Genomic DNA, 114,417 nt, shown 5'->3' on the forward strand with positions numbered 1-114,417 from the left:
CGCCGCGTACGCCACAGCCGGCGAACGCATGTTGACGGCAATCGGTGAACCAGAACAGATCGACACTCGTAACGATCCGCGCCTGTCGCGTATCTTCGCGAACAAGGTCATCAAGGTATACCCCGCATTCCGTGAGTTCTACGGAATGGAAGAGGTGATCGAGCAGGTGGTCGCCTACTTCCGGCACTCGGCCCAGGGGCTCGAAGAAAAGAAACAGATTCTGTATCTGCTGGGACCGGTCGGCGGCGGTAAATCGTCGATCGCGGAACGTCTGAAGCAACTCATGGAACGCGTGCCGTTCTACTCGATCAAGGGCTCGCCCGTGAACGAGTCGCCTCTCGGTCTGTTCGATTACGACGAGGACGGTCCGATCCTCGAAGAGCAATACGGTATTCCACGCCGCTACCTGAAAAACATTCTGAGCCCGTGGGCGGTGAAGCGCCTGCACGAATACAACGGCGACATTCGCAAATTCCGCGTGGTGCGCCGCTATCCGTCGATCCTTCGTCAGATCGGTATCGCCAAGACCGAGCCGGGTGACGAAAACAATCAGGACATTTCGTCGCTGGTCGGCAAGGTCGACATCCGCAAGCTCGAACAGTACGCACAAGACGACGCAGATGCATATAGCTACTCCGGTGGCCTGTGCCTGGCGAACCAGGGCCTGCTCGAGTTCGTCGAAATGTTCAAGGCGCCGATCAAGGTCCTGCACCCGCTGCTGACCGCCACTCAGGAAGGCAACTTCAAGGGCACGGAAGGCTTCGGCGCGATCCCGTTCGACGGCGTGATCCTCGCTCACTCGAACGAGTCGGAGTGGAAGGCGTTCCGCAACAACCGCAACAACGAAGCACTGCTCGACCGGATCTTCGTCGTGAAGGTGCCGTATTGCCTGCGCTATGGCGAAGAGGTCAAGATCTACGAGAAGCTGCTGCGCAATTCGTCGCTGGCCAATGCGATATGCGCGCCGGGTACGTTGAAGATGATGGCGCAGATGTCCGTGCTCACGCGCTTGCAGGAGCCGGAAAACTCCAGCCTCTTTTCGAAGATGCAGGTGTACGACGGCGAGAATCTCAAGGATACCGATCCGAAGGCCAAGTCGTATCAGGAGTACCGCGATTTCGCGGGCGTGGATGAAGGGATGACCGGCGTGTCGACCCGCTTCGCGTTCAAGATACTGTCGCGCGTATTCAACTTCGACTCGACCGAAGTCGCGGCGAATCCGGTGCACCTGATGTACGTGCTCGAACAGCAGATCGAGCGCGAGCAGTTCCCACCGGAAACCGAGCAGAAGTATCTGTCGTTCATCAAGGACGTGCTGGCGTCGCGCTATGCCGAGTTCATCGGCAAGGAGATTCAGACCGCGTACCTGGAGTCGTATTCCGAGTATGGTCAGAATATTTTCGATCGCTACGTGACGTATGCGGACTTCTGGATTCAGGACCAGGAGTTCCGCGACCACGACACCGGCGAGAGTTTCGACCGCGCGGCGCTGAACGCCGAACTGGAGAAGATCGAGAAACCGGCGGGTATCAGCAACCCGAAGGACTTCCGCAACGAAATCGTGAACTTCGTGCTGCGTGCGCGTGCTGCCAATGCAGGGAAAAATCCTGCCTGGATCAGCTACGAGAAGCTGCGCGTCGTGATCGAAAAGAAGATGTTCTCGAACACGGAAGAACTGTTGCCGGTGATCTCGTTCAACGCCAAGGGCTCGGCGGAAGAGCAACGCAAGCACGAAGACTTCGTCAATCGTATGGTGACGAAGGGCTATACGCCGAAGCAGGTGCGCTTGCTGTGTGACTGGTATCTGCGCGTGCGCAAGTCGTCATGATACGCACTGCGTGCCGCCCGCGCGGTCCGACCGCGCGGGCACCTTGCGAGGCGCGAGCTGCATGGACATAGCGTTGCGTCTCGCGCACCCGAAATTAGCGTGCTAGTGCATGGGACCAGAGTAAGAGCTTTGCATGGGATCGGAGTAAGCGCTAAAGCGCCAACTCCGATCGACAGCTAAAGCGCTAACTCTGGTCGACACGGGAGACCGGGCGTGCTTCATCAAATCATCGACCGCAGGTTAGCAGGCAAGAACAAGAGCATTGCAAACCGTGAGCGCTTTTTGCGCCGCGTTAAGAACTATATCCGGCGGGCCGTTTCGGAGGCGGTTCGCGATCGCAGCATCAAGGATATTCAGAATACCCAGAGCATCACCATCCCGCGCAAGGACATCGCGGAACCGTCGTTCCGGCATGGTCCCGGCGGCAAGCGGGAAATGGTGCATCCGGGCAACTCGGACTACATCCGCGGCGACAAGATCCCGCGCCCGCAAGGGGGCGGCGGTGGAGGCGGAGGCAATCAGGCCAGCAATGAGGGCGAGGGTCAGGACGACTTCGTGTTCGAGCTGAGCCGCGAAGAGTTCATGCAGTATTTCTTCGACGACCTCGAACTCCCACGTCTCGTCAAAACCCATCTGATGGCCGTGCCTACGTGGAAAAGCATCCGCGCCGGCTGGGCGGCCGAGGGCACGCCGAACAATATCGACGTGGTCCGTTCGCTGAGGAGCGCGCTCGGCCGCCGTATTGCGCTCGGTGCGCCGCTCGTCAATCAGTTGCACGAGATGGAACGGCAGCTCGAAGCAATGAAAGCCGATCCGGACGATCGTCGCGACGAGATCAAACTGCTCGAAGAGGAAATCCACCATTTGCGCGGGCGCATCTGGCGTATTCCGTTTATCGATCCGTTCGATCTGCGCTACGTGAACCGCGTGAAGCAACCCACACCGTCCAGCCAGGCGGTGATGTTCTGTCTGATGGATGTGTCCGGTTCCATGGACGAACAGCGCAAGGATCTCGCCAAGCGCTTTTTCATCCTGCTGTATCTGTTCCTCAAGCGTAACTACGAAAAGATCGAAGTGGTCTTCATTCGTCACCACACCCGCGCCGAGGAGGTCGACGAAGACACCTTCTTTCATTCGACGGAAAGCGGCGGCACGGTGGTGTCGAGCGCGCTGGAACTGATGCAGAAGGTGATGGACGAGCGCTATTCGCCGACTGAATGGAATATTTACGGCGCTCAGGCTTCGGACGGCGACAATTGGACCGACGATTCGCCCAAGTGCCGCAAGATACTTTCGGATGACATCCTGGAGAAGGTGCGCTATTTTGCATATATCCAGGTCACGCCGGAAGAGCAGAACCTGTGGCTCGAATATGCGCAGTTGGCGCTGAGCCAGCCGCACATGGCGATGAAGAAGGTCGAAACCGCGGCAGACATTTATCCGGTGTTTCGTGAGTTGTTTGAAAAGCAGGTGGCGTCTTCATGACAAAACACCTGCACAACGAAGCGCGCGGCTATCAGCCGGAGCGCGGGAAAGGCGTGCCGCAGAGTCAGTCGGGGCATGCCGAGGCGAAGGCGGACGATACGGGAGCCGCCGCAGCCGGAGCAGTCGACGCCGCTGCAGCACGGGGACACACCGGAACGCCCACCGAGGGGCAAAGGGAAGTCCGTATGAACGTAGCCGATAGACGGCCTCTGCCGTGCCCGTCCGACTGGACCTTCGAATTGATCGAAGAGTACGACTCGCATATTGCCCGTGTTGCAGAGCAATATGAACTCGACGTGTATCCGATCCAGCTCGAACTCATCAGCGCCGAACAGATGATGGACGCTTACGCGTCCGTCGGCATGCCGGTGAACTACCGTCACTGGTCGTTCGGCAAACACTTTCTCTCTACCGAAAAAAGCTACCGTCGTGGGCAGATGGGGCTGGCGTACGAAATCGTCATCAATTCGAACCCTTGCATCGCTTACCTGATGGAAGAGAACACGATGACGATGCAGGCACTCGTCATCGCGCATGCGGCCTATGGCCACAACTCGTTCTTCAAGGGCAACTATCTGTTCAAGTTGTGGACGGATGCGCACGCGATCATCGACTACCTCGTCTACGCGAAGAATTACATCGCGGAGTGCGAAGAGCGCTTCGGGCTCGACCGGGTGGAGGAACTGCTCGATTCGTGCCACGCGTTGATGAACTACGGTGTGGACCGTTACAAGCGTCCGCAGAAACTTTCGCTGGAAAAGGAGTTCGCGGCGCGCCGCGAACGTGAGGCTTATCTGCAATCGCAGGTCAATGAACTGTGGCGCACCTTGCCGACCCGGCACACGCCGTTGCCGGAGGAAACCGAGGAGCGTTATCCACCGGAGCCGCAGGAAAACCTGCTGTATTTCGCGGAGAAAAACGCACCGTTACTCGAGCCGTGGGAGCGGGAAGTGATCCGCATCGTGCGCAAGGTCGGGCAGTATTTCTATCCGCAACGGCAAACCCAGGTCATGAACGAAGGCTGGGCCACGTTCTGGCACTACACCTTGCTCAACACGATGTATGCGCAGGGCAAGCTGGAAGACGGCTTCATGATGGAGTTTCTCCATTCGCACAGCAATGTGGTCTACCAGCCGCCGGTTACGAAACCGTACTACAGCGGGATCAATCCCTATGCGCTCGGGTTTTCGATGATGAGCGATATCCGCCGGATCTGCGAAGCGCCGACGGAGGAGGACCGCAAGTGGTTCCCGGAACTGGCCGGCAGCCCATGGTTACCCGCTATGCACTACGCCATGCGCAACTTCAAGGACGAGAGTTTCGTCGCGCAGTATCTGTCGCCGCATCTGATCCGCGAGATGCGTCTGTTCTCGGTGCTCGACGACGACATGCGCGACGCGCTCGAAGTCTCGGCAATTCACGACGACAGCGGGTATCAGTACGTGCGTCAGGCGTTGTCGCGGCAGTACGACATGCATCATCGGGAGCCGAATATTCAGGTGTGGGCGGTCAACACTCGCGGCGACCGGAGTCTGACGCTGCGGCATTTCATGAGCGACAACCGGCATCTGTCCGGCGATAGCGATGAGGTGCTCAAGCACATGGCGCGCTTGTGGCAATTCGACGTCTACCTCGAAAGCGTCGATGAGAATGGCACGGTGAGGAAGCGGTATGAGTGTAAGTATGTGCCGCCGGCGATAAGGGTTTGAGTAAGAGTTTGAGTTCGCTCGGCTCTGTCGCATGGAGGCGGGTTTTTTGATCTGTCCGAAGCCCCTGTTTGTCTGTTACGAACAGGGGTTTTTGTCATTCGGAGTCTGACGGGTCGACTGGCCTCCATTTTTCAGTAATTTATGAATAAGTACTGAAAAAACCGCAAACCTAGATTTTTCAGTAAAATATAAAAAATTACTGAAAGACCCTATGTCGCCTTTTCCTCTCTACGAGCAGCAAGAACAAGCCTACTGCTCCCAGTTCGCCAACATCGAACAGGCCGCCGCCACTCAGGACAAGGTTCTGATGGGCGCGCCCGGAACGGTTATCGAACATAAACGGGGCGAGGCTGTCTACTACGCCCGTCAGTACATGGGTCCGGAAGGCAAGAAGCAGGAGGAGAGCCTCGGCGGTCCAAAGGGCGATCCAGAGGTGGATAGCCGGGTAGAGGAGGTGCGCCGGCGCATCGATCTGAGCAAGGATCTCATCTCGCGAATCCGCGACCTCGGCAAGCTGGGTTTTCAACTGGCGGACAACAAAACCTATGCTACCGTCGGCGTTCTTTACAATTACGGCCTTTTCGAGGCAGGGGCTGTGCTGATCGGCTCGCACGCTTATGCCGTGATTCTCAACTCGCTCGGTATCAAGGCTATCTCATACGAGACCGAGGATATCGATATCGCGCGCCGGCATCAGCTCGCGCTCGTCAACCTTCCCGAAGGCGGACTGCTCGCCATGCTCAAGGAGACCGGCATTAACTTCGTGCCGGTCCCCGCCATGAAACGCGGCGAGGCGTCCACCTCGTTTACAGAAGCAGGGAAGTCGCGCTTCCATGTCGACTTGCTGGTCCCCTCGCATGACGACTCTTTTCCTACGGTGCCTGTGGCCGAGCTCAATGCGCATGCCACGGGCTTGCCGTATCTGGCCTACCTGCTAGGCCGGTCCCATGCCGGAACGCTCGTGTCACGGCATGGCGCCGTGCCCGTACGCGTGCCTGACGCGGCCCGCTTTGCCATCCATAAACTACTCGTGTCGCGCCTGCGAACGAACACGCTCGTCAAATCGCAAAAGGACGTGCGCCAGGCGTCGGTATTGCTGGCCATGCTCGGCGAACATCGCACCGGCGACATCGAAGACGCCTGCGCCGAACTTCCGCGATCGGCGCGCGCACTTGTGCGCCGCACCTTGCCTGAAGTCGAATCGCTAATGCGTGACGCTCACGAGGCAGCACTCGAAGAGCTTGCAACGAGCCTCTCGGGATAGTCCCTAACAAACTCCCATCTTTCCCTTGCAATTCTGTAAAATTCGCGCACGCGCGCTATAGGTGCCACTGCGGTACCTCGATGCGCGTGTTGTGAAGGCGGCGCCACGACCGCTACCTCCGTTTAAAGACAAGGAAAGACAACAGCATGACCGACCTATCCGATCAAACCGTGGCCACGGCTCATGACGCCCACGACACCCGGCGCCGCATCTTCGCGATCGTTGGCGCTTCATCGGGCAATCTAGTCGAGTGGTTCGACTTCTACGTGTACTCGTTCTGCGCGCTGTACTTCGCGCCGGCCTTCTTCCCGAGCGGCAACACCACCACGCAGTTGCTCAATACCGCCGGCGTCTTTGCTGCGGGCTTCCTGATGCGTCCGATCGGCGGCTGGTTCTTCGGCCGGCTCGCCGACAAGCACGGCCGCAAGACCGCGATGATGGTGTCGGTGTTCATGATGTGCGGCGGCTCGCTTGTGATCGCCGTGTTGCCCACGTATGCGCAGATCGGCGCATTGGCGCCGGCGCTGCTGCTGGTCGCGCGTCTGTTCCAGGGCTTGTCGGTGGGTGGCGAATACGGCACCAGCGCAACCTATATGAGTGAAGTCGCGCTCAAGGGCCGTCGCGGGTTCTTTGCCTCGTTCCAGTACGTCACGCTGATCGGCGGCCAGTTGTGCGCGCTGCTCGTGCTGGTGATCCTGCAACAAACGCTCTCCACCGAAGAACTGAAAGCATGGGGCTGGCGCGTGCCGTTCGTGATCGGTGCGCTGGCGGCGCTGGTTGCGCTGTATCTGCGTAAATCGCTCGAAGAAACCACCACGGCTGAAACACGCCAACGCAAGGAAGCCGGCACGCTACGCGGCTTGTGGTTGCACAAGGGTGCATTTGTGACGGTGCTGGGCTTCACGGCCGGCGGCTCGCTGATTTTCTATACGTTCACCACGTACATGCAGAAGTACCTGGTCAACACAGCCGGTATGCACGCCAAGACAGCCAGCAACGTGATGACCGCGGCGCTGTTCGTCTACATGGTGATGCAGCCGGCGTTCGGCGCGTTGTCGGATCGCATCGGCCGGCGTCGTTCGATGCTGTTCTTCGGCTTCTTCGCGACCATCGGCACCGTGCCGCTGCTGCACGCGTTGAAAGACGTGACGAGTCCGTATGCGGCCTTTGGCCTTGTCGTCGTGGCGCTGGCGATCGTCAGCTTCTATACGTCGATCAGCGGCCTGATCAAGGCCGAAATGTTCCCGCCGGAAGTGCGCGCGCTCGGCGTGGGTTTGTCGTATGCCGTGGCCAATGCGATCTTCGGCGGCTCGGCGGAATACGTTGCGCTGTGGCTGAAGTCGGTAGGTAACGAGTCGATGTTCTACTGGTATGTGACCGTGCTGTGCGCGATCGCAGGTCTCGTGTCGCTGCGCATGCGCGATCCTTCGAAAGAAGGGTATCTGCGCCACGAGCCTTGAGCGTGAATAACGCGCTCGAACAGCGTGCATAAGCAGCACGTTGCTTGAGAACGGCGGCCAGGGGCAACCCGGCCGCCGTTTTTTTATCGCATTGGCAAGCACGGCAAGCACGGCAAGCACGGCAAGCACGGCAAGCACGGCAAGCACGGCAAGCACGGCAAGCACGGCAAGCACGGCAAGCACGGCAAGCACGGCAAGCCAGGTGCAGGGCGCATGCTCAAGCCACCACAATCTCCGTCCCTAACGCATGCAGTAGATCGCGCAGCGTCTCGGCTTGCGCCATCTTCGCGCCGCTGCGCAGATGAATCTGCAGCGCGCGCCCCGCGATCCCATCGACGGGATGCGCGAGCCACAACTCCACGGCGAGCCCCAATCCTTCCGGTTGATTGACGGCGACCGGTTCGATCACACGCGGCTTGAAACAGGCACTGTCGGACATGGCGAATCACCTCGGATGATGACGGTACGAGATTCATCGTAATCAGCCGCAGGCTCGGGACCAAGCGACAAATACGCGTTTGCTAATGAGTGGATGCTTAGCAGAAAACGCGCTTATTACAGGAGCATTTCTTGGTTCTGACCGCGCAGCGTCGCTGCTAATGTGACGCCCATGCGTGCATCGGCTGCACCTCGCGCTTGCGACAGATTGACGACGGATGCCGCCGACACGCATCCGTTTCCGAAACATCGCACGCATATTGAACAAGCATCGCGCACACACAAAGAGATCCACAAAAATGAAATCGAAAATACTCGCTGCCTGGTTAATGACACTGACGGGACTCTCGCTGACGGTGCCGGGGCTCGCTTATGCCGACCGTCTCGACGACATCAAAAAGGCCGGCGTACTGCGCGTCGCGACCTTCGACAGCAATCCGCCGTTCGGTTATGTCGACGCAACCAGCAACCACATCGTCGGCCTCGACGTCGACTACGCGCAGGCGCTCGCCGACAAGCTCGGCGTGAAACTCGAACTGCAGCCGACCAACCCGGCCAACCGCATTCCGTTCCTCACGTCGAAGAAAGTGGACCTGGTGCTCGCCAACTTCACGATCACCGACGAGCGCGCCAAACAGGTCGATTTCAGCATTCCGTATTTCTCGTCGGGCCAGCAGTTTCTGGCGAAGAAGGGCGTGCTGAAGTCGGCGGATCAGATCAACAGTTTGCGGGTAGGCGCGGACAAGGGCACCACCAACGAGATCACGCTGCGCGAGAAATTCCCGCAAGCCACGATCGTTGCCTACGACGACACGCCGTTCGCGTTCGCTGCTTTGCGCGCGGGCAACGTGCAGGCGATTACGCAGGACGGTCCGAAGCTGGTCGGTCTGCTTGCCAACGTGCCGGACAAGCAGAACTACGAGATTCCGGCGTTCACGATTTCGAACGACTATATGGGCGTCGGCATCCCGAAGGGCGAGACGCGTCTTGTCGGCTTTGTGAACGACACGCTGAAGGGGCTGGAAGCCGACGGCTCGGCCGCGAAGATCTACAACCGCTGGTTCGGTCCGCAAACGAAGACGCCGCTCGCGCGCATCTTCAGGATCGGCGACAAGACCTGATCTGTTTCCCTGTCGCGGTAGCGCGCTGGAATGAACGGGCACGTCGACAACGTGCCCGTCGGCGTTTTCGAAAGAAGCGCTTTGAAGAAGCAGGTTTAAGGAAGCAGGTTTAACGATGCAAGCATGGCTCGCTCCGAAGTATCTGATGTGGTTGTGGCAAGGCTTCGGCGTAACCGTCGGACTCACGGTGACGGTAGCGCTCGCCGCCACCTTGTCCGGCTTCGTGCTGGCGATCGCGCGTCATGCCCGATATGGCTGGTTGCGACGCGCAACGGCCACGTATGTGCTCGTGTTTCGCAACACGCCGTTGCTGGTGCAACTGTTCTTCTGGTATTTCGGCGCGGCCACGCTGATGCCTGACGCGTGGATGCAATGGCTGAACACGCCGCATGGCGTGCACATCGGTACGTACGCGCTGCGCTGGCCGTCGTTCGAATTTGTCGCGGGGTGGGTGGGGCTCACATGTTATACGGCAGCTTTCATCGCCGAGGAGTTTCAGGCGGGTTTGCGCGGCGTGCCGGTCGGTCAGCATGCTGCGGCCGCGGCGCTTGGTCTCACGCCATTGCAGGCCTTCCTTCATGTCGTTTTGCCGCAAGCGGTGCGTATTTCGCTGCCGCCGCTCTTCGGCCAATACATGAATCTCGTGAAAAATTCATCGCTGACGATGGCGATCGGTCTGGCCGAACTGTCGTATGCATCGCGTCAGGTCGAGACTGAAACCTTTAAGACCTTCGAGGCGTTCGGTGTGGCAACCGTGTTGTATATCGCCGCTGTGGCGTTGATCGAAGCCGTTGCGCATGCGGTGGCCCATGCGCGCGACCGCGCATTCGTGAGGCGCTGAACATGACATGGACGCTGTTCGCTCATAACCTGCCGTATCTGCTGGTCGGCGCATTTCCGCAGGGACCACTCGGCGGCGCGGCGCTCACGCTGGTGCTTGCAGTGTGTTCCGCGTTCGCATCGGCGGTGCTCGGTGTCGCGGGCGGCATTGCGTTGACGATGGCGGGGCGCATCACCCGTGTACCCTTGCTGCTCGTAATCGGCTTCTTCCGCGCGATTCCTGTGCTGATGCTGATTTTCTGGACGTATTTCCTGCTGCCGGTGGTGTTCCAGATCGATGTGCCCGGACTCGCGACGGTCGTCTGCGCGCTCTCGCTGATCGGCGGTGCGTACCTCGCGCATTCGGTTCATGCGGGCATTCGCGCAGTCGGCGACGGTCAGTGGCAAGCCGGGCTGTCGCTCGGCCTCACGCGGATGCAAGCACTGCGCTATGTGTTGCTGCCTCAAGCGATGCGCATCATGGCGCCTTCGTTTGTGAATCAGTGGGTGTCGCTCGTGAAGGATACCTCGCTCGCGTATATCGTCGGTGTCGGCGAGTTGTCGTTTGTCGCGACACAGGTCAGCAATCGGCTGATGGTGTATCCCGCGCAGATCTTTTTGTTCGTCGGTTTTATCTATCTCGTGTTGTGCACGGCGCTCGACCGCGTCGCCACTTATGCGTTGACGCGGCGCAAGCGCATCGTACCGCCCCTTGCACAGGCCGCGACCCAGGCACTGTCTGGTGACTAACCGACTAACCGGCTAACCCGAAGCCGCAGCGATGTTTGTCCGCCGATCGGGCTCGCGATGAAGCAAGTGGCGCAGGAATCGGCGGTCGCGTCCAGCTACGCCGCCGCCAGTTCAGATCAGTTCAGACCGATCGCTCACGAGGTCCGTGACGAGTTCCGACACAGCGGCGACCGGCTCAGAGACGACAGCGGGCGCTGCTGCGACCACGGCGGCCACCGCCGCATGCTGCCGCACGCCCACAGCCGCACGCGAGAGCATGAGCAGGTGGTAATAGAGCCGCATGCTGAAGCCATAGTTGTAGGCGAAGAGATGCGTGAGCGCGATCTTCAACCCAGGCATCGCCTGGTGATTCTTCGCATGAACCGACACGACGATCGGCGCGAGCCGGCGCAATGCGAGCTTGCGTGACGGTTCAAGTTGCGGCGGCAGGCTCAGCGCCTTGACGAACGCATACGCACTGACGGTCGCGGCAACCGCCGTGCCGCGCGTGCTATGCGAGATCGAGGTCGCTGTCTTCCGGTACACCGAGACGTATTCGTGCAGATAGAACACCTTGCGCGCCGCAAGACAGAGTTCGGTGCCGAACACGAAATCGCAGCACATGCCGTACTGATCCTTGTAGCCGATCCGCTTGACGAGATCCGCGTTGGCCATCCAGCCGTTGTTCGGGAACATCTGGATCAGCCCGGTTCTGCCTGGCAAAGGCTGCAAACCTTCGACGTCCTTCGTGCGGCGAAACGCGGTGTTCAAACGCGTGCTCGCGTCGAAGTCGATTGCGCCGCTGTGATCGGCCTCGTACTGATCGGCGAAGGCCACCTCCAGCTGCGGATGAAGCGCCCATAGCGACACGAGCTTTTCGACGCCGTCGGTGGTGAGCAGGTCGTCGTCGTGAATCAGCAGGATCTTGTCGCCACGCGCGCGCTCGAACAGGCTCGCAACATTGCGCGCCTGCCCGAGCGGCGGCTGGTTTTTCTCATAGCGGATGCGCGGCTCGTTCGCATAGCGCGTTGCCATCAACTCCTGCGTGCGTGCGTCCTTCGAATCGTCGCCGATCACGATTTCCAGATTGCCGTAGCTTTGCGCCAGGCAGGAGTCGATACACGCGACGAGGAGATCAGGGCGATTGCACGTGGGCAGGCAAATGGAGACCCGCGGGGTGGGGGAAATCGGGGCGGTAGAGGTGATGGACATGGGCTTCGCCTTTCTTATCTGTTGAGGGGCGGCAGCCGGTTCGCTTGGCGCACACGTCGCTGCAAGCAGGAAAATAGTCCATTACACGAAAAAAATAATTGGTAATAAGTCGGAAAAAATGTCTTTTTTCTGAAAGGGCTCCGAAGGGGAAAAATTGTGCGACTTTGGTGCAAAAACGCAGCAAAGCCGCCTGTGGGTTGACGCTCAATATGTTTCAACTGACTGACGGTTCGCCCTCTCCGGGTTTTTTGCCGGAACGGTCGGCCGGCGACTGTTTGCGCCCTTCATCGCGGCGCTCGGGCAGCTTGCTTTTCTCATTGTCGCTGTGGACGACCGGCTGCGGATGTTCGATATCGGCCGGCCTGGCCGAGGGGTTTTCCTTGGTTGCGCTCATTTGCATGCTCCCGGGTTGAGGACATCGTGTGAGCAGCAACGCACAGGCCTGACGCTTCGCGCACTTACAAACAACACCTTGACCGCGCCCTACATTCGGCGCACCGTAAAGAAGGAAAAACCACGGGAGCCTGACATGTCGCTCAACTTCCCGAACCCAAGCCGCAGTTACGACGCCTTCCACCACTGCGTCAATTTCTGGGGCTATGACAACGCGCGTGAAATCGCTTTCACGGTCAACGATTCGGTCATTTCGAATCTAAGTCCGAACGCAGGCTCCGACGAACCGGCCGTGCTGGCGGCTTTCGATCTTCATCGCGAGCAAATTCTCACGCTCGCTCGCGGTCTGTATGCCGGCGGTCCGCAAAACCGCTATACGATTTCCTGACGCAGCGCGGCGACCGCTTTACCCGAACCCGTGTCTCCCGCGTGGCTCAAGCAACCGTTTCGCGCATCGAACCGCCAGTCAACGAAACGATGAAATCGAAGAACGCCCGCACTTTCGCCGGCGGATGATGCCGCGACGGATAGAGCGCATACAGCGGATAAACTTCATCGCTCCAGTCAGGAAACAGTTCGACCAGTTTGCCATTGGCGAGCAGGGATTCGGCGCCGAGCGCGAGAATCTGTGCGACGCCCTGGCCCGCGGCACACACGCTATGCAAGGTGCCGACGTCGTTCACGGTCAAGCGGCCTTGCGGCGTAATCACGGTCTTCTTGCGTCCGTGGTGAAACTCCCAGTTGAACGGGTAACCCGTTAGCGGATCACGGAACTTGATGCATACGTGCTTGCCGCCTTCGAGTTCGGACGGGCTCGCCGGATGTCCGTGTTTCTTCAGATACGACGGCGCAGCCACGGTCAGAATCCGTGTGTCGAGCAGCTTGCGTGCAATCAGCGTCGAAACGGGCGGATCACCGAAACGGATTGCCAGATCGAAACCGTCGGCGACCATATCGCCTAACTGGTCGCGCGTGACCAGTTCGAGTTGCAGATCGGCATGCTTATCTATGAAGCCGCCCAGTCTCGGCCCCAGCACGAGACGCGAAAAGAACGGATCCATGTTCACGCGTAACCGTCCGCGAACCGCCGTGGCACCCAGCGCCGCCGAAGCCGCCGCTTCTTCGAGTCCACCGAGCAGCGGCACGATCTGTTCGTAAAAGCGCCGGCCTTCGTCAGTTAGCGTGACGGACCGGGTCGTGCGATCGAATAGCCGGATGCCGAGACGTGTTTCGAGCCGGGCAACAGAACGGCTGACCCCGGATTGGGACATGTCGAGCGCTTCGCCGGCTGCCGCAAAACTGCCGCAATCGACGATCGCCGTCAGCACGCCCATGCCGTTCAGCATGCGCTCGTCAAATGGCATGTGATAGTCCCTTGTTACGCATTAATGCGTGACATGCTAACGCGAAACGTTGCATGCGATGCGTGTTATGCAAGAGGCATATCAGCGCCCGGCGCCTTGGGTCGCCTGGCCAGATACAGCGCGCGTAACAGGCGCTTCGTCGAGATGACGGAACACCCAGGCGGACACCAGCGTGATGACGCCCACGCATACGAAGCTCAGGCGGAATCCGAGCGCCGCCGATCCCCATTGCGCCGTGAACAGATTCACCAGCCCGCCGCCAATGGAAACACCCAGCCCGATTGCGAGCATCTGCACCATCGAAAAGAGGCTGTTACCGCTGCCGGCGTCTTCATGCGAGAGGCCTTTGAGCGTGACGCTGTTCATCGCCGCGAACTGCATGGAGTTGGCGCCGCCGAACACCGCCAGAATCACGATCTCGACGATGAGCGGCGTACTGCGCGTAATCAATGCGAACGCAACGATCGCCGACCCCACGATTATCGTGTTGACGAGCAGGAACGTGTCATAGCCGTAGCGGCGCACGAGCGGCGCAATCCAGCGTTTGGTGAGCGTGCCGGCAAGTGCGGCAGGCAGCATCATCAGGCCGGAATGCAGCGGTGTGTAGCCGAGTTGCAATTGCAACAGCAACGGCACGAGAAACGGTACGGCGCTCGAGCCGATGCGGCACACCAGGTTGCCGATCAGACCGACGCTGAAATTCGGTTCGCTAAAGAGCGAGAGTTTGAAGAGCGGATTGTCGCGGCGCTTTGCGTGCGGAATATAGGCGAGCGCGCTGACCACGGCGAGCGCGAACAGACCCGCCGACCATGCCGCGCGGTGCGACGGCACCGGCGCGTCGACGGCTAGCGAAAACGCGATCATGCACAGCGACAACAGCCCACAGCCGACGAAGTCGAACGGCGGCGCCTTGGCTTCGCCATGGGCAGGCAAATACCGCTGTACCGCGTAGAGACCCAATGCACCGATCGGCACGTTGATCAGAAAGATCCAGTGCCACGTAATGGCCTCGACGAACCAGCCGCCGAGCGTCGGCCCCGCGATGGGCCCCAATTGGCCGGCAATCGAAATGAACGCAAGCGCCGACACGTATTGCTCGCTGGAGACGCTGCGCAGAACGGCAAGCCGTCCGATCGGCAACAACATCGAACCGCCTAGCCCTTGCAGAACCCGCGCCATCACCAGTTGGCCGAGCGTATGCGCGCTCGCGCAGCAGATCGACCCGAGCACGAAGACGAGGATTGCCACGAAATAGACGCGCCGCGTGCCGAAGCGATCCGCGAGCCAGCCCGAGGCGGGCGTGAGCATCGCCATGGTCAGCGTGTAGGCGACCACGATCGGCTGCATGGCGAGAGGCGCGACGTGCAGGCTGTTCGCAATCGATGGCAACGCGGTGTTGACGATCGTCGTATCGAGCGACTGCATGAAAAAACCGGCGGCGACGATCCAGAGCAGCGCGGTTTGGGCGGAATCCTTGTTCATTGTTCAATAGAGCGACGGGGCGGTGGGGGCGGACAGTCCGGCGGGCCGTGCTCGAAGCAGTCGTTGGGGATTGCGTCATGATATTGACATTACCGTCAATCGGGAACCCCACTAGGAGCATTGACTGTTATCGACTTTGCCGATAACCAGGGCGACAATAACGCATGCTCAATCCCATCTGGCTCAAGACCTTCGCAACCGTCGCGGCCTGCCATAGCTTTACCGAGGCGGGGCGGCGGCTCGATCTCACGCAGTCGAGCGTCAGCGAACATATCCGCCGGCTCGAACAGAGCGTCGGGCGGCGCCTGTTCGTGCGCGACACCCATTCGCTCGCGATGACGCCGGACGGCGAGGCCATGCTCGCGCACGCCAGCGTGATCCTGCAGGCGCTCGCGCGGGCCGAGTCGCAGTTTCGTGCGCCGCGTCTGAAAGGGCGCGTGCGGCTCGGCTCATCGGACGATGTCGCGCTCGGGCCGTTGCCTACGGTGCTGGCGGCGTTTCGCGACGCGCATCCCGATGTCGAACTGGAAATCACCATTGGTATGACCGGGAAGCTGTATGAATTGCTCGACGCCGGTTCGATCGATTTGCTGGTCGGCAAGCGGCGTTTGGGCGACCGCCGCGGCGTGCCGCTGTTCACGGGGCGGCTGGAGTGGCTGGCGCGCGCCGGCACGCTGGTCGATCTCAGTCAGCCGTTGCCGCTGATTCTGGTCGCCGAGCCGAGCGTGACCCGGGCGGTGGTGCTCGACGCGCTCGCCGAAGCCGGTTTCAGCTGGCAGGTGGTGTGTACGAGCAGCAGTCACTCGGGCTGCATTGCTGCTGCGCGTGGCGGGCTCGGTATCACGGTTCGTCCGCAGTATCTGGCCGCGCGAGGCCTGACGCCTCCGCTCAACGCGGCCAGTCTGCCGACGCTGCCCTCGGTGGAATTCATCGCGCTGGCCGCCAAACGGCTGAGCCGTCCGGCGGGCACGTTGCTGCAACTGCTGCACGACAGCGATTTGCGCGGGTCGTGGATTGGTGAGTAATGCCTGCTTCGCCGGGATCGGCCGTACGCCGATCCCAAAGTCGCGCGCCGCGTCGCGAATCGCGGTGACGATGCCCGCTTGCGTGTCCGCATAGGGAATTTTCGAGGCGCGCACGGTGCCGATAGGATTCCAGAAGAATTTGCTGTGGCATACCGGATTAAAGAGAACGTGGGCAACCACCGGCGAAGCATGAAGACGGCTGCAACTCAAGCGTCCTTACCGCCTGTAATGGCATCGTTGCCGGGCTTCGGTCGATTCTGTATGGTGGGTCATTGACCCGGCCGATGAGATTCCGAATGACGCTCCCCGCAGACCAACTTCCGCAACCCGTTCGCTCCGATGTCCTGATCATCGGCGCGGGCCCCGTGGGTCTTTTCGCCGCTTTCGAAGCGGGCGTGATCGGCCTGTCGTGCCAGATTGTCGATGCGCTCGGCAAGGTCGGCGGCCAGTGCACGGAGCTCTATCCAGACAAACCGATCTACGACATTCCCGCGATTCCCTCATGTACCGCGCGCGAACTGGTCGAGCGTTTGATGGCGCAATGCAAGCCGTTCGATGTGCCGATCCATCTCGAACAGAGAGTCGAGTCGGTCGAGCAGCGCGACGATGGACGCTGGACGGTGCGTACCGATCGCGGTCTCGTCTTCGACGTGGCAGCGATTCTGCTCGCCGCCGGCAATGGTGCGTTCGTCCCGCAAAAACTGCCGCTGGCCGAAGCCGTGCCGCTGGAGTCGCGCCACGTGCACTACAGCGTGCCACGTCTCGCCGATTTCGCCGGCAAGACCGTGGTGGTGGCCGGCGGCGGCGATTCCGCGCTCGACTGGGCGCTGGCATTGCGCAAGGTCGCGCGGCGCGTGACGCTGGTGCATCGTCGCAACGGTTTCAGCGCGGCGGATTCGAGCGTGGCGTCAATGCGGCGCGCAGTCGAGGCTGGGGAGATGGACTTCGTCGTCGGCGCGATTTCGGGGCTCAACGTCGAAGGCGATACGCTCAAGTCGATTGGGTTGCGGCATATCGAAGGCGAAACGCAGCTCGAAACGGAGCAACTCGTCGTGCTGTACGGCCTGGTTGCCGATCTCGGGCCGATCGCGCAATGGAATCTGTCGACCCACGGCGGTCGCGTCGATGTGGATACGTCGAACTACGAAAGCTCGCGGCCCGGCATCTTCGCGGTCGGCGACATCGCCAACTATCCGAACAAGCAGAAACTCATTCTGTCCGGCTTTCATGAGGCGTCGCTCGCGCTGCGCAAGGCGTACACGTACGCCTATCCGGAGAAGAAGCGGGTGCACGTCCATTCCAGCTACGACGCGAAGCTGGCGGAAAAGGTCGGGGCAGCCGCCTGAGCGCGGGCAATACCGTCCAGCTGGCGCGGGAGGCCGTGTTCCGCGGTCCGCCCCGCGAACATCGGCCACGCACGGCGAATTTGTCTGCCCGTGCTTGCCATCCCGTCTTGCAATCAAAAATCTGACCCGCGCAAATTTCATCTTGACAGTATCTGACTGTGCAGATATATTGGTTTTAACCAATCAGGAGTTGCGCATGGATCACTACACGCCGGAGAGTTTTGGTCTGACAAACAGCGTAGGGTTCTACATCAACAAGGCGCGCAATCTGTTGATCACTGAAATGGACGCCGCGCTGAAAGATCTGGATATCACCAGCCAGCAAATGGGCATCCTGTTGTCGTTGCATCAGGACATTGCGGCCACGCCGTTCGAGTTGTCCAAACATCTGGGTATCGACACGGGTTTGATGACGCGCATGCTCGACAAGCTTGAAACCAAAGGCTTGCTGGAACGCTCGCGCAGTATCGAGGACCGGCGCGTCGTCAATCTGAAGTTGACGAAGGCGGGCAAGGAAGTCGCCGAGCATCTTCCGCAGATTGTTCCGGTGGTGCTGAACGGGCGTTTGAGGAAGTTCACCAAAGCCGAATTCGAGGAATTGCGCCGCCTGCTGAACAAGTTTCTCGAAGACTAGCAAGCGACGAGGCAAACATCGCTGCGAACGATCGCAGCCATTTTTTTACCTTAATATCTGACAGGTCAGCAAATGATATTGCAGCTAAAAAGACAGGCAGCCAGGTCACGTATCGCGAAGGCGGGCGTGACGGCAATCTTCGCGGCCGTGCTGTCGGCTTGCGCGAACTACGCTGGCATCTCGAGCGACAAGCAGATGGCACAGCCGCAGACTTACGTGACTCAACAAAGCCTCCCCGCGGATCACGGTCATTGGCCCGCCGCCGATTGGGCGGATCAGTTCGGCGACGCGCAACTGAAGGCCTTGCTTGTGGAAGCGCTGAAGGGCAATCCGTCGATCGAACAGGCGCGGGCACGGGTTGCCGCGGCCGCTGCGTATAGCGACACCGCGAAGGCCGGCACGATGCCGCAAGTCGGCGCCACGTATTCGTTCACGCGCCAGCAGTATTCGGGCACGGCGCTGGTGCCGCCGCCGTATGGCGGTTCATGGCAATCGGAGAACGAAGGCCTGCTATCCGCTTCCTACGATCTGGACTTGTGGGGCAAGAATCGCGAAGCGCTCAAAGCCTCACTGTCTCAACTGCAGGCGAGCGAGGCGGATGCCGAAGTCGTCAGGCTGTCGCTGACGTCCGCAACGGCACGGGCTTATAACCAGTTGGCTCGTCTGTACGCGTTGCGCGACATCGCGCAGCAGGAGATCACGCAACGCGAGCAGATCGACCGCATTACCGCCGGGCGCATCGCAACGGGCCTCGATACCCAGGTCGAGCGCAAGACGGCGCAAGCGAACCTCGCCACGAGTCGCGCGACGTTGGCGTCGCTCGACGGCAGCATCCTCACCACCCGCTATCAACTGGCCGCCTTGCTTGGCGCGGGCCCGGACCGAGGCCTCACGATTGCGCGCCCATCGCTTGGAATCGGCGACGAGGTACGTCTGCCGGACAACCTGCCCGCCGACCTGGTGAGCCGCCGCCCGGACCTGGCCGCCGCCAGATGGCGCGTCGACGCGCTCACGCATGACGTGAAGGAAGCCAAGGCCGAGTTCTATCCCGACATCAACCTGAGCGCCGCCATCGGTCTCGACGCATTCGGCTTCGGCCGCTTTCTGACTGCTGCGAGCCGCACGACATCGGTCGGTCCGGCGATCCATCTGCCGATCTTCGACGGCGGTCAGTTGCGTGCGCAACTGAAGGGGCGGTATGCCGACTTCGACTACGCCGTCGCGACGTATAACCAGACGCTCGTCACCGCGCTCTCCGAAGTCGCGACGCAACTCGCGCAAATCCGTTCGACCGACGAGCAACTCGGCGACGCGCAAGCCGCCCAGGAAGCCGCCCGCGGTGCCGATCAGTTGGCGCTCACGCAGTACAAGGCCGGTCTTGCGAATCAACTGACGGTACTGAATGCCGACACCACGGCGCTTGCCGCCGACCAGCAGGTCGCGAATCTGAAGATGAACCGCCGCGATCAGCAGATTGCGCTGGCTGCCGCACTGGGCGGTGGCTATACCGACAGCGCCGATTCGAGTGCGAAGGGCAGCGTGGCCGCGTCGGTCACTTCTTCGACCACTTCGGCCACCGCAGCAGTACAAACCAACCCCGTCGTCGCCACTCGCTAAGACGCCATCGCGACGCTTTCACTTTCTGTCCAGGACCCACAAAATGAGCGATACGATCACCACCAACCGCGAGACGGCGGACGCGGACCAACCCCAGCAGGTGCGCACGCCCGCGAAGCGCAAGCTGCTGCTCAGCTTGCTGGCCGCCACCGTCGTGTTGGCCGGCGCGGGCTACGGCGCCTACTACATCACGAACGGTCAATATCACCAGTCGACCGACGATGCCTATGTCAACGGCAATCTTGTCCAATTGACGCCGCAAGTAAGCGGCACCGTGGTCGCGGTGAACGCTGACGACACGCAGATCGTCAAGCAGGGCGCACCGGTCGTGACGCTCGACAACGCCGACGCGAAAGTCGCGCTGTCGAACGCCGAAGCGACGCTCGGCCAGACCGTGAGACAGGTCAGCGGCCTGTACGTGAACAACGATTTCTACGCCGCGACCGTCGCGCAACGTCAGTCCGATCTCGCGCGTGCCGAAGACGACCTCAAGCGCCGCCTGGCCGTGGCCGAAACGGGCGCGGTATCCGGCGAGGACATCGCCCATGCGCGCGACGCCGTCAGCGCCGCACAGGCCGCGCTCGACGCCGCTCGCCAGCAGGCCGCAGCCAACCACGCGCTGACCGACCGCACGTCGGTCGAACAGCATCCGAACGTGCAGGCCACCGCCTCGAAAGTGCGCGACGCATACCTGAATTACGCGCGCAACACGTTGCCCGCACCGGTGACGGGCTATGTGGCGCGCCGCTCGGTGCAGGTCGGTCAACGCGTGGCGCCGGGCACGCCGCTGATGGCGATCGTGCCGCTCGACGGCGTGTGGGTCGATGCGAACTTCAAGGAAGGCCAGTTGAGGCACATGCGCATCGGCCAACCGGTCACGTTGACGGCTGATGTGTATGGCTCGAGCGTCAAGTATCACGGCCACGTGGTGGGTTTCTCCGCAGGTACGGGGGCCGCATTCGCCGTGTTGCCCGCGCAGAACGCAACCGGCAACTGGATCAAGGTCGTGCAGCGTCTCCCTGCGCGAATCCAGCTCGACCAGAACGAACTGAACGCGCATCCGCTGCTAATCGGCCTGTCAATGCAAGTCGATGTCGAAACGCGCGACGAGTCGGGCACTCAACTGGGCGCGGCAATCAACACGACGTATCGCACGGACGTGTTCGCCGAGTACGGCGCCGACGCCGATGCCGAAATCGCCAGGATCATCGCGCAGAACATGCCGTTGACGCGTGCGGTAGCGGCAAGCGCGACGCCAAAGAACGCCGCACGGATAGCAGGTTGAACGGGCGATTTTCCGACGCCCGTTTTTTTAACCAATTAGCTGACAAGTCAGAAATTAGCCTTCTTCGATAGGTGACGAAATGAATGGATCGCCCAACGCCGCAGCGCTCCCGCCTCTGACCGGCGGCAAGCTCGTGCTGGCGACGCTTGCCGTGGCATTGGCCACGTTTATGAACGTACTTGATTCGTCGATCGCGAACGTCGCGATTCCGACCATTGCGGGCAATCTTGGTGTGTCGGTGGATGAGGGGACGTGGGTGATTACGCTGTTCGCCGCGGCCAACGCGATTGCGATTCCGCTGACGGGCTGGCTCACGCAGCGCGTCGGGCAAATCAAACTGTTCGTGTGGGCCATTCTGTTGTTCGTACTCTCGTCATGGGCATGCGGCATTGCGCCGACGCTGCCGGTACTGCTCGCGGCGCGGATCGTGCAGGGCGCGGTGGCGGGTCCGCTGATTCCACTGTCGCAGGCGATTCTGCTCGGCTCGTATCCGCGGGAAAAGAGCTCGCACGCTTTGGCGTTGTGGGCCATGACGGCGACGGTCGGCCCTATCGCGGGCCCGGCGCTCGGCGGCTGGATTACCGATAGCTACTCGTGGTCATGGATCTTCTACATCAATATTCCAGTCGGCATCTTTGCGGCAGGCGTGACGTGGGCGATCTACCGCACCCGCGAAACTCCAACCAAACGCTTGCCGATCGACAAGGTAGGGCTGCTCTCGCTGATCGCGTGGGTGGGTTCGCTGCAGATCATGCTCGACAAGGGCAAGGACCTCGACTGGTTCAACTCGCCGGTGATTGTCGCGCTGACCGTATTCGCGGCGATCAGCTTTGCGTTTTTCCTGATCTGGGAGTTGACCGAGAAGAATCCGATCGTCGACCTGCGATTGTTCGGAGGACGTAATTTTCTGGGCGGCACGATTGCCATTTCGGTGGCGTACGCAGTGTTCTTCTCCAACCTCGTCCTGTTGCCGCAGTGGATGCAGGAGTACTTGAGCTACCGGTCGGTGGACGCCGGTCTGGCTACCGCGCCGCTTGGCATCTTTGCCGTGATTCTGGCGCCGGTGATGGCGAAGATCATGCCGAAGTCGGATGCGCGAGTGCTGGCGACGCTGGCGTTTCTCGGCTTTGCCTGCGTGTTTTTCATGCGCTCGCATTACACGACTGGCGTGGATACGTGGACCCTGGTTTTACCGACTCTGCTGCAAGGAATTCCGACTGCGCTGTTCTTTGTGCCGCTGACGGCGATCATTCTTTCCGGCCTCACGCCCGACAAGATTCCGGCCGCTGCGGGATTGTCGAACTTTGCGCGAGTGTTTGCGGGAGCGGTGGGAACATCGCTTGCTACTACGGGCTGGAATGACCGCACGATCCTGCATCATGCGAGGCTGGCCGAGCAAACGAGTGTGAATAATCCGACGTTCACTTCTGCTCTGGACGCCGTGCAAGCGTCGCTGGGAGGAAGTGCTTCTCAGGCGATGGCGTTCTTCGAACAGTCGATGAACGCGCAGGCAGCGATGCTCGGCCTGAACGATATTTTCTGGCTTTCCGCCGTGATTTTCGTGGCGATCATTCCGTTGATCTGGGTGACGAAGCCGGACAAGGCGAGTGCGGCCGCGGCGGCTGGCGCCGGGGGGCATTGAGCGTGTGGCATCAATGAACGAAACACGAAAGTGAGCCGGTACAGGCTGCCAAAAATGGCCGGTTATGCAATGCCGGCTGCGTTGCACGACATGCCGCGCCGGCTAACGGTCAATGTAGCAGGTCAATGCAGCAGGTCAATGCAGCGAGTCAATGCGGCGGCTCCGGCGACGCGCTCGCCAGTCTTTACCCGCGACCGCCGCGTGCGATCTCTTCGCCGGCGCGATGCGGCATGCGCAGCGTCACGGGGATCGACGCGAACGAGCACAAGCCCACCACCAGAAATGCGGGCCAGAAATCCGACCACGTGATGCTCGGATGTCCGTGCAGCACACGCGAAATCTGCAGCACGATACCGCCTATGGTCACGCCCAGACCGAGCGACATCTGCTGCACGACGCTGCCGAGACTCGTGGCGCGCCCCACATCGCGGCTGGCTATCTCCGCGTAAGTCAGCGAGTTGAGGCTCGTAAATTGCAACGCGGGGAAGAAGCCGCCGAGCAACACGACGAACCAGATGATCCAGATCGGCGTGCCAGGGAAAAACAGTCCGCACGCCGCAATTGAAATCCCTGACAGCGCCGCGTTCACCACCAGCACCGAACGGAAACCGAAGCGATGCAGCACGCGCGAGGCCACCGCGCGCATGAACATGCCGCCGAACGCGGACGCGCAGGTGATCAGGCCCGACTCGAACGCGCTCATGCCGTGTCCTTCCTGCAGCATCAGCGGCAGCAGAAACGGCAACGCACCGAGGCCGATGCGAAACAGTGACCCGCCGAGCACGCTGGCCTGAAATGTCGGTACCTTGAAAAAGCGCAGATCGAGCAACGGGAGTTTGACGCGCTGGGCATACAGGACGTAGCCGGCAAGCAGAACGGCGCCGCTCGCGCACATGCCGAACGCGTCCCGATTCGAAATGAGTTCGCCGCCGACTAGCGACAGTCCGAGCAGAAGCAGCACTGCGCCCGCCGCCGACAGAAAAAAACCGATCCAGTCGAGCGGCCCCGGGTCCGGTTCGCGCGTATTGGCAATGTGCCGGTTGGTCAGATAGATGCCGAGAATGCCGATCGGCACGTTGATGAAGAAGATCAGGCGCCAGTGCAGATAGGTGGTGATGAAACCGCCGAGCAGCGGTCCGGCAGCCGGTCCGAGCATCGCGGGGACGCTCAGATAGTTCATCGCGCGAATGAAATCGGATTTGTGGACCACGCGAAAAATGATGATCCGTCCAACCGGGACCATCATCGCACCGCCGACGCCTTGCACGAAGCGGGCGAGGGTGAACGTAGCCAGCGAGTTCGACGCGGCGCACAAAAGTGAGCCGGTCACGAAGATGCCGATCGCGGTGCGGAAAATCGTGCGCGCGCCGAAGCGGTCCGCGAGCCAGCCGCATACCGGGATGAACACGCCGAGACCCAGTACGTAGCTCGTGACCGCGATTTTCAGCGTGACCGGATCGCGCCCGAAGTCGCGCGCCATGGCGGGCAGCGCCGTGACGATCACATTCGCATCGACGCTTTCCATGAACATCGCGCAGGCGACGATTAGGGGCGCAATCAGGGCTTTCTGGACGACGGTCATGGGGGCGGACGAGGCGATCGGTCTGCGGCGGATGGCCGCAGACAAAGGGGGCATTATTGCACCTGTACGGTGCGGATGGTTAATAGCGCAGCATCCGATGCTTCCCTTTTTCGAGATTGCTCGTGTTCCGGATGTGACCGTCGCACAACACCCCGACGGGATTATTGATATTTGTTGCGGTGCGGCACGAGAGGGCTATAATCGGGTTGTTACCTAGGTATAAACCCTATACAGGAATCCGCCATGAACACCGCTTCCAACGTCGCTACCGCCCGCACTGCTAACGCTGCTAACACCACGTGGCTCGGCAAGATCCGCGCACTGGCTCTGCATGCGCTCAACCTGCATCTGCAAAACTGCGCTGTGATCGCTGAAGCGCATCGCCGCCCGCAGTAAGCGCGCAAGTCGATAGCTGGTTTGTCACCGGCTGGGAATCTCGAACACCAGACAGGTCGTCGTGGCATGCGCGTAGAGCGTGCCGTCGGGGCCGACCAGGCGAGCTTCTGCTGTCGCCAGTTGCCGTCCGCAATGAATCACCTTGCCTTCGGCACGCACGCGTTGCACGCGCGGTGTCACCGCTTTTACGTAATTCACACTGAGTTCGGCGGTGGTGTAGCCACGGCCCGGCGGCATCATCGTATGCACCGAGCAACCTAGCGCGGAATCGAGCAAGGTGGCGATCCAGCCGCCGTGCACCGTGCCCAGCGGGTTCAGATGCTGCGCGAGTGGGGTGCCTTGAAACACCGTCTGCCCCGCGCTGACTTCGACGATCGTAAAGTCGAGTGTGCGCGCGATTGCGGCGTAGGGCAGTTCCGCGTTCATCATCGCCTGCATGACTTCCAGGCCGGTCTTGCCCGCCACCTGGTCGGGGCGCGCGACGCCGGGGCCCGGGCCGGCGTTCAGTGTCGCCAATACTTCCTGCTCGCGTGCGAGCCAGCGTTCGAGCTGTTGTTCGTTCGTCAATCCGTGTCTCCTGTCCTGAGGGAAGCATGCTTCGGAATCGATGCATCGTCATCGATTAGAGCATCAAACCGCCTCAGGGCGCTGGAGGGCCACCTCTGGATCGCGGCGCGCGCAGCGCCCGTGCCGCTCACTGCCCGCGCCTGCCGTGCGTTATTCGCGGATACGCGACGCCACTGCGCGCTGTACTTTGGCCGCTCGCGCGGATAGCGCGCTCATCAGAAGCGCTATCGACACCAACCCCACCAGATAAATACCGGCCATCACCCAATCCTGATCTGCCATCATCGTTCCCCTTCAAGTACTGGTCCTCGCGCGGCGGGAATGCAGCATTTCGCCGTGCCATTGCTCTCGATTACGGCACATGGCGCAGAAACCTTGATGGAGCCAGTCGTCCTTTAAAACGGTGCGCGATCGGGCACGACTCGCGCGATGCCGAATCTTTATCTCGCGATCTTCAATAAGCGTTTAAAATTCGACCCCTTGTCGCGCGGCGGTCCTCATCAGCACGGCAAGTCAATCGGCAATATCGACCGTTTTATCGACGCATATTGCTTTGTCACGCCGCAGAAGCGCGTTTCACTTTTCCAGGCCCAGGTTAAAACCCGACAAACTGGCTGACCTTGGCTAACACTGTCAACCTTTTCAACGCTTTGCCGTTATCCATTTGTAATCGCCAAAGTAAGGCGACGCCGTGGCAGACGACCCGTCGCCGCGACAGCTCTACGCAAGGCCCGCATTGACCATGTTTCACCGCTATAACTACAAATTCGGCCTGCCAGGCGCGATGTTCGACCGTGCATCGAAGGCACTTGGCAAGCGAAGCGTCCTCTCGCCCGTCCTCGCGCTCGTCATTTGCGGGTTGCTGCTGGTCGTCTTGCAACATCTCTCGCAAGCCGTCGATTACCGTTCGGTCATGCGCCAGTTGCGTCACCTGACGGCGGGCGAATGGGCCGCTGCGCTCGGCGCGACCGCGCTCAGCTATATCGCGCTGGTCGGCCGCGACGCGGTCGGTTTGCGCTATCTGGGCGCGGTAGTGCCGCGCGCGGCCCTGTGGATCGGTGCGACCGCGGGCTCGGCGCTCGGCAATGCGACCGGCTTCGGCGCGTTGACGGGCGGCGCCGTGCGCGCGCGCGTGTACGGGGTGTCGAACGTCACGCCCGCCCAGATCGGCCGCATGACCGTGTTCACGAGCGTGTCGCTGGCGCTCGCGCTGGTGCTGATGACGGCGCTCGGCATGGTGTGCCTCGCCGAGCGTCTCGCGACGATGCTGCACCTCGCGCCGCCGGTGCTGCGTTGGAGCGGCGCCGCGCTGCTCGTCGCATTGGGACTCGCGGCGGCCGCCTGCCGTCGCGAGACGCGCCCGATCCGCACGCGCTGGCAGTGGCTGTCGTTCGATATTCCGGCGCGTCGCGACCTGGTCGCGCAAGTGGCGCTCGCCGTACTCGACGTGGTGGCCGCGGGCCTCGCGTTGTGGGCGCTGCTGCCGCATGCGGACGTCGGCTTCGTGACCTTCATCACCGTATATGCCGCCGCGATGCTGCTCGGCATGATCGGCCACACGCCCGGCGGCGTCGGCGTGTTCGAAGCCGCGATGGTGTTCACGCTGAACGGCAGCGTGCAAACGCATCAGATGGTCGCGGCGCTGCTCGCCTATCGCGCGATTTACTTCGGCGTTCCGCTGATCGTTTCAGCGGCGCTGCTCGCCGGTTTCGAAGGCCGCGCGCTGAAAAGCCGTTTGCCGCTGCGTCATGCGGCGGGCGCGTATAAACTCGCGCCGCTGTTTCTGAGCCTCGTCACGTTCGTGGTCGGCGGCATGCTGGTGATTTCCAGCGCGACGCCCGCGTTCTGGCAACGCATTCTGATTCTGCGCGACGTGCTGCCGCTGTGGGTGCTCGAAAGCTCGCAGATGCTGTGCAGCGTGCTCGGCGTGCTGCTGTTGTTCGTCGCGCGCGGTTTGCTGCGGCGTCTGGATGCCGCGTGGTGGGTAACCTTGCTGCTGGCGGTGTTGAGCCTCGCGCTGTCGCTGACCAAGGGTCTTGCATTCGTGGAGGCGAGCGTGCTCGGCATGCTGATCGTGCTGCTGCTGTCCACGCGTCGCCGTTTCAACCGTCATTCGTCGCTGTTTGCCGAACGCTTTACGGCGGGCTGGCTGGTGTCGGTGGCGATGGTGCTGATGCTCGCCGTGTGGGTCATGCTGTTTGCGTTCCGCGACGTGCCGTATACGCAAGACCTGTGGTGGCAATTCGCTTTCGACGAACGCGCGCCGCGTGCGCTGCGCGCAACGCTGGCCGCCAGCCTGTTCGCCGCCACGTTCTCTTTCTGGCAGTTGTTGCGTCCGGCGGCGGGCCGCTTCGTCATGCCCGCTCCGCAGGATCTGCAGGACGCCGCGCGCATTGTGCGCTCGCAGGAGCGTAGCGACGCCGGTCTCGCGCTGATGGGCGACAAGAGCTTTCTCTTTTCCGAGTCGCGTCAGGCCTTCCTGATGTACGCGAAAAATGGCCGCACGTGGGCCGCGCTTCACGATCCGGTCGGACCGCGCGAGGAGTGGGCCGGTTTGATCAGCAAGTTTGTCGCGCTCGCGCATGCGCACGGCGGCCGTGCGGCGTTCTACCAGGTGCGCGCCAACGCCTTGCCGCTTTATCTCGATGCCGGCCTCACGTTGATGAAGCTCGGCGAAGAAGCCCACGTGGTGCTCGACGATTTCGACCTGAAGGGCTCGCATCGCGCGCATCTTCGCTATGCGTTGAAGCGTGGCGAACGTGACGGCTTTACCGTCGAAGTGATCGATCAGGCCGATGTGCCGGCGTCGCTCGAGACGCTGCGCGAGATTTCCGACGGCTGGCTCGATAGCCGCGACGCGCGTGAGAAGAGCTTCTCGGTGGCCGCGTTTACCGACGAGTACCTTGCCGCGCAATCCGTGATGCTGGTGCGCCAGAACGGCGAGCCGGCCGCTTTTGTGACCTTCATGACGACCGATATGAATACCGAAGCGACGGTCGGCGTGATGCGGCATGTGGAAAGCGCGTCGCCGTATGCGATGGAATATCTGTTCACTCAACTGGCGCTGCATCTGAAGCAGGCGGGTTTCCGCTCGCTCAGTCTCGGCATCGCACCGCTCTCCGGCATGCAGCCGACGCCGCTCGCGTCGCGCTGGCACCGGTTGGCGGGGATCGTGTGGCGCTTCGGCGGCCGCTTCTATAACTTCCGCGGACTGCGCGCTTTCAAGAGCAAGTTCCAGCCGCATTGGGAGCCGCGCTATCTCGCGGCGTCGGGTTCGGTGGGCGTGTTCTTCACGCTCGCGGACCTGTCATTGCTGGCAGGAGGCCGGCGTTCATGACATTGCATCCGTTTTTCAGGCTCGCCGCAGCGGCGAGCTTCGTTGTTTGCAGCACGGCTGCCTTTGCCGCAACCACCACCGTGTCCGGCGGCCGTTATGGCGACGTGACGGTGACGCAACCGGCCGGCCCCTTGCGCGGCTTCGTGGTGCTTTACTCGGCAGCGACCGGCTGGAGTGCGGCCGACCAGCAAACCGCCGATGCGCTCGCCAAGGCCGGCGCGTTGACCGTCGGTGTGGATACGGCGCGCTATGCGGCCAACCTGAGCGAGAAAAAGGAAACCTGCCATCAACTGGTGGGCGATGCCGAGGCCTTGAGCCATCAACTCGAACGGCAATCGCAATCGAGCCGCTATTTCGCGCCGATCGTCGCGGGTACGGGGCAGGGCGCGACGCTCGCCATGCATGTGCTCGAACAGGCACCGTCGAATACGGTGGCCGGCGCGGTCTCGCTGGATGCAGAGCGTAATCTGGATCCGCGTTTTCAACCGTGCCCGCCCGATCCGACGATCATCCGCGACAAGGTGCCGGGGTTCGTCGAAAAGGCGACGCCCGGCAACGGCGATCGCACGCGGCTCGTTGCGATGGTCACGCCGCATTTGCAAACGGCGTCGACAAACGATGACGATGTCTCCGATCTGCCGCTGATCGAATTGCCGGCGGCGCATCCGAACGGCCTCATGGCGATCGTGATTTCCGGCGACGGCGGCTGGCGCGATCTCGACAAGACCATCTCGCTCGCCTTGCAGAAAGACGGTGTCTCGGTGGTCGGCGTGGACAGCCTGCGCTATTTCTGGAGCGAAAAAACGCCGGCGCAGACGAGCCACGATCTGGCGCGCATCATGCAAACCTACGGCGCGCGCTGGCATGCGCAACACGTTGCGCTGGTCGGCTATTCGTTTGGCGCGGACGTGATGCCGTTCGCGTATAACCGCCTGCCGGAAGCGTTGCGCGCGAAAGTGTCGCTGATTGCGCTACTCGGCTTCGCACCGGATGCCGATTTCCAGATCCGCGTGGGGGGCTGGCTCGGTATGCCGGCAAGTGATAAGGCCTTGAAGGTGCAGCCGGAATTGACGCACGTACCGCCTGCGATCGTGCAGTGCTTCTACGGTGAGGACGAGAAAGATACCTTGTGTCCGGCGCTCGCCGGCACCGGTGTCATGGTGATTCGCACGTCGGGCGATCATCACTTCGGCCGCGATTACAACGCGCTGGAGCGGCGCATCCTGGACGCCTTCAAAAAGCAAAGCGGCGTGCGCGATTAGATCATCTGTTTGAAGCGCGTCGCCCAAGCAGCGGCGCGCCTGCCTGGCATACCCTCATTTGTCTGTTGAGAGTGGTATCGCACATATACCGGCTCTGCCGGATTCTATGATTCTTACGAAGCCTTGGACGACAGCATTCTCAAGCGATATTGCGTGAGGATGCTGCGAGTTCTCGGTGTCGTCCGCGAATCTTTCTTGAAACTCTCCTGCTACAACGCAGCGCGCCACCGGGCAGCTCTGTCGCCCCGCGGCGTGCTTTCGGCATGACCGGCAACTGCTCGCGCGCCCGTTCGGGCCAACCGATGCGCACGCCGGTTGAGTGCCCAATGGACCGAGGCTGTCAATGCTGGACTCCTTCTTCTTCGACACTGCCGCGAGCGAGCCGGATAGCCCCGCGCTATGGGTCGATGAATGCCTCTACAGCTATGATGAGATTGCCTCGCGGGCGCGCCGGATTGCGGCGGGATTGGCCGGCGCGATGCCGGCCGGCCGACCCGGGCGCTGCCTGCTGTTCGCGCATCGCAGCGTGGCCGCTTACACCGGTTTGTTGGGGATACTCAAGGCTGGTTTCGCTTATGTGCCGCTCAATCCCCATGTGCCCGCCGCGCGCATTGCAGCGGTGATCGAACAGTCGGGCGCGCCGCTGCTGCTAGTCGACCGGCGTTGCGCGGCGTTACTCGACGAAGCGTTGTCGCTGCTCGACGAGTGTCCTCGGACTTTGCTGCTCGATGAGACAGGCGATGGCGGCAAGCACGACGCTGAAGATGCTCAGGACACGAGCGCGACGCTCACTGTTTCGGTCGCTGCCGCCGGTGGCCAGAGCAAGGGCCATCCGGAATCGTCCGTTGTAAAAACCCCTGCGTTACGCGCACCGCACGACCTGGCCTACATTCTTTTCACGTCCGGTTCGACCGGCACACCCAAAGGCGTACCGATCTCGCACGCCAACGCTGACGCCTACGTGACAGGGCAATTGCAATTGCTGGGCGGCATGCCTCACGCGCGCTATGCGCAATTGTGCGAGCTCACCTTCGATCCGTCGATACACGATATGTTCGTGTGTTGGGCAAGCGGCGGCTGTCTGTACGTGCCGAAGACCGTCGAGCCGATCTACAACGCAGCGTTCATCAAGGAACACGCGATCACGCATTGGAGCAGCGTGCCTTCGGTAGCCGGCTTCATGCAGCAGTTTCGCAAACTGGGGCCGAACGAATTTCCGAGCGTGCGCGTCACCCAGTTCGGCGGCGAGCCGTTGCCGCGTTCGCTGGTGCAGGCGTGGTTGCGCGCCGCGCCGAACAGCCGGGTGCTGAATATGTACGGGCCGACCGAAACCACGGTGGCCTGCGCTGCTTTTGAAGTCACGCCGGAATTTGCCGACGATCCACTGCATGCGGTCATGCCACTCGGTAGCGCATTGCCGGGGATGGAGCTATTGATCGTCGACGCCGCACTTGTGCCGGTCGCGCCCGGCGCAAGCGGTGAACTGTTGATCGGCGGCCCTCAGTTGGCCGCGGGCTACCTGTCGCCGGACGAGCCTGGCAACCGCCGCTTCGTTTCGATGACTTATCCGGGCTACACCTCGCAGCGCTGGTATCGAAGCTCGGACGCCGCGCGCGAAGTAGCCGGGCAGGGCATCGTGTTCCAAGGGCGGCTGGACACGCAGATCAAGATTCGCGGCAACCGGATCGAGCTCGAAGAAGTCGAGCACGTTATGCAGGCATGCAGCCACGCGGCGCTCTGCGCGGTGATCGCCTGGCCCGTCGACGATATGGGCCGCGCCGGTGGATTGATTGCCTTCGTGACCGGCGCGCAAGGCACCGTGCAGCAGATTTTGCAGGCGTGCCGTCGACGCCTGCCAGTGTATGCCGTCCCACAGCGAATCGTGATGCTCGACGCGTTGCCGTTCAATGTTAACGGAAAAATCGACAGAAAAGCGCTTGCCGAATGCTGCGGAAGCATCAATGCGATCGCCTGATTTTCGCGGACGAGTGTGATCTGTATAACGAAATATTTTCTGAATTGCTGGCAACTTTCTCGCGTTAGCGTTTGTTTGGGACCAGGTTGTTGATAACAGTGCGTCCGTGTGCGCGCTTGATAAATCGATGCATCGAGGCTGTAGCAAAAAAATCAGATTTTCGGGGTGCAAAATGAAAACATACGTGCGCGGCATTCTTCATGAGGCTGCCTGTCTCGATGTACCCGTCGACTCGCTGGGCGATCGCGACGATCTCTACGCGGCAGGTTTGTCGTCACTCGGCTCGGTTCGCGTCATGATGGCTATCGAAGAAACATTCGCCATCGAAATTCCCGCTGCGCTGATTACCCACGATCTGTTCCAGAGCATCGACTCTCTCGCGCGCACGATTGCGCACCTCGTGCCGGAGGAATCGCTTGCGCCACGAACCTGAAGTGGCGTTACAGCGACCGATCATGACGAATTCGTCCACCATGACGCCGGTAACGTTCGGCGGCTGTTTCGGATGGCTGCACCGGCCGGCTGGTGCTCAGGCAGAGCTGGGTGTCGTGCTATGCAATCCGTTCGGCTACGAAGCGCTCTGCACGTATCGCGGCTGGCGCGAATTGGCCGAGGCGCTTGCTGCGCGCGGCGTGCCCACGCTGCGCTTCGACTACCCGGGCACCGGCGATTCGAGCGGTAACGAGGAAGACCCGCAGCGCTTGCGCGCGTGGCTCGACAGCATCAAGGCGGCCGCAACGTGGTTGCGCGCGGAAACCGGCGTGACCCGCCTGAGCTTATGCGGGCTGCGTCTGGGCGCCACGCTCGCGGCCTTGGCCGCCGAAGAGTTGGGCAATGTCGAGAACCTCGTGCTGCTCATGCCGCTGAGTTTGGGCAAGAGCTACATCCGCGAGTTGGAGATCCAGCATCAAAGCTGGCTCAGCGCACAACAAGCACTCGGACTCAGCCTCGATGCCGAGCCTGCGGAAACGATCGGCGCGCATGGCTTCCGTCTCTATCCGGACTCGCTCGAGATGCTCGCGAAGGTCGACCTCGAGCAGGGGGCGCGATGTCCGGCGCGGCGTGTGCTGCTGCAGGATCTGGGCGAGAGTGCGCGTCTGAAGCGGTTGGCCACGCATTATCAGGCTCAGGGTGCCCAGGCCGACCTGCAGATTTTCGGCGAGTACAGCAGGTTCCTGCTCGATCCCAGCTATAGCGAGCCGCCGGCGCAGGCATTCGGCAGCGTGCTCGAATGGCTAGGCGCAAGGGCGACCATGGCGACCGTGGCGACCGGAACGGCGGTAGAACTGCTGGACTGCGCAGCGACGGCGCGGATCGAGTTCGCGCACGGTCACGAGTCGCCCGTTCTGTTCGACGGCGGGCGCTACGCGGGGGTGTTCTGTCAGCCATTGCGCGTGCTTGAAGGAGCGCCGGCGGTACTGTTCGTCAACACGGGCGGCGTGCACCGGATCGGCGACGGCCGCTTCACGGTGCTGATGGCGCGGCATCTCGCGGCTCAGGGTATCGCGTCGTTGCGCATGGACCTTCGCGGTCTCGGCGATAGTCTGCGTCGCGACGAAGCGCTGACGCTCGATACGGTGTATGCCCGGTATGCAGTCCCGGACGCGTGCGCGGGCGTCGACTGGCTGGCGTCGGCCGGCTATCCGAAGACCGTCATGTTCGGCGTTTGCACGGGTGCCTATGTGAGCATTCATACGGCGCTCGCGCATCATCGGGTGGTGGGGTGCGCCGCCGTCAATCTGCCGCTGTTCGTGTGGAGCGGTGCGCAAGCACGGCCCGGTGCGCAGCACGTGGCGTCGAGTGTCGTCTACCGGCGCGCCATGCGTAATCCACGCAAATGGCTGCGGCTACTGACCGGGCGAGCGAACGGCCGCGCGATCACCGCCGAACTCGCGCGCCGTCTATGCGCGCGCATCGTTGCACGCGCCAGCACGGCGCTCGAACGGCTCTTCGGGTTGTCGACGGCAGGAGGAGCCGCCCGCAGAATCGCGCTGGAACTGGAGCGCAAGGGTGTGCAAACCGCGCTGATGTACGGTCCGCTCGACGAGGGGCTGGACGAACTGGCGATTCATTTCGGACCGGGCGGCAGTCAGCTCGGCAAGCTGAGGAACATCACCACGAAGGTGGTTGGCAAGGTGGATCACGCGCTCTTTTCCCGCGCGGCCCGTGATGCGGTGATGATGCAGTTCGACGTGTTTCTGCGCGAAAGAGTGCTGGGTACACGGCGTGAAACCGTCGCGCCGAATCCCGGCTTGCGGGTCGTGGAAGTGCCGCAACCTTGAATTTTCGGCTTCCTTTACGGTGCCCCTTACCGCGCGGGTCGCTGATAGTTCGCCGCGGCGATTCGCAATACTGCGAGACGTCGTCGCCATCATGCGGCTCACCGCCGACGTTGCCTGATATGACGAACAGGGATTGACAAAGGCCGTCAAGTCAACGATTATCAACCGCATGAGCTGCCTCGACATCCGTATTGCGCTGATTATTAGCACCATTCATCGAATGGTGGGTTAGCGCGCGTCTGAGAGCAGCGACATCAACCCGCCCCACGAGGCGGGTTTTTTTATGTCCGCTTTTCTGCCCGCCTCCTGGTGATCTCTCTGTTGATTTGCCCTTGCCGCACAGGAGTTTGCCGTGTCGTTATATGAACCCAATCAGGTCGCGGAACCCGCAGACAGCGTGGCGTTGCGCCACGACTACCTGAAGAAAATCCTGACCGCGCGCGTCTACGACGTGGCCCGCGAGACCGAACTCGAACGTGCGCCGAACCTGTCGGCACGGTTGCGCAATCCGGTTTATCTGAAGCGCGAGGACAACCAGCCGGTGTTCTCGTTCAAGGTGCGCGGCGCGTACAACAAGATGGCGCATATTCCGGCGGATGCGCTGGAGCGTGGGGTGATTACCGCATCGGCGGGGAATCATGCGCAGGGCGTAGCGCTGTCGGCGGCCCGCATGGGCGTGAAAGCGATCATCGTGGTGCCGGTCACGACCCCGCAGGTGAAGGTCGATGCCGTGCGCGCGCATGGCGGCGCAACGGTCGAAGTCGTGCAGTTTGGCGAGTCCTATAGCGATGCGTACGGACATGCGGTGAAGCTGCAGGAAGAGCGCGGCCTGACGTTTGTTCACCCGTTCGACGATCCGTACGTGATCGCCGGCCAGGGCACCGTCGCAATGGAGATTCTCAGCCAGCACCAGGGGCCGATTCACGCGATCTTCGTGCCGATCGGTGGCGGCGGGCTCGCGGCAGGTGTGGCCGCGTATGTGAAATCGGTGCGCCCGGAGATCAGGGTAATCGGCGTGCAGACTGACGACTCGTGCGCGATGGCGGCTTCTTTACAGGCCGGCGAACGGGTGACGCTGAACGAAGTGGGCCTGTTCTCGGACGGCACGGCAGTCAAGCTGGTCGGCGAGGAAACCTTCCGCCTGTGCCGCGAATATCTCGACGACGTGCTGCTCGTGAACACCGACGCGCTATGCGCCGCGATCAAGGACGTGTTCCAGGACACCCGCAGCGTGCTGGAACCGGCTGGCGCGCTGTCCGTCGCAGGCGCCAAGCAGTATGCCGAGCGCGAAGGCATCGAGGACCAGACGCTGATCGCGATCACATCCGGTGCGAACATGAACTTCGACCGCATGCGTTTCGTGGCCGAGCGCGCCGAAGTCGGTGAGGCACGTGAAGCGGTGTTCGCCGTCACGATCCCTGAAGAACGTGGCAGCTTCCGCCGCTTCTGCGAACTGGTGGGCACACGCAGCGTCACCGAATTCAATTACCGGATTGCGGACGCGAATTCAGCGCATATCTTTGTCGGCGTGCAGATCAGGAATCGCAGCGAATCGGCACAGATCGCGGGCGCATTCGAAGCGCATGGTTTCGCCACCGTCGATCTCACGTTCGATGAACTCTCGAAGCAACACATCCGCTACATGGTTGGCGGCCGCTCGCCTTTGGCCCATGACGAACGCCTGTTCCGTTTCGAGTTTCCGGAGCGGCCGGGCGCGCTGATGAAGTTTTTGTCGTCGATGGCGCCGAACTGGAATATCAGCCTGTTCCACTACCGCAACCAGGGCGCGGACTACAGCTCGATTCTGGTCGGCATCCAGGTGCCGGAGAGCGAGAACAGCGAGTTCGAACGCTTTCTCACGACGCTGGGTTATCCGTACTGGGAAGAGACGCAGAACCCTGTTTATCGCCTGTTTCTCGGGTAACGGGGTGGGTGTACGAGGCTGCGCTTGAAAATAAGCGCAGCGGCTGTGTCGACGCGAGTGCGTCTGCATGGACTCAAAGCAGTTGCCGGGGCGGGCGACGAAGAGCCCGCCGCGCGCCGGAAATTGCTGGCTGAGATCCGCAAATAGCCCAGGGTTTACCTCGGTACCACGCAAAACGATGCGACCGCTCGGTTATCAGTCGGACGAGCGTAAGTGCCGACTGGGCAACGGTATGGCGCATTTGCGCGCATTCAAACCGTTCAAGCCGGCGCGCCAGTTATCTCAAAACTAGATAACCCATATCCACGATATCGCGTTGCGCGATACAGGGCGTGATTGTCAAACTGCGTGCAAATCAAACGCATTCAGGAGACAACTCATGCGCACCCAAGTTGGCATCATCGGTGCCGGGCCTGCGGGCCTGCTTCTTTCCCACCTTCTTCATCTGCGTGGTATCGATTCCGTCGTGCTCGAATCGCGCACGCGTGAACAGATCGAATCCACCATCCGCGCCGGCGTGCTCGAACAGGGCACGATGGACCTGCTCACCGAGGCCGGTGTCGGCGCGCGCATGAAGGCCGAAGGGGCTTTGCATCACGGCTTCGAACTGGCTTTTGAAGGCAAGCGGCGCCGTATCGATCTGACCGGACTCACCGGCCATTCGATCACGGTCTACGCGCAGCACGAAGTCATCAAAGACCTGGTCGCCGCGCGTATAGCCGCCGGCGGCGCCTTGCGTTTCGGCGTGACGGACACATCGCTGCACGGCATCGACACCGATAAGCCGTCGATTCGCTATCGTCACGAAGGCGAAGCCTGCGAACTGCAATGCGACTTTGTGATCGGCTGCGATGGATCGCAAGGCGTCTCGCGCGCCTCGATTCCTCACGCACTGCGCAAGGATTTCGAACGCGTCTATCCGTTTGGCTGGTTCGGCATTTTGTGCGAAGGACCGCCCTCGTCGGATGAATTGATCTACGCGCGGCACGATCGTGGTTTCGCGCTGATCAGCACGCGCTCGTCGAACGTGCAGCGCATGTATTTCCAATGCAATCCTAAGGAGTCTGTCGACGATTGGTCCGACGACCGGATCTGGGCCGAACTGCACGCACGTGTCGATTCGCACGATGGCCAGAAAATCGTGGACGGCAAGATATTCCAGAAGAACATTGTCGGCATGCGCAGTTTCGTATCCGCCACCATGCAGCATGGCCGTCTTTTTCTCGCCGGCGACGCCGCGCATATCGTGCCGCCTACCGGCGCCAAGGGTATGAACCTCGCTGTTGCCGACGTGCGTGTGCTGACGAAAGCGCTGAATGCGTTCTACGTCGAAAATCGTACCGATCTGCTCGACAGCTACAGCGAGACCGCGCTCAAACGCGTCTGGCGCGCGGAGCATTTCTCGTACTGGATGACGAGCATGATGCACCGCATCGAAGGTGCGTCGCCGTTCGAACAGCAATTGCAGGTAGCCGAGCTTGAATACGTGACTACGTCGCGTGCGGCGGCCACCGCGATGGCGGAGAACTATGTGGGCGTCGCCGCGGTATAGAACGAGCGGGCAGGGCGCAGCGTGTGAAACGGGAGATGCCGGGTTAAGCGGTCAATCCTGGCGCGGCGCCCCGTTCGCGTCGGCAAACCCTTGATGGGCGGCCATTCGCCATTGTCGTTCCAAAAGCAACAGTGAATTCGGGAATAGAGGATTTATCCGCGTCTGATCCGCACCTAGACTGGCTTTATCGGCTGCACGACACGTCGTATCGGCAGCACGTGTAAGACAATCTCTGGAGGTGGTTTCATGAAATCGCTCATTAAAACCGTTGCGATTGCCGTTGTTCTTGGCGCCCCGATCGCTTCGTTTGCGCAATCGAATCAGCCGGTTCAGCAAAACGCGCAGGGCGCGCAAGCGCAAGTTTCCGGACAACAGGGTGCTGCCCAGGCCGATACCAGCGGTTATGGTTCGGGCAGCCGTGGCACGTGGCAAGCAGGTCGCGGCAACGACACGACGGTAAGCTCCTATTCGCCGCCGATCTACAACGCGCGTTAAGAGCAGGACGGAGTGCGCGGATCATCGTGAAACGGGCGAGTTTTATCTCGCCCGTTTCACATTTGCCATGCTGCTAGGTGCGCAACAATGTCATCTCGTTGCGCAGTAAGGCCCGAAGGTCCTCATCAGTCGGCCGCGTGCCCCAATGCCGCGCGCCGGCAACTGACGCAATCGCGATCCACGAGTGAGGTGGAAACCATTCGCGAAGCACGGCGCCGTCCTGCCGCAAACACAACTGGCCGGTCTGTTCGCTGTATTCGGCGGAAATGACCGCGCCGTCGATTTGCGTCGTTACACGCCGTGGATCGTTGCGTACCAAATCGTCGCTCCTGCAAATGGCGTGGGGCGAATACCCACGCGGGCCGGCCGCGTCAGTGACGCCGCAACGGCCCATGCATTAATGATCGCCCCGGCCGTGATCATCGCCGTGGCCGTGCCAATCGCCGTGATCGCCACCGTGGTCATGCCAGTCACCGTGCGGGCCGCCGCGATAGTCGCGCGCGTCATGCCATTCGCGGTCGTGATGACGTTCTTCCCACTCGCGCCGTTCCCAGTAGCGGTGGCCGTCGTAATAGCGGTCGCCATACCAGCCCGGACTCACTACGACCACCGGCGGGGGCGGAGCGTAGACAGGCGGAGGCGGAGCATAGACCGGCTCCGGTGCGTAGGCTACGCCCGGAATGCCGATGTTCACGCCCACATCGACGTGCGCCAGCGCAACCGAAGATGCGCCGATCCCCAAGCCCGCAACGATTGCCATGGACAGCCAGCGGTTTCGTGAATTGCTCATGTTTATATTCTCGGAATTTATGATTGAGAGTGGAGAGCGTTGCTCGTGCAACGCTTAATAATGGTCGTGATCGTGATAGTGGTCATGATCGTGGTAACCACCCTCGGGTACGACGATGCAGCCGCCCAATGCACTGCCGAGGGTGATAGCCAACAGAACCAGCGCGAGAATTCGTTTCATGACGTTGCCCCTTCTTATGTGTGACTGAACTCTACTGAGCAGCGGGATTACCGGTGTGTTCGTGTGTAACAGGACGTGTCGATTCCTTTGCCTGTCGGCGGGATGCATGACACGGTGTGGAGGCACGTTGCAGCGCTGCGATCAGTGCTTCTCCTGGCAAGTGGCCGGAGGGCAACCCGTTGAGCGCGCTATGAAAAATGTTGGGCCTTCATGCATCCGGCGTGTTCGGACAGGTCGATACGCGCGCGTATGAACAACGCGAATAGGCACGGCGTGACATATCTCTGTGTGTATGCCACGCGGATACATTCAGTTGCAGACTTAGGATGAGAGCCGGCGATCATGAGTCGCCGCTCGTACTTTAATATGTGGCCACGGGTACGCTGCGGATGCATTTCCGCCTTACGTGCCAGACAGAGATAGTCAAACGCGGCATCAGCTTTTCTTAAGAATTGGTCCGTAGCATGCTGCGTCAGTGCGCTCGGAGTGTGCGTACTTTCGGTGCAAACAGGCTCTCTTCTTCCAATGGTTAACTGCGGCTAACATTCTCATGATCATGCGATCCGACCAGACCAGTTTCTCACACTACGCATCCGGCTATGACGGTGTGGCCAAGTTTCTCCACTGGCTGGTGGTCTTATTGATCGCTGCGCAGTTCGTGATCGGTTGGACCATGCCTGACATTCATAAGGGCACCCGGCCTGACGGTTTGATCGCGTGGCATCTCGGCGTAGGAGCAGCACTGATTGCTGTGGTGCTGGTGAGAATCGTCTGGCGTCTTACGCACGCTCCTGCACCTGCATCGCTTTCGCCTTTTTTCCGTATCGTTTCGCACATCACGCACGGTCTTCTTTATGTCGCACTGGTGGCAGTGCCCTTGCTGGGATGGGCCAATGCGTCTTCGCGCGGATGGTCCGTCAAGCTGCTCGGCGTACTGCCATACCCCAGCATCTCAGCGGTCGGCTCGTCAGTGGGGCATGAAATGGGCGACATCCATGGCTATCTGGCCTGGGTGTTGTTCGCGCTGATCGCGCTGCATATCGCGGCTGCGTTGTTTCATCGTTTCGTGCTCAAGGATCAGACATTGCAGCGCATGCTGCCGTGATCCGTTAGCGTGCGTTAGCCGCTCGTTACTGCCTGTCTGCTATCCGCCTGCCGCCCGCATTCGTGTGGCGGCAGCGAGTCCATCGATATCATTCCCTGATGCCGGGATCATGGCAATTTCGACGTCATTGCATCGGCGTGCGATTGTTATGCCCGCGTGCTTGATAAGCACATAAAAAACAATTCTTTTACGCGCGCCGCTAACGCTGGTTAGATCAAAGATCTGATCCGCGCTCAGCCGGTTCGCGCCGTCGCTACCTTCAGATAAAGATTTTCGCCCCGCGTGCCGCGCTGACCAGTCCCGTCCTCAGACCTAGGAGTTGCATCGCATGTCGAATCTCAGTCTCGCGACGTCCAACGCACTGGACATTCATCCTGTCACCGGCCGCATCGGCGCGGAAATTCGCGGCGTACGCCTGTCGGGTCAGCTCGAATCCGCAACCGTCGAAGCGATTCGCGCCGCGCTTGTGCGCCACAAGGTGATCTTTTTCCGCGGCCAGACACACTTGCAGGACGCCGATCAGGAAGCCTTCGCGAGACTGCTTGGTGAACCGGTCTCGCATCCGACGGTGCCGGTGGTCGACGGTACCGACTATCTGCTCGAACTCGATTCGCATCGCGGCGGGCGAGCAAATTCGTGGCACACGGACGTGACGTTCGTCGACGCGTATCCGCAGGCGTCGATCCTGCGCGGCGTGACGATTCCGGACGTGGGCGGCGATACGGTATGGGCCAACACCGCTACCGCTTACGACGATCTGCCGCCGCCGCTCAAAGCGCTCGCCGAGCAACTGTGGGCCGTGCACAGCAATGAATACGACTACGCGAACTACGCCAACGTCGGCGAGCGCGGACGTGACGCCGAAGCGATCAAACGCTACCGCGAAGTGTTCGTGTCGACACGCTACGAGACCGAACATCCGGTGGTGCGCATCCATCCGGAATCCGGCGAAAAGACGCTGATTCTCGGGCATTTCGTGAAGAGCTTCGTCGGCCTTACACCGGGTGCGTCGGCGCATGTGCTGGAATTGCTGCAAGGCTACGTGACGCGCCTCGAGAACATCGTGCGCTGGCGCTGGCAGACGGGCGACGTGGCGATCTGGGACAACCGCGCGACCCAGCACTACGCCGTCAACGATTACGGCGACGCTCACCGCGTGGTGCGTCGTGTGACGCTGAAGGGCGACGTGCCAGTCAGCGTCGACGGCCGCCGCAGTTTTACACGCAGCGTTGAACCGAATCCGGCTGTGAAGGCCGCGTGAACCATGCGGGCCGCTTAGGCGTGTTAGGCATGTTAGGCATGCGCACACGGCGCGTGTCGCTCACACCGCTTGTGTACGTGATGAATGCGCCCTGACGAATTGCGTCGAAATTTCGCGGGGCGCTTGCGTTTTCAGCCCAGTCCCTCAACGGCCACATGCTCCGGTGCTGCCGCTTCGCGGTAGCCGAGCCGCGTCGAGATTGCGAGTCCCGCTTGCTTGAGTAGCGCGACGTAGTGCGATTTCGTGTCCGCGCCACAACGCATTGTCGGAAACGAAATCGACAGGCCGGCAATTACGCGGCCGAAGCGGTCGAACACCGGTACCGCGAGACACTGCAAGCCTTCCTCCTGTTCCTCGTTGTCTTCGCCGTAACCCTGCTCGCGCACGCGCGGCAGGATGCTCAGGACGGCTTCGGCAGAGGCGAGCGTCTTTTGCGTCGACTTGCGAAATTCCACATGCGAGAGTACGTCGCGCGCTTCGGCCGGGTCCATCCACGCGAGCAGTACCTTGCCGATCGCCGTGCTATGCAATGGATTGCGGCGGCCGATCCGCGACTGCATGCGCAGCCCGTAATCGGCGTCGATCTTGTGGATGTAGATGATGGCGTCTTCGTCGAACGCGCCGAGGTGGACCGCCTCGCGCGTGACCTGGCCGATGCGGCGCATTTCGATGTCGGCCTCGCGCACCAGATCGACGCTCTCCAGCGCTTTCGCGCCGAGTTCGAACAGGCGGATCGTCAACCGGTAGCGCTCGGTTTCGATTTCCTGCGTCACATAGCCGAGCGCTTTCAGCGTCTGGATCACGCGGTGCACGGTGGTCTTCGACATGCCGAGCCGCTGCGACAACTCGCTGATGCCGATCTGTCCGCTGTCGCCGATCGCGCCGAGAATCGCGAAGACCCTGCCGATCGACGAAGCCGACTCGCCTCGGTCATTGGCTGTGCCGCATGGGCTGTCCGCTTCCTGTCCGCGTGCGAGGTCGTCGTCCCTGCGTTGCTTGTCCATTGTTGCCATTTCCGTCATTCCCTGTTGATGCCAACCCGATCACAATTCGACCACCGCCCGACCAAAGCCCGACCAAAGCCCGACCAAAGCCCGACCAAAGCCCGACCAAAGCCCGATGCCGGCTGAGCCCCGGCGCCGAAAGCATACCGCGTCCCGCGACCGCCGCGGCCCGCATGACCTCCGCGGCTTCCACGCTAACGCGCAAGCCACCCGCCGTCCACCGCGAGCGTATGGCCGTGCACGTAGTCAGACGCGGATGAGGCCAGGAACACGACCGGTCCCGCGAGGTCTTCCGGCGTGCCCCAGCGGCCCGCCGGAATGCGTCCGACGATTTCTTCGTTACGCTGTGCGTCGCCGCGCAGCGCCGCCGTGTTCGCAGTCGCCATGTAGCCCGGCGCGATCGCGTTCACGTTGATGCCATGCTCGGCCCATTCGTTCGCGAGAAGCCGCGTGAGACCGAGCACGCCGCTTTTCGACGCCGTATACGACGCCACGCGTATGCCGCCCTGAAACGACAGCATCGACGCGACGTTGATGATCTTGCCGCCGCTGTGCTGCTTACTTTGCTGCTTCACGAACTGCCGCGCCACAGCCTGCGAAAGAAAGAAGCTGCTCTTCAGGTTGACGTCCATGACGGCGTCCCAGTCGTCTTCGCTGAAGTCGAGCGCGTTCTCGCGGCGGATGATGCCCGCGTTGTTCACCAGCACGTCGACGCGGCCGAATGCTTCGACAGCGGCGCGCACAATATCGTCGACAGGCGCAGTCGATGCGAGGTCCGCGCGCACATCCGCGAAGCGCCGGCCAGTCGCCTTGACATGCGCGGGCGTGTCGCCGGCATCGGTGCGGCTCACGCCGACGATGTCGCAGCCCGCCGTTGCGAGCGCGATCGCCATGCCGGCGCCGAGGCCCGTATTGCTGCCGGTGACGATGGCGACCTTGCCGCCCAGATCGAAGGTGTTCACGGTGAGTAGATTCCTTGAATGCCGAAGGTGCCCGGAGTGGTCAGCATGCTGCACTTCAACGTTTGTCAACGCGCGCCGGCGCGTATCAACGCAAGTCGCGCACCGCGATGTGATCCATATCGCCGAACACCTGGTTCTCGCCGACCATGCCCCAGATGAACGTGTACGCACGCGTGCCGACACCCGAGTGAATCGACCAGCTTGGCGAAATCACGGCTTGCTCGTTATGCACGAGGATGTGCCGCGTTTCGTTCGGCTCACCCATCATGTGAAAGACGGCTGCGTCGTCGGCGACGTTGAAATAGAAATACACCTCCATGCGGCGTTCGTGCGTGTGGCACGGCATCGTGTTCCAGAGGTTGCCCGGTTCGAGCTTCGTCATGCCCATGGAGAGCTGACAGGTAGGCAGCACCTCGGGGACGATGAACTTGTAGATGGTGCGGCGGTTGCTCGTAGCGGGATCGCCGAGCGTTTCGGGTGACGCTTGCGCAAGCGAGATCGTGCGGGTGGGATACGACGTGTGCGCGGGCGCGCAGTTCAGGTAGAACTTTGCGGGGCGCGCCGCGTCGTCGCTGCCGAACGCGATGGCCTGCTTGCCCTGGCCGATGTAGATCGCCTCTTCGTTGCGAACCGCATAGCGCGTGCCGTCCACGTCGACCCAGCCATCGCCGCCGATGTTGATCGCGCCGAGTTCACGGCGCTCGAGCAGATAGCCGACGCCGATCGCCTTGCCGAGCGAGGAGGGCACCTCGACCGCGCGCGTGGCCGGCCACACGCCGCCCACGATGATGCGGTCGATGTGACTGTAAGTGAGTTGCAGCGCGTCGCGTTCGAACACCTGCTCGACGAGAAACTGCTTGCGCAGCTCCGCGGTATCCAGCGTCTTTGCGTACTCGCTATTGATGCTTTGTCTCACTTCCATCGTTCTTTTCTCCGGTCAGATTGGGCGCCGCGCCATGCCGTATCGCGGTGGCGGTTTGCTCTCGACTTTAGCTCAGAATCTCAAAGCTGGAACGTCGGTCCGAAAATATTGCAGTGCCACATCAAACGTGGCAAGGCTTCTATACGGAACGCGGGTAAACGATGAGCAAGTGATCTATCAAAAACGGAACGTTGTTCCTGACGCGATGCTATATTGCGCCGAAAGGGAGTCGCCCGGCGTAAGAACGGGACATCACCCCGGGTGATCCACCCGATAACTGGACGCAAAGTCCATGGAGGAGGCATGAAGCTCAAGAAGGCCATCGACCGCATTCCTGGCGGCCTGATGCTGGTGCCGTTGCTGCTCGGCGCCTGTGTTCACACGTTTGCGCCGGGCGGGGGGAAATATCTCGGGTCGTTCACGAATGGGTTGATCACCGGCACCGTGCCGATTCTGGCGGTGTGGTTTTTCTGCATGGGCGCGACGATCGATCTGCGGGCGACTGGCGTGGTGCTGCGCAAATCAGGCACGCTGCTCGTGACCAAAATGGTGGTGGCGTGGATCGCGACAATCGTCGCGTCGCACTTCATTCCGATCGACGGCGTCAAGGCGGGCCTGTTCGCCGGGCTTTCGGTGCTCGCGATCACGACCTCGATGGACATGACCAACGGCGGTCTCTATGCCGCCGTCATGCAGCAATACGGCACCAAGGAAGAGGCGGGCGCGTTCGTCCTGATGTCGATCGAATCGGGGCCGCTCGTCAGCATGATCATTCTCGGTGCGACCGGCGTCGCCTTCTTCGAGCCGCGGCTTTTCGTCGGCGCGGTGTTGCCGTTCCTGATCGGCTTCGCGCTGGGTAATCTGGACAGCGAGCTGCGCGAATTCTTCGGCCGCTGCGTGCATCCGCTGATTCCGTTTTTCGGCTTTGCGCTCGGCAACGGGATCGACCTGAACGTGATCGTCACGAGCGGCTTGCCGGGCATCGTGCTGGGCCTCGGGGTGATTATCGTGACGGGCATTCCGCTGATTTTCGCCGACCGCTGGATCGCGGGCGGCAATGGGGCGGCGGGGCTGGCGGCTTCATCGACGGCCGGGGCCGCGGTGGCGAACCCGGCGATCATCGGCGAGATGATTCCGCGCTTCAAGCCGCTAGTGCCGGCCGCGACGGCGATGGTGGCGACGGCGTGTCTCGTGACGGCGATTCTCGTGCCGATTCTGACCGCGCTTTGGGTACGCCGGCATCATGCACGCGACGCGTTGCGCGAGGAACTCGCGGGCGTGACGCAGCCGCCGCTAAGCGAGCGGGACGTGCACGTTTGAGGGGGCGGGGCGGCTTGGTTTGCGCCTGAACGTGACGACGTGCGGCGAGTCGCGTGAGGCCGGGTCTTACTGCCCTAGCTTCTTCTCCAGCATCGCTTTAACCTCATCGACGAAGAGTGGGCGGAGGTTAAAGCGAATGAGCCGTGAATCAACGCGCGCCCCGACAGGCGAATTCCAATAAAAAAGTCCGCGAACGAGCATTCGCGGACCCGGCACAGCAATCAGACACGCGGACGAAGCCGGAGACCTCGCCCTTCAAGCGTTACATCCTTCGGTGTCTTAAACCGCCATCACCGAAACAGCCTTGGTGACCAGATAGCCTTCCATGGCTTCCGGACCGCCTTCCGAACCGTAGCCCGAATCCTTCACGCCGCCGAACGGCATTTCCGGCCAGGGCGCGGCAGGCTGGTTGATCCACAGCATGCCGACTTCCAGTTGTTGCGACAGCAGATGTACGTTGCGGAACGACTTCGTGAACGCATAACCGGCGAGACCAAACGGCAGACGGTTCGCCTCGACGATCGCTTCTTCGAGCGTGTCGAAACCGCGGATCGCGGCGATCGGGCCGAACGGCTCGTTGTTGAACACGTCCGATTCGAGCGACACGTTGGTCAGCACGGTCGGCGCGAAGAAGTTACCCTCCGAGCCCACGCGTTCGCCACCCGTCTCGACCTTGGCGCCGGTCTTGCGCGCGTCGTCGAGCACCTTGCTCATCGCGGTGAGACGGCGCGCATTGGCGAGCGGTCCGATGGTCGTGCCTTCCGCCAGGCCGTCGCCGAGCTTGAGGCCTTCAGCATGCTTGACGAGCGCCGCGGCGAATTCTTCGCGGATGCTGTTGTGCACCAGAAAGCGCGTCGGCGAGATGCAGACCTGGCCCGCATTGCGGAACTTCGCGGCGCCCGCGGCCTTGATGGCCAGCGCCACGTCGGCATCTTCGGCCACGATGACGGGCGCGTGACCGCCCAGTTCCATCGTGGCGCGCTTCATGTGCGCGCCGGCCAGCGCGGCCAGCTGTTTGCCGACCGGCGTCGAGCCGGTGAACGTGACTTTGCGGATCACCGGATGCGGAATCAGGTAGCTGGAGATCTCCGCCGGATCGCCGAACACGAGGCCGACCGTACCGGCCGGCACGCCGGCTTCGACGAACGCCTGCAGCAGCGCCGCCGGCGATGCCGGGGTTTCCTCCGGGGCCTTGACGAGGAACGAGCAGCCGCACGCGAGCGCCGCGCTCAGCTTGCGCACCACCTGATTGACCGGGAAATTCCACGGCGTGAAGGCTGCCACCGGGCCGATCGGTTCCTTGAGCACGGTTTGCTGCGCTGCCAGATTGCGCGGCGGCACGACCCGGCCGTAGACGCGGCGGCCTTCGTCAGCGAACCATTCGATGATGTCCGCCGCGGACAGCATTTCGATGCGAGCCTCGGCGAATGGCTTGCCCTGTTCCTGCGTCATCAGGCGGGCGATGTCGGACGCCCGTTCGCGCACCAGCGCGGCGGCCTTGCGCATGGTCGTGGCGCGTTCGTTGGCCGGAATCTTGCGCCAGGCTTCGAAGCCGCGCTGCGCGGCGGCCAGCGCGCGGTCCAGATCGGCAATGCCGGCATGAGCTACCTTGCCGATGGCTTTGCCAGTGGCGGGATTGATGACGTCGAGGGTTTTGCCGCTGGCGGCGTCGCACCACTCGCCGTTAATCAGAAGTCGCGTATCGGTATAGCTCGAGGTAGCCATGCTGGGTTCCTGTAAGTGGGGAAAACGATAGGTCGCGCGCCTGTGAGGCGTTGGGCTGAACCGCGCGGCCAGAGGAATGGACTGCCGATACGATTATCTTATCTGATTGCGCGCAATCGCATCGGCCGGTGCGCCCGTGGAGGCTGTGCGGCATGGGTTTTGCTACGTCGGTTGCCGCGGCGGAGAAACACCTACCTGAGCGGCGCCGCGCAAACTGGCGTAAAGTCAAGCAGCAGTAGCAGGAACTGTTATGAGCAGGCCGCCATGGATCGTGTCGCGAGCGGGTAGAGAGTGGAGTGGGTAGAAACGGCACTCGCGATAATGGTCGAAAGCAGCCGGCGAATGACGGCGAACGCAACCCAATCAACCAAGGTGCAAACGAGGAATCGACATGCCAACCGGTACAGTGAAGTGGTTCAATGATGCAAAGGGCTTTGGCTTTATTACACCGGACGACGGTGGCGAAGATCTGTTTGCCCATTTCTCGGAAATTCGCAGCGAAGGTTTCAAATCGCTGCAGGAAAACCAGAAGGTCAGCTTCGAAATCAAGCAGGGACCGAAGGGCAAGCAGGCGGCGGATATCAAACCGGTGTAACTGCAGTAGCCGGTAGCCGGTCCGCACATGCAGGGCGTGCGGACCGGAGCCCGGCATTAAGCATGTAGAACAATCCGGACCGGGTGTATTTTTCCTTAAGGTTTCCTTCAGCTTTGCTCCGTAGTATTTGCGCGAACGCCCATATCCCCATGGGCAATAGTTCCGATAGTTTTCCGACAGAAAACTGAAAGCGCCGATCAAAGGCTTGCTGGAGCATTCATGAAAACCCTGTTCTTACAGGCGCCGTCGTACGACGGCTTCGATGGTGGCGCGGGTTCGCGCTATCAGGCCAAGCGTGAAGTGCGCTCATTCTGGTATCCGACGTGGCTCGCACAACCTGCGGCACTCGTTCCCGATAGCCGTGTACTCGACGCCCCCGCCGACGGCCTGTCCGTTGAAGCATCGCTCGATATAGCGCAGCAATACGACCTGGTGATTATCCACACCAGCACACCGTCCTTTCCCACCGACGCCCTGTTTGCCGAAGACCTGAAGAAGCGCAAGCCTTCGGTGCTGATCGGCATGGTCGGCGCCAAAGTCGCGGTCGATCCGCATAACTCGCTGACCGCGAGCGAAGCGATCGATTTCGTCTGCCGTGAGGAGTTCGACTTCACCTGCCAGGAAGTTGCCGAGGGTAAGCCGTTCGCCGGGATCAAGGGTCTCAGCTATCGCGCGAGCGACGGCTCGATCGAGCACAACGAAGCGCGCCCGATCCTCGAGAACATGGACGAGCTGCCGTTCGTCGCGCCGGTTTACAAGCGCGATCTGAGGGTCGACAACTATTTCATCGGCTATCTGAAGCACCCGTACGTGTCGATCTACACGGGCCGCGGCTGCCGCTCGAAATGCACGTTCTGCCTGTGGCCGCAGACGGTGGGCGGGCATCGCTACCGCACGCGCTCGGTCGAGAACGTGCTCGAAGAAGTGAAGTGGATTCGCGACAACATGCCTGAAGTCAAGGAGATCATGTTCGACGACGACACCTTCACCGACTTCAAGCCGCGCGTCGAGGAAATCGCCCGCGGTCTCGGCAAACTGGGTGTGACGTGGTCCTGCAACGCGAAGGCGAACGTGCCGTATGCCACGCTGAAGATCATGAAGGAAAATGGCCTGCGCCTGCTGCTGGTCGGCTACGAGTCCGGCGACGACCAGATCCTGCTGAACATCAAGAAGGGTCTGCGCACCGACATCGCGCGCCGTTTCAGCGAAGATTGCCGCAAGCTCGGCATCAAGATTCACGGCACCTTCATTCTCGGCCTGCCCGGCGAAACGCAGGACACGATCCAGAAGACCATCAAGTATGCGAAGGAAATCAATCCGCATACGATCCAGGTGTCGCTCGCCGCGCCCTATCCTGGCACGACGCTCTACAACCAGGCGGTCGAGAACGGCTGGCTGGAAGAGAACAAGGTCATCAACCTCGTCAGCAAGTCAGGGGTGCAGCTCGCGGCGATCGGCTATCCGCATCTGTCGCGCGACGAGATTTATCACCAGCTCGAAAACTTCTATAAGCGCTTCTATTTCCGGCCGTCGAAGATCTGGGAAATTCTGCGCGAGATGCTGACGAGCTGGGACATGATGAAACGACGTCTGCGCGAAGGCGTCGAATTCTTCCGCTTCCTGCGCGCTCACGAAGCGTGAGCGCCGTGCATCTGCTCGCCGTCACGCTGGCCTATGCGTGTGCGGCGGGTGCGGTTTTCGGCATCGCCTACACGGTGCTGGCGGGTGTCCTGATCGGCCGGTTCTTCGCGCGAGCGGTGTCCCAGCCGAGCAGTTTTCCGCCGGTCACGATCGTCAAGCCATTGCACGGCAACGAGTGGGCGCTGCTCGCCAATCTGTCGAGCTTCTGCCAGCAGGACTATTCGGGCCCGGTGCAATTCCTGTTCGGCGTGCACGATTCGGCCGATCCCGCCTTGCAAACCGTCGACGAGCTGCGGCGGCTGCATCCGGAAGCGGACATCACCGTGGTTGCCGATGCGCGCCTGTACGGTCCGAACCGCAAGATCAGCAACATCCTCAATATGCTGCCGCAGGCCCGGCACGACGTTCTGGTGTTTGCCGACAGCGACGTGAGCGTCGGGCCGGATTATCTGCGCAACGTGGTCGGCGAATTGCAGAAGCCAGGCGTCGGTCTCGTCACCTGCGCGTATCGCGGTGCGCCGGACCCCGGTTTCTGGCCGCGCATGTCGGCCAAGGCCACCAACTACCAATTCCTGCCTGGCGTGGTGACGGGGCTTGCGCTCGGTCTCGCGCGTCCCTGCTTTGGGCAGTCCATCGCGATGCGGCGCGATACCCTCGAGAAAATCGGCGGCTTCACACCGTTCGTGAAACATCTGGCCGAGGACCATGCAATCGGCGAGGCCGTGCGCACGATCGGCGAGAAGGTGGTGATTCCGCCGTTCACGATCTCGCATGCCTGCGTGGAATCGAGCGCGACGCAGCTGATCGCGCACGAACTGCGCTGGAGCCGCACGATTCGCAGCATCGATCCGCTCGGCCATCTCGGCTCGGCGCTGGTTCATCCGCTTGCTTTCGCGCTGCTCGCCATCGCTTTCTCGGGCGGCGCGCTGTGGTCGTGGCCGCTCGCGCTGATTGCTGTCTGCGTGCGGCTCGTGCTGAAACTGCAGTCCGATCGCGTGTTGCAGCAGGCGCATCGTGACCTGTGGCTGCTGCCGTTATGGGATATTGTGTCGTTTTCGATTTTTGTGGCGAGCTTCTGGTCCTCGCGCGTGATCTGGCGCGGTTTCAGTTTCAAGGTGGATGGCGACGGTCTGTTGTCGGCCGTGCAGGACGGAATGGCGGATGAACAGCAAGTTGGGTAAGCAATGATGCGTGAGTACCTGCAGGAGCATAGCGAGGGCAAGGCAGCGAACCTGAAGCACGGGCGAAGGGTGGCCGCGTGATGAAGCACCTCGGCCGCGTCGCCGCGCTTGCCGGCCTGCTCGTGTCGCTGTGGCTGGTCTGGCAGGACAATCCTGGCGCCGTGCTGGGCGCACTGCGCGCCGCGGGTGCCGGCCTTTTGCTGGCGGCGATCGCGCACGTGTTGCCGATGATCGCCAATGCCTGCGATTGGCGCTCGCTGATTCGCGGCGCGAACCGGCCGAGTGTCGCCAATATGCTGCATCTGGTCTGGGTGCGCGAATCCGTCAATAGCATGTTGCCGGTGGCGCGTATCGGCGGCGAGGTGGTGTCGTTCCGGATGCTCAAGCGCTGGGGCGTGCGGCCGTCTACGGCGGTCGGCAGCATCATCGTCGATATGCAGCTCACGGTGATCAGCCAGTTGCTGTTCACCATGGTCGGCATCGGTTTTCTGTTTGCGCATGCGCAGTCCGACACGCTGCGGCTCGCCGGGCAACTGGCGTGGGGCGTGGTGGTGCTGACGCCGCTGCTGGTGCTGTTCGCACTCGTCCAGCATGCCAGTCCGTTCGAGCGCATCACGCGGGTGCTGAATCGTATGACGAGCGGCAAGCTCGCGGCGCTCGTCGGACAATCGGCCCAGATCGATCAGGCCATCAAGCTGATCTGGCGCCGGCGCGGCGTGGTGCTGCGCTATCTGTTCTTCTGGCAACCGCTGCAGTGCTTTCTGACATCGCTCGAAATCTGGCTCGCGCTGTACTTTCTCGGCGTTCATGTCACGCTGGTCGAAGCGGTCGTGATCGAATCGCTGATCCAGGCGATCAGCAGCGCGGCGTTTTTCGTGCCGGGCGGCCTGGGTGTGCAGGAGGGCGGTTTTATTCTGATCGGCGGCGCGTTCGGTCTCGATCCTTCCATCTGCCTTGCGCTCGCCGGCGCCCGGCGCATTCGCGATCTGCTGATCTTCGTGCCCGGGCTCATTGCGTGGCAGTTTGCCGAGTCGTCGAACCGCGAGCCCAAACGCATGGAACGCGTGGAACGGGTAGGGCGGACCGGTGTGAGCGAAGCGGGCCAGCGCTAGGCGCTAGCGCGATCTCAGTCCTCTCCCGCATAAGCAGGAAACGACACTTCCACTGCGAGGCCGTGCTCGCCGATACCCGTTTCGAGATGCAGGTCCGCACCGAAATGTTCGGCGATTCGCGCGACGATCGAGAGGCCCAGCCCGCTGCCGGTCGCGTGATTGCCGGTCGCACGGAAAAACCGGTTCGTGAGGCGCGCAAGATCGCTGGGCGCGACGCCGGGGCCATCGTCGCGCACGGTGAGCCGCACCCGGCCGGCCCCGTATTTCACAGCCACTTCGATGTTGCCGCCGTCGCGTCCGTACTTGACTGCGTTGTCGAGCAGATTGTCGAGCAGGATGCCGATTAGTACAGGCTCCGCATTGATCTCGGCACGCATGTCGCCGGTGAGCGTCACGCTAATGTGCTTCTGCTGCGCACTGCGTTCGTTGGCAAGCAGTGCATCTTTCGCCACGGCCGCCGGCCTGAGTGGCGCAGTGGAGATTTTCTCATGCACGTCCAGACGCGCGAGCAGCAGCAACTGCTCCGCGAGCCGGGCGCTGCGATCGACGCCTTGCACCACGCGCTCCATCGCCAGCCGCTGTAATGCCGTATCCGGTTCGGCCAGCGCGACCTGCGCCTGCACCTTGATGGCGGCAAGCGGCGTCTTCAGTTCATGGGCGGCGTCGGCAGTAAACGCGCGTTCGCGCTCGATGGAATGCCGCAAGCGCGACAGCACCAGATTGATCGCGTCGACGAGCGGCCGCACCTCGGTCGGCGCCCGGCCGATGTCGACCGGTTCCAGCCGGTTGATATCGCGCGCGCGAATAGCGCCCGAGAGAACCTTGAGCGGCGCCAGACTCCAGCCGACGCTGAACCACACGAGCAACGCCAGCACCGGCAGCGCAATGAGCGTGGGGCGGGCGATCCGGCTCGCGACACCGCTCACCAGGTCGCTGCGTGTGTTGGCCGGTTCGAACACGCGCACCGTGTGGCCGAGCGCGGTGCCGCGCAAGGTGAACGTGTGCCATGCCTGACCGCCCAGCGTCATGTTTTGCGCACCGCTGGCGGGCGGCACGGGCAGATCCCACGCCTGCAGCGCGCGCAATTGCGGGCTGCCCGCCAGCACGTCGCCGCTCGCGCTGCGCACCTGGAACAGCGCGTCGCGTGGCAAGGAATCGTCGTCGTCGCTGTCGTTCGCGCCGGCTTCGCCGCCTTGTTCTTCTTCGCGCAAATCGATGCGCGCATTGGCCAGTACGGTCAGATTATGCTCGTCGAGCAGCGCGAGAATTTGCGCGATCTCCGCGAGGCGCGCCGCTTCCCATTCGCCGACTTCGCGCTTGGCCTGACTGTAACTCGAGATCAGCGCGATGCCCCAGATCAGCGCGATGCTGGTCAGAACCAGCAGCATCAGACGGTGGCGTATCGATGCCGACATCAGGTTTTCTCCATCACATAGCCGATATTGCGCACCGTTCGGATCAGCTTGGCGCCGAGCTTTTTGCGCAGATTGGACACGTGCACTTCGATCGCATTGCTTTCGATTTCCTCCTGCCATCCATACAAACTCTCTTCGAGTTGCGAGCGCGACTGGGGAATGCCCTGATTGGTCAGAAGTTGCATCAGGATCGCCCATTCACGCGAAGTGAGGGACACGCGCGTATTGCCGATTTCGACGGTTTGCGCGGCGGGATTGACCGTCAGATCCTGGTAGCGGATCACTTCGACGCTGCGCCCTTGCGCGCGACGCAGCAAGGCGCGGCAACGGGCAATCAGCTCAGTCAGGTCGAAGGGCTTGCCGAGGTAGTCGTCGGCGCCGGCTTCCAGGCCGTCCACGCGGTCCACCACCGTGCCCTTGGCGGTCAGCACCAGCACCGGCACGTCCTTGCCGGCATCACGGAGCCGTTTCAGCAGTTCCATACCCGATACCCTGGGCAGGCCGAGATCGAGCAGTACCAGCGCATAGCCGGTGGTGTCGAGGGCGAGACCGGCCTTGTGGCCGTCACGTGCCCAATCGACTGTGAAACCGGCTTGACGCAGTCCAGCTTCGATGCCGTAGCCGATCAGGTCGTCGTCTTCTACGAGGAGTACGCGCATAGGGGAGAGATTCCGTTCGATGTCTATTGCATAGCGGCGGCAGTTTTTTAAGCAAACACCGGACCGCACGCCCGAAGTGTAACGGTCATGTTCCTGACACGCTTTATACCTCTTTCTTCCTTAAGGTTTCCTTCAGCTTGAATCGCTAGTATCGACCGTCAACAGGTCACTGTCGCGCGGCCGACATGAGCACGCGAAACTACGTCGTGTTGTCAGATCGTCGAAATTTAATCGTAAGCACATCGATGGAATGTACGGCCGGCGCTTTTGCCGGCGCGTTCTGCCGGCGAATCGCGCGGCGGCACGTCACTGTGCGTTCCTTCAGGTCACGAGACCACGCCATGAAGCCAGTCACCTTCGACATGCTGCGAGCCCATCTAATGGCGGCCACGCTCACGGCCATGGGTGCTGAAGTGCTCGTATTGCTGGCACTGCTGGTCCTGCCGGTTTCTCCGCAGGTTTTCAGTTCCACAAGATTTCAGTTCCTTGCTCTCGCGCTGATCGTGAGCGGTGTGATTGCGATGCGTCAGTTCGCGCATGCCGCGTTCGACCTCGCCTTTCAGGGCCGTCACGCAACACCCGCCGGCCGGCCGATTCTGATTGAAGCGGATTGTCCGCGGCGCTGGTTCGTCATTCTTCATCTGCGCTGCACGGGCAGACCGTTCGTGCTGGCTGGACACTGACGGGCGCAGACGATGGCGGCGCACGCATTGACTGCATGCCAATGGCTCCTGTTGTCCGGCTGCGTCTCGGCTTCGCTCTATGCGATGCTGGCCGCGGTAGCCATGCCGTTCTTCGCGGCACGCCGCGTGCGGACCCCGGGTGGTGCCGGCGGGGCTTCCCTTCCTTTGCCTCCTTTTGCGAATGTCGGTGTCAGCGTGCTCAAGCCGCTGTGCGGCGCCGAGCCGCGTCTCTACGAGAATCTCCGAACTTTCTGCGATCAGCGCCACGCGCGTTTCCAGCTCGTGCTCGGCGTGTCGTCGCCGGACGATCCCGCGATTGCCGTGGTGCGCCGTTTGCAGGCCGCCTATCCGACGCGCGACATCGAGCTCGCGATCGATACGCGCGTGCACGGCAGCAATCTCAAGGTCAGCAATCTGATCAACATGGCGGAGCGGGCGTGTTATGACGTGATCGTGATTGCGGATAGCGATATCGCAGTCGAACCCGATTATCTCGACACCGTGGCGGCGCCGCTCGCCGATCCGCACGTGGGGGTGGTGACCTGTCTCTATGTGGCGCAAGGCGTCGGCGGCTTCTGGCCGCGGGTCGGTGCGCTATTTATCAACGAGTGGTTCGCACCGTCTGTACGCGTCGCGCATGCGGCGGGGTCGCGCCGCTTCGGTTTCGGTGCAACCCTTGCTTTGCGTCGCGCGACGCTCGAGCGGATCGGCGGTTTCGACGCGCTGAAAAACTGTCTCGCGGACGATTACTGGCTCGCCGAACACGTGCGCGCGCTCGGACTTAGCACGGTGCTGTCGCGCGTGATGGTGGCCACCGATGTCATCGAGCCGACTTTCTCCGCCCTGTGGCAGCGTGAGACGCGCTGGCTGCGGACCATCCGCTCGGTGAACCCGCTTGGCTTTGCATTTTTGTTCATCACGTTCCCGACGCCGTGGCTCCTTGTCGGCGCATGGCTCACCGTGCATTTCGCACATGGTCCGTTCGACGGCGTGCACCTATGGGCCGTGCTGGCGAGCGGCGCCAGCACGGCGGCCGGTTTTGCCGCGCGCATGCTGCTGCATCTGCGTTCCGCGCGTCACGAACGTACTTTCTGGCGCGACTTGCCGCTCGTGCCGTTGCGCGATACCTTGCTGGCCTGCCAATGGCTTGCGGGCGCGTTCGGTTCGCACGTGGTGTGGCGGGGCGCGCGCGTGCCGGTCGAAGCCTCCGCGTCGACTACTAAGGCTTCGACATTGAGTGTGATGGATGTCATGGAGACTTCGGATGGCGGCTAAGCCATGCGGCCTGATCGTCACCGCTGACGATTTCGGCCTGCATCCACGGGTGAATCTGGCGGTCGAGCAGGCGCACCGGCATGGCGTGCTGACGGCTGCGAGCCTGATGATCGGCGCGCCTGCCGCGGACGATGCGGTGGCGCGTGCCCGCGCGCTGCCGGCGTTGCGGGTCGGCCTGCATCTCGTGCTGGCCGACGGCGACGCGGTTACGCCGCGCGCGGGGATTGCCGCCTTGCTTGACGAGCACGGCCGCTTTGGCGACAACATGGTGCGGGACGGGGTACGGTTTTTCTTTCTGCCTCATGTTCGCAAACAGTTGGCGCGCGAGATTCGCGCGCAGTTCGATGCTTTTGCGAGGACGGGGTTGGCGCTCGATCACGTCAACACGCACAAGCATTTTCATTTGCATCCGACGGTGCTGGGGTTGATTCTGGAGATTGGCCGCGAGTATGGGATGCGGGCGATGCGATTGCCGTTCGAGGCTAGCGCGCCGCTGTGGTTGCGGCCGTGGATTTCACGGGTGCGGGCGAGGCTGGATAGGGCCGGGATCGTACACAACGATTATGTTGTCGGGATTGCCAATAGTGGGCGGATGGATGAGGCGGCATGGCTTGCCGCGCTTGCCGATTTACCTGGCGGGGTGGGGGAGATTTATTGCCATCCTGCCTTTGCCGGCGATCGGGTTTTGAGTCATGGGATGCGGGATTATCGGCATGCTGAGGAGTTGGAGGCGCTCCTGTCGGAGAGGGTCGCTGACGCGATTCGGGGGTTGGGGGTTCAGGTTGGGGGGTTTGGGGATGTGTTGAAAGTGTGATTGCTTTTTTGCCTGTTCGGCGGTTGGGTGTTTGTCTGGTCGGCGCGGTTTTGTTTTTATGCCTGTGGCGTTTCTTCCTTGGTCTGGTTTTTTGGGGTTTTTCCTGTCTGATTGTCTGCGACGCTGGTCTCTCCTTATCTGGTTGCCTACGGCGTTGGGCTTTCCTTGATCTGGATTTTTTGGTCTTTGGTCTTTGGCCTTTCCTTGAATTCTTATTGGTTTATTAGCGTCGCCCCTGTGCGGGGCAGGCACCTACTTTTCTTTGCCTGCTGCAAAGAAAAGTAGGCAAAAGAAAGCAGCTCAAACCGCTAATTCTTAAGCGGGTCCCCCGCACAGCCACGGTAGTGGCACATCTGGAATCTGTGCCCTCACACACTCCGCGTTCGTGACAAAGCACTCATGCTTCCCGCCTCGCACTACGTGCTCGCCGGAAGGGTCCATCGAGAACCAGAGGCTTCGTTTGAGTATGGTGGGGGCATCGGCTTCGCCTCGGCGGAATGCCGAATGAAGTGCGAATGCGAAACGCGGAGGTCGGTTTTATGAAGCGCGCGTCGGCGCGCGTAGCGTCGCCGGAAGTATGACGGCCTTGTCACGAAGGCCGAATGTGCGGGAACACGGATTCCAGATGTACCACTACCGTGACTGTGCGGGGGACCCGCTTAAGAGTTAGCGGTGTGAGCCGCTTTCTTTTGCCTACTTTTCTTTGCGGCAGGCAAAGAAAAGTAGGTGCCTGCCCTGCACAGGGGCGACGCTAATAAACCAATATCAATTCAAGGAAAGGCCAACGCCATAGGCAACCAGACAAGGAAAGCCCAACGCCGTAGGCAACCAGACAAGCAAAACCCAACGCCGTAGGCAATCAAACAAAAAAATCCCATCACCGCATACAACCAGACAAGCGCCGCGCAGGCAAAAAACCCCCTTTTAAATAACCTCCCTCATCAATAACTTCAAAACCACCGGCAACAACAACAACACCAACGGCAACTGCACAATCAATCCGGAAATAATGGCAACCGCCAAAGGCTGCTGCATAGCCGACCCTTGCCCGAGGGCAAAAGCAAGCGGCAGAAGCGCCAGAATAGCCGCAATCGTGGTCATGGCAATCGGCCGCAACCGATTCCGCCCCGCCGCGATCAGCGCCTCCTCAAACCCCACGCCTTCGTCCCGAATCAGCCCCTGCAACTCCGATACATAAAAAATCGCCACCTCGGTCACGATACCGATAATCATCGTCATCCCCATCATCGCGGAGATGTTCAACTCGATGCCGGTAATCCACAAGCCAATAAACACCGCGCCCGCCGCCAGCAACGGCATCGCCATCACCGCCAGCGCAACGCGAAAGCGTTCGTACAGAAACAGCAGCAACCCAAACACCAACGCAATCGCGGCGCCGAACACGCTCAACAAACCCTTGAAGGCAATCTGCTGTTGCTGGTACAAACCACCCAACTCGTAATACACGCCACTCGGCAACAGACTCTTGTCGCCGAGCGCCTTCTGTACATCCGCGATGGTCGAGCCGAGATCGCGGCCGTCGATTCGCGCCGTCACGGCCACCATCCGTTTGAGGTTGTCGCGGCTGATTTCCGGCTGGCCGGTCACCGTCACCTGATCGGCGACACGGTTCAGCGCGAACAGATGGCCGTCCGGTGCGCGAATCTGCAATTGCCCCAGTTGCGTATCGGTCAGCTTCAGCGCACCCGCCACGCGCACCCGTACGCCCACCGTCTTCGGCCCGGTCTGGAATTGCGTTGCAACGTTGCCTTCCACCATGTCGGAAACCGCCTGGGCAATCGACTGCGGGTCCATCCCCTCGGCCGCCGCGGCCTCGGGACGGATGTGCAGTTCGAGCGCGTCGCCGGCCGGGTTGATGCCGTCGTTCACATCCACCACGCCCTGGATTTTGCCGATTTGCGCGGCTACCTTGCGGGCAGTGGTGTCGAGCGTGTTCTGGTCGTCGGAGTAGATCTTGATCTGGACCGGTTGTGGCACTGCGGTCAGATCGCCGATCAGGTCCTCCATCAATTGCGCGAGTTCGATGCTCACGCCCGGCACCTGCGTCTCGATCTTCGAGCGGATCTCTTCCATCACGGTTTCGATCGGCTCACGCCCAGTCGATTTCAGCCGCACGAAGAAATCGCCCTTGTTCGGCTCGTTCAGATCGCCGCCGAGGCCGGCGCCGGTGCGGCGCGAATAGGTCGCGACATTCGGATTCGCGCGAATGATGCCTTCGATCTGCTTCATCAACCGGTCGGTTTCGGTTACGGACGTGCCCGGGTCGGTGTGATAGTCGAGCACGAAACCGCCTTCGTCCATGCTTGGCATGAAGCCGCTGCCCACACGCGTGAAGGCGAACGCGGCCACGACGATCAGCGGCAGCAGGCCGAGCAGCACGAGAATCGGCCGTGCTGTCACACGCTCGATCAGAAAGCCGTAGCGCCGGTTCATCCATGCAGCAAAGCGGGTTTCCTTGTGTTCCTCGGCGTCCTTCGGCTTTAGCCAGCGGTCGCACAGAATCGGCACCGCGAGCCAGGTGACAAGAAACGAAATGAACAGGGCGCTTGCCATCGTCACCGAGAGCGCCTTGAAGAATGCACCCGTCACGCCGGACAGAAACGCGAGCGGCACGAAAATGATCAGCGTCGCGGCCGACGAACCGGCAAGCGGCCGCGTGAATTCGAGTGCCGCCGTCATCACGCGGCCGTGGAATTTGTGCGCGCCGCCTTCGCGCATGCGTCGCACGATGTGTTCGATCATCACGATGGCGTCGTCGATCACGAGGCCGACCGCGGCCGCCATCCCGCCGAGCGTCATGATGTTGAAGCCCATGCCGAACACGTCGAGCAGCAGGATCGTCGCGGCCATCACGACCGGCACCAGCGCGACCGCGATCGCGGTGATTTTCCAGTTGCGCAGGAAGGCAAACAGCGTGAATGCCGCGAGCACCACACCGATCATGATCGCGTCGCGCACGCTGGTCGCCGAGGCGATCACCAGTTCGCTCTGGTCGTACCAGTTCGAGAGATGCACGCCCGCCGGCATCTGATGCTGGAAGTCGGCGAGCTTCGCACGGATCGCCTTGGCCATCGCCACGCTGTTCGCGCCCGGTTGCTGATAGACGTTGAGCAGCACGGCGTCCTGGCCGTCGGCGGTGACGCGCATCCATTGCGGCACGACGCCCTGGCGGACTGTCGCGATGTCGCCGAGGCGGATTTGCGTCGCGCCGTTGGCCGACACCACCACGTTGCGCAGTTCGTCGAGTTGCGTGATCGTGCTGTTGGCGATCACGAGATACAACTTGTAGTGATCCTCGATGCGGCCGGTAGCCATCAGCACGTTGCTCGCGCCGATCGCTTTCGACACATCGGAGAGCGAGAGCTTGTAAGCGGCGAGGCGTGCCGGATCGATCGCGACTTCGAATTCGTCCTGCGCGCCGCCCGTCACTTCGACACGCGCCACGCCTTCCACCGACGACAGCAACGGGCGCATCTGGAACTGCGCAAGATCGCGCAGCGCCGACAGCGACTGCTGTTTCGACGTCAGGCTATACGCGAGCACCGGGAACACGGTCGGGTCCATGCGCCGCACCTGCATCGAGGTGCCTTGCGGAAGCGTCGCGAGGATTTCGCTGATGGCCGACTGCGCCTGCAACGTGGCTTGCGCCATGTCGGTGCCCCAGTCGAAATTGATCGAGATTTCCGCCGAACCGCGGCTTGTGGTCGATTCGACGTCGCGTACATTCGGCACGCGCCGCAGCGCTTCTTCGACCGGCATCGTAACGAGCGTCGCCATCTGTTCGGCGGGGCGGTCGCCCGCGTCGAGCGAGACGACGGCGCGCGGAAACGCGACGTTCGGGAACAGCGAGATCGGCAGGCGAAACGCGGTCAGTGCGCCCGCGATCGCCAGCAACGCGATCACGAACAGCAACGAGCGCCGGTGCTTCTGCATCCATTGACCGAAATTCATCGCGGCGCGCCTCCGCCGGCCCGCACCGCCATGCCGTCCTTCAACTCATAGTTGCCGCTGACGACGAGGCCCTGCGCGCCGTCGATCGGGCCATCCACACCGTAGCGCTCGCCGTTCTCGACCTGCATGACCACGGCCACTCGGCGTGCCTTGTTTTGCGGCGTAATCTGGAATACGTAGGCGCCTTTGTCGTCCTTCAGCACGGCGGCACGCGGCACGACCCAATGCGTGCCGCTGCGCGTGGCGATATCGGCGCTGACGCGCGTGCCCGGAATGAACGCGCTCTGTCCGAGCGGGACGTTCGCGCCGACATTGACAAGCTGGCTTTGCTGATCGACCGATGCGCCGACCAGCACGACATGGCCGTCCGCTGCGGCCTTCACGAGCGAGGTGGACAGGCCGTGCAGGGTGACCGTGTCGCCGGCATGGATAGCAGGGGCGTCCGACGGCTCGACGCCAAGCATGACGTTCGCGCGCGCGTCCTTACCGTTACCGCCGGCCAGTTGCAGGATCGCGGCGCCCGGCTGCACCTGGTCGCCCTGTGCCGCCGATACCTGCAACACCACGCCGTCGAGCGGCGCCGCGATGATCTTGTTGCCGCTCGCGACGCCCGTCTGATTCTGCGCGGCGAGCGCCTGCTGCGCGTCCTCGGCGGCCTTGCGCGCGGTGGCGAGCTGCGATTGCGTGGCGAGCCCTTTGTCGTAGAGCGATTGTGTGCGCGCGAGCTCGCCTTGCGCCAGCGTCACCGCGCTTTTTGCCTGAGTGGCGGCGAGCACGGCAGCAGGGTCGGCTTGCACGACGAAGAGCGGCGTGCCGCGCGTCACGCTCTGGCCGGCCTGTACGCGCATCTGCACGATACGCGCGACATAGGGCAGATTGACCGTGGTCAGGTTCGATGCGGATGCCGCGACGATGCCATATGCACGTACCGGTTGCGCGATGACGGCGCGCTGCACCCGTACGGTCTGCACGGATACGACGGATGAGTCGGCGGCATCGGCGCCGGCGGAGGTGTCGGTTGCGCTGGCCGCATCGGCTGCATGGGCGCCGGCGCTTATTAGCGCGACGCAAGCAAGAGTAGTCGCATAAGAAGCGATGCGCGGCCAACGCGCCGGAAGTGGGCTATTTCGCATGTGATTCGGTGAATGTCTGAGCGGAAGAGAAGGCGTCGGGGATCGCGCTGCCCAGCAGCGCCTGCAAGCCGACGCGTTGTTCGGCGAGCGATTCGCGCAGCGTGGCGACGTCGACACGTTTGGTGAGCGCCGCGCTTTGCGCATCGGTGTACGCGCCGAGGACGAGATTGTGTTGCGCGTAGGCCGCGGCCGCGTGTTGCGCGGCGAGGTCGACATCGGGTAGCGCGGCTTCGGTCTGCTGCAATTGCCGCGTGAGAATCGCACTGTCCGCACGCATATGGTCGACATCGGCATAAGCCTGATTCAGGCGCGACTGATATTCGTCGCGCAGACGCTGACGTGTCGCTTTTTCGATCGCGACGTTGCCCTGATTGCGGTTGAAGATCGGCAGGCTCAGGTTGATCTGGAAGCCGCTGGTGTAGATGTTCGAGGTGTCCCGCGCACGCACGAAACCCACCGACAGGCTCGGAAACTGGCTAAGAATCGCCGCGCGGTATTTCTGTTCCTGCGCTTCATAACCCGCTTGCAGCGCGATCAGATCCGGACGGCGTTGCGCGAGTTTGGCGAGCGCGGCATCGAGTGTCGCGTCGGGCAGTTCGGTCGTGTCTTCGCTGCCTGTGAGTTGCAGTTGCACCTCCGGCGAGAGGCCGAGCAGGGTGTTCAGATCGTGATGGGTCTGCTCCGCTGCCCGTTCGGCGTCGGTATATTGCTTGCGTGCGTCGCTGTACGCGGTCAGCGCGGCTGTCAGCGTGTCGTCGGTGAGATTGCCGTCGCCATGTGCTTCGGCCATGCGTTCGTAGCGCGTGCGCGCGAGGTCGCGTTGCTGTTGCAATAGCGGCAGCGTGTCCTGCTGAAAGCGCGTCTTGATGAACAACTGCCGCGCCTGGGCGACGATCTGCCATTCCTGCCACAGCAGGCCGAGATCGGTTTTGGCCACGGTCGCGTCGGCGGATTGCCTGTTCGCGCTGCGCAGCACGATCGCCATCACGTCGATGCTCAGGCCATAATTGAACGCGCGCGTGGTGCCGGCCGCGCCCGGGTAGTCGCTGGACACGCTCAGTTGCGGGTCGGGCAGCAGTCCCGCGGAATATGCTTGCGCACGGGCGATGCCGAGATCGTCGCGGGCCAGTTTCAGATCGGGATTGTTCGCCACCGCCAGCATCGCGACTTCGTCCATGTCGAGGCCGTCGGCCGGATCGAAGCGATGTGCGGCCAGTTCCGGCAGCGGCATGGTCGACGGATCGATCTGGATGCGTTCGAGCGAGCGGGTGGAGGTGGAGGTATCCTGCGGCGCGAGCGGCGCGCGGTGATACCACGTGCACCCGCCTAGCAGCATTGCGCAGACGGGCACGAGCGCGCGCCACCGTGCCGCGGAGGCGGCCGCCGATTTAGCGGTGGACGCGGCGGTGAGTCCGGTCGGTCGCCTGGCTTCTGACGTGGCGGGTGATTCAGCCGCGAGCGGGGCGGCCGGTCCGGTGGGCGGCCTCGTTGCTGAGGCAGCCGCTGAAATAGCCGCTGCGGCGGCGTTGAAAACAGGCAAAATCCGGCTCCTGAGCAAAAGTGGGACAGCCGCGAGCGGATGTCGCAGAACAGGTGCCGATTCTGCTGATGGGGAGCTTAAGAAACGCTTAGCCGAAATTTAAGCGTCCCATAATCCTCCCTTCAGCGTCGCCTAAGCTTCCCATAAGGGGCTCATAAGGGAGCCTTAAGCTAGCGGGCCGGACAATGCGGGCAAACTGGAGAGAGGAGAGGCCATGCGTCTGCTACTGGTCGAAGACGACGACATGATTGCGGAGACGGTGTTGGGCGCGATGCGCCGCTCGGGCTACGCGATCGACTGGGCCGAAGACGGCCGCGCGGCGGAACTGTCGCTGGGTAACGGCGTGTACGACCTCGTGCTGCTCGATCTCGGCTTGCCGAAGAAGGACGGCATCGACGTGCTCAATGCTTATCGCAAGAGCGGCGGCGCCGCGCCCGTGATCATCCTGACCGCGCGCGACGCGGTCGACGAGCGGATTCGCGGCCTCGATGCGGGCGCCGACGATTACCTGATCAAACCATTCGACCTCGACGAGCTGGCCGCGCGGGTGCGCGCGCTGTTGCGGCGGCGCACCGGCCAGAAACAGCCCGTCTATGCGCACGGCGAGCTCACACTCGATCCCGCGGCGCACGAAGTCACCAAAGGCGGCGAGCTGCTACCGCTCGTGCCGCGCGAGTTCGCCTTGCTGCAGGCGTTGATCGAAGAGCCCACGCGCGTGTTCACCAAGCCGGAGCTGGAAGAGAAGCTATACGGCTGGGGCGAGGAGGTGGGCAGCAACACCATCGAAGTGCACGTGCACAGCTTGCGGCGCAAGATCGGCGCTGACCAGGTGGTGACCGTGCGCGGCGTGGGCTATCGTCTGAAGAGGTGCTGATGACGTCGATTCGCCGCTGGCTGCTGGGCTGGTTGATTTTCGGGCTGGCCGCGGCCTCGGCTGTGGCCGGCTTCGGCATCTTTCACACCGCGCGCGAAGAAGCGGGCGAACTGTTCGACTACGAGCTGCGCACGGTGGCGCTGTCGTTGCCGTCGAATCTGGCCGGTGCGGGCAACGGCGAGCATCGCAACCCCGACCTCGGCGATCTGGCCGACGACCGGGTGCTGATCGAAATCTGGGACCGCTCCGGAAAGCTCATTTATCACTCGATGCAGGAGCCGGCATTCGCGCGTTTGCCTGCGGGTTTCAGCACGGTCGAGCGCGGTGAGAATCACTGGCGCGCGTTCGGGCTGGAACAGTCGGACCGGTATATCCAGGTTGCGCAACCGATCTCCGTGCGCGAAGACCTCGCGCTGCAACTGGCGCTGCATACGTTGTGGCCGCTCGGCGTGCTGGTGCCGGTGACGATCGTGCTGGTGCTGCTGGTGGTGGCACGGGGACTGGCGCCGATCGGCGGCCTGACGCGCGCGCTGACCACCCGTTCGATCGATTCGCTGGAGCCATTGCGTCTGGACGGCAGCGTGCCGGTCGAAATCAAGCCGCTGGTGGAAGCACTCAACGATCTGTTGCAGCGATTGAACGTTGCTTCGCAGGCGCAGCGCACGTTTATCGCCGATGCCGCGCATGAGTTGCGCTCGCCGCTTGCCGCGCTGAAGCTGCAATTGCAGGCGGCTTCGCGCGATGGGTCGTTAAAGGGCGAGGGAGATGCGCTGGAGCGCGTCGAGGGGCGGGTCAACCGGATCATTCACCTGGTGCAGCAGTTGTTGACGCTGGCGCGTGAAGATGCGCATCCGGTGACGTCCATGGTGTCGGTGAGTTTGCGCCGGATCGGCGAACAGGCGGTGGGGGATCTTTCGCTGCTCGCGGAGACGAAGGAGATCGATCTCGGGCTCGTGTGCGAAGACGCGCGCGCGGGCTACGACGCTTATACGGTGCTGGCCGAGCCGCATGGGATGAGTGTGTTGCTCGGGAATCTGCTTAACAACGCGATCCGGCATACGCCGCCGGGTGGACGCGTGGATGTGATTCTGAAGCGGTCTGGCGAGCGGGTGGGGTTTGATGTCGTGGATAGTGGGTCCGGGATACCGGAGGCTGAAATCGAGCGGGTTTTCGATCGGTTCTATCGAGGGGAAGAGGCACAGGGCGACGGCAGCGGGCTAGGGTTGGCGATTGTGGCGCGGATCGCCGCGCGGCATCAGGTGGGGCTTTCCTTGCGGAATAATGATGGGCGGAGTGGGGTTTGTGTTTCGGTTTGGGGTCTTGCGGCGGTTGATGATAAGAGGTGATTTTTTTGCCTGTTCGGCGATTGGGGTTGTTTGCCTGCGCGGCGCTTTGTTGTATGCCTATGGCGTTGGGTTTTTCTTGATTTGTTTGCCTGCGTAGCGCTTGTTGTCTGTGTTTTTAGGGTGTTGGCCTTTCCTTGTTTTCTTCGTGGTCTATTAGCGTTCGCCCCTGTGCGGGGCAGGCACTTACTTTCTTTGCCGCCGCAAAGAAAGATAAGCAAAGAAAGCGGCTCACACCGCTAATTCTGAAGCGGGTCCCCCGCACAGCCACGGTAGTGGTGCATCTGGAATCTGTGTTCTCGCACACTTCGCGTTCGTGACAAGGCAGTCATACTTCCGGCGACGCTTCGCGCGCCGACGCGTAATTCATAAACCCACCCGCTGCGCTTTGCGTCCCCACATCTTGCTCCACACCATTGCTCGTCGTTGCGCTGCCACTGCGGCAGTGGCAGTGGCTCCGACGCCGGCTACAGCTACAGCTTCTGTTTCTGCTACAACTGGAACTGGAACTGGAACTGGAACTGGAACTGGAACTGTGGCTCTCGCTATGCCTATGCCTATGCCTATGCCTATGCCTATGCCTATGCCTATGCCTATGCCTATGCCTATGCCTATGCCTATGCCTATGGCGGTGTCGGTGGCTGCAACAGCCACAGCCACCGACATTCCATCCGAAGCGGAGGTGCGGACATGGATGTGGAGGCGCCTTGCCGAGGCAAAGCCGATGGCCGCACCACGTCCAAACGAAGCCTCAGGTTTCTCTGGCAGACCCATCCGCGACGCACGTAGTGCGGAGTGGGAGCGGATGAGCCCCTTGTCACTAGCGCTGAATGTGCAAGAACACGGATTCCAGATGCACCACTACCGTGGCTGTGCGGGGGACCCGCTTATAAGCTGGCGGTTTGAGTCGCTTTCTTTGCTTATCTTTCTTTGCGGCGGCAAAGAAAGTAAGTGCCTGCCCCGCACAGGGGCGAACGCTAATAGACCACGAAGAAAACAAGGAAAGGCCAACGCCATAAGAACACAGACAACAAGCGCCGCGCGGGCAAACAGACCAAGGAAGGCCCAACGCCGCAGGCAACCAGACAAGCAAAGCCCAACACCCAAAGAATCCAGATCAAGGAACCGCAAAACCCCCCCCTCATAATCACACCACAGCGGAACGCGACCCCCACCCCATTACCCCCTGTCACGAGTGCGTTCCAACACGCTGCTACAATCTTGTCTTTCTCGATTGATTGTGCGCTATGGGTTTCGAACAACTCGCTGAACTGAAGAAGCAACTGGCGGCGGCACGCGCCGAAGCTGCACCCGCGGCTAAGCCGGTCGCCAAGCCCGGCGCGAAGCCTGCCCGCAAGCCGTCGCCGCCGCGCCGCGCCGCGCCCGCTCCCAAGGCGGACGCGAAGCCCGCCGCCGACGCACGGCCCGTGGACCCGGTGGTGAAATCGATCGGTAAGCTGCAAAAACGCTTCCCGAACGCGTTTCCGAAGAACCCGGCGCCCAAGCTGCCGCTCAAGGTCGGCATCTTCGAGGACCTCGTGGTTCACGCGAAGGAGCTGTCGCTGAGCGAAGCCGAGTTGCGCGACGCGATCAAGACGTGGTGCCGCGGCAGCCGCTACTGGAAGTGCCTGGTCGAAGGCGCCGCGCGCGTGGATGTCACGGGCGGCGAAGCAGGCAAGGTCACCGCGCAGGAAGCAGCCGGCGCGCAGCGTCTGCAGGCGCATCGCGCAGGCAGAGGCGCAGCGAAAGCAGCCGCAGCGTCGGCTGATGCATCGGCCAATGCTGCTGGCGCTACACCTGCTTCAGGCGATGCAACTGGCGCTACGCCTGCTTCAGACAATGCTGTGGGCACTACGCCTGCTTCAGGCGATGCAACTGGCGCTACGCCTGCTTCAGACAATGCTGTGGGCACTACGCCTGCTTCAGGCGATGCAACTGGCGCTACGCCTGCTTCAGACAATGCTGCGGACACTACGCCTGCTTCAGACGATGCTGTGGGCACTACACCTGCTTCAGGCGATGCAGCGGCACAAGCAGCGGTCAGCCCGCAAGCTGACGCGCTCAGCCAGCCGCAAGCCACGTCGACGGAAACCCCGGCCGCCGAATCGGCCACGCCGCCGGCCGCACCGTCGGCCACCGCCGAAGCATAAAGAGTCCCGCCACCCCGCCTAGGGGTGGCCGCCTTGCGCCGCCGCGGTCAGCCGGCCGCGTACGAAGCCGACGTGCTCGCGCAGCACATAGAACGCGTCGGCGTATGCGAGCGGCATACGTAAGCGGTTAAGCGACGCTTCGATCTGATCGAGTTTTGCGAACAGCTGCTTGCGCTCCTCGTCGGTCGAGTCGCCGAATGCGCCACGTTCGATCGCAATCAGCGCGCCGTAATAGCGATAAATGCGCGAGCGCACGCGCCACCGGTACAGCGCCGGGATCAGCCGCATCGCCGGAAACAGCAGCACCGCCATCGGCAGCAACAGAACGAGTGTGCGATCGCCGATGCTCGCGAGCCAGAACGGCAGCGCGCGGTAGAGAAAACTCTTGCCGGTCTTGTAGTAGCGCTGTGCGTCTTCGCTGATCTGATATTCATGGGCGACCGGAGTCGGGAATTCCCCCGCGTGCTGCAACAGCCCAGCCGTGCCGTGCACCTCCTGCGCGGCCTCGATCAATAAGTCGGAAATGGCCGGATGCAGATTGGTCCGGGCCACGAGCTCGACCGTCGGACTGATCAGATGGATGGTGTCGGGCGGGACTCTGTGCCTGAGATCCAGTACGCCGGGCGGCAGATCGATCTCGTTGAGATAGGGAAAAAGGCGCGTATAGGCGCTGGCTTCGTCGAAATTCATCACGGAGATGCCGGGCACTTTCAGAAGCCGCAGCATCAAGCCGCGTGTGGCGGAGTCGCCGTTCAGGATCGCCGCGTCGACGTCGCCGGCCACGAGCTGCGTGGCGGCCTGCATACCATCGCTCGGAACCAGCACCGTGTTGCCGCCCGGTTCAATGCCGTTCGCCTCCAGCAGTTTGAGCGCCAGCAGGCGCGTGCCGCTACCTTCGCGGCCGATGGCAATCCGTTTGCCTTCCAGTTCTGAAAGCTCGCTCACGCCCGTGCCGCGATAGAACACCACCACCGGAATATAGAAAACGCTGCCGAGCGACATCAGGGACGAGGTATCGAGACCGTCGGCCACGCCGCCTTGCACGAGCGCGAGATCGACATGCTGCTTCGGGTCCAGCAGACGATGCAGATTCTGCACCGAGCCGTCGGATTCCAGCACCTTCAGCGTGATGCCGTTGCGGGCGAGAATCGTCTTGTACCGATTTGCGGCGACCAGGAACGAACTGTCGTGGGGGCCCGCGCTGATCGTGATGGTTTTCGGCGGCGCCGGATCGACCAGCCAGACGATCAGCGTGATCATCAGCACGAACAGCGCGGCCACGATGACGTAAGGCAAGGTGTGATCGCGCCACTCCGCATGCGAATCGTCGCCGGGAAAGTGCGGAGGACGCGGACGATGCGCTTTCATGGACACTCCGTGCAGATGGCCGGGATAACGCATTGTCTACTGTCCGTAGCGGGTTTGCCGTTGGCAGTTTGCTCTATTGACCGCGGCTGGCCGCCGGACCATCGGGCGGCGAGTGAAGTCCCGCCATTGCGGTGCCGTGGCGCTGCAGCGGATGCGCGTGCTGCACGCAGGTGAAATGTCCGGCATAAGCAGCGCTTTGCCGATCAGGACACGCGATAGGCCGTGGCATAATCCACCACAGCTTCTAAACGTGTCGCCGGGCGCATCTTGAGTCGTTTCCATCGGAAGATTGGCAGTTGGCTGGGATTGTTTGCGATCCTGATGGCCACGCTCGCGCCGACGATCTCGCATTCGCTCGCTGCACGCAGCGGCGATGAAATCCGAAGGGAAGCCGGGCTCTGCTCGACATCGTCGAAGGCGTCCGGGCTGGAAGTGGACGCCATGTCCTCGATGCTTTCCATGTCCTTCATGCCCTCGATGCAGGATCAGGCCTCGGGCGATACCAGCGGCAAACACACGCACGCTGCCACGTCCGGCGGCGACGCCTGCGGCTATTGCAGTCTGCTCGCCCACATGCCCGTGGTGCCGAGCGTCGAGGCGCTGTTCTCCGTCACCGTCCGCGCGCTTCAGCACACCGTCGCCACCCGCTTCGAGAGCGTTCGCCGCGTCGAACCGCTCACATTCGCGCAGCCTCGCGCGCCGCCGTTCGTTTCCTGATTCGAGTCACACCGGCGCGATGCCATGACCGCATCGCGATGCCGCTGCACGTGCGTCTATCGACGCGCGCGCCGACATTGTCACGACCCATGAACAGGATGAACCATGCAAACCCAACTCACGCGCAGCGCGATGCCGCTGCGCGTGGCGTCGCTCATCGCGGCCGCCACCAGCGCATTTCTCTTTGCTCCTTCACTCGCCAGCGCCCACGCGATTGCGGGTAATCGCGTCTTTCCGTCGACGATGGCAGTCGACGATCCCGGTGTCGGCGACGAAGCCAATTTCGAATACGGCCACCAGCGTGTGCCGGGCGATACCGGCGATCAAAGCATCAATACTTTCGACTTCGAGTACGACAAACTGATCACGCCGCGCCTGGCGGTGTCGGTGGACGGCACCTACGCGATGCAGAACAACCCGAAGGCGCACGGCTTCGACAATTTCGGCGTCGGTTTGAAGTACCTGCTGTACGTCAACGACGAACACGAGTTCATGACCTCCGTGGGTGTGAACGCCGAACTCGGCGGCACGGGAAGCCGAGCGATCGCGGACAACTTCTCGACCATCTCGCCGACGATTTACGCCGGCAAGGGTATGGGCGACCTTCCGGCATCGCTGGCTTATCTGCGGCCGATCGCGATCACGGCTGAAGCGGGCCCGGCGCTGACGACTGGAGCGGGGCAGCCGAACGCGTTCAACTATGGCTTCACGGTGCAATACAGCTTGCCGTATCTGCAGCAGCACGTGCACGACATCGGTTTGCCGCAGCCCTTGGCGAACGTTATTCCGCTGGTGGAAGTTCCGCTCTCGAGAAGCCAGGGGCAGACGACAGGCACGGTCAATCCGGGCTTCATCTGGATCAACCGCTATGGCCAGTTCGGCGTTGAAGCGCAAATCCCGATTAACCATGCAAGCGGCTCGCACGTGGGCATTCTGGTCCAGGCCCACATCTTTTTCGATGACGTCGCGCCGACCACGATCGGCAAACCTCTCTTCCAGTAACGTAGTAGTACCCTGATGCAGGAGCAAACGATGAAAAACGATCGACATGACTGGTTGTGCTGGCTGCGCGCCGCGGCGAAGGTGCCCATGCTGATTGCAGGGCTCGTGTTTGCGAGCGCCGCTTTCGCTCATGTATTTCCGCAGAAACAGGAGCCGGGCGCGGGCGCGACGGTGGCATCGCCCGCACAGGTGCGCGTGATTTTCGACGGGCCGCTCGAGCCGTCATTCAGTTCGCTGACGGTTACCGATGCGAGCGGCAAGCAGGTGAATACGGAGAAATCTGTGGTGGATGCGCGTCAGACGGCGCAGATGAGTGTGCCGTTGCCGTTGCTTGGGGCTGGGCACTACACCGTGCATTGGGTGGCGGTGGCTTCTGATGGGCATCGTACGCATGGGGATTATGGGTTTGATGTGAAGTAGGGGTGGTTTTTTTGCCTGCTCGGCGCTTGTTGTTGTCTGCCTGCGGCGTTGGCCTTTCCTTGCTTTCTTCGTGGTTTATTAGCGTTCGCCCCTGTGCGGGGCAGGCACCTACTTTTCTTTGCCTGCCGCAAAGAAAAGTAGGCAAAAGAAAGCGGCTCACACCGCTAACTCTTAAGCGGGTCCCCCGCACAGCCACGATAGTGGTGCATCTGGAATCCGTGCCCTCGCACATTCAGCGCTAGTGACAAAGGGCTCATCCGCTCCCACTTCGCACTGCGTGCGTCGCGGATGGGTCTGCATGGGAAACCAGGGGTTTCGTTTGGGTATGGTGGGGGCCCTCGGCTTCGCCTCGGCGAGGTGCCTCTGCGTCCATGCGCGCGCCCCGCTTCGAATGAAATGTCGGCATGCGGCTGTTGTAGTCGCCGCAGATCCGGTTGCAGTCGCAGTCATTACCACCGCCGCAGTTGCAGCACCAGCACCAGCCACAGTTGCGGTGCGATGACGAGCGACGGTGCAGAGCAAAATACGAGGGCGAAAAACCCAGCGGATGGTTTTATGGGTGCAGCTTCGGCGCGCGTAGCGCCGCCGGAAGTATGACGGCCTTGTCACGAGCATCGAATGTGCGGGAGCACAGATTCCAGATGCGCCACTACCGTAACTGCGCGGGGGGCCCGCTTCAGAATTAGCGGTGTGAGCCGCTTTCTTTGCTTATCTTTCTTTGCGGCGGCAAAGAAAGTAAGTGCCTGCCCCGCACAGGGGCGAACGCTAATAGACCAATATCAATTCAAGGAAAGGCCAACACCATAAAAACACAGACAACAAGCGCTACGCAGGCAAACAAATCAAGGAAAACCCAACGCCATAGGCATACAAGAAAGCGCCGCGCAGGCACACAACAACAACGCGCCGAGCAGGCAAAAAAATCAAACCGACGCCAACCTCTTGATCCGATGAAAATTGCGATCAAAATAAATCAACCCATCGCCGTCCGCGCGCACACTCACACATGTAGTTTTGACGAACATCACCGAGTGCGAGCCCACCTCCTTCAGATCGACAATCTCGCCCTGCAGACTCGCGAGCGCATCGCGCAATACCGGCACCCCATGCGTGCCTTCGTCCCAGATCGGCCAGCCGAAGCGTTCATCCATCGGCACCTGCGTCATGCCAGCGAAGTGGCGCGCAAGCAATTCGTGCTCCCCAGGCAACACGTTGATGCAAACATGCCGGTTGCGTTCAAAGGTGGCGTGCATCGCGCTCGAACGGTTCAGACAGACGAGCAGCGTGGGCGGCGTATCGGTGACGGAGCACACGGCGCTCGCGGTCACGCCGCAACGTCCATGCGGGCCGGCCGTCGTAATGACGTTCACGGCCGCGGATAGATGCGCCATGGCCTGACGGAATTGCTGTTTTGCAACCAGCTCGGCGTCAACGGAGGGAGTCAATTGCGGATGCGGATTCATGTTCTGGGCTCCTCGATAGGCGCGGAATGGATCTGGATTCAAGCGTAATCAATCCACGTACGGAAAAAAATCCGCGCGAACGGCGCGTAAGGGAGCATCTTTCCCAATCCATCTAAAGCTTTCCCCAATACGTGTCTGAACGGCACGCGCATGAGGGACATTAATCCGCCCTACAGGGTAACTATCGCTTTGCAGCGCTTTTTCTACTGATTATCATGAGTCGGCAAGACGCTTCGAATCGCGGCTTCGAATCGCGGCCTCGAATCGCGGCTTCGAATTGCAGCCTCGATTTGCAGCCTCGATTTGCAGCCTCGAGTTGCAGTTTCGCATCGCAGCCTTAAGTTGCAGCCCCGAATCACAGCTTCAAGTCGCACATTCCCCGAACCGTTCCGACTTACTCCGTGTTTACTCCATGTCCCACGCGTCTCAGTCCACACCGTCTCTTGCACCGATCGTCTATATCGTCGACGACGACAACGGCATGCGTACGTCGCTTGCGTGGCTGCTCGAATCGGTCGGCGTGAAGTCGGCGGGCTTTGCCAACGCAAATGATTTTCTGAGCGCGTTTGATCCGGGCGTGCCGGCGTGTCTCGTGCTCGATGTGCGCATGCCGGAGCAAAGCGGCTTCGACGTGCAAGCGGAACTGAATCGTCAAGGCGCGACGTTGCCGATTATCTTCGTCAGCGGTCACGGCGACATTCCCATGTCAGTGCGTGCTCTGCAGAACGGCGCGATCGATTTTGTCGAGAAACCGTATAACTCGCAGCAGATGCTCGACCGCGTGCAACGCGCGTTGAAACTGGCTGCGCTTCGTCACGTGGCCAACCAGAAGCAGCGCGAGTTGCGCAAGCGCCTGGAATCGCTAACAGCACGCGAGAAAGAGGTGCTGCGCGGCGTGATCGACGGCAAGGGCAGCAAGCGTATCGCCTCCGATCTGTCGATCAGCGTCAAGACCGTCGACGTGCATCGTGCGAGCATTAAAGACAAGCTCGGCGCGGCGTCGATCGCGATGCTGGTGCGCGACGTGATGGCGGTGTGGGATCAGGAGGCGGCCACGGGCGGTACACTGCGTTGAAACACACCAATGCGTGAACGTAAGCATTGGTGTAGGCCACGAATGCACCGCACCGCACCGCACCGCACCGCACTGCGCCGCACCGCACCGCACCGCAAACGCACTGCACCGCAAATGCACCGCACCGCAAACGCGTCGCACCGCAAACGCGTCGCACCGCAAACGCGTCGCACCGCAAACGCGTCGCACCGCAAACGCGTCGCACCGCAAACGCGTCGCACCGCAAACGCGTCGCACCGCAAACGCGTCGCACCGCAAACGCGTCGCACCGCAAACGCGTCGCATCGCAAACGCGTCGCATCGCAAACGCACCGCACCGCACCGCAAACGCACCGCGAACGCACCACGAACGCATCGTGCATTTACCGCATGAACAACCCGCCGTTCACATCCCAGCACGCGCCGTTCGCGAAGTAAGCGTTCTCCGCGGCCAGCATGACCGCGACATCGGCGACATAGTCCGCTGAGCCCAGACGTCCCGCGGGAATGTTGGCGATTACCGCCTTCAGCTTGTCGGGTGCGACGCTCTCGTGCACGATCGGCAGATCCATCGGTCCGGGAGAAATAGCATTGACGGTTACGCCCGCCGCGCCGAGGTCACGCGCGAACACTTTGGTCAACGTGATGACGCCGCCTTTGGCCGCGGCATAGTGCGCGCCGGTGGCCGATCCACCGTTCTGTCCGGCCAGCGAGGCGATGTTGACGATGCGGCCTGCGCCGGCATCGGCGAAATGCCGGCCGAACACCTGGCAGCCGAACAGCACGCTGCGCAGATTCACGTTGATCACCTGATCGAACTGCTCGGCGGTGATCTCCATCACGGGGACGACTTTGGATGCGCCCGCATTGTTGATCAACGCATCGATACGGCCCCAGCGCTGCAGGATGGCATCGCGTGCGGATTCGAACGAGGCCTTCGAGGTGACGTCGAGATTGAGTGCAAAGGCGCTTGAGCCGTCGGCGCTCAGTTCGCGGGCAAGAGCTTGCGCGGCATCTAGCGCAATGTCGCCAATGGCAACCGCGTAACCCGCCGCATGAAAGCGCGTGGCAATCGCGGCGCCGAGACCACGCGCGGCGCCGGTGACGAGTACGACTCTGTTCTGCATTGCTTCTACTCCTTGAGAGAACGGCCGCTTTTTGCAGCGGCTTTGTGCGTCGCCTGTTTGTTTGGCTCATTGGTTGAGTCCATTTGTCAGGCTTGTTTTGCAGGCGCAAACGGCAGTTCAAAATGGCAATTTCACTTGCCAACATCATGTGGCAAGCACATTTACCCAACTCTTTTTTCCGCCTTAAGCGGCGAGGGCCGCTTCGAAGCGTGCCGCAATCGCGCAGACCTGTTCATCCGCACCTTTGCGTCCAACGATCTGCAAGCCCGCCTTGAGCGGCGAGCCGTCGATAGGCAAAGGCAAGCTCAGCGCCGGATGGCCGCTCACATTGAACGGCCGGATCAATGACGACATGGCGATGACCGAGGTGCCTCCGCGTGCTTCGTCGAGCGTGATCGGCAGCGCGGGCAGTGTGGGGAGAATCAGTACGTCCACGCTTTCGAGCGCGTGATCGACAGCCGCAGTGAATTGCCGGCGTACCGATTCCGCCGCGTCGAGTTGCGCGGCGGTTGTTTTTGCAGCGGTGCGTAGTCGCGCGTCGAGGTCGGCGCCGAGCTTGCTGGTTGCCACGAGGTGCCCGAACGCATGCGAGGTTTCGGCGTTGATGATCGAGAGGCCCGCTTCGAAAGCGGCAGCAAAGTCTGCGAGTTCCACGGTGCGCGCGCTGCAACCGGTCTGGCCTGCTGCACGTGCAACCGCTTTGAGGATTTCAGGCGTTGCGTCGACCTGCACGATGCCGACATTCCACGTGCCTGCGGGTACTGCGTGAGCGGCATGCGCGTCGAAGTCGGCGGTGATCGCTTGCATCGCGGCAATGATCGTCTGCATCTCGCGTGCGAACGGCCCGACGCAATCGAGCGTCGATTTCTGCGGTGCGACGCCGCGCCGGGAGACGCGTCCGTAAGTCGGCTTCAAACCGATCACGCCGCAACACGCAGCGGGGCCGCGAATCGAACCGCCGGTGTCTGTACCCAGCGCGGCATCGGCAAGCTTCAAACCGACGGCCGCCGCCGAACCGCTCGACGAGCCGCCAGGAATACGCGAAGCGTCCTGGGGATTGCGTGGCGTGCCAGTGTAGTCGTTGATACCGGTCATGCCGAACGCCAGTTCATGCATGTTCGCCTTGCCGACAATGTGCCAGCCGGCATCGAGCAATCGCTCCACGACTTCCGCATGCTGCTGGGCAGGGGGCGCGTCAGCCAACGAGCGGCTTGCGGCCGTGGTCGCGTAGCCGGCGATATCGATCGTGTCCTTGATCGCGATGCTGGGGCCGGTGCCGCCTAGCGACAAGGTCTGAATAAACTCGTTCATGGGTTCGGTTTCCTTGCATTGACTTGCCAGGGCGCATCGAAAAGACGCTCGGTGCGAAAGTGCGTGATGAGCCAGTCGCGGCCATTGCCGGCGGGCGCGAAATCCACTTCGAGGCGCGCCGAGATCAACTCTGCCGGTGTGTCGACATAGCCGGACGCTTGCAACATGATCCAGCGGCCTTTAGCGGTTGCGCCCTGTACCTCGATGGTTTCCGACGTGAGGAAGTGCACGTTCACCGAGAAATGCGGCGACGGCGGCAGGTAGCGCGTGAGCATTGCGAGAATCTCCGCATGGCCGGCGAGGCGGCCGAACTTGCTCGCGTACTGCGGGCCGATGCCTTCCCAGATCGCGTCGGCAGCAAAGAGCGCCGCGAGCGTCTCGCTATCGAGCGCACCCGAGGGCACATCGCAGAGCGCCATATAGCGCGCCATCGTGCGGCGCACCGCGGATTCGGCTTCGAGCGCGGCGAGCCGTTCGGTCAACCTGACAAGCGTATCCGGGGTATCGTTCATCGTGTCATGTCCCGGGATGCTCAGGCCGCGTTGGCATGTTGCGGCGGCACTTCCAGCGCTCGGCCGACGCGTGCTTCGATCTTGCCGTAGCGCCACAGGTTATATTCGCCGACCGGCGTGGTGCGATACAGATTGCACACCGCCACGGCCGTATCGAAGTCGCGCACGTCGGCCATGATGTAGAAGGTCCATGGCGAGTTGTCGGCATTGCCGACCGTGAGGCGGTCGTCGTCCATGATGCCGAGCACGCTGACGCCTTCCATCGATTCGACCGCAGCCAGCATCTTGCCGTAGGCCTGCCAGACTTCGCCGATCTTCTCGCGCGGCAAGTCGAAGAAATTTTGCGTCACGCCGCAGCAGAACAGAACGCGCAAGGGCAGCTTCGGGTTATCGGTCATTGTTGGGTTCTCCATGAAATCGTTTGAAGGGAAAATGCAGAAAATGGCTTACAGGTAGCCCGGAATCGGCGGTACGCCGACGAACACCGCACCGGCGCCGTCGAAATTGCCTTCACCGAGAAACGCGTGCTGGGTGACCACCATCGCGTCGCGCAGCAGGCGCTGCAATGGATGCGTGCGGTAGATCGCCATCGTGCCGCCGAGCCGATAGGCGCGCTGCACCACCTCGGCGCCTTCTCGGGCAATCTGCGTCGCGGCCAGACGCAGCAGGCTGGTCTGCTCCGGCGTCACGGGATTGCCGGCGAGAATCGATTGCCAGACGTCATCGGAGGTGTCGTAGAAGAACGCGCGAGCCGAACGCAGTTGCGCTTCGGCTTTCGCCAGTTCGATCCGGTAGTACGCACGGTCGGCGAGTTGCGGCGCGCCGGTCGTGGTCTTGCGGCCGCCGGCCATCTGGTTGGCGACATCGAGCGCCGCACGCGCCAGCCCAAGGTTGACCACGGCCAGCACTTGCGCGGCGTAAGCGATCGTCGGGTAGCGATACAGCGGTTCGTCCACGCACGGTTTGCCACCGCGCACGAAGGTCCAGTCGTCGGCGACGAATTGATCGGTGACGCGCAGATCGTGACTGCCGGTGCCTTGCATGCCGACCACGTCCCAGTTTTCGACGATCTCGACCTGATGCGGGCGGAACACGGCCGTGCGTGGCTTGCCGGGCACGGCCGCAGCACCACCCGTGCCTGAGCCTGTCACGCCGATTCCCACGCCGAGCCAATCCGCACCCTTGCAGCCGCTCGCGAATTTCCACGTGCCGTTCACACGCCAGCCGCCGTCGGCGGACTGTGCGGGTTGCACGGGAAAGAGGCCGCCCGCGAACACCTGATCGGGACCGTCGGCGTAGATGTGTGCCTGAGTGGCCAGCGGCAAGGCCGCGAGATACACATTCGCCGAGCCGAAACTCGCAACCCATGCCGCCGAACCGTCCGCCACCGCGATGCGCTCGATCATGTCGAGGAATGCGCTGGGCGCGAGCGCATCGCCGCCAAACCGCTTCGGCGTGGCCGCGCGATACACGCCCGCGCGCTTGAGCTTCGCGATCACGTCGCGCGGTACGTGTGACAGGCGCTCGAATTCCTCGCGCCGCGCGGCGATTTCGACGATGACGTCGGCGAGCGGCAAACGCATTGCGTCCAGGCCGGCGTCAGCGTCGGTGGTCGCGGCAACATTGTCGATGGCGGTGTCTGACATAGCGGGGCATCTCCTTGATTCGTTATCGGCTGGAACACGAGGCACGCCTGGGTCGCGGGCAAAGAAGCCGGTGACGGTACGTGCGGGGTGAAGCCAGTCTAGAAATGCAAAAAGAACGCTTCAATTGGGACACGTGATGCGTTTTTAGGTATCACGCCGGGGGTCTCTAAAGAAATCTTCAGACGCGAATCGTGCCGACTGGTGTTATGTTCCTTCCCATACGTGATCGAATTTTTCCAGCGTCTCGCCCGATGAATTTCCCCGCCGAAGAAGATTTCCACCGCCTGCTCGACGCGCTGACGCTGTGCGTGCTGCTGCACGACGCTAGGACGAAGGCGATCGTGTGGGCCAATCGCGCGGCCTGCGAGGCGCTCGGCTTTACGCTCGACGAACTGCTGCCGCTCAAGGCAAAGGATATGACCCGCCCGGTGCCGAAGTACCGGCGCGAGATCGGCGTCGGGGCGATGGACCGTGCGATCACCAAGGGCCCGCAGGTCTACGAGTGGTGTTACCGCTCGCGTAACGGGGTCGATATGCTGTCCGAGGCGATCGCTACGTACGTGCCCTTGCGCGAGCGCGCGGTGGTGATGGTGCAGTTCCGCGACATCAGCGTTGAAGATTCGCTCAAGCAGACGCTGCGGCGCTACGAGTCGAGGCTGCGCGAGTTCATGCAGGATCTCGGCGAAGGCGTGGCCGTACTGACACCCGCGGGCGAAGTGGAATTCGTCAGCGAATCCGGACGGCGCGTGCTGGGTCTGGAAGAGGGCGCGCCGATGGGCGACGTACTCGACTATTGCAGCGAATCGGATCGCGACCGTCTGCTCGAACAGATCGCCAGCGCACCGCGCATCCAGCCTTCGGCGCCGCAGCGTTATCGCATCACGCGCCGCGATGGCACGCCGGGCTGGTTGCGCATCACGTGCAGACGGATCGAGATCGAAGACGACCTCAACGGCCGTCTGCTGCACTTTCGCGACATCACCGAAGAGGTCGCCGTTGAAGAAGCGCGCCGTCACGAGGCGCGGCTGCTGGAATACGCGGGCCGCTACAACGCAATGGGCGAAATGGCGACCGCCATCGCGCACGAGTTGAGCCAACCGCTCGCCGCGGTACGCAATTTCATTGAAGGCGCGATTTTGCGGCTCGCCCAACCCGGTCCCATCGACGACGCGCTGTGGGGCTTGCGCAGCGCCGATCGTCAGGCCGAGCACGCGGCCGTGATCATCAAGAGCGTGCGCGATTACATCGTCAAACGGGAACCGAGCGAGACGCATGCGGATCTGCGCGACATCATCGCGGACGTCGCGTACTTTATCGAATTGCGCGCCAAAGAGGCGGGGGTGGCGGTCACGATCGAGCGCGCACCTGAAGCTTTGCCCGTGTTTTGCGAGCGCGTGCTGATCGGTCAGGTGGTGCTGAATCTGGCGTTCAATGCAATCGAGGCGCTGACGGAATGCACGACGGGGTACACCAATACCGCAGCACGACGTGGTGAATTGCGCCTCGTCACCAGCCTGCGCGGAAAACATGCGCTCGTGCAGGTCATCGACAACGGCCCGGGCGTACCTGCCGAAGCGCATGGCCGCCTCTTCGATGGATTTTCTTCGTCGAAGGCGGGCGGTAACGGCATCGGCTTGTCGCTGTGCAAAAACATCGTCACGCGGCATGGTGGCGAAATCTGGGCCAAACCGGCGCAGCAGGGCGGACTCCAATGCTGCTTTACGCTGCCGCTCGTGGCCGTTGCCACCAGCTGATCGTGCCAGGTGCGCAGCAATGGGCGGCGCACCGCAAGCACCCGCCCCATGAGCCGTGCCGGGCGCATTCTTAATCATGCGTCGTGTTGATGTTCTTCGGAATGGTCACAAGCGTGATCGCGGTGATGAGACCGAAACCGATCAGCATCAAGGCGACCGGCCACGGCGCATGGAACTTCGAATACAACGCGATAGCGACCAGAGGCGCGAGTCCGCCGGAAAACACCGAAGCGATTTCGTGGCCGAGCGCCATGCCCGAATAGCGGACCTCGGTGGGGAAGAGTTCGCCCATCAGCGCGGGCTGCGTGCCGATCATCGCGGCATGGCAGAAGGGCAAGCCCAAGGCGAGCGACAGAAACACCAGCAGCGGCTCATGCGTATCGATCAGCCAGAATGCGGGAAACGCGATCACAACGAGACCGAGCGCGCCGATCATATACACCGGCCTGCGCCCGATCACGTCCGATAGCCGGCCCCACAGCACGATAGTAAGGAGTTCGAGCGTCATGGCGAGCATCACGCCGCCGAGCATCACCGCGACCGGCACGCCGATCGTCTTGCCGTACACCAGCACGAACGAGAGGAAGATATACGTGCCGCCGTTTTCGGCGATACGCAGCCCCATCGCCTGCAATACCTGTTTCGGGTGATTGCGCAGCACGGTCAGCACCGGCATGTGCTTCGGTTTTGCGGCGGTGAAATCGCGGCTCTCAGGCAGCCTCCGGCGAATATACACACCGACGCCGAAGATCAGCACGCTCGCCAGAAACGGCAGGCGCCACCCCCATGACATGAAGCTTTCCACCGGCAACCGCTGCACCAGATAGAACGCGGCCGCCGACAGCACGAAGCCGCCCGCCACGCCCAACTGACTGAACGATGCGTAGTAGCCGCGACGATTCGCAGGCGCGCTCTCGCTGATGAGCAGCACGCCGCCGCCCCATTCGCCGCCGGACGCGATGCCTTGCACGACCCGCAAACAGATGAGCGCGATCGGCGCGAGGAAGCCGATTTGCGAGAATGTCGGCAACAGACCGATGCCGAAGGTCGCCACGCCCATCATCATCAGCGTCACGACGAGCGCGCGTTTGCGGCCGTGCCGGTCGCCAATGTGGCCGAACACGATGCCGCCCAGCGGCCGCGCCAGGAAACCGATCGCAAAGCCCGCGAAGGCGGCGAGGGTGCCCAATAACGGATCGCCGTGCAGCGGGAAGAACAGCGGCCCGAAGATCAGGGCCGCCGCCGTGCCGTACAGAAAGAAGTCGTACCATTCGAGCGCGTTGCCGAGCACGGAGGCGACGATGATCCGCCGCAATGTCCGCGAGGTCGCAGGCGCCGCTGGCGTGGCGGCTGATACGGCCGTGGGGGAAAGCGTGTCGTTGGGCATCGTCGTGCTCGCGGGTAGCGTCGTCTATTACAACAGGAAGCCGATGGCGCTGAGTGCCTCGGTCGAATCGATCAGGCGGATCACCTTCTGTACGATACGCGGCTCGCCGCTCGCGAAACTGATGCGATGCGAGAGATCCGCCGCGAACAGGGTCGACTTGCCGCGCTTGTACGCGACGATGATCTGCGCGGAATTCACCTCGACTTCGTCGCTCGTATCGCTCGTCAGCGTGAAGCGCGAGACCGTGCGTACCGTGCGGGCGGCGTCGCTCGCCGAGGCCGAATAGCCGGACGTCATGCGTTGCACGCGTTTTTCGCGCATGTCCTGATCGTCGTACGCGTAGTTCAATGTGGCGGCGAAGTCGGTGGTGTCGTGCTCGATCGGCACCACGTAGAAGCCTGCCGGGTCCCATAGCGAAAGCCACTCGCGATAATCCTTGCGGTCCAGCAACTCGGCTTCGCGCCAGATCAATTCGATCGCGCCGGCAAAGGTCTGCTGCGAGAACAGCGTGTTCCTGTTGTCCATCATGCTTGCTCCATCATCGTGCGCCATTGCGCGTACGCTTCGCGCATCCCCGTTTCGTCGGTGGCGTGTGCGGTCTTTTCGCCGTTTGGCGCGGTGCTCTCGCGATTCAGGCCGCGGTTCACGAGGATCGGCAGATCGGGACCGGCGTGCGAGCCGCGTTGCACACGTTCCCATGCCTCGGCATCGTCCGGGCTGCCGAAACCGAACGGGCCTTGGAAGTGTTCGTGAATGCGCAGACGCACGCGGTTCGCTTCGTCGGGACCGCCGTCCATGGCAAGGGCGACGTGGCGGATTTCCGTTTCGTTCGCCGAGATGGGCCGCAACACGCGGAAAAACGCCATCGAGAGTGCGAGGTTCGGAAACAGATTCAGGTTGAAGCCGACACCCATCAGCGAACGCACGATGCGGCGCACTTCGTCGGGCGTATGCTTTTCGCCAAGCGTGGCGGCGAGTTCCTGAAAGCGCTCGGGAATGGGCGCGCCGTCGTCCTTGTCGAGATCGACGAGTTCCGGTACCAGCACGGCGAGGCTATGGCCGTTGCCGAGCGAGCGGCAGAAGGCGTCGTCGCTCGTCATGAAGCTTGTGATCGCCGCGGCGGTTTCGTCGTCGATCGATTTCATCCACGACTTGTGGACGACGGGGAAGTGATACAGGTCGGTGGTGTTTTCGAGCTGGATCTTCCAGTTGCCGTTAAAGCGGAAACGGTGTTCGCCGTTGGCTTTGATCGGATAGCCCGCGCCTTGCTTCATGAACAGGTCGATCCACGGCTTGGCGCCGCCGAGGAAATCTTCGAGCGGCTCGATCTCCTGATTGAAGCTTGCGAAGATCAGGCCTTGATAGATGCCCACGCGCAAACTGGCGAGCGGCAACTCGGTCTTGTCGATCACGCCTTCATAACCGTCGCCGTAGGGCAGCGCGCGCAATGCGCCGTCGAGGCCATAGGTCCAGCTGTGATACGGGCACGTGAAGCCCTTCGCGTTGCCCTTGTGCTGCTCGCACACGGTTGCACCGCGATGGCGGCAGCGATTTTGCAGCACGTTGACGGCGCCGCTCTTGTCGCGCACCACGATCACCGGCTGGCGGCCGATCGTGGTGGTGCGGAAGTCGCCCGGGTTCGGCAGTTCGCTTTCGTGCGCGACCCAGATCCACGTCTTGTAGAAAATGCGCTCGAGTTCGGTTTCGAAAACCGCCGGGTCGTAATACAGCGACGGGGCGACGCGGTCGGACTGCGCGCGCTGGTACAAGGCGCTCGTGTCGACGGTCTGATATGAGGAATCGCTCATTAGAGTCGTATGTGGGTGGTCGATGGAGCAAAGTCTCGCTGACCCACTGATATGCGTCAAATTGATCTAAAATAAAATATAAGATCAATCCCATGGATATCTCGATGAATTCGCTGGACCACGTCGACCTCAATCTGCTGCGCGTTTTCCAGGCGATCGTCGAGGAGCGCAGCCTCACGCGGGCCGGCCAGCGGCTTGCGCTGTCACAGCCCGCGATCAGTTATTCGCTGGGACGTTTGCGGACGCTATTCGACGATCCGCTGTTCATTCGCACGCGCGCCGGCATGCAGCCCACGCCGATTGCGCTCGAACTGTCGGGCATCGTCGCGCGGGCGCTGGATACGGTGCGTGAAGCGCTGCGTTACGCGGAGCACTTCGATCCGGCGGTGAGCACGCGCACGTTCCGCTTGTCGCTGTCCGATGCGGGGGAGCTGGCGTATTTACCGCCGATTTGCGAGGCCTTGCACCAGCAGGCGCCGCGCGTGAAGCTGCGCATCGAGCCGCTGCCGGTAGAAGAAATTGAAGATGCGCTGCGTGGCAGCCGGCTCGATTTTGCAATCGGCAATCTGCCCACGTTGACTGCGCACACGCTTCATCAACCCTTGTTCGAAGAGACTTACGTTTGCATGACGCGCAAGCGGCGCGGTTTGCCGCGCACGAAAGAGCTGAGCATGAAGGCGTTTCTGGACGCGTCGCACGTGCAGATCACGTCGGTCGAGCACAGCCACTACGCGCTCGACGACGCGTTTCGCGCGCAAGGTGTGGGCCGCCATATTGCGTTGGAGTTGCCGCATTTCGTGGCGTTGCCGAGCGTGCTGGCCGTGACCGATCTGTTCGCGACGCTGCCGCGGCGCCTCGCGCAGATTTTCAATCGTGATGGCGGGTTTCAGCTCTACGAATTGCCCGTTACGTTGCCGATGGCGGCCGTCACCATGCACTGGCACGAGCATTTCGATCAGGACGAAGGCAACGTGTGGCTGCGCAATCTGATGGGCGATATCGTGCGGCGGTTTGATGAGCGTTGAGGCGGGCTGCTGCGCCGTTTGCTGCGTGGGGGCCTGATAGGCGAGGCGCTTGGAAGCGCCGCGCAAAACGCCGCCAAACGTGTCCACTAGCGTGCGACGTCACGCCCGTTTTCAACCCCGTTTGAACAACTCTCGCGCCAGCGAACACAGCAGCGTCGTAGTCGGCGACTCATCCTGCAACCGTCGGCTCATAATGATCGGCGACGCGATATTGGCGGCCGGAACCGGCCGGTACACCACGCCATGCGCGCGCAAACCCTCCACGCTTTCCGGCACGAGACACACGCCAACTTGCGCCGCGACCAGCCCCAGCGCGGTTTGCAATTCCCTCACTTCATGAATCGCTTTCGGCTCCAGCGCATGGTCGTGCATGGCCGATAGCTGCTGGTCCGCGTAGCTCGGCCGCGGCGTGCTCGGATAGACGATCAACGTTTCCTGCGCGAGTGCGGCGAGCGTCAGCGGTTTCTTCTGGCGGGCGAGCGGATGGTCTTGCGGCAGTGCGGCAATCATCCTTTCTTCGACGAGCACTTCGCGCGCCAGTTGTGCATCGTCGAAACGCAAACGGCCGAAGCCGACATCGATACGGCCGCCTTTGAGCGCGCCGAGCTGTTCGATGGTGAACATTTCGATCAACGACAACTCGATATGCGGCGCAGCCTCGCGAAACGCGCGGATCACCGCGGGCAGCGCGCCATACAGCGTGGACGGCACGAAGCCGATCACGATGCGTTCGGCCAGTTGCGCGAGGCGTCGCGTGAGTGGGGCGAGTTCGTCGGCTTCGTCGATCAGACGCCTGGCCTGCGCATAGAAAATCCGGCCGGCTTCAGTGAGGCGCAGCGGTCGCGAGCCGCGTTCGAACAACGGCAGGCCAACGCTTTCCTCGATCTGCTGGATCTGGCGGCTGAGCGGCGGCTGCGTCATATGCAGACGGTTGGCGGCCCGCGTGATGTTCATTTCTTCGGCGACCGCGATGAAATAGCGGAGTTGGCGAAGTTCCATGCATACCTCTAAGGTATGGAAGTAGTCGGAATCGGTGTTGGACTGCTTCTCGGGTTGTTTCTACTATGGTGCTCTCAGGAAAGCAGTTCAGGAGGGCAACGAATGATAGCAACACCCGTGAAGATCGAGAGCGTGGAGACGATTCTCGTCGACGTACCGACGATTCGTCCGCACCGCCTCTCGGTTGCAACGATGAATTGCCAGACGCTCGTGCTGGTGCGCGTTCGCTGCGCCGACGGCGTGGTCGGCGTGGGCGAGGGCACGACCATCGGCGGTCTCGCGTACGGCGAGGAAAGCCCGGAAAGTATCAAGGTCAACATCGATACGTATTTCGCGCCGCTGCTCAAAGGGCTGGACGCAACCCGTCCGGGCGCGGCAATGGCGACGCTGCGCGGGTTGTTTCAGGGCAACCGTTTTGCGAAATCCGCGCTTGAAACCGCTTTGTTCGACGCCCAGGCGCAGCGTCTCGGCGTGCCTTTGTCGGAGTTGTTCGGCGGCCGCGTGCGCGATTCGGTGGAGGTGGCCTGGACCCTGGCAAGTGGCGACACGACCCGCGATATCGACGAAGCCGAACGCGTATTCGAAGCGAAGCGGCATCGCGTGTTCAAGCTGAAGATCGGTTCGAGCGCGCTTGCCGACGACGTCGCGCACGTCGTAGCGATTCAGAAAGCGCTGGAAGGACGCGGCGAGGTACGGGTCGACGTGAATCAGGCGTGGACCGAATCCGAAGCGATCTGGGCCGGCAAGCGTTTCGCCGATGCCGGCGTCACACTGATCGAGCAGCCAATCGCCGCGGAGAATCGCGCGGGCCTCAAACGTCTGACCGATCTCGCCCAGGTGCCGATCATGGCGGACGAAGCCTTGCACGGCCCGGCTGATGCATTCGCCATCGCCAGTGCGCGTGCGGCCGATGTCTTCGCCGTCAAGATCGCGCAATCGGGCGGCCTGACCGGCGCGGCGCAGGTGGCGGCGATTGCGCTGGCCGCGAACCTCGACCTGTACGGCGGCACGATGCTTGAAGGCGCGGTGGGCACGATCGCCTCGGCGCAACTCTTCAGTACCTTCAGTGAACTGAAATGGGGCACTGAACTGTTCGGGCCGTTGCTGCTGACCGAAGAGATTCTCACCGAGCCGCTGCGCTACGAAAATTTTGCTTTGCATCTTCCACAAGGGCCAGGGCTCGGGATCACGCTCGACTGGGACAAGATCGACCGCCTGCGGCGCGATACGCGCAAGGGCGCAGGCATCACCACGAACTGACGGTTCATTCGCCGGCCGCCAAGAACATTAAACGAAGGAGATACCCCATGAACAAGCAAGCCATCGACGCGCTGCTGCAAAAGATCAACGACAGCGCCACCCGTGAAGGCAATCCGCGTACGAAGCAGATCGTCAACCGCATCGTTCGCGATCTGTTCTACACGATTGAGGACCTCGACGTGCAACCGGCCGAATTCTGGACCGCGCTGAATTATCTCGGCGATGCGGGCAAGAGCGGCGAGCTGGGCCTGCTGGCCGCGGGCCTCGGCTTCGAGCATTTTCTCGATCTGCGCATGGATGAAGCCGAAGCGAAGGCCGGGATCGAAGGCGGCACGCCGCGCACCATCGAAGGACCGTTGTATGTGGCGGGCGCGCCGGTGTCCGACGGCCATGCGCGGCTCGATGACGGCACGGATCCCGGTCAGACGCTGGTGATGCGCGGACGCGTGTTCGGCGAAGACGGCAAGCCGCTGGCGAATTCGCTGGTTGAAGTGTGGCACGCGAATCACCTCGGCAATTACTCGTACTTCGACAAGTCGCAGCCGGCCTTCAATCTGCGCCGCTCGATTCGCACGGATGCCGAAGGCAGGTACAGCTTCCGCAGCGTGGTGCCGGTGGGTTACTCGGTGCCGCCGCAAGGGCAGACGCAGTTGCTGCTCGATCAGTTGGGCCGTCATGGGCACCGTCCGGCGCATATCCACTTCTTTGTTTCGGCGCCGGGCTATCGCAAGCTGACCACCCAGATCAACATCGACGGCGATCCGTATCTGTGGGACGACTTCGCGTTCGCCACGCGCGACGGCCTTGTGCCGGCGGTCAAGCAGGCCGAGGGCGCGGAAGGCAAACCTTATGGCGTGGAAGGCCAGTTCGCGCTGATCGATTTCGACTTCACGCTGTTCAACGAGCGCGACAATCTGCCGGACGCTGAAGTGGAGCGGCTGCGCGCCGAAGCCTAAGGCAGCGGCGCCGTGACGTGCCCGCCTGAAAACGCATAGACGTACCCCATGAATCTTTCGACCCTGGCTGTGCGGCTTTGTTTACCGCGTAGTCGGGGTTTTTCGTTACCGATCAGAAAAGGAGAGCAAACATGTTGTTTCACGTTGAGATGACCGTCAACCTGCCGCCCGACATGGACGCGGAACGCGCCGCGCGTCTTAAGTCCGACGAGAAAGCCATGTCGCAGAAGTTGCAGCAGGAGGGCGTATGGCGTCACTTGTGGCGCATCGCCGGGCGCTACGCGAATATCAGTGTGTTCGACGTGGAAAGCCCTGCGCATCTGCACGACGTGCTGAGCCAGTTGCCGCTGTTCCCGTATATGGATGTCGAAGTGCGCGCGCTGTGCCGGCATGCATCGTCGATTCGCGACGACGACCGGTAAGGGCGCTGGAATGAAGGTGCTGCGAATGCAGCACCGGACTCGCACCAAAGATTCTTAAAGATCGAGTACCAGCAGCGGCGAAGCAGCGCGTGAGACGCAGCAGCAGATCACCTTGCCGCTCGCGCGTTCCGCTTTACTCAGGCAATGATCGCGATGCTCGGGCGTGCCGCTCACTACGTCGACCATACAGGTCCCGCATACGCCTTCGCCACAAGACGTATCGACTTCGATGCCGATCGACGCCAGCGCCGCGACGATGGTCGTATTTTTATCGACATGGACCGTAGCGCCGCTGCTGGCGATCTGCACGTCGAATGCATCGAGCGTGTTCGACTCGCCGGCAGCCGCCGTAGCAGGCTCGGCGGCGAAGCGTTCAAGGTGAATCGCTTCGGCAGCCACGCGCTGTTCGCCGATCGCCACCACGCGCTCCATGAAAGGCGCCGGGCCACAGGTATAAATGTGCGAGCCTTCGCGCGCGTGGGCCACGCAGTCGGCCAGTACTGCATCGAGTTGTTCTTTCCCGATGCCGAAATGAAGCCGCACGAAATCGCTGAAGGGTGCGCGCGACAGCAACGGCAAGAACGCTGCGTGCTCCTTGCTGCGCGCGAAATAGTGCAACACGAAGCGCTGGTTCTGCTTGAGCAACCGGTATGCCATGCTCAATAGCGGCGTAACGCCGATGCCTGCCGCAATCAGAATGTGTTCGCTCGCGCCGGACGCGAGTTGGAACAGATTGCGCGGCGCGCCGATCGTCAATTCGCTGCCGACGGTCACGTCATCATGCAGCGAGCGTGAGCCGCCGCGCGACGCGTCTTCACGTTTGACGGCAAAGAGGTGCGCCTCACGATGATCGGGGTCGCCGCACAGGGAATACTGTCGCGTGATGCCCGAGGGCACGGTGACGTCGATATGCGCGCCGGGCTCGTAGCGGTCGAACAGTTGTCCGTCCAGACGCGAGATGCTGAACGAGCGCACGCCGTGCGCTTCGTCACGCACGCTGTCGACGCGTACGCTGAAGGTGGTTCTTTCCATGATCTTGCCGGCCAAAGGACAGGGAGGGGCAGAGCGGACGCCGCATGCAATGCGCGGCGGCCGGTTGTGCGTCAAGGATAAGAAACCGCCGACAATCAGGCAAATCGATTAAAAATCGGTTATGAAATAAGTCGAATTGATAATAAGGTGTTCAGCCGTGCGCCCTCGTTATCCTTCTACACCCGCCAGATGCCGGACCAGCGCTTTTTCCGGCCGCTTCAGCGCGTTCAGGTCGCGCATGCAGATCAGCAACTGACGCGTGGCCCAACTGTCCGTCAGTTCGATGGTGCGAATGCCCGGCGTGCCGCGATAGCGTTTCGCGGCGGTGGCCGGCACGATGGCGATGCCCGCGCCCTGTTCGACCATGCAGCAGACGCTGTCGAAGGTTCGCATATGCGCCCGGACGCTAAGCGGTTGCCCGGATAGCAGTGCACGTTCGCCAAGGTACGCGTGCAACGCGCTGCCCGTACTCAAGCCGATGAACTCACGGTCGGCCACTTCAGCAAGCGTAATGCGACGGCGCCCGCCCAACGGGTCGTCGCGGCTTGTGACCAGCACGAGTTTGTCGACGGCGAAGGGCAGCGTCTGCAACGTGCCGTGCTCGACGGCATCCGAAATGATGCCGATCTCCGCCGCGCCGGCCAGCACCGCTTTCACCGTTTCGGTACTTTGCCGTTCCTTCAGATCGATCTGCACGTTCGGGTGATCGCGCAAAAATACGCCGATCGTGGACGGCAAAAATTCGGTGATCGCGGCGGTATTGGTCCACAGACGGATGCACGCCTTGCGCCCCGCCTGATGTTCGCCGAGCTCGCCTTGCATCCGGTCGATCTGGCCGAGCACGAGTCGCGCATGATGCGCAAGCGTATCGCCGGTCGCCGTGGACTCCACGCCGCGCCGACCGCGCTCCAGCAGCGGCACGCCCAACGCCTCTTCCATGCCGCGCAAACGTGCGCTGGCCGACGGCAGCGACATGTTCGCGCATGCCGCCCCTTGCGTGATGCTGCCGGTTTCGACGATGTGCAGAAAAAGGCGGAGATCGATCAGGTCGAAGCGCATGGAATCGGATTGGAGTGGGTGTTGTGACCGCGGTTGTAACCATAGCTGCGGTCGCGTTTTGAGCCTTAGTCATAGCCTAAGGCACAGTACGTATCTTACGCATTGTGGGCGGCGCTGCGGCAATTGAAAATCGCGGACATGACATCCAGAACAACATCCCGATGATCTCTTCTTTTGCTATGCGTGTGAGCGTGGTGGCCGCGACGTTCGTCGTAGCCGGCTTCGTCAAGGGGGTGACCGGCATGGGCTTGCCGACCGTCGCCATGGGCGTGCTCGGCACGCTGATGCTGCCGGCGCAGGCCGCGGCGATGCTGCTGTTGCCGTCGTTCGTCACGAACGTCTGGCAACTGTTCGCGGGCCCCAGCGTGCGAGTGCTATTCAAGCGGTTGTGGCTGATGATGGCCGGCATTGTCGCCGGAACAATCGCGGCGGCGTCCTTCATTGCCGGTGGGGGCGGGGATTGGGCGGTCGTGGGTTTGGGGGCTGCGCTGACGCTCTATGCCGTGGCCGGGTTGATGGCGTGGCGCTTCTCGGTTCCGGCACGGCACGAACCCTGGCTGTCGCCGGCGATAGGCGGACTCACCGGCCTGATCACCGGCGGCACCGGCGTGTTCGTCGTGCCGGCGGTGCCTTATCTGCAAGGACTTTCGTTAAAGAAAGAGGATCTGGTTCAGGCGCTCGGTCTCTCGTTCACCGTTTCCACCATTGCGCTCGCGATCGGGCTGGCGCGCGAGCACGCATTTGCCGTCGGCGATCTGGGCGAATCCCTGTTCGCCGTGGTGCCCGCGCTGATCGGCATGGGGATCGGGCAGCGGGTGCGCGGGCGTATCAGTCCGCAGACGTTCCGCCGCTGGTTCTTTATTTGTTTGCTCGGCCTCGGCATTCAGTTGCTGGCGCGTGCGTTCGTTTGATAGAGAGTTGGGCTGTGTATGAAGGAGGGCTGGATCGTGTTGCCGACTATTCTGGATACGCTCGGGGCGTTAGTGGTGCTGGCAAGCGTGGCGGTGCAGATCGCGCTCATACGTAAGCGCTGAAATCAGTTGCGCTTCAGGCTCACCCACAATCAACGCGGCGCAAGCCGCTCGGGTAGCGCGTAGCGTTGCATCGTGCGCTCCATGCCGTCGAGAAACGCCTGCTCGGCGGCGTTCATCTTGCGGGCGCGCAGCCACAGCAGATCGATGTCGACGTCCACTAAACCCTCTTCGGGCGGCAGGCGCCATAGGCGTTGCTGCGCGAGATCGTCGCGCACAATATGCTCGGGCAGGCAACCGATGCCATATCCGGCGAAGATCAATCTGCGCACTTCGTCGAGGCTCGGCGAGGCCGCCACGATGCGTCCGGTGAAGCCGCGTTGATCGCGAAACACCGTGAGCGGCGAGAGGCTGTCGCCGATCTGGTCGCTGGTGAACGATACGAAGTTTTCCGCCAGCAACTGATCGATCGACAAAGCATGCCGCCCGAACAGCCGATGATGCCGCCCGCAAAAAAGCGCATACCGTTGCCGCAGAAAACAGCGTTGCTCGAGTTTGTCGACAGGCGTTCGGCATAGACCGAGACCGGCCGTGGCCGTCTTTTGCAGCAACGACGAAATGATGTCCGACGAGCGCATCACTTCGATATGCAGGTCCACGCGCGGATAGGTCTTGTGGAATTCCGCGAGGAATTCGTCGTAGACGCCGGAGTCGATCCGGCTCACGGTGAGCAGCCGGATCGACCCGGTGATATCGTCGCTGCGGTCGTCGAGCTCGGTTTCCAGCCGCGACATGTGGCCGTAAATATCGCTGGCGATCCGGTACACCTCCTCGCCGGCGCGGGTCGGTTCGAAGTGCGGGCCGCGCCGCTGGATCAGATTGCGCCCGAGCGTGTCTTCGAGCCGTTTGAGCGCCTGGCTGACCGCGGGTTGTGTCAGGTGCAAACGGGCGGCGGCACGGCTCACGCTGCGCTCCTGCATGATCACGAGGAAGGTGCGCAGCAGATTCCAGTCGAGCCGGTCATTCAAAAAACGCGTGACGTCCGCGCGCAACTGAGTCATGGAGTCCCCTTCGACATTAGCCAGATTTATAGCGGGGATAATAAACCGAAATTTGACTAATATTTTATGGTTGGCGATAAAACATCCCACAAGATGCCCTGATCTCAGGAATCGCGACTGAGGAGCCGCCATGAACGCTTCAACCCACGCCACCCGTCAGCCTGTGCGAGCGGCAAGCGCCGCTTTCATCGGCACGATGATCGAGTGGTATGACTTTTACATCTATGCCACCGCCGCCGCGCTGGTGTTCGGCGAGCTGTACTTTCCGTCGCACGACCCGTTTGTCAGCACGATGGCGTCGTTCGCGACCTTCGCGGTCGGCTTCTTTGCGCGGCCGCTCGGCGGCGTGATCTTCGGCCACCTGGGCGACCGCATCGGCCGCAAGAAGGCGCTGATGACCACGCTGATGATGATGGGTGTCGCGACCGTGTGCGTCGGCTTGCTGCCGGCTTATACGAAGGTCGGCGTACTCGCGCCCGTGCTGCTGGTGTTGCTGCGGGTGGTGCAAGGCGTGGCCGTGGGCGGCGAGTGGGGCGGCGCCGTGCTGATGGCCGGCGAACATGCGCCGAAAGGGCGGCGCACTTTCTTCGCTTCGTTCGCGCAACTGGGCAGTCCGGCCGGACTGATTCTCTCGCTGATCGCATTTCGCGCGGTTACCTCGATGTCGCACGACGATTTCATTGCCTATGGCTGGCGCCTGCCGTTTCTGGCGAGCGCGGTGCTGCTCGCGGTCGGCATCTTTATCCGCATGGGCGTGAACGAGTCGCCGGAATTCCAGCGTGAGAAAGACGCGAAGCGTACGGTCGAGTTGCCGATCGCCGAAGTGTTCCGCTCCTCCGGCGCGCTCGTTGCGCTGTGCATCGGCGCGAACACGATCGGTATCGCGGGGGTGTATTTCACCAACACCTTCATGATTTCGTACACCACGCAAAACATCGGCGTGTCGAAATCGCTGATTCTCGATTGCCTGTTCGCGGTCGCGATCATCCAGTTTCTGGCGCAGCCGCTGGCCGCGTGGCTTGCTGAAAAGATAGGCGGTGCGCGTTTCCTGAAGCTCGCCGCGTTCGCCGCGATGCTCTCGCCGTATCCGATGTTCACGCTCGTGCAAAGCGGCAGCCGGTTGTCGATGATTGTCGGCATCGCGCTTGCGGTGGTTTGCATGGCAAGTTTTTATTCGGTGATCGCGGGCTTTGTGAGCGGCGTATTTCCGGTGCGGGTGCGTTATTCGGCGATCTCGCTGTCGTACCAGGTGTGTGGCGCGATAGCGGGTGGTTTGACGCCGCTGGCTGGGACATGGCTTGCGCACAAATTTACCGGGCAATGGTGGCCGCTTGCGGTGTTTTACACGTGCCTCGCGGGCATCTCGTTGTCATGCATCGTCGCACTGGATGCGCTGAAACACCGTCGTGCCGATGCGCCCGAAGCGCTGCCGGCACGCTGAACCAAATGAAATAAAGGATGTTGCCGGCGCGTGCGATGATGGCCGCACCGGCCTCCGCCTGAAGCCAAGGAACTGGAACATGCAGACGTTTTTTCATCCGGCCCAGTTGAAGCATCATCCGCGCAGCTATCTGTCGCGTGGCCAGATGCGCTCGCCGCAAGAAGTGCCCGAGCGTGCGTTGAGACTCGTCGAAGCCGCGAAGAAGCTTGGTTTCGACGTGCGTGAACCGGCGGATTTCGGCGCTGCGCCGCTCGCCGACGTGCACGGGATGAACTATCTGCGCTTCCTCGAAGAAGCGCACCGCGAGTGGAGGAAGATTCCCGCGGATTGGGGCGACGAGGTGATGTCGAACATCTATATCCGCGAGAATAATCCTTTGCGCGGCGTGCTTGCGCAAGCGGCACGCTATCTCGCCGATGGCAGTTGCCCGGTCGGCGCGGATACCTACGAATCCGCTTACTGGTCCGCGCAAAGCGCGTTGGCCGGTGCGCACGCGATTCTCGACGGCGCGGGTGAAGCGTACGCGCTATGCCGCCCGCCGGGCCATCACGCGCGCGCCGAAGCGGCGGGTGGCTTCTGCTATCTGAACAACGCGGCGGTCGCGGCACAGGCGCTGCGGCAGAAGTACCGGCGCGTCGCGATTCTCGATACCGACATGCATCATGGCCAGGGCATTCAGGAGATTTTCTACGGCCGTGACGACGTGCTGTACGTGTCGATCCATGGCGATCCCACGAATTTCTATCCTGTGGTGGCCGGCTTCGAAGATGAGCGTGGCGCGCAGCAAGGCGAGGGCTATAACGTCAATCTGCCGATGCCGCACGGTTCGTCGGAAGCGGTGTTCTTCGAGCAACTGGATGCGGCGTTGCGCGTAGTCGCGCGTTTCCAGCCCGACGCGTTGGTCGTTGCACTGGGCTTCGACATTTACAAGGACGACCCGCAATCGCTGGTGGCCGTGACGACCGAAGGCTTCGGCCAACTCGGCAGCCAACTCGGCGCGCTGAAACTGCCGACGCTGATCGTGCAGGAGGGCGGCTATCACATCGAATCGCTCGAGGCGAACGCGCATTCGTTCTTCGGCGGGTTTGTATCGAAGCGATAAACCGGGCGGGTGCGTGCCCCGCCGAATTGACAGGTGGGACCAGAAGGATACTGTAAGCATCAGACCCTATCGCGACGCCACGCGATATGGTCTGACGCGTTTTCTATGCGTCCCGTGAGCCGTGCCTTTCCGGTTGTTCCCGATTGTTCGGCTCATCCGACGTATCTATTCGTTTTGAGCCGCTTTATCCATGCGGCTTGTGTGCCTACATTGTGTCCTGTGACAGCGCCAATGCATTTCCGGCTTCATCGACGTCAGCCCCGCGAAATCTCGGGGCAGCGACGCCGGCGCGAACTCCATCTAAAAGGACACGATCATGAGCAAGCTCACAGGTAAGGTTGCGGTTGTAACGGGCGCATCGAAAGGTATCGGCGCCGCGATTGCGAAGGCACTGGCGGCGCAGGGTGCTTCGGTGGTGGTGAACTATGCGTCCAGCAAGACGGGCGCGGACGACGTCGTCGCCGCGATCACGGCGGCGGGCGGCAAGGCCGTGGCCGTTGCAGGCGACGTGTCCAAGGCAGCCGACGCGAAAGGCATTATCGATGCGGCAGTCGAAACCTATGGCCGTCTCGACATCCTCGTCAATAACTCCGGCGTGTACGAGATGGCGCCGATCGAAGAGATCACCGAAGCGCACTTCCATAAGCAATTCAATGTGAACGTGCTGGGCCTGCTGCTGGTTACGCAGGCGGCGGTGAAGCATCTGGGCGAAGGCGGCAGCGTCGTGAACGTGAGTTCGGTTGTCAGCCGCATCACGCCGCCGGGCAGCGCGGTCTATACCGGCACCAAGGGCGCCGTGGACGCCATCACCGGCGTGCTCGCACGTGAACTCGGCCCGCGCAAGATTCGCGTCAACTCCGTGAATCCCGGCATGGTGGAAACGGAAGGCACGCATAGCGCCGGCTTCATCGGCTCGGACTTCGAGGCGTGGGCAGTCAGCACGACACCGCTCGGCCGCATCGGTCAGCCTGACGATATCGCCGACGTCACCGTGTTCCTCGCCTCCGACGACTCGCGCTGGATGACCGGTGAAAGCCTGATCGCCAGCGGCGGTGCGCGCTAACAGGATGATGCGTAGCTCGGTGATGGGAGCGAACCCGGCAGCGAACCCGGTAGCCAATCCGGGAGCGCATCGTTCAACACGGCGCGAAGCTGCGCCGTGTGGTCCGCATTCGCATCCAGCATCATCAGGTCGCCGGCAAATGCCGCATCGATAGACATCCGGCCTTCGAGCACGGCGCGCAACGCCGTTTCCGACGTCACGAACACCACATCCCGCTCCGCCTGATCGTCCGACGTGACGTTGGGCGGTTGCGGCGTCACGTCCGGATCGAAGCCGGTTTCGGTCGCGTGAAAAAATCCCCACGTACCGATTTCGATCAGCAGCACATAAAAGTCCGGCAGCGCCTGCAGCTCGCTGGCGGACTTCGATGCTTCGAGCCGGGCCGTCAGGCCCTTCAATGCGTCGATCGCGGCCATACGCATCTTCACATTGCTCAACGCACCATCCATCAGGCTCTCGGGCAACGTTCCCGCATCGATTGCCGTTCGCGTTGCAACCGCGACCGAGAGCGCCAATGGATGGCTGATGTTGAACTCGATTTTCAACTCGCAGATAGCGCACATCGTCTCTTCCGTCCTTGGTCGGATGTTGCGTGAGGTTCAGGGTGTAACGATGTTGAACCAGAAGTCGAAGTTGTCGAGCCACGACACAAACTCTCCGAGTTTTTTCGTGTCGCCGGTGAGTTTTGCCTTGCCGCCCATCACGAGTTTTTCCATCGACGTGTTGCCCATCATGACGTCGTTCAGATCCGAGCGTGTCATCGTGACGGTGGCGTCCGCGGTATTCGACGTCATGCCTTTCGAATAGTGAAGCGCGGAATTTTCGACGCCGACCACGTAGTTTTCCTTCGTATCGGTCATCGCGAAGTTAAACGAAATAGTCTTGCCGGCAGCGCGCTCCGCGTTCAGGCGGACACCCTGATAATCGAGGAACATCTCGAGCGGCATCGCCTTGATCGTGTCGGGGCTCTGCGAACTGCCGAACGGCACCTTGTGCACGCCGTTGCGCAATTCCATCGCACCGGTCAGATAGAAGTTGCGCCAGCTCGCCGCTTCGGCCTGGTAGCCCAACTGCTCGTAGGCGTCCGCCAGCATATGCTTCGCCGCCACATTCTGCGGATCCGCGAACACGACGTGGTTGACGACTTCGGCGACCCAGCGGTATTCGCCCTTGTCGTAGTACTGCTGCGCCTTGTGCAGAACCGCGGCGGCGCCGCCCATGAACTCGACGTAATGCTTGCCGTTCTCGACCGGCGGCAAGCGATGCAGATTGGCCGGCACGCCGTCGAAGAAACCGAGGCGCAAGTTATATTGCGCGACGAGATCATGGAACACGGTGCCGTAGTAACTGCGGCAATACCATTGTTTGGCGAGCGAATCGGGCAGGCGCACGGACTCGGCGATTTCCAGCGGCGTATAGCCGGTGTTCGCAAGTCGCATGGTCTGATCATGCAGATACCGGTACATGTCGCGCTGTGCTTTCAGGAAGGCGACAATGCGTTCATTGCCCCACGTCGGCCAGTAGTGAGAGGCGAACAGTACCTGCATATCGCTGCCGAACATGTCGATCGCAGCCTGCAGATACTTCGACCACAACAGGGCATCGCGCACTTTCGCGCCGCGCAGCGTGTAGAGATTGTGCAGCGTATGGGTTGCGTCTTCGGCGGCGCAGAACGCCTTGTACTTCGGGATGTAGAACATGAACTCGGACGGCGCTTCGGACTCCGGCGCCATGATGATCGTCATTTCGACGCCGTCGAGCATCAGCTTCTGTCCGGTCGCGGTCGCGAAATCTGTCGGCACAAGCAGCGTAATCGCGCCGATCGACGTGGTCTTGCCGAGGCCGCCATCCACCACGCCGACAGGTCCGCGCGGCAGCAGATTGCCGTACATGTAAGCTGCGCGGCGGCTCATCGCATTGCCGGCGATCACGTTTTCGCCCACCGCGGCTTCGGTAAAGCCGGCCGGCGCGTAGATCTTGACCTTGCCGGACTTCAGATCGGCTTCGTCGACAATGCCGCGAATGCCGCCGTAGTGGTCCGCGTGACTGTGAGTGTAGATGACGTGAGTGATGGGCTTGTCGCCGAGGTGTGGAACGACCAGCTGTTTCCACACCACGCTCGATACGTCGGCGGTCATCAGCGGGTCGATGACGATCCAGCCGGTGTCGCCGCGAATAATGCTCATGACCGAAAGATCGTAGCCGCGCACCTGCCAGATGCCGTCCACTACTTCGAATAAGCCGTGATTCATGTTCAGCTTGGCATTGCGCCACAAGCTGGGGTTCACGGAATCGGGCGCATTGTTTTCCGGGCCGCCCTTGATAAAGGCGAACTGCCCAAGATCCCAGGCTGCGCCGCCTTTTGAACTGGGAATCACGCCGGGATCCGGCAAGGTCGCGATCAGCCCGCGGCTGGCGTCCTGAAAATCTTGCGTGTCGTTGAAAGCTAGCTGATTTGCATATATTGCGTTGGCCTCTTTCGTGGCCTTGGTGGGCGGCTTGGAACCAATGCCGGTAGCCATTGGGCCGGCTGCGGTTTGTGCCAGGACATCTCCGGCGACGGTGCCGAGCCCGCTTGCGATGCCGACTGAAACGACACCCTTGAGAAAACCTCTACGTTTTAATGCGGAATCCAGATTATTCTCGTCGGACATAGAACCACCTCCATGTTTTAGGTATTCCCCCTGGGGTTTTGCCTTGGGGTTTTTTCTACGAGTGTTCTGTTCGCGCGATTAATCCTAGTCAAAGTATCGACCGGGTGCAATGGCATTGTGAATATTTTACCGAGGGGCACCGCCGTGCCTGGGCTTTCAATTCAGCTGGCCGGACTTTTGCTTTTGCGAGGTCAGGTGAAATAGCCAACTGCGAGATCGATGAATTCACGTATCTTGCGTGGCACGAACTCACGGCTTGGATAAACGAGCGAGACCGCGACGTCGCCACTGAGCACGGTGTATTCGTTAAGAATCCGCACCAATGAACCGGCGCGCAATTCATCGCTGACCATTTCGAGCGGCAGCAGCGCGATGCCCATAGCACCGAGCGCCGCCTGTTTCTGCATGATCATGCTATTGACCGTGAACGACGGATCGAGCGTGATGCTTTCTTCGCCACCGTTGCCCTTGCTGAACACCCAGGTCGGCGGGCTGGTGTCGAGCGGTGCGGCGATCACCCGATGTTGCGCGAGATCGCCCGGGGTCACCGGATAGCCCGTTTCGGCCAGATACGCGGCGGCCGCCACCGGCACCGCATGGGAGTTGATGAGGCGGCGCGCCACTAGCGATTCCGAGCGGATCATGTGTTCGGTCACGATACCCACGTCGAAACCGCCCTCGAGCAGATCGACGCGTTTTTCGGTGAGTGTGACGCGCAGATTCACGTGCGGAAATTTTGACTGGTACTCCGCAAAAAGCGGTGTGAGCCGGAACAGCGAGAAGCTGCCCAATGCCACGATCCGCAGATCGCCCGCGACTTCCTTCGAGGTGGTGGTCGCCCGTGATTCGACCTCTTCGAGTTCCGCCAGCAGAACGCGGCAGCCATCGGCATAATCCGCGCCCGCTTCAGTCAGCACGACCTTGCGCGTAGTACGCTGGAACAGCCGGATGCCGAGGTGTTTCTCGAGGCTCGATACATGGCGCGTTACGACGGAGGTCGAAACATTGAGTTGCTCCGCGGCTTGCGCGAAGCTGCCCGCATCGGCGACCTTGACGAAAGCCTGCATGGCCTGAAAAAGATTGATCATGGTAGTGCGAAATACGTGTTCGTTGAGGCGAGTGGCGAGAAGCGCGTGGCTTGACAGGCCGACCCGATCTTCAGTGCGTCATTGCGTTGCCGTTATCAGCTTCAGCCCCGCGGGCAGCGATTCGCCGAATACCCGGCCTTCGTCGGCGTCATCGAGCTCCACGGTCTCGCTGACCATTGCGATCCACGCACGCGGTGCGTTAGCTGCTTCGAGCCGGCGCACTACGGTATGGCGTAAGTCGTCGGGCAGGTCGCGTGAACGGTCGCCGGTCATACGGGCGATCTGCACGGCGGCGAATGCCGCGGGGTCGACCTTCTTCCAGTCGAGCGCGAGGATCGTGTTCAGCCAGTGCGCCGCGATGTCCGGCGGCACGATGCTATGCGCGCTGCCATAGAACGGCCGCCGTGCACCGATGCGGCCCACTGCCCACCAGCTCTGATGGTTTTCCGCAGGCTTCTTCAAGCGCGCGAGTACCGATTCGCCGAGCTCGATTTTGCGTTCGACCGGAATGCGTTCGAGCGATGCGCTCAACCGGACCATGTCGGTGAGGCCGGTTTTCGACACGTCGAATGGCAGCTTGTGGCGCGATTGCGCGGCGGTTTGCAGATAGGCCATTGCGTCGAGCACACGCAGTTGCGCGCTTTCGTCGAGGCCGCCCGCGGCGCGGCGCCAGAGCGTCCACCATTCCGACCAGACCTGGCTTTCGTTGACGTACTGAATACCGTCGTCGAAGAGCGACCAGAGCTGCTCGACGCGCCATTCGTCGAGTGGATAGCCGAAGCCCGGCCGGACGCAATAGCCGGCGAGATTCAGCCACAAGCGCTCGTGATCCGCCGAGCGCCGGCGACGGCGCGCGCGTTCCCACAGTGCGCCGAACAGTCCACGCAGCAGCGCGCTGTTCCAACTCTCGCGCGGCCCGAGCAGTTGTTCGAGTTGCGAGCGCAGGCGTTTGACTTCCTTCGGGTCGACTTTTTGCGTGCGTGAGCCGAAGCATCGGTCGATATGGTCGATCGCTTCGTCGAGCCTGGGGTGCCGGGCTTGCGCCGGATCCGCCGGTAAATTCACCTGGGCATCCTCACGACGCAACTGGAATTCGAGCAGCCAGCGCTGCGCGGGATTGTCGAGTTCGATGCAGTGAACTTCGAGCGTGCCCACTTCGGTCAGGGACGTAGCGATTTGCACCGCGGTTTCGCCGCGCGCCGTGCTCGCGCCGCGCGGTTGCACGATCGTCGCGATAGGTGGCAGCCGAACGAAATCGCCTTGCGTGAGATCGGCCATCTCGCCTGGCTGGTAGACCGTATCCGCGCTTGAAGAGGCGAGGTGAAAGCGCACCGGATGCCCGAGGCGCAGCGCGAACGTACGATCTTCGATACGAATCTCGTGGCCTTCTTCGGTGCCGCGCGGCAGCAGGCAGATGCCGCGTTGCGCCGGCTCGGCGTCGCGTTCGCCATGGCCGGCTTCGTCCAGCACGAGGAAGTAGCTGCGTGCCGAGCCGCCACCGATTTTCGGCGCCTGGCCCGCGCGGGCGAGCGCATAAGCGACCGCGCCGCGCGCTACGGCGACATCGGGATTGTCGTTGTGCAGCACGTTGAGCGGTTCGCCGCGCCATGTGCCCAACGTGCTGGACAGACGCTGCGTCAGCGCTTCGGCGCGAAACACGCCGCCGTTCAGCAGTAGCGTGTCGGGCACCGGCAACGGTTCGTCCTGACCGTCGTCAGTATCGGAGGGCTGCGCGGAAGCGCCGGAAGACGAACCCAGCGCCTTGCGCGACTGTGCCGCGAAGCGGCTCAGAAACGCCGCGATATGACGCGTGACCGCCGCATCGGTGGCATAGGGCAGGCCGAACTCGACGATCGCGCCGCGCGGCCTTCTGGGCCGTTCGTTCGACGCCACGGCCGGAAAGAATCCGTCGACGATAATCTGCTCGACTTCCTCGCGCGTGACCTGCACCGTGCGCGCGCCGCCGAGCAGCTTCGAGCCCCCGCCGAGCAGCGTGATCGACGCCGACTCCGGTGCGTCTGGACCGAGCAGTTGTTCCTTCGCGCCGCGGCAACGCTCGACCAGTTGCGACAAGCTCGCCGCCGACAGACGCGTGCGCTCGTTGCCCGCTTGCGGCAAACGGGCCTCGACCCGATGCGCGAGCGCGAGATCCATGTTGTCGCCGCCGAGCATCAGATGATTGCCCACGCCGATGCGCGTGAGTTCCGGCTCGCCATCGCGCATATGGACTTCGATCAGCGTGAGGTCGGTGGTGCCGCCGCCTACGTCGCAGATCAGCACGAGCCGCGTGTCCGACAGTTCGGTCGCAAGCTGCTTGCGATGATGAAACAGCCAGTCGTAGAACGCGGCCTGCGGCTCTTCGAGCAGCCTTAACGTGGGCAGGCCCGCCATCCGCGCGGCTTCCACCGTCAGCGCTCGCGCGCCTTCGTCGAAAGAAGCGGGCACCGTTAGCACGATGTCTTGCGCTTCGAGCGGCGCGTCAGGAAAGCGTTGATTCCAGGCGGCCCGCACGTGCGCCAGATAGCTCGCGCTGGCTTCGACCGGGGAGACTTTGCGGACGTCGTCGGCGGCGCCCCATGGCAGGATCGGCGCGGTGCGGTCCACCGACGCATGCGACAGCCAGCTCTTCGCACTGGCCACCAGCCGTCCCGGCACTTGGCCGCCGAGCGTCCGCGCGAGCCTGCCTGTCACTACCGGCGGATTCTGCTGACTTCCGTTAGCGCCATCGACCGCGTTGTCCGCTACGCGCCAGGGCAACTGCAGATCGCCCGCACTCAGCTCGCCTGGTGCCGGGTGATATCGCACCGAAGGCAACAGCGGCCGCGTGGCGACTTCGCCGAGACTCACCAACTGATCGATCTCGAAGACGCGAATCTCCTGCGACTCCGCCGCGGGGGCGCCCGCTCCGGAATCACCTGTCGCAGGAGAACCCGCCGCAGGATCGCTCGCCGCAGCATAAGCCAGCACCGTGTTACTGGTGCCGAGATCGATGCCGACGCTGTAGCGCTTCAACTCAGTCATGCATTGACACCGCCGCGCACGTCGAACTCGACCTTCCAGCGTTCGTCCGTGCCGCGCGGCATGGCTTCGAGTTCGAGCGTGCCGGCTTCCGTCACGCGCGCATGCAGTTTCACCGGTACGATCTCGCCGGCGGTGCGGCCGGCGGCGGGCAGCGTTGCCTGGATTTCCTCCAGCTCCTGCAATTCCTCAGGCCCCCAGAAGTCGAGCAGCGTGCCGACCTGATCCTGACGGCGCACCGACGAGCCGAAGAAGCGGAAGTGCACCGGTTCGCCGACGACCAGCCCGAACTCCTGCGCCGGCAACTGGGCGTCCGTGCCTTCTTCCATGCCGAACGGGGCGACGCATAGCGCCTGCACCGGCGGTTCGAGACCGGGGACGGCGGGCATCGCCGATTCGATCGCGATGTAATACGCGCGTGCCGTGCCGCCACGAATGCGCACGCCTTGACCGCGCCTCACGTAGCCGTAATAAGCCGCGCCACGTGCCACAGCGAGATCGAGATCCGCCCCTTCGAGCAGGCGTGCTTGCGGCGCACCTTCGGCACTGAGCCAGCCATTAAGCGTGCTCATGATCCGCTCGACCAGCAACGGCGACTTGAACACGCCGCCGTTGAAGAGCACGGCGGTGGGGTGCAGGAAGGTGGCGCCTTCCGCTGTGGCGATATCGCGCAAGCCTTCGAGTTCGGCGAGCGCGCCCACCTGACGTCCCAGGAAGGCCGCGAGATGCCGCGTGATACCCGCGTCCTGCGCATACGGCAGGCCGAGTTGCGTCAGACCGGCCCGCGCGCGGCTCACCGGACGCGCCGCGCTCTCCACCTGCGGGAAGAAGCCTTCGAGGATCGTCTGGGTCAGCTCCGCCCGCGTCAGTTCGGTGCGGATCGAACCGCCGATCAGCTTCGAACCGCGGCTCGGCACGACGAGCGGCACGGTATCCGTCGACGGATCGCTGAGCAGCGTTTCCTTCGCCGAGCGGCAGGCATAGGTGAGGGCGCGCAGTTGCCACGCGTCGGCCTGGGTCCCTTGCGCCGCAAGTTTGCGTGCGATCACGTGGGCCAGCGCGAGGTCCATGTTGTCGCCGCCCAGCAGAATGTGTTCGCCGACCGCGACGCGATGCAGTTCCAGATTGCCTTCGCGCTCGATCACGGCGATCAGCGAGAGGTCGGTCGTCCCGCCGCCCACGTCGACCACGAGAATGATGTCGCCGACCTTGACCTGCTTGCGCCACTGGCCGCCGCTCTTCTGGATCCAGCTATACAGCGCGGCTTGCGGTTCTTCGAGCAGCGTCATGCGGCCGTAACCGGCTGCCTCGGCGGCTTCGGCGGTCAATTCACGCGCGGCCGGATCGAACGACGCGGGAATCGTCACCGTAATGTCCTGCTGGCTGAACGGCGCGTCCGGATGCGCGTGGTCCCATGCTTCGCGCAGGTGCGTCAGATAGCGCACCGAGCTTTCGAGCGGCGACACGCGCGCGACTTCGGGCGGCGCGTCGTTCGGCAGAATCGCCGCGCGACGGTCGACGCCCGGATGACACAGCCAGCTCTTGGCGCTCGACACGAGCCGGATCGGCGTGGCCGCGCCGCGGCTGCGGGCGAACTCGCCGACCGCGAATTCGCGCTGGCCGGTCCACGGCAGATACAGGTCGCCCGAGGCGAGTTCGTCCGGATGCGGCAGGTAGAGGAACGAGGGCAGCAGATCGAGGTTGTCGATCGCTCCGGGGCCTGTGAGTTGTGCGACCGGCAGCACGCCTTGCGTGGTCTTTTCGCCGTCGCTGGCGGTGGTGTCCACGTAGGACAGCGCGCAGTGCGTGGTGCCCAGGTCGATACCGATCGAGAAGCGCGCGTCGCTCATAGCTCCACCTCGGCCGGTGCGATCACCTTGGCGTTGTGGCTGTCGGTCAGCTTCGGCAGACGCACTTCGTCGACACGCCAGCCGCGGTGGCTGATGCTGCCGTTAAACGGCGCCTTGCCGACCACATTGCCGGTCAGGCGAATCGAGCTCGCGTCGAAGCCTTCGGCCAGCGTCACGCGGCTGCCTTCGGCTTCGTCGCGCACCGGACGGATCGTGAAATGCTCGCGCAGCGTCGCGCGGCAGCCGTCGTGCACGAGGCGGGCGGCGGCGCCGATGTCGGCGTCGCTATAGGCCTTGATGTCTTCTTCGACGAAATCGATGAAGCGCGCGTCGCGTTGCAGCAGCCCAAGCAACTGGAGCGCGGCGTCCGGGCTCGCTTCCTTGAGCGCGGGTGGTTGCGGGGCGGGGGCCGGGGCTGCGACAGGCGCGGGCGTGGGTGCGGCGGCAGGTGTCACGCTCGCGGCAGCGGCGCTATCCGCGCCACCTTTGCGCAGGCGCAGCACGCCACCGGCAAATTCGCCATCGCCGAGGATGCTGAAAAACGTACTGACGGCAAGTGAAATCCTGCCGAGGAAAGACGGGTTCGAATCGATCATGAATGCTCCTGAGGGGCTCTGTTAAAGGACGAGCTGTCCTGGCTGCGCCGCACGCGACGGGCCCGACCGGCCTGATAGGCTCGATGGACCGCCGCCATGCGTCTTTGCGAGGGTCGGCGGCAAGGCCAGCCTGCCACCGAGGTCTGATTCATCCGGTTTTGCGGCGCGTTGTGCGCGCGCAAACCCGTATTTTGCCTTGTCGCGCGCCCGAAGCGGGCAAAGCCGGCCATTCTAGCGGTCAATGGGTGGAGATTGGCGGACGGCGAAGGGTGCCTTTCGGCAATGCCAGGCCGCTTATTTCACGCGGCGTGCGGCCCGAACTCGGCGACTACCTGGTCGATAAATGCGCGCAATTTCGGGGTGGCGCGGCTTGCCGGAAACACCAGATGCATGGGGCGCGCGGGCGCTTCATAGTCCTTGAGCAGCCGCACCAGCCGGCCCGCGGCGAGTTCGTCTTTCACCGCCACTTCGGGCGCGAGTATCACGCCGCCGCCATTGAGGGCCGCGGCCAGCAGCGCCTTCACGTCGTTGGTCTGGAAGCGGCCGGAGATCGGCACCAAGTGTTCGCCGCGCGGGTCGGCAAAGCGCCATTCGGTATCGACCGGCTGGCTCGTATAGACGAAGCTCAGACACTCGTGCGCCGCCAGCGCTTGCGGGGTCTGCGGCTCGCCGCGCTCGGCCAGGTAGCCGGGCGAGGCGCAGGCGGCCAGCCGGTAGGGCATCAGGGGCCGCGCGATCAGCGACGAATCCGGCAGCGAGCCGAGACGGATCGCAGCTTCATACCCTTCGTCGATCAGATCGACGAAGCGGTCGGTCAGCGCCAGCTCGACCCGCACCTCGGGATGAGCCTTCAGGTAGCGCGTGATCATCGGCGCGAGACAGCAGGTGCCGAAGGTCACCGGCGCGGTGATGCGCAAACGCCCGCGCGGCGAGGCCGACAGCTCCTGCGCGACCGATTCGGCCGCGTCGGCATCCGCCAGCAGCGCCTTGCAGCGCTCGTAGAAAATCTGACCGATCTCCGTGAGGCTCTGGCGCCGCGTGGTCCGGTTGAGCAAGCGCGCGCCGACGCGCTCCTCCAGCGTGCCGACATGCTTGCCGGCCATCTGCGCGGAGATGCCGAAGGCGAGCGCGGCCGCCGCGAACGAGCCGCTGTCGGCTGTTTTCACGAACACGGCCATGCTGGTCAAACGGTCCATGATTCCCCACTCCTGCTTTCGACACTCATCAAATATCGCATATTTATCCCGTTGAGGTTTTGAATCATAGTGCTTCTCACCGATGGGCGTGCGCTCAACGGAGCGATCCGCAGACAGACAGGGAGGGTGAAACATGAAGATAGGTATTCTTGGCGCCGGTTTTCTCGGCCGCGCGATGGCGACTGTCGCGAAGCACCATGGTCACGATGTGATGATCAGTAATTCCCGCGATCCGCGGACCTTGGTCAGCACGGGCGCCGTGCTGGGCTGTGCGCTCGGCACGGCTGAAGAGGCGGCGAAGTTCGGCGACGTGGTGGTGGTGACCGTGCCGTTCAGCAGCATTGGCGCGCTGCCGGTCGCGGCGCTCGACGGCAAGATCGTGATCGACACGTGCAACTACTATCCCGACCGCGACGGCCACATCGAAGCACTCGACAATCGCTCGACCACGACCAGTCAGATGCTGGCCGCCGCGTTGCCGGGCGCGAAGGTGGTGAAGGCCTTCAACGCGATTCTGGCGAAAGACCTCGAAACGGACGGCAAGCCTGCCGGTGCGCCGAACCGCCGGGCACTGCCGGTTGCCGGCGACGACGCGCAGGCTAAACACGTGGTGAGCGGACTGCTCGATCAATTCGGCTTCGATCTTGTCGATGCCGGCGGGCTCGCCGACAGTTGGCGCTTCGAGCGTGCGAAACCGGTCTACTGCATCGCGCTGGATCGCGCGGGCATCGTGGAAGGATTGGCCGCGGCGAAGCGGGACGTCGAGTTGCCGCATGGGTCATGGCGGCATTGACCGGCGTGTCGCGGCGATTGTTCGAGGATGCAATCGCCGCCAGCTTGCGACGACGAAACTGACACCCCGGGTGCGTCGGTGCAAAGAGACTTGTACCGACGTGTTCCCAGATTCATTTCGATATGCGACTATGTGCTTCATGGACCTCCGTAACGTACTGCTTAACGCTCTCCACCATCACGGCCGCATGCTGTTGCGCCGTGGTTCGTTACGTCCATAGCAGGGAAACGGAACTTTACTGATTCCGTTTGCTGCATAAACGACCAAGGCGCCCAGGGCGCCTTTTTTTATTTTTACGCTCAAGAGACCAGACATGACCATGATTCGTGGAACCCGTTTTATCGTCGGAAATGAAGCCGCACAGATTCGTGCGCTCGAAAACCGTTTCCGGAGCTACCTTCATTGAAGCCGGAGCCGAGGAGGCGATCGTTCCTGCGCTGTGGGGACAAGACACCTTCATCGAGAAAACCGGTGGCAGCGAAGTCATCGGACAGATGTGGGCTTTCCCGGACAAGAAAGGCAGACCCTGTTGCCTGATTCCGGAAGCGACGGCGCTCTTTCAGGAACGCTGCAAGGAATTGCTGGCAGGGAAGACGGAGCGCATGGTGTTTTATGTAGCGCGCTGCTATCGATACGAGCGGCCGCAGGCGGGGCGATATCGCGAATTCTCGCAACTGGGATTCGAATATCTCTGCGCGGATCCTCAGCGGGCGAATGCGCGCAGTCAGGAGATTGTGGCGGGTTTTCTGGATTCATTCGGACTACGTTACGAAGTCGATAGCACGGCGCGGCGCGGTCTGAGCTATTACCTGAACGGCATGGGCTTCGAGATGCGCTGTAGCGAACTCGGGGCGCAACAGCAGATCGTCGGCGGCGGCGCCTATCGGGAAGGCGCGGGTTTCGGCATCGGCGCGGAACGCTTGCTGCTTGCGATAACGGCTCAGGGTGTCGACGTCGGCTCCGGTTCCCGGAGCGCGTGAGCGACCGTGGCGACTTTTATCCGGTCGCCACCGGCTACATCAGATTACACGATTAACCGGGCCGGCTCAATCTATGACTTTACCGAACGGTTAACACATCACAGCTTTTATTCAATAGACGTTGACGAATAGCGATGAGACGATTGCACCGGCTAAAGCGTGCGAACGGTTATTCGACAAGGGGGAATACGCAGGCCTCTACATGTGAAGGAGACGCGTTCGCCGGTCACGACATCGGCGAGCTGATAAAACCAAAATAGAACACAGAGATATGTCAACGAAAATTGTTGGAGCCGCGGCTCTGGGATTCGTCACGTGCGCCGCGCACGCTCAATCTTCCGTGACGCTGTATGGGATTGTCGATGGCGGCGTCCGCTACACAAATAATGGTCACGGTGCCGTCACGACGATGAATACGAATGGCTGGCTTTCGTCGAACCGTGTTGGCGTGATTGGCCACGAGGATCTGGGCGCAGGATGGCAAGCCAATTTCCAGTTGGAGGAGGGCTTCAATGAGGCGACCGGCGCGTTGGACAATACCTCAGGCGTCCTGTTCAATCGCATGGCATATGTCGGCGTCAGCGGGCCGTATGGCGCGCTGACCCTTGGGCGCCAATGGAATCTGGCTCACGATATCGTCTACGATCTCGACCCTTTCTATCTCCAGTATCCGTCGATTATTCCGCTAACGCCGGCTCTCGACGGCATTCACTTCAGCAATGACGCGAAGTACAAAGGCGAGTTTGGACCATTCAAGGTCAGCTTCGAAAATTCGTTCGGCGGCGTGGCGGGGAATATCAACGACGGCACCGCTCGAAGCGCGGGTGTGCTCTATAAGAGCGGGTTCATCGAGGTCGGCGGCGTGTATGTCCACAAGCGCACCCTGGTCGGTGCGAACTATCTCCCGGACGACTATTACGCGCTCGGCACGCAGATGGTGTTCGGCCCGCTAAGACTCGCGGGCGGCTTCATGAACGAGAACCAGGACGGCCTTGCGGGTTCGCCCGCGGTGCGCACAGAAAACTATTGGGCGGGCGTGACCTACGCGGTCAGCCCTTCTACTCGTATTGCCGTGGGCGGGTACGAAACCAGTTTGCCGAATTCGGATGGCAAGCGTGATCTCGGCATCGTCAGCGTGACTTACTCGCTGTCGAAAAGCACGCAGCTCTATGCGGAAACTGATTTCACCCGGTATCGCGGCTCGTATGTGACCAATACGACGCTCAATCCGCAGAAGGCGCAACGTCAAGTCGGCGCGACGGTCGGCATCGACCATAACTTCTGATACGAACCGGGAACCTGAATGAAGCTAGGTTGGTATTCGGAACTGACTCCAGTCGAACGACGAACGTATTGGGCGTGCTTCGGCGGCTATACGTTGGACTCCCTGGATTCGACGATGTACGCGTTGCTTGCGCCGGTGTTGATTGTCTTTCTCGGCATTAGCAAAACGGAAGTCGGCATGCTGGCCACGGCAGGTCTGGTCGGCAATGCAGTGGGTGGCTGGATTGCCGGCATTGTCGCCGACCGGTTCGGCCGTGTCGCCGTGCTCAAGGTGACCATTTTGTGGGTGGTGGCCTTCAGCCTGCTGGCCGCCGCGACCTCCGGCTTTCATGAGCTCATTGCCGTGCGGGCCTTGCAGGGACTGGGATATGGCGGCGAGGCGGCAGTGGGCGGAGTTCTGATCAGCGAGGCGGTCCGTCCGTATCTTCGCGGACGGGTCGCGGCTTCCGTGCAATCCGGGTTCGCGGTCGGTTACGCGCTATCCACCGCATTGATGCCGATCGTTTTTATCTTTTTCCCGGAGACGATTGGCTGGCGAGTCATGTTTGTGATCGGCGTCGTTCCGGCTTTCCTGGTGCTGATGATTCGCCAAAGTGTTCCTGAAAGCAGGATCTTCGAAGTTGCAGCAAACGCTCGACGCATCGGCAAGAAAGGCGAGCCGTTCTGGGTGATATTTCGTCCTGCTCAACTGCGCGCCACGCTGGCCGGCCTGCTGCTCGCAAGCGGTGTTTTCGGCGCCGGATTCGGCATGAGCGCGTGGCTGCCCACCTACCTGCGGATGGAGCTTCATCTGGCGGCCGCGTCGATGGCCGGATATCTTGCAATGGGCATCGCCGGCTCGTTGATCGGCCCGTTCGTTGGCGGATTCATCAGCGACAAAATCGGGCGCCGCGCCAATTTCATCCTGTTTGCGGTGTGCGAGGCGGTGGTGGTCGGCGTCCTGTTGCTTGTACCGGTTGGCGCTAAAGCAACCGTCGTTCTTATTTTCATCCACGGTGCGCTCCAAAGCGGCTTTGCCGCGGGTCTTGCGCCTACCTTTGCCGAATTGTTTCCAACTCATGTCCGAGCCAATGGATCAGGTTTTTGCATTACGGGCGGACGCGGTTTTGGCTCCATCGTGCCGGCAGCGGTCGGGATGTTTTCCGTTGCGATGCCGCTCGGTCGTGCTATGGGCATGGCAGCGCTTTCAGCGTTCGCCGCTGCAATTGTCGCGGCGCTGCTTCTGCCGGAGCGCTCCGGTGCGGATCTGGATGCCGATAATCCAACTGAGGACCCGGCGGGATCCGACGTAGAGTTTTCTCATTGAGAGCGTTCCACCGGCATGGGGCAACTGGACTGGTATCTGAACGTCAACCTGAAGGTGCGCCACTTGCGCCTGCTGGTTGCCGTTTACGATTTTCGCAATCTACGACAGGTCGCATCGAACTCGTATGTCACCGTGCCTGCGGTGTCGAAGGCGCTGGGAGAAATCGAACGGGCGCTAGGGGTCCAACTGTTCGAGCGCACTGCCAGCGGGTTGCGGCCCACTGCGTACGGCGAAAGCGTGGTTCGACATGCGCGAATAGTACTGAGTACGCTCAATCAGACTGCCGAAGAGATCAAGGCATTGCAGACGGGCAGTACGGGCAAGGTGTATGTCGGCACGTCGCCGATCATGGTTTCTACGATCCTGCCGAAAGCGCTGATCCTGCTCAAGCAGGACGCGCCTCACACTAACGTAGAGATTCGGGAAAACCGGATGCGCTCGCTGCTGCAGGAGTTGCAGCGCGCCGAGCTCGACATGATCGTCGGTCGCCTGCCGAGCAAGTCGGATACGGTCGGTCTGCAGGAGCAGATATTGGTCGCGCCTTTGACCAGGCTCGTGACCGGCCCTCACCATCCGCTCGCAGGCAGAACGAAGGTGGGATGGTCGGATCTCAAGGATTTTCCGTGGGTACTTCCGCCACTGGGGTCGTTACTGCGTGAGCCGATCGAAAACACTTTCGCTCGCCATGGTCTGCCCATGCCATCCAATTACATCGAAACGTTGTCGAGCCATCTGGTTCGCGCCTACATCCAGTTCAACGATGCGATTGCGCTGCATACGGGCGACGTGTTGTATCCCTACGCGGATGTCGGTCCGATTCATGTCCTGCCGATCAATCTGAGTCTCGTTACGCGCCCGCTCGGTGCGCTCTGGCGAGGTGACAAACCCCTCGCACCGAATGCGATGTTGTTGCTGCGCTGCCTGGAGCAGGCATGCTCCACCGACGTTGCCACGTATAACGCGTATTGACGCGGGCCGCTGAAACGGCTGACTGACGTATTGACGATCCCTTGTATTCGCCCTGCAGGTGCGGCGCTTTGCTGAAGCGCATCCGCACTTGTCATGGCATGCCTTCCACCAAGGCTTTGCTTAACGCTTGCAGTACCGAGCTTGATGCCTGGGCACGTCAGGGGGTTTTCCATTTGGTTAACGGAGACGTGCTTTTTTTCAATAGACGGAAAGTGTGTGCCACAAGATCATGTAGTCAACGAGATCGCCTGAACGGCCATGCAACTTGCAGCCCTTACAGGGCACGAAGCTGCGAGGGTTGGCAGGGCGATCGAGCGTATCTGTCGAAAAAGGAGACACCGTTGACTAGAAACGTCCCGCTCAAGATTGCAATCGCTGAGCACCCCCACACGTCGGCTATCCGCAATGGATCCATTCCCATCGAGGGTGTGGATGCCGAATTCATCACAGTTCAGCCGCAAATCGGTGCGTTTCGCCGGATGGTGCGCGATGTCGAATTCGACGTCTGCGAGCTGGCGCCGACGACTTACATCATCGCCCGTGCCTATGGTGCGCCGTTTGTCGGACTGCCGATCTTTGTGACGCGGCGCTTTCATCATGGCGGTCTGCTCGTGCGCCCGGACGCAGGGATCAAAACGCCGAAGGACCTGGAAGGCAGGAAAGTAGGTGTGCGTGCCTACTCGGTGACAACGGGTGTGTGGACGCGTCAGGTCCTGATCGACGAGTTCGGTCTCGATTCGTCGAAGGTGACCTGGGTTGTCGACGACGAAGAACATGTTACGCAGCTCAAGCTGCCGTCGAATGTCATTCATGCACCGGCTGGGAGTTCGCTGGCGGAAATGATGGACACAGGTGAACTGTCGGCGGGCTTTGCGGCTGCCGCGGGTATTGGCCGCACAGGCGCGCCCACGGGGGGATGGAAGGAGGTCGAGGCCGACTATCCCGATCTGCTGCCCAATGCGACCGAGCTGGAGGCCGAGTACTTTGCCCGCACAGGGGTGTATCCGATGCACGGCACGATTGTCGTCAAGGACTCGGTGCTTGCGGAGCACCCGTGGATCGCAAAATCGATTTATGACGCCTTCGCACAGGCGAAAAAGGAATGGCTGGTGCGGCTCGATGCCGGCGAGGCGACGAGCGCCAGCGATAAGAAGTATCTCGAACTGCGCAGGATCGTCGGACACGATCCGCTGCCGTATGGTCTGCAGGAAAACCTCAGGACGATCGAAACACTGGAAGCGACGGCGTTCAGGCAGGAGCTTACGCCGCGGCGTATGTCTATTGGCGAGCTGTTTGTGGACCCGTTGGCTCGCTGATTTGACCGCTGATGCATGGGGCTGAAGTAAGCGCTAAAGCGCCAACTCGGGTCGACCGCGATGCATGGGGCCGGAGTAAGCGCTGAAGCGCTAACTCCGGCCGACAGGAGAACACATGATTATTGATTGCCACGGTCATTTCACGACCGTACCCGCTTCATTCCGTAACTGGCGCGCGAAACAGGTTGAGTTCGCGAACGATCCGGCCAACGCGCCCTCGCGTGCCGAAGCCCATGTCACCGACGACGAGATCCGTGAAGCGATCGGCAACGGACAACTCAAACTGCAACGCGAACGCGGCAGCGACCTGACGCTGTTCTCGCCGATCGCCGGCCTGATGAGCCACCATCTGGGCAACGAGCGCACCAGCCTCGAGTGGGCCGAATTATCGAACGACCTCGTGTACCGCGTAACCGAACTCTATCCGGACAACTTCGCGCCGGTGTGCCAGTTGCCGCAATCGCCGGGCGCGGCGCCCGCGAACTCCATTCCGGAGTTGCGACGCTGCGTGGAAGAAATGGGTTTTGTCGGCTGCAACCTGAACCCCGATCCGACCGGTGGCTACTGGACCGGCAAACCGATGACGGATCGCGAGTGGTATCCGGTCTACGAAGCGCTCGTCGATCTGGATGTGCCCGCGATGATCCACGTGGCCGCGTCGTGCAATCCGTGTTTTCACGGCACAGGCGCACATTATCTGAACGCGGATACGTCGGTGTTCATGCAGTTGCTGCAGTCGAACGTGTTCAGGGATTTCCCGACGCTGCGTCTCGTGATTCCCCACGGCGGCGGCGCGGTTCCGTATCACTGGGGACGCTATCGCGGCATGTCGCTCGAAATGTGCGATCGGCCGCTCGAAGGGCTGCTGAACAACATTTTCTTCGACTCGTGTGTTTATCACAAACCGGGTATCGAGTTGCTGACCAAGGTTATCCCTACCGATAACGTGCTGTTCGGATCGGAAATGATCGGCGCGGTGCGGGGCAAGGATCCGGCAACGGGCCAGTACTTCGACGATACGAAGCGCTATATCGATGCGTGTACGGCGCTGTCGGATGAGGATCGCTACAAGATCTTCGAGGGCAATGCGCGGCGTGTCTATCCGCGCCTCGATAAGCGCCTGAAAGCACGCGGTCACTGACATTGGTGCGAACCATATTCAATGAAACAGGCGCAGAGACACGCACATAGAAACGCACATAGAAACGCATAGAGATACTCATGAATTCCGCAATCGTTGATATCCACCCCCACATCATTTCCGATGACGAGAGCCGCTATCCACCGGCACCGCTGTTCGGCAGACGCTCCGACTGGTCGAAGGAACGTCCGAGCACGGTCGAAACCCTGATCGCGGCGATGGACGCAGCCGGCGTCGCCAGGGCTGCCGTGGTGCATTCTTCGACCACCTACGGTTTCGACAATAGCTACGTTATGGACGGTTGCGCGAAATATGCGGACCGCCTCGTGGCGGTCGGCTCCATTGACGTACTGCAACCGGACGCGACGCAACGCATTCATGAGGC

At 62.0% G+C, this 114,417-nt stretch carries 101 protein-coding genes and 2 pseudogenes (2 of these 103 running past the window's edge); 61 read left to right on the top strand and 42 right to left on the bottom strand.

Translation table 11 applies throughout. From position 1 onward, the window contains the following. The 5 genes from ACOSV0_RS08035 to ACOSV0_RS08055 all read left to right on the top strand — a co-directional run. Positions 1-1,828, top strand: the 3' portion of a protein-coding gene (locus ACOSV0_RS08035; RefSeq protein ID WP_434109763.1) for a PrkA family serine protein kinase. 95 nt of this gene lie to the left of the window's left edge; only the last 1,828 of its 1,923 coding nucleotides appear in the window; the start codon falls outside the window, past its left edge; its stop codon occupies positions 1,826-1,828. 213 nt (positions 1,829-2,041) lie between these two features. After that, the gene (locus tag ACOSV0_RS08040) at positions 2,042-3,313 is read left to right on the top strand and encodes a YeaH/YhbH family protein (protein ID WP_434109764.1); all 1,272 of its coding nucleotides are present in this window, start codon (positions 2,042-2,044) and stop codon (positions 3,311-3,313) included. Continuing rightward, complete coding sequence (locus tag ACOSV0_RS08045) at positions 3,310-5,022, top strand: SpoVR family protein (RefSeq protein ID WP_434109765.1); 1,713 nt, start codon at positions 3,310-3,312, stop codon at positions 5,020-5,022. Before ACOSV0_RS08040 ends, ACOSV0_RS08045 begins: the two co-directional genes overlap by 4 nt. Before the next feature lie 211 nt (positions 5,023-5,233). Next, complete coding sequence (locus ACOSV0_RS08050) at positions 5,234-6,286, top strand: GSU2403 family nucleotidyltransferase fold protein (protein WP_434109766.1); 1,053 nt, start codon at positions 5,234-5,236, stop codon at positions 6,284-6,286. 146 nt (positions 6,287-6,432) lie between these two features. Continuing rightward, positions 6,433-7,746: an MFS family transporter gene (locus tag ACOSV0_RS08055; protein WP_434109767.1), complete on the top strand. Its 1,314-nt coding sequence runs from the start codon at positions 6,433-6,435 to the stop codon at positions 7,744-7,746. A gap of 217 nt (positions 7,747-7,963) precedes the next feature. Here ACOSV0_RS08055 and ACOSV0_RS08060 read toward each other — a convergent pair whose 3' ends face one another. Beyond that, positions 7,964-8,185, bottom strand: a complete 222-nt coding sequence (locus ACOSV0_RS08060) for a hypothetical protein (protein ID WP_434109768.1) — start codon at positions 8,183-8,185, stop codon at positions 7,964-7,966. Between the two features lie 298 nt (positions 8,186-8,483). Between ACOSV0_RS08060 and ACOSV0_RS08065 the strand changes: the two genes are divergently transcribed. The 3 genes from ACOSV0_RS08065 (at position 8,484) to ACOSV0_RS08075 (ending at position 10,874) form a co-directional block, all read left to right on the top strand. Further along, positions 8,484-9,305, top strand: a complete 822-nt coding sequence (locus tag ACOSV0_RS08065; protein ID WP_434109769.1) for an ABC transporter substrate-binding protein — start codon at positions 8,484-8,486, stop codon at positions 9,303-9,305. A gap of 115 nt (positions 9,306-9,420) precedes the next feature. After that, complete coding sequence (locus ACOSV0_RS08070) at positions 9,421-10,146, top strand: amino acid ABC transporter permease (protein WP_434109770.1); 726 nt, start codon at positions 9,421-9,423, stop codon at positions 10,144-10,146. Between the two features lie 2 nt (positions 10,147-10,148). Then, positions 10,149-10,874, top strand: coding sequence for an amino acid ABC transporter permease (locus ACOSV0_RS08075; protein ID WP_434109771.1), 726 nt, complete (start codon positions 10,149-10,151; stop codon positions 10,872-10,874). A 111-nt stretch (positions 10,875-10,985) separates the two neighbouring features. Here ACOSV0_RS08075 and ACOSV0_RS08080 read toward each other — a convergent pair whose 3' ends face one another. Together ACOSV0_RS08080 and ACOSV0_RS08085 are read right to left on the bottom strand one after the other, a co-directional pair. Continuing rightward, positions 10,986-12,065 (bottom strand): glycosyltransferase family 2 protein, encoded by a 1,080-nt coding sequence (locus ACOSV0_RS08080; protein ID WP_434109772.1) that lies wholly within the window; start codon positions 12,063-12,065, stop codon positions 10,986-10,988. A gap of 214 nt (positions 12,066-12,279) precedes the next feature. Next, positions 12,280-12,459, bottom strand: a complete 180-nt coding sequence (locus ACOSV0_RS08085) for a hypothetical protein (protein ID WP_434109773.1) — start codon at positions 12,457-12,459, stop codon at positions 12,280-12,282. Between the two features lie 135 nt (positions 12,460-12,594). On the opposite strand from ACOSV0_RS08085, the gene ACOSV0_RS08090 reads away from it, so the two are divergent. Then, a complete protein-coding gene (locus ACOSV0_RS08090; protein WP_434109774.1) occupies positions 12,595-12,846 on the top strand; it encodes a DUF1488 domain-containing protein in 252 nt (83 codons plus the stop codon). A 46-nt stretch (positions 12,847-12,892) separates the two neighbouring features. Here the strand turns inward: ACOSV0_RS08090 and ACOSV0_RS08095 are convergent, their stop codons facing one another. Both ACOSV0_RS08095 and ACOSV0_RS08100 read right to left on the bottom strand, forming a co-directional pair. Next, positions 12,893-13,822 (bottom strand): LysR family transcriptional regulator, encoded by a 930-nt coding sequence (locus tag ACOSV0_RS08095; protein WP_434109775.1) that lies wholly within the window; start codon positions 13,820-13,822, stop codon positions 12,893-12,895. Between the two features lie 81 nt (positions 13,823-13,903). Beyond that, positions 13,904-15,304, bottom strand: a complete 1,401-nt coding sequence (locus tag ACOSV0_RS08100; protein ID WP_434109776.1) for a DHA2 family efflux MFS transporter permease subunit — start codon at positions 15,302-15,304, stop codon at positions 13,904-13,906. A gap of 164 nt (positions 15,305-15,468) precedes the next feature. On the opposite strand from ACOSV0_RS08100, the gene ACOSV0_RS08105 reads away from it, so the two are divergent. After that, entirely contained in the window at positions 15,469-16,329 is an 861-nt protein-coding gene (locus tag ACOSV0_RS08105) for a LysR family transcriptional regulator (protein WP_434109777.1), read from the top strand. A gap of 9 nt (positions 16,330-16,338) precedes the next feature. Here ACOSV0_RS08105 and ACOSV0_RS08110 read toward each other — a convergent pair. Further along, positions 16,339-16,482, bottom strand: a pseudogene (locus tag ACOSV0_RS08110) (adenosine deaminase); the annotation flags it as partial. Between the two features lie 143 nt (positions 16,483-16,625). On the opposite strand from ACOSV0_RS08110, the gene ACOSV0_RS08115 reads away from it, so the two are divergent. From ACOSV0_RS08115 to ACOSV0_RS08135, 5 genes are all read left to right on the top strand, one after another. Continuing rightward, a complete protein-coding gene (locus ACOSV0_RS08115; protein ID WP_434109778.1) occupies positions 16,626-17,675 on the top strand; it encodes an NAD(P)/FAD-dependent oxidoreductase in 1,050 nt (349 codons plus the stop codon). Between the two features lie 196 nt (positions 17,676-17,871). Then, on the top strand, positions 17,872-18,309 hold the full coding sequence (locus tag ACOSV0_RS08120) for a MarR family winged helix-turn-helix transcriptional regulator (RefSeq protein WP_434109779.1): 438 nt from the start codon (positions 17,872-17,874) through the stop codon (positions 18,307-18,309). A gap of 72 nt (positions 18,310-18,381) precedes the next feature. Beyond that, a complete protein-coding gene (locus ACOSV0_RS08125) occupies positions 18,382-19,926 on the top strand; it encodes an efflux transporter outer membrane subunit (protein ID WP_434109780.1) in 1,545 nt (514 codons plus the stop codon). Positions 19,927-19,969: 43 nt separating this feature from the next. Continuing rightward, entirely contained in the window at positions 19,970-21,211 is a 1,242-nt protein-coding gene (locus ACOSV0_RS08130) for an HlyD family efflux transporter periplasmic adaptor subunit (RefSeq protein ID WP_434109781.1), read from the top strand. Positions 21,212-21,290: 79 nt separating this feature from the next. Next, entirely contained in the window at positions 21,291-22,853 is a 1,563-nt protein-coding gene (locus ACOSV0_RS08135) for a DHA2 family efflux MFS transporter permease subunit (protein WP_434109782.1), read from the top strand. 184 nt (positions 22,854-23,037) lie between these two features. Here the strand turns inward: ACOSV0_RS08135 and ACOSV0_RS08140 are convergent, their stop codons facing one another. Next, positions 23,038-24,435: an MFS transporter gene (locus ACOSV0_RS08140; protein WP_434109783.1), complete on the bottom strand. Its 1,398-nt coding sequence runs from the start codon at positions 24,433-24,435 to the stop codon at positions 23,038-23,040. Here ACOSV0_RS08140 and ACOSV0_RS08145 point away from each other — a divergent pair. Further along, positions 24,377-24,652 carry a hypothetical protein gene (locus ACOSV0_RS08145; RefSeq protein WP_434110385.1) on the top strand — a complete coding sequence of 92 codons (276 nt, stop codon included), beginning with the start codon at positions 24,377-24,379 and terminating at the stop codon, positions 24,650-24,652. The genes ACOSV0_RS08140 and ACOSV0_RS08145 overlap by 59 nt on opposite strands. Positions 24,653-24,678: 26 nt before the next feature. Continuing rightward, on the top strand, positions 24,679-24,831 hold the full coding sequence (locus ACOSV0_RS08150; protein ID WP_408218924.1) for a hypothetical protein: 153 nt from the start codon (positions 24,679-24,681) through the stop codon (positions 24,829-24,831). A gap of 24 nt (positions 24,832-24,855) precedes the next feature. On the opposite strand, the gene ACOSV0_RS08155 is transcribed toward ACOSV0_RS08150, so the two are convergent. Then, on the bottom strand, positions 24,856-25,398 hold the full coding sequence (locus ACOSV0_RS08155; protein ID WP_434109785.1) for a PaaI family thioesterase: 543 nt from the start codon (positions 25,396-25,398) through the stop codon (positions 24,856-24,858). Positions 25,399-25,548: 150 nt separating this feature from the next. Beyond that, positions 25,549-25,683, bottom strand: a complete 135-nt coding sequence (locus ACOSV0_RS08160) for a hypothetical protein (RefSeq protein ID WP_434109786.1) — start codon at positions 25,681-25,683, stop codon at positions 25,549-25,551. 144 nt (positions 25,684-25,827) lie between these two features. On the opposite strand from ACOSV0_RS08160, the gene ACOSV0_RS08165 reads away from it, so the two are divergent. From ACOSV0_RS08165 to ACOSV0_RS08205, 9 genes are all read left to right on the top strand, one after another. Next, on the top strand, positions 25,828-26,016 hold the full coding sequence (locus tag ACOSV0_RS08165; RefSeq protein WP_434109787.1) for a hypothetical protein: 189 nt from the start codon (positions 25,828-25,830) through the stop codon (positions 26,014-26,016). Between the two features lie 166 nt (positions 26,017-26,182). Next, positions 26,183-28,735, top strand: a complete 2,553-nt coding sequence (gene mprF / locus ACOSV0_RS08170; protein ID WP_434110208.1) for a bifunctional lysylphosphatidylglycerol flippase/synthetase MprF — start codon at positions 26,183-26,185, stop codon at positions 28,733-28,735. Beyond that, positions 28,732-29,997, top strand: coding sequence for a virulence factor family protein (locus tag ACOSV0_RS08175; protein ID WP_434109788.1), 1,266 nt, complete (start codon positions 28,732-28,734; stop codon positions 29,995-29,997). The genes mprF and ACOSV0_RS08175 overlap by 4 nt, the downstream gene beginning before the upstream one ends. A gap of 343 nt (positions 29,998-30,340) precedes the next feature. Then, the gene (locus tag ACOSV0_RS08180) at positions 30,341-31,972 is read left to right on the top strand and encodes an amino acid adenylation domain-containing protein (RefSeq protein ID WP_434109789.1); all 1,632 of its coding nucleotides are present in this window, start codon (positions 30,341-30,343) and stop codon (positions 31,970-31,972) included. A 172-nt stretch (positions 31,973-32,144) separates the two neighbouring features. After that, positions 32,145-32,405, top strand: a complete 261-nt coding sequence (locus tag ACOSV0_RS08185) for an acyl carrier protein (protein WP_434109790.1) — start codon at positions 32,145-32,147, stop codon at positions 32,403-32,405. Positions 32,406-32,427: 22 nt separating this feature from the next. Beyond that, entirely contained in the window at positions 32,428-34,254 is a 1,827-nt protein-coding gene (locus tag ACOSV0_RS08190; RefSeq protein ID WP_434109791.1) for a serine aminopeptidase domain-containing protein, read from the top strand. Positions 34,255-34,606: 352 nt separating this feature from the next. Then, complete coding sequence (ilvA, locus tag ACOSV0_RS08195) at positions 34,607-36,178, top strand: threonine ammonia-lyase, biosynthetic (protein WP_434109792.1); 1,572 nt, start codon at positions 34,607-34,609, stop codon at positions 36,176-36,178. Between the two features lie 379 nt (positions 36,179-36,557). After that, positions 36,558-37,730 (top strand): 4-hydroxybenzoate 3-monooxygenase, encoded by a 1,173-nt coding sequence (locus tag ACOSV0_RS08200; RefSeq protein WP_434109793.1) that lies wholly within the window; start codon positions 36,558-36,560, stop codon positions 37,728-37,730. A 246-nt stretch (positions 37,731-37,976) separates the two neighbouring features. Then, positions 37,977-38,225 (top strand): hypothetical protein, encoded by a 249-nt coding sequence (locus ACOSV0_RS08205; protein WP_434109794.1) that lies wholly within the window; start codon positions 37,977-37,979, stop codon positions 38,223-38,225. 73 nt (positions 38,226-38,298) lie between these two features. Here ACOSV0_RS08205 and ACOSV0_RS08210 read toward each other — a convergent pair whose 3' ends face one another. The 3 genes from ACOSV0_RS08210 to ACOSV0_RS08220 form a co-directional block, all read right to left on the bottom strand. Then, positions 38,299-38,544: a hypothetical protein gene (locus ACOSV0_RS08210; RefSeq protein WP_434109795.1), complete on the bottom strand. Its 246-nt coding sequence runs from the start codon at positions 38,542-38,544 to the stop codon at positions 38,299-38,301. Between the two features lie 78 nt (positions 38,545-38,622). Further along, positions 38,623-39,015 (bottom strand): hypothetical protein, encoded by a 393-nt coding sequence (locus ACOSV0_RS08215; RefSeq protein ID WP_434109796.1) that lies wholly within the window; start codon positions 39,013-39,015, stop codon positions 38,623-38,625. Between the two features lie 54 nt (positions 39,016-39,069). Then, positions 39,070-39,195 (bottom strand): hypothetical protein, encoded by a 126-nt coding sequence (locus ACOSV0_RS08220; protein ID WP_434109797.1) that lies wholly within the window; start codon positions 39,193-39,195, stop codon positions 39,070-39,072. Positions 39,196-39,745: 550 nt separating this feature from the next. Between ACOSV0_RS08220 and ACOSV0_RS08225 the strand changes: the two genes are divergently transcribed. Both ACOSV0_RS08225 and ACOSV0_RS08230 read left to right on the top strand, forming a co-directional pair. Beyond that, positions 39,746-40,300: a cytochrome b gene (locus tag ACOSV0_RS08225; RefSeq protein WP_434109799.1), complete on the top strand. Its 555-nt coding sequence runs from the start codon at positions 39,746-39,748 to the stop codon at positions 40,298-40,300. Positions 40,301-40,628: 328 nt separating this feature from the next. After that, positions 40,629-41,561: a TauD/TfdA dioxygenase family protein gene (locus tag ACOSV0_RS08230; protein ID WP_434109802.1), complete on the top strand. Its 933-nt coding sequence runs from the start codon at positions 40,629-40,631 to the stop codon at positions 41,559-41,561. A 131-nt stretch (positions 41,562-41,692) separates the two neighbouring features. Here the strand turns inward: ACOSV0_RS08230 and kdgR are convergent, their stop codons facing one another. The 3 genes from kdgR to kduI all read right to left on the bottom strand — a co-directional run bounded on the left by kdgR (position 41,693) and on the right by kduI (position 44,449). After that, a complete protein-coding gene (gene kdgR / locus ACOSV0_RS08235) occupies positions 41,693-42,574 on the bottom strand; it encodes a DNA-binding transcriptional regulator KdgR (RefSeq protein ID WP_434109803.1) in 882 nt (293 codons plus the stop codon). A gap of 185 nt (positions 42,575-42,759) precedes the next feature. After that, entirely contained in the window at positions 42,760-43,527 is a 768-nt protein-coding gene (gene kduD, locus ACOSV0_RS08240; protein WP_434109804.1) for a 2-dehydro-3-deoxy-D-gluconate 5-dehydrogenase KduD, read from the bottom strand. 85 nt (positions 43,528-43,612) lie between these two features. Then, entirely contained in the window at positions 43,613-44,449 is an 837-nt protein-coding gene (kduI, locus tag ACOSV0_RS08245) for a 5-dehydro-4-deoxy-D-glucuronate isomerase (RefSeq protein ID WP_434109805.1), read from the bottom strand. A 303-nt stretch (positions 44,450-44,752) separates the two neighbouring features. Between kduI and kdgT the strand changes: the two genes are divergently transcribed. Then, positions 44,753-45,769, top strand: a complete 1,017-nt coding sequence (gene kdgT / locus ACOSV0_RS08250) for a 2-keto-3-deoxygluconate transporter (protein ID WP_434109806.1) — start codon at positions 44,753-44,755, stop codon at positions 45,767-45,769. A gap of 279 nt (positions 45,770-46,048) precedes the next feature. Here the strand turns inward: kdgT and ACOSV0_RS08255 are convergent, their stop codons facing one another. Beyond that, a complete protein-coding gene (locus ACOSV0_RS08255) occupies positions 46,049-47,494 on the bottom strand; it encodes an NAD-dependent succinate-semialdehyde dehydrogenase (protein ID WP_434109807.1) in 1,446 nt (481 codons plus the stop codon). A 391-nt stretch (positions 47,495-47,885) separates the two neighbouring features. Between ACOSV0_RS08255 and ACOSV0_RS08260 the strand changes: the two genes are divergently transcribed. The 4 genes from ACOSV0_RS08260 to ACOSV0_RS08275 all read left to right on the top strand — a co-directional run bounded on the left by ACOSV0_RS08260 (position 47,886) and on the right by ACOSV0_RS08275 (position 52,023). Further along, complete coding sequence (locus ACOSV0_RS08260; RefSeq protein ID WP_007181784.1) at positions 47,886-48,089, top strand: cold-shock protein; 204 nt, start codon at positions 47,886-47,888, stop codon at positions 48,087-48,089. A gap of 219 nt (positions 48,090-48,308) precedes the next feature. Next, complete coding sequence (hpnJ, locus tag ACOSV0_RS08265) at positions 48,309-49,730, top strand: hopanoid biosynthesis associated radical SAM protein HpnJ (RefSeq protein WP_434109808.1); 1,422 nt, start codon at positions 48,309-48,311, stop codon at positions 49,728-49,730. After that, positions 49,727-50,911 carry a bacteriohopanetetrol glucosamine biosynthesis glycosyltransferase HpnI gene (gene hpnI / locus ACOSV0_RS08270; protein WP_434109810.1) on the top strand — a complete coding sequence of 395 codons (1,185 nt, stop codon included), beginning with the start codon at positions 49,727-49,729 and terminating at the stop codon, positions 50,909-50,911. The genes hpnJ and hpnI (ACOSV0_RS08270) overlap by 4 nt, the downstream gene beginning before the upstream one ends. A gap of 80 nt (positions 50,912-50,991) precedes the next feature. Further along, positions 50,992-52,023, top strand: coding sequence for a flippase-like domain-containing protein (locus ACOSV0_RS08275; RefSeq protein WP_434110210.1), 1,032 nt, complete (start codon positions 50,992-50,994; stop codon positions 52,021-52,023). Between the two features lie 14 nt (positions 52,024-52,037). On the opposite strand, the gene ACOSV0_RS08280 is transcribed toward ACOSV0_RS08275, so the two are convergent. Further along, positions 52,038-53,438: an ATP-binding protein gene (locus ACOSV0_RS08280; protein ID WP_434109811.1), complete on the bottom strand. Its 1,401-nt coding sequence runs from the start codon at positions 53,436-53,438 to the stop codon at positions 52,038-52,040. Next, positions 53,438-54,097 (bottom strand): response regulator transcription factor, encoded by a 660-nt coding sequence (locus ACOSV0_RS08285; RefSeq protein ID WP_434109812.1) that lies wholly within the window; start codon positions 54,095-54,097, stop codon positions 53,438-53,440. The genes ACOSV0_RS08280 and ACOSV0_RS08285 overlap by 1 nt, the downstream gene beginning before the upstream one ends. Before the next feature lie 341 nt (positions 54,098-54,438). Between ACOSV0_RS08285 and ACOSV0_RS08290 the strand changes: the two genes are divergently transcribed. The 3 genes from ACOSV0_RS08290 to hpnK are packed head-to-tail and all read left to right on the top strand — an operon-like array spanning position 54,439 to position 56,869. Next, positions 54,439-54,780 carry a hypothetical protein gene (locus ACOSV0_RS08290; protein WP_434109813.1) on the top strand — a complete coding sequence of 114 codons (342 nt, stop codon included), beginning with the start codon at positions 54,439-54,441 and terminating at the stop codon, positions 54,778-54,780. Between the two features lie 12 nt (positions 54,781-54,792). Continuing rightward, a complete protein-coding gene (gene hpnI / locus ACOSV0_RS08295; protein WP_434109814.1) occupies positions 54,793-56,055 on the top strand; it encodes a bacteriohopanetetrol glucosamine biosynthesis glycosyltransferase HpnI in 1,263 nt (420 codons plus the stop codon). Beyond that, the gene (gene hpnK, locus ACOSV0_RS08300; protein WP_434109816.1) at positions 56,045-56,869 is read left to right on the top strand and encodes a hopanoid biosynthesis-associated protein HpnK; all 825 of its coding nucleotides are present in this window, start codon (positions 56,045-56,047) and stop codon (positions 56,867-56,869) included. The genes hpnI (ACOSV0_RS08295) and hpnK overlap by 11 nt, the downstream gene beginning before the upstream one ends. Before the next feature lie 924 nt (positions 56,870-57,793). Here the strand turns inward: hpnK and ACOSV0_RS08305 are convergent. From ACOSV0_RS08305 to ACOSV0_RS08315, 3 genes are read right to left on the bottom strand one after another with little or no spacing between them, the layout of a single operon-like run. Continuing rightward, on the bottom strand, positions 57,794-60,841 hold the full coding sequence (locus tag ACOSV0_RS08305) for an efflux RND transporter permease subunit (RefSeq protein ID WP_434109817.1): 3,048 nt from the start codon (positions 60,839-60,841) through the stop codon (positions 57,794-57,796). Continuing rightward, on the bottom strand, positions 60,838-61,974 hold the full coding sequence (locus ACOSV0_RS08310) for an efflux RND transporter periplasmic adaptor subunit (protein ID WP_434109818.1): 1,137 nt from the start codon (positions 61,972-61,974) through the stop codon (positions 60,838-60,840). The genes ACOSV0_RS08305 and ACOSV0_RS08310 overlap by 4 nt, the downstream gene beginning before the upstream one ends. Beyond that, a complete protein-coding gene (locus ACOSV0_RS08315) occupies positions 61,964-63,310 on the bottom strand; it encodes a TolC family protein (RefSeq protein WP_434110212.1) in 1,347 nt (448 codons plus the stop codon). Before ACOSV0_RS08315 ends, ACOSV0_RS08310 begins: the two co-directional genes overlap by 11 nt. Before the next feature lie 418 nt (positions 63,311-63,728). Between ACOSV0_RS08315 and ACOSV0_RS08320 the strand changes: the two genes are divergently transcribed. From ACOSV0_RS08320 to ACOSV0_RS08335, 4 genes and pseudogenes are all read left to right on the top strand, one after another. Continuing rightward, positions 63,729-64,388 carry a response regulator gene (locus tag ACOSV0_RS08320; RefSeq protein WP_434109819.1) on the top strand — a complete coding sequence of 220 codons (660 nt, stop codon included), beginning with the start codon at positions 63,729-63,731 and terminating at the stop codon, positions 64,386-64,388. Beyond that, positions 64,388-65,734 (top strand): ATP-binding protein, encoded by a 1,347-nt coding sequence (locus ACOSV0_RS08325; protein WP_434109820.1) that lies wholly within the window; start codon positions 64,388-64,390, stop codon positions 65,732-65,734. The genes ACOSV0_RS08320 and ACOSV0_RS08325 overlap by 1 nt, the downstream gene beginning before the upstream one ends. Before the next feature lie 423 nt (positions 65,735-66,157). Then, entirely contained in the window at positions 66,158-66,520 is a 363-nt protein-coding gene (locus ACOSV0_RS08330; protein WP_434109821.1) for a hypothetical protein, read from the top strand. A gap of 458 nt (positions 66,521-66,978) precedes the next feature. Next, positions 66,979-67,725 (top strand): annotated as a pseudogene (locus tag ACOSV0_RS08335) (ProQ/FinO family protein); the annotation flags it as partial. 174 nt (positions 67,726-67,899) lie between these two features. On the opposite strand, the gene ACOSV0_RS08340 reads toward ACOSV0_RS08335, so the two are convergent. Further along, entirely contained in the window at positions 67,900-69,249 is a 1,350-nt protein-coding gene (locus ACOSV0_RS08340) for a TAXI family TRAP transporter solute-binding subunit (protein ID WP_434109822.1), read from the bottom strand. 264 nt (positions 69,250-69,513) lie between these two features. Between ACOSV0_RS08340 and ACOSV0_RS08345 the strand changes: the two genes are divergently transcribed. The 3 genes from ACOSV0_RS08345 (at position 69,514) to ACOSV0_RS08355 (ending at position 71,388) form a co-directional block, all read left to right on the top strand. Then, the gene (locus ACOSV0_RS08345) at positions 69,514-69,966 is read left to right on the top strand and encodes a DUF2946 domain-containing protein (RefSeq protein ID WP_434110213.1); all 453 of its coding nucleotides are present in this window, start codon (positions 69,514-69,516) and stop codon (positions 69,964-69,966) included. A gap of 105 nt (positions 69,967-70,071) precedes the next feature. Continuing rightward, complete coding sequence (locus ACOSV0_RS08350) at positions 70,072-70,968, top strand: hypothetical protein (protein WP_434109823.1); 897 nt, start codon at positions 70,072-70,074, stop codon at positions 70,966-70,968. Positions 70,969-70,998: 30 nt separating this feature from the next. Continuing rightward, positions 70,999-71,388: a copper resistance CopC family protein gene (locus tag ACOSV0_RS08355; RefSeq protein WP_434109825.1), complete on the top strand. Its 390-nt coding sequence runs from the start codon at positions 70,999-71,001 to the stop codon at positions 71,386-71,388. A 923-nt stretch (positions 71,389-72,311) separates the two neighbouring features. On the opposite strand, the gene hpaC is transcribed toward ACOSV0_RS08355, so the two are convergent. Then, positions 72,312-72,851, bottom strand: a complete 540-nt coding sequence (gene hpaC / locus ACOSV0_RS08360; protein WP_434109827.1) for a 4-hydroxyphenylacetate 3-monooxygenase, reductase component — start codon at positions 72,849-72,851, stop codon at positions 72,312-72,314. A gap of 412 nt (positions 72,852-73,263) precedes the next feature. On the opposite strand from hpaC, the gene ACOSV0_RS08365 reads away from it, so the two are divergent. Next, positions 73,264-73,926, top strand: coding sequence for a response regulator transcription factor (locus ACOSV0_RS08365; RefSeq protein ID WP_434109828.1), 663 nt, complete (start codon positions 73,264-73,266; stop codon positions 73,924-73,926). A gap of 362 nt (positions 73,927-74,288) precedes the next feature. Here ACOSV0_RS08365 and ACOSV0_RS08370 read toward each other — a convergent pair whose 3' ends face one another. The 5 genes from ACOSV0_RS08370 to ACOSV0_RS08390 all read right to left on the bottom strand — a co-directional run bounded on the left by ACOSV0_RS08370 (position 74,289) and on the right by ACOSV0_RS08390 (position 78,438). Beyond that, positions 74,289-75,032, bottom strand: a complete 744-nt coding sequence (locus ACOSV0_RS08370; RefSeq protein WP_434109829.1) for an SDR family NAD(P)-dependent oxidoreductase — start codon at positions 75,030-75,032, stop codon at positions 74,289-74,291. Between the two features lie 183 nt (positions 75,033-75,215). Beyond that, positions 75,216-76,343 (bottom strand): amidase, encoded by a 1,128-nt coding sequence (locus ACOSV0_RS08375; protein ID WP_434109830.1) that lies wholly within the window; start codon positions 76,341-76,343, stop codon positions 75,216-75,218. Beyond that, entirely contained in the window at positions 76,340-76,855 is a 516-nt protein-coding gene (locus ACOSV0_RS08380) for a nuclear transport factor 2 family protein (protein ID WP_434109831.1), read from the bottom strand. Before ACOSV0_RS08380 ends, ACOSV0_RS08375 begins: the two co-directional genes overlap by 4 nt. Positions 76,856-76,875: 20 nt before the next feature. Then, positions 76,876-77,253, bottom strand: coding sequence for a hypothetical protein (locus tag ACOSV0_RS08385; RefSeq protein WP_434109832.1), 378 nt, complete (start codon positions 77,251-77,253; stop codon positions 76,876-76,878). Positions 77,254-77,301: 48 nt separating this feature from the next. After that, positions 77,302-78,438 carry an acyl-CoA dehydrogenase family protein gene (locus tag ACOSV0_RS08390; RefSeq protein ID WP_434110215.1) on the bottom strand — a complete coding sequence of 379 codons (1,137 nt, stop codon included), beginning with the start codon at positions 78,436-78,438 and terminating at the stop codon, positions 77,302-77,304. A 314-nt stretch (positions 78,439-78,752) separates the two neighbouring features. On the opposite strand from ACOSV0_RS08390, the gene ACOSV0_RS08395 reads away from it, so the two are divergent. Next, positions 78,753-80,255 carry a PAS domain-containing sensor histidine kinase gene (locus ACOSV0_RS08395; RefSeq protein WP_434109833.1) on the top strand — a complete coding sequence of 501 codons (1,503 nt, stop codon included), beginning with the start codon at positions 78,753-78,755 and terminating at the stop codon, positions 80,253-80,255. 70 nt (positions 80,256-80,325) lie between these two features. On the opposite strand, the gene ACOSV0_RS08400 is transcribed toward ACOSV0_RS08395, so the two are convergent. Genes ACOSV0_RS08400 through ACOSV0_RS08410 form a run of 3 tightly spaced genes read right to left on the bottom strand, consistent with a single transcriptional unit; the run spans position 80,326 to position 83,450 of the window. Then, a complete protein-coding gene (locus ACOSV0_RS08400; RefSeq protein ID WP_434109834.1) occupies positions 80,326-81,642 on the bottom strand; it encodes an MFS transporter in 1,317 nt (438 codons plus the stop codon). Positions 81,643-81,669: 27 nt separating this feature from the next. After that, the gene (locus ACOSV0_RS08405) at positions 81,670-82,170 is read right to left on the bottom strand and encodes an aromatic-ring-hydroxylating dioxygenase subunit beta (protein ID WP_434109835.1); all 501 of its coding nucleotides are present in this window, start codon (positions 82,168-82,170) and stop codon (positions 81,670-81,672) included. Further along, the gene (locus ACOSV0_RS08410) at positions 82,167-83,450 is read right to left on the bottom strand and encodes an aromatic ring-hydroxylating oxygenase subunit alpha (protein WP_434109836.1); all 1,284 of its coding nucleotides are present in this window, start codon (positions 83,448-83,450) and stop codon (positions 82,167-82,169) included. Before ACOSV0_RS08410 ends, ACOSV0_RS08405 begins: the two co-directional genes overlap by 4 nt. 104 nt (positions 83,451-83,554) lie before the next feature. On the opposite strand from ACOSV0_RS08410, the gene ACOSV0_RS08415 reads away from it, so the two are divergent. Beyond that, positions 83,555-84,475: a LysR family transcriptional regulator gene (locus tag ACOSV0_RS08415; protein ID WP_434109837.1), complete on the top strand. Its 921-nt coding sequence runs from the start codon at positions 83,555-83,557 to the stop codon at positions 84,473-84,475. 111 nt (positions 84,476-84,586) lie between these two features. Here ACOSV0_RS08415 and ACOSV0_RS08420 read toward each other — a convergent pair whose 3' ends face one another. Beyond that, the gene (locus ACOSV0_RS08420) at positions 84,587-85,474 is read right to left on the bottom strand and encodes a LysR family transcriptional regulator (protein WP_434109838.1); all 888 of its coding nucleotides are present in this window, start codon (positions 85,472-85,474) and stop codon (positions 84,587-84,589) included. Between the two features lie 102 nt (positions 85,475-85,576). Here ACOSV0_RS08420 and catB2 point away from each other — a divergent pair, with 102 nt between their 5' ends. The 3 genes from catB2 to catC all read left to right on the top strand — a co-directional run bounded on the left by catB2 (position 85,577) and on the right by catC (position 88,112). Next, the gene (gene catB2, locus ACOSV0_RS08425) at positions 85,577-86,734 is read left to right on the top strand and encodes a muconate cycloisomerase CatB2 (protein WP_434109839.1); all 1,158 of its coding nucleotides are present in this window, start codon (positions 85,577-85,579) and stop codon (positions 86,732-86,734) included. 47 nt (positions 86,735-86,781) lie between these two features. Then, a complete protein-coding gene (gene catA / locus ACOSV0_RS08430; RefSeq protein ID WP_434109840.1) occupies positions 86,782-87,690 on the top strand; it encodes a catechol 1,2-dioxygenase in 909 nt (302 codons plus the stop codon). Positions 87,691-87,821: 131 nt separating this feature from the next. Continuing rightward, entirely contained in the window at positions 87,822-88,112 is a 291-nt protein-coding gene (gene catC / locus ACOSV0_RS08435) for a muconolactone Delta-isomerase (protein WP_063496017.1), read from the top strand. A 54-nt stretch (positions 88,113-88,166) separates the two neighbouring features. Here catC and ACOSV0_RS08440 read toward each other — a convergent pair whose 3' ends face one another. Together ACOSV0_RS08440 and ACOSV0_RS08445 are read right to left on the bottom strand one after the other, a co-directional pair. After that, positions 88,167-89,144, bottom strand: coding sequence for a PDR/VanB family oxidoreductase (locus ACOSV0_RS08440; protein ID WP_434109841.1), 978 nt, complete (start codon positions 89,142-89,144; stop codon positions 88,167-88,169). A 168-nt stretch (positions 89,145-89,312) separates the two neighbouring features. Continuing rightward, positions 89,313-90,203, bottom strand: coding sequence for a LysR family transcriptional regulator (locus tag ACOSV0_RS08445; protein ID WP_434109843.1), 891 nt, complete (start codon positions 90,201-90,203; stop codon positions 89,313-89,315). Positions 90,204-90,364: 161 nt separating this feature from the next. Between ACOSV0_RS08445 and ACOSV0_RS08450 the strand changes: the two genes are divergently transcribed. Next, entirely contained in the window at positions 90,365-91,114 is a 750-nt protein-coding gene (locus ACOSV0_RS08450; protein WP_434109844.1) for a sulfite exporter TauE/SafE family protein, read from the top strand. A 152-nt stretch (positions 91,115-91,266) separates the two neighbouring features. Here ACOSV0_RS08450 and ACOSV0_RS08455 read toward each other — a convergent pair whose 3' ends face one another. Beyond that, positions 91,267-92,226 (bottom strand): LysR family transcriptional regulator, encoded by a 960-nt coding sequence (locus ACOSV0_RS08455; protein ID WP_434110216.1) that lies wholly within the window; start codon positions 92,224-92,226, stop codon positions 91,267-91,269. A gap of 139 nt (positions 92,227-92,365) precedes the next feature. On the opposite strand from ACOSV0_RS08455, the gene ACOSV0_RS08460 reads away from it, so the two are divergent. The 3 genes from ACOSV0_RS08460 (at position 92,366) to ACOSV0_RS08470 (ending at position 95,841) form a co-directional block, all read left to right on the top strand. Further along, the gene (locus ACOSV0_RS08460) at positions 92,366-93,676 is read left to right on the top strand and encodes an MFS transporter (RefSeq protein WP_434109846.1); all 1,311 of its coding nucleotides are present in this window, start codon (positions 92,366-92,368) and stop codon (positions 93,674-93,676) included. A 79-nt stretch (positions 93,677-93,755) separates the two neighbouring features. Then, positions 93,756-94,778 carry a histone deacetylase family protein gene (locus ACOSV0_RS08465; protein ID WP_434109847.1) on the top strand — a complete coding sequence of 341 codons (1,023 nt, stop codon included), beginning with the start codon at positions 93,756-93,758 and terminating at the stop codon, positions 94,776-94,778. A gap of 316 nt (positions 94,779-95,094) precedes the next feature. Continuing rightward, the gene (locus tag ACOSV0_RS08470) at positions 95,095-95,841 is read left to right on the top strand and encodes a glucose 1-dehydrogenase (protein ID WP_434109849.1); all 747 of its coding nucleotides are present in this window, start codon (positions 95,095-95,097) and stop codon (positions 95,839-95,841) included. Here ACOSV0_RS08470 and ACOSV0_RS08475 read toward each other — a convergent pair. The 7 genes from ACOSV0_RS08475 to ACOSV0_RS08505 all read right to left on the bottom strand — a co-directional run bounded on the left by ACOSV0_RS08475 (position 95,838) and on the right by ACOSV0_RS08505 (position 106,243). Further along, complete coding sequence (locus tag ACOSV0_RS08475; protein WP_434109851.1) at positions 95,838-96,404, bottom strand: hypothetical protein; 567 nt, start codon at positions 96,402-96,404, stop codon at positions 95,838-95,840. The genes ACOSV0_RS08470 and ACOSV0_RS08475 overlap by 4 nt on opposite strands. A 36-nt stretch (positions 96,405-96,440) precedes the next feature. Then, positions 96,441-98,495, bottom strand: coding sequence for an alkyl/aryl-sulfatase (locus tag ACOSV0_RS08480; protein WP_434109852.1), 2,055 nt, complete (start codon positions 98,493-98,495; stop codon positions 96,441-96,443). Between the two features lie 191 nt (positions 98,496-98,686). Beyond that, positions 98,687-99,583 (bottom strand): LysR substrate-binding domain-containing protein, encoded by an 897-nt coding sequence (locus ACOSV0_RS08485; protein ID WP_434109853.1) that lies wholly within the window; start codon positions 99,581-99,583, stop codon positions 98,687-98,689. A 78-nt stretch (positions 99,584-99,661) separates the two neighbouring features. Continuing rightward, on the bottom strand, positions 99,662-102,604 hold the full coding sequence (locus ACOSV0_RS08490; protein WP_434109854.1) for an Hsp70 family protein: 2,943 nt from the start codon (positions 102,602-102,604) through the stop codon (positions 99,662-99,664). Continuing rightward, positions 102,601-104,451, bottom strand: coding sequence for an Hsp70 family protein (locus ACOSV0_RS08495; protein ID WP_434109857.1), 1,851 nt, complete (start codon positions 104,449-104,451; stop codon positions 102,601-102,603). The genes ACOSV0_RS08490 and ACOSV0_RS08495 overlap by 4 nt, the downstream gene beginning before the upstream one ends. After that, positions 104,448-105,047 carry a DUF2760 domain-containing protein gene (locus ACOSV0_RS08500; RefSeq protein ID WP_434109858.1) on the bottom strand — a complete coding sequence of 200 codons (600 nt, stop codon included), beginning with the start codon at positions 105,045-105,047 and terminating at the stop codon, positions 104,448-104,450. The genes ACOSV0_RS08495 and ACOSV0_RS08500 overlap by 4 nt, the downstream gene beginning before the upstream one ends. Before the next feature lie 299 nt (positions 105,048-105,346). Beyond that, a complete protein-coding gene (locus ACOSV0_RS08505) occupies positions 105,347-106,243 on the bottom strand; it encodes a LysR family transcriptional regulator (RefSeq protein ID WP_434109859.1) in 897 nt (298 codons plus the stop codon). A 133-nt stretch (positions 106,244-106,376) separates the two neighbouring features. On the opposite strand from ACOSV0_RS08505, the gene ACOSV0_RS08510 reads away from it, so the two are divergent. From ACOSV0_RS08510 to ACOSV0_RS08545, 8 genes are all read left to right on the top strand, one after another. Next, positions 106,377-107,036 (top strand): NADPH-dependent F420 reductase, encoded by a 660-nt coding sequence (locus ACOSV0_RS08510; RefSeq protein WP_434109860.1) that lies wholly within the window; start codon positions 106,377-106,379, stop codon positions 107,034-107,036. 368 nt (positions 107,037-107,404) lie between these two features. Then, positions 107,405-108,016, top strand: coding sequence for an ATP phosphoribosyltransferase regulatory subunit (locus ACOSV0_RS08515; RefSeq protein WP_434109862.1), 612 nt, complete (start codon positions 107,405-107,407; stop codon positions 108,014-108,016). A 271-nt stretch (positions 108,017-108,287) separates the two neighbouring features. Continuing rightward, positions 108,288-109,301, top strand: a complete 1,014-nt coding sequence (locus ACOSV0_RS08520) for a porin (RefSeq protein WP_434109863.1) — start codon at positions 108,288-108,290, stop codon at positions 109,299-109,301. Positions 109,302-109,424: 123 nt separating this feature from the next. After that, complete coding sequence (locus tag ACOSV0_RS08525) at positions 109,425-110,606, top strand: MFS transporter (RefSeq protein ID WP_434109864.1); 1,182 nt, start codon at positions 109,425-109,427, stop codon at positions 110,604-110,606. Positions 110,607-110,621: 15 nt separating this feature from the next. Continuing rightward, a complete protein-coding gene (locus ACOSV0_RS08530) occupies positions 110,622-111,575 on the top strand; it encodes a LysR substrate-binding domain-containing protein (RefSeq protein ID WP_434109865.1) in 954 nt (317 codons plus the stop codon). Positions 111,576-111,916: 341 nt separating this feature from the next. Continuing rightward, positions 111,917-112,891, top strand: coding sequence for an ABC transporter substrate-binding protein (locus tag ACOSV0_RS08535; protein WP_434109866.1), 975 nt, complete (start codon positions 111,917-111,919; stop codon positions 112,889-112,891). A 115-nt stretch (positions 112,892-113,006) separates the two neighbouring features. Further along, the gene (locus ACOSV0_RS08540) at positions 113,007-114,032 is read left to right on the top strand and encodes an amidohydrolase family protein (protein WP_434109867.1); all 1,026 of its coding nucleotides are present in this window, start codon (positions 113,007-113,009) and stop codon (positions 114,030-114,032) included. 80 nt (positions 114,033-114,112) lie between these two features. After that, a protein-coding gene (locus ACOSV0_RS08545) for an amidohydrolase family protein (protein ID WP_434109868.1) crosses the window boundary here: on the top strand, positions 114,113-114,417 show its 5' portion. It continues 592 nt past the right edge of the window; 305 of the gene's 897 nt are visible here — the first part of the coding sequence; the start codon lies at positions 114,113-114,115; its stop codon lies beyond the right edge, outside the window.

The sequence above is a fragment of the Paraburkholderia caffeinilytica genome (assembly GCF_051027425.1).
In the GTDB taxonomy this organism is placed as follows: domain Bacteria; phylum Pseudomonadota; class Gammaproteobacteria; order Burkholderiales; family Burkholderiaceae; genus Paraburkholderia; species Paraburkholderia caffeinilytica_A.

Bases quoted from the DNA above. Each gene is read 5' to 3' on its own strand.
- ACOSV0_RS08045 (WP_434109765.1), top strand. From the start codon at position 3,310: ATGACAAAACACCTGCACAACGAAGCGCGCGGCTATCAGCCGGAGCGC.
- ACOSV0_RS08050 (WP_434109766.1), top strand. From the start codon at position 5,234: ATGTCGCCTTTTCCTCTCTACGAGCAGCAAGAACAAGCCTACTGCTCC.
- ACOSV0_RS08055 (WP_434109767.1), top strand. From the start codon at position 6,433: ATGACCGACCTATCCGATCAAACCGTGGCCACGGCTCATGACGCCCAC.
- ACOSV0_RS08060 (WP_434109768.1), bottom strand. From the start codon at position 8,185: ATGTCCGACAGTGCCTGTTTCAAGCCGCGTGTGATCGAACCGGTCGCC.
- ACOSV0_RS08065 (WP_434109769.1), top strand. From the start codon at position 8,484: ATGAAATCGAAAATACTCGCTGCCTGGTTAATGACACTGACGGGACTC.
- ACOSV0_RS08070 (WP_434109770.1), top strand. From the start codon at position 9,421: ATGCAAGCATGGCTCGCTCCGAAGTATCTGATGTGGTTGTGGCAAGGC.
- ACOSV0_RS08075 (WP_434109771.1), top strand. From the start codon at position 10,149: ATGACATGGACGCTGTTCGCTCATAACCTGCCGTATCTGCTGGTCGGC.
- ACOSV0_RS08080 (WP_434109772.1), bottom strand. From the start codon at position 12,065: ATGTCCATCACCTCTACCGCCCCGATTTCCCCCACCCCGCGGGTCTCC.
- ACOSV0_RS08085 (WP_434109773.1), bottom strand. From the start codon at position 12,459: ATGAGCGCAACCAAGGAAAACCCCTCGGCCAGGCCGGCCGATATCGAA.
- ACOSV0_RS08090 (WP_434109774.1), top strand. From the start codon at position 12,595: ATGTCGCTCAACTTCCCGAACCCAAGCCGCAGTTACGACGCCTTCCAC.
- ACOSV0_RS08095 (WP_434109775.1), bottom strand. From the start codon at position 13,822: ATGCCATTTGACGAGCGCATGCTGAACGGCATGGGCGTGCTGACGGCG.
- ACOSV0_RS08100 (WP_434109776.1), bottom strand. From the start codon at position 15,304: ATGAACAAGGATTCCGCCCAAACCGCGCTGCTCTGGATCGTCGCCGCC.
- ACOSV0_RS08105 (WP_434109777.1), top strand. From the start codon at position 15,469: ATGCTCAATCCCATCTGGCTCAAGACCTTCGCAACCGTCGCGGCCTGC.
- ACOSV0_RS08115 (WP_434109778.1), top strand. From the start codon at position 16,626: ATGACGCTCCCCGCAGACCAACTTCCGCAACCCGTTCGCTCCGATGTC.
- ACOSV0_RS08120 (WP_434109779.1), top strand. From the start codon at position 17,872: ATGGATCACTACACGCCGGAGAGTTTTGGTCTGACAAACAGCGTAGGG.
- ACOSV0_RS08125 (WP_434109780.1), top strand. From the start codon at position 18,382: ATGATATTGCAGCTAAAAAGACAGGCAGCCAGGTCACGTATCGCGAAG.
- ACOSV0_RS08130 (WP_434109781.1), top strand. From the start codon at position 19,970: ATGAGCGATACGATCACCACCAACCGCGAGACGGCGGACGCGGACCAA.
- ACOSV0_RS08135 (WP_434109782.1), top strand. From the start codon at position 21,291: ATGAATGGATCGCCCAACGCCGCAGCGCTCCCGCCTCTGACCGGCGGC.
- ACOSV0_RS08145 (WP_434110385.1), top strand. From the start codon at position 24,377: ATGAACATCGCGCAGGCGACGATTAGGGGCGCAATCAGGGCTTTCTGG.
- ACOSV0_RS08140 (WP_434109783.1), bottom strand. From the start codon at position 24,435: ATGACCGTCGTCCAGAAAGCCCTGATTGCGCCCCTAATCGTCGCCTGC.
- ACOSV0_RS08150 (WP_408218924.1), top strand. From the start codon at position 24,679: ATGAACACCGCTTCCAACGTCGCTACCGCCCGCACTGCTAACGCTGCT.
- ACOSV0_RS08160 (WP_434109786.1), bottom strand. From the start codon at position 25,683: ATGATGGCAGATCAGGATTGGGTGATGGCCGGTATTTATCTGGTGGGG.
- ACOSV0_RS08165 (WP_434109787.1), top strand. From the start codon at position 25,828: ATGCCGAATCTTTATCTCGCGATCTTCAATAAGCGTTTAAAATTCGAC.
- mprF (WP_434110208.1), top strand. From the start codon at position 26,183: ATGTTCGACCGTGCATCGAAGGCACTTGGCAAGCGAAGCGTCCTCTCG.
- ACOSV0_RS08175 (WP_434109788.1), top strand. From the start codon at position 28,732: ATGACATTGCATCCGTTTTTCAGGCTCGCCGCAGCGGCGAGCTTCGTT.
- ACOSV0_RS08180 (WP_434109789.1), top strand. From the start codon at position 30,341: ATGCTGGACTCCTTCTTCTTCGACACTGCCGCGAGCGAGCCGGATAGC.
- ACOSV0_RS08185 (WP_434109790.1), top strand. From the start codon at position 32,145: ATGAAAACATACGTGCGCGGCATTCTTCATGAGGCTGCCTGTCTCGAT.
- ACOSV0_RS08190 (WP_434109791.1), top strand. From the start codon at position 32,428: ATGACGAATTCGTCCACCATGACGCCGGTAACGTTCGGCGGCTGTTTC.
- ACOSV0_RS08200 (WP_434109793.1), top strand. From the start codon at position 36,558: ATGCGCACCCAAGTTGGCATCATCGGTGCCGGGCCTGCGGGCCTGCTT.
- ACOSV0_RS08205 (WP_434109794.1), top strand. From the start codon at position 37,977: ATGAAATCGCTCATTAAAACCGTTGCGATTGCCGTTGTTCTTGGCGCC.
- ACOSV0_RS08215 (WP_434109796.1), bottom strand. From the start codon at position 39,015: ATGAGCAATTCACGAAACCGCTGGCTGTCCATGGCAATCGTTGCGGGC.
- ACOSV0_RS08220 (WP_434109797.1), bottom strand. From the start codon at position 39,195: ATGAAACGAATTCTCGCGCTGGTTCTGTTGGCTATCACCCTCGGCAGT.
- ACOSV0_RS08225 (WP_434109799.1), top strand. From the start codon at position 39,746: ATGATCATGCGATCCGACCAGACCAGTTTCTCACACTACGCATCCGGC.
- ACOSV0_RS08230 (WP_434109802.1), top strand. From the start codon at position 40,629: ATGTCGAATCTCAGTCTCGCGACGTCCAACGCACTGGACATTCATCCT.
- kdgR (WP_434109803.1), bottom strand. From the start codon at position 42,574: ATGGCAACAATGGACAAGCAACGCAGGGACGACGACCTCGCACGCGGA.
- kduI (WP_434109805.1), bottom strand. From the start codon at position 44,449: ATGGAAGTGAGACAAAGCATCAATAGCGAGTACGCAAAGACGCTGGAT.
- kdgT (WP_434109806.1), top strand. From the start codon at position 44,753: ATGAAGCTCAAGAAGGCCATCGACCGCATTCCTGGCGGCCTGATGCTG.
- ACOSV0_RS08255 (WP_434109807.1), bottom strand. From the start codon at position 47,494: ATGGCTACCTCGAGCTATACCGATACGCGACTTCTGATTAACGGCGAG.
- ACOSV0_RS08260 (WP_007181784.1), top strand. From the start codon at position 47,886: ATGCCAACCGGTACAGTGAAGTGGTTCAATGATGCAAAGGGCTTTGGC.
- hpnJ (WP_434109808.1), top strand. From the start codon at position 48,309: ATGAAAACCCTGTTCTTACAGGCGCCGTCGTACGACGGCTTCGATGGT.
- ACOSV0_RS08275 (WP_434110210.1), top strand. From the start codon at position 50,992: ATGAAGCACCTCGGCCGCGTCGCCGCGCTTGCCGGCCTGCTCGTGTCG.
- ACOSV0_RS08280 (WP_434109811.1), bottom strand. From the start codon at position 53,438: ATGTCGGCATCGATACGCCACCGTCTGATGCTGCTGGTTCTGACCAGC.
- ACOSV0_RS08285 (WP_434109812.1), bottom strand. From the start codon at position 54,097: ATGCGCGTACTCCTCGTAGAAGACGACGACCTGATCGGCTACGGCATC.
- ACOSV0_RS08290 (WP_434109813.1), top strand. From the start codon at position 54,439: ATGAAGCCAGTCACCTTCGACATGCTGCGAGCCCATCTAATGGCGGCC.
- hpnI (WP_434109814.1), top strand. From the start codon at position 54,793: ATGGCGGCGCACGCATTGACTGCATGCCAATGGCTCCTGTTGTCCGGC.
- hpnK (WP_434109816.1), top strand. From the start codon at position 56,045: ATGGCGGCTAAGCCATGCGGCCTGATCGTCACCGCTGACGATTTCGGC.
- ACOSV0_RS08305 (WP_434109817.1), bottom strand. From the start codon at position 60,841: ATGAATTTCGGTCAATGGATGCAGAAGCACCGGCGCTCGTTGCTGTTC.
- ACOSV0_RS08310 (WP_434109818.1), bottom strand. From the start codon at position 61,974: ATGCGAAATAGCCCACTTCCGGCGCGTTGGCCGCGCATCGCTTCTTAT.
- ACOSV0_RS08315 (WP_434110212.1), bottom strand. From the start codon at position 63,310: ATGCTGCTAGGCGGGTGCACGTGGTATCACCGCGCGCCGCTCGCGCCG.
- ACOSV0_RS08320 (WP_434109819.1), top strand. From the start codon at position 63,729: ATGCGTCTGCTACTGGTCGAAGACGACGACATGATTGCGGAGACGGTG.
- ACOSV0_RS08325 (WP_434109820.1), top strand. From the start codon at position 64,388: ATGACGTCGATTCGCCGCTGGCTGCTGGGCTGGTTGATTTTCGGGCTG.
- ACOSV0_RS08340 (WP_434109822.1), bottom strand. From the start codon at position 69,249: ATGAAAGCGCATCGTCCGCGTCCTCCGCACTTTCCCGGCGACGATTCG.
- ACOSV0_RS08350 (WP_434109823.1), top strand. From the start codon at position 70,072: ATGCAAACCCAACTCACGCGCAGCGCGATGCCGCTGCGCGTGGCGTCG.
- ACOSV0_RS08355 (WP_434109825.1), top strand. From the start codon at position 70,999: ATGAAAAACGATCGACATGACTGGTTGTGCTGGCTGCGCGCCGCGGCG.
- hpaC (WP_434109827.1), bottom strand. From the start codon at position 72,851: ATGAATCCGCATCCGCAATTGACTCCCTCCGTTGACGCCGAGCTGGTT.
- ACOSV0_RS08365 (WP_434109828.1), top strand. From the start codon at position 73,264: ATGTCCCACGCGTCTCAGTCCACACCGTCTCTTGCACCGATCGTCTAT.
- ACOSV0_RS08370 (WP_434109829.1), bottom strand. From the start codon at position 75,032: ATGCAGAACAGAGTCGTACTCGTCACCGGCGCCGCGCGTGGTCTCGGC.
- ACOSV0_RS08375 (WP_434109830.1), bottom strand. From the start codon at position 76,343: ATGAACGAGTTTATTCAGACCTTGTCGCTAGGCGGCACCGGCCCCAGC.
- ACOSV0_RS08380 (WP_434109831.1), bottom strand. From the start codon at position 76,855: ATGAACGATACCCCGGATACGCTTGTCAGGTTGACCGAACGGCTCGCC.
- ACOSV0_RS08385 (WP_434109832.1), bottom strand. From the start codon at position 77,253: ATGACCGATAACCCGAAGCTGCCCTTGCGCGTTCTGTTCTGCTGCGGC.
- ACOSV0_RS08390 (WP_434110215.1), bottom strand. From the start codon at position 78,438: ATGCGTTTGCCGCTCGCCGACGTCATCGTCGAAATCGCCGCGCGGCGC.
- ACOSV0_RS08395 (WP_434109833.1), top strand. From the start codon at position 78,753: ATGAATTTCCCCGCCGAAGAAGATTTCCACCGCCTGCTCGACGCGCTG.
- ACOSV0_RS08400 (WP_434109834.1), bottom strand. From the start codon at position 81,642: ATGCCCAACGACACGCTTTCCCCCACGGCCGTATCAGCCGCCACGCCA.
- ACOSV0_RS08405 (WP_434109835.1), bottom strand. From the start codon at position 82,170: ATGATGGACAACAGGAACACGCTGTTCTCGCAGCAGACCTTTGCCGGC.
- ACOSV0_RS08410 (WP_434109836.1), bottom strand. From the start codon at position 83,450: ATGAGCGATTCCTCATATCAGACCGTCGACACGAGCGCCTTGTACCAG.
- ACOSV0_RS08415 (WP_434109837.1), top strand. From the start codon at position 83,555: ATGAATTCGCTGGACCACGTCGACCTCAATCTGCTGCGCGTTTTCCAG.
- ACOSV0_RS08420 (WP_434109838.1), bottom strand. From the start codon at position 85,474: ATGGAACTTCGCCAACTCCGCTATTTCATCGCGGTCGCCGAAGAAATG.
- catB2 (WP_434109839.1), top strand. From the start codon at position 85,577: ATGATAGCAACACCCGTGAAGATCGAGAGCGTGGAGACGATTCTCGTC.
- catA (WP_434109840.1), top strand. From the start codon at position 86,782: ATGAACAAGCAAGCCATCGACGCGCTGCTGCAAAAGATCAACGACAGC.
- catC (WP_063496017.1), top strand. From the start codon at position 87,822: ATGTTGTTTCACGTTGAGATGACCGTCAACCTGCCGCCCGACATGGAC.
- ACOSV0_RS08440 (WP_434109841.1), bottom strand. From the start codon at position 89,144: ATGGAAAGAACCACCTTCAGCGTACGCGTCGACAGCGTGCGTGACGAA.
- ACOSV0_RS08445 (WP_434109843.1), bottom strand. From the start codon at position 90,203: ATGCGCTTCGACCTGATCGATCTCCGCCTTTTTCTGCACATCGTCGAA.
- ACOSV0_RS08450 (WP_434109844.1), top strand. From the start codon at position 90,365: ATGATCTCTTCTTTTGCTATGCGTGTGAGCGTGGTGGCCGCGACGTTC.
- ACOSV0_RS08460 (WP_434109846.1), top strand. From the start codon at position 92,366: ATGAACGCTTCAACCCACGCCACCCGTCAGCCTGTGCGAGCGGCAAGC.
- ACOSV0_RS08465 (WP_434109847.1), top strand. From the start codon at position 93,756: ATGCAGACGTTTTTTCATCCGGCCCAGTTGAAGCATCATCCGCGCAGC.
- ACOSV0_RS08470 (WP_434109849.1), top strand. From the start codon at position 95,095: ATGAGCAAGCTCACAGGTAAGGTTGCGGTTGTAACGGGCGCATCGAAA.
- ACOSV0_RS08475 (WP_434109851.1), bottom strand. From the start codon at position 96,404: ATGTGCGCTATCTGCGAGTTGAAAATCGAGTTCAACATCAGCCATCCA.
- ACOSV0_RS08480 (WP_434109852.1), bottom strand. From the start codon at position 98,495: ATGTCCGACGAGAATAATCTGGATTCCGCATTAAAACGTAGAGGTTTT.
- ACOSV0_RS08485 (WP_434109853.1), bottom strand. From the start codon at position 99,583: ATGATCAATCTTTTTCAGGCCATGCAGGCTTTCGTCAAGGTCGCCGAT.
- ACOSV0_RS08490 (WP_434109854.1), bottom strand. From the start codon at position 102,604: ATGACTGAGTTGAAGCGCTACAGCGTCGGCATCGATCTCGGCACCAGT.
- ACOSV0_RS08495 (WP_434109857.1), bottom strand. From the start codon at position 104,451: ATGAGCGACGCGCGCTTCTCGATCGGTATCGACCTGGGCACCACGCAC.
- ACOSV0_RS08500 (WP_434109858.1), bottom strand. From the start codon at position 105,047: ATGATCGATTCGAACCCGTCTTTCCTCGGCAGGATTTCACTTGCCGTC.
- ACOSV0_RS08505 (WP_434109859.1), bottom strand. From the start codon at position 106,243: ATGGACCGTTTGACCAGCATGGCCGTGTTCGTGAAAACAGCCGACAGC.
- ACOSV0_RS08510 (WP_434109860.1), top strand. From the start codon at position 106,377: ATGAAGATAGGTATTCTTGGCGCCGGTTTTCTCGGCCGCGCGATGGCG.
- ACOSV0_RS08520 (WP_434109863.1), top strand. From the start codon at position 108,288: ATGTCAACGAAAATTGTTGGAGCCGCGGCTCTGGGATTCGTCACGTGC.
- ACOSV0_RS08530 (WP_434109865.1), top strand. From the start codon at position 110,622: ATGGGGCAACTGGACTGGTATCTGAACGTCAACCTGAAGGTGCGCCAC.
- ACOSV0_RS08540 (WP_434109867.1), top strand. From the start codon at position 113,007: ATGATTATTGATTGCCACGGTCATTTCACGACCGTACCCGCTTCATTC.